Raw genomic sequence first — 112919 nt, 5'->3', positions numbered from 1 at the left:
CGACGTCGACTCCGTGCTCGACGAGATCGACGACGTCCTCGAGGAGAACGCCGAGGACTTCGTGCGGAGTTTCGTGCAGAAGGGCGGCGAGTAGCGCCCCGGCTCCCGTTCGGAGAGCCCCGTCGTCCGTCCCGGCAGCGGTCCGCGCAAGGTGGCCGCCGCCGGGACGGATGACCGGCGACGGCACGGGTAAGGTCCGTGCAGTGCATGCAAGATCGGCCCGCGGCTCGTCAGGAGGCGGGCCGCCGCCCATCCGGAAGGAAACGCGTGGAAGCCAACCCTCGTAGCACCGGGCGTCTGCCGGCACCCTTCCTGACGCCCGGCTCCTCGTCGTTCATGGATTTCCTCGGCGAGCACTCCCCTGAGCTGCTCCCGGGCAAGCGCGTCCTGCCTCCCGTGCAGGGCGCGATCGAGGCACCCCACGGCACGACGATCGTCGCCGCGTCCTTCCCCGGCGGCGTGGTGCTCGCCGGTGACCGGCGCGCCACCATGGGCAACATGATCGCCCAGCGCGACATCGAGAAGGTCTTCCCGGCCGACGAGTACTCCGCCGTCGGCATCGCCGGCACCGCCGGTCTGGCGGTCGAGATGGTCAAGCTGTTCCAGCTCGAGCTGGAGCACTTCGAGAAGGTGGAGGGCGCCCAGCTCTCCCTCGAGGGCAAGGCGAACCGCCTGTCCACGATGATCCGGAGCAACCTCGGCATGGCCATGCAGGGCCTCGCCGTGGTCCCGCTCTTCGCCGGCTGGGACGTCGACCGCGAGAAGGGCCGGATCTTCTCGTACGACGTCACCGGCGGCCGCTCCGAGGAGCACGGGTACGCCGCGACCGGCTCCGGGTCGATCTTCGCCCGCGGGTCGATGAAGAAGCTCTACCGCGAGGACCTGACCGAGGAGCAGGCGCTCACCCTGGTCATCCAGGCCCTGTACGACGCTGCCGACGACGACTCGGCCACGGGCGGGCCCGACGTGGGGCGCCGCATCTACCCGATCGTCACCGTCATCACCGACGAGGGCTTCCGCAAGCTGACCGAGGCCGAGAGCTCCGAGATCGCCCACGCGGTCCTGGAGCGCCGGAGGGAGCAGCCGGACGGCCCGAGGGCCTCGCTGCTCTGATGTTCCCCAGGACACCGCTGGGCGGTGACTCCTCGCCACTGACAGAAAGGGACGGATAGCCGGTGTCGACGCCGTTCTATGTCTCACCACAGCAGGCGATGGCCGACCGGGCGGAATACGCCCGCAAGGGCATCGCGCGCGGCCGCAGCCTGGTCGTGATGCAGTACGCCGACGGCATCGTGTTCGTCGGTGAGAACCCGTCCCGTGCGCTGCACAAGTTCAGCGAGATCTACGACCGGATCGGCTTCGCCGCGGCCGGCAAGTACAACGAGTACGAGAACCTGCGCATCGGCGGCGTCCGCTACGCCGATCTGCGCGGCTACACCTACGACCGCGACGACGTGACCGCACGCGGCCTCGCGAACGTCTACGCGCAGACGCTGGGCACGATCTTCTCCAGCGCCGGCGAGAAGCCGTACGAGGTCGAGCTGGTCGTGGCGGAGGTGGGCACGTCCCCCGACGGAGACCAGATCTACCGTCTGCCGCACGACGGGTCGATCGTGGACGAGCACGGCTCGGTCGCGGTCGGCGGCAATGCCGAGCAGATCAGCTCCTTCCTCGACCAGCGGCACCGTGACGGGATGTCGCTCGCCGAGGCGCTGAAGCTCGCGGTTCAGGCCCTGTCCCGCGACACCAACGGCGGCGAGCGGGAGATCCCCGCGGAGCGCCTGGAGGTCGCGGTCCTGGACCGCACCCGTCCCCAGCAGCGCAAGTTCAAGCGGATCGTGGGCCGCCAGCTGTCACGGCTGCTGGAGGCCGACGACGCCGCGTCCGCTCCGACGGAGTCCCCCTCGGACGAGGAGACCCCCGAGGACGAGGCGTAGCACGCACCTTCCGTCCGTCCTCCGTGCCCCGCCCGCGAACCCGCGAGCGGGGCGCGGTCGTGTCCGGGCAGGGACGTCGGCACGGGCGCGGGCCGGGCGACGTAAGGCGCCCGATAAGGGCACCGCTCCCGGAACCGCCCTCAGGCCGCCGGTGCGGGGCCCGTGGAGCCACGGGGGATCAGGGTGACGGGGAGGGCGCCGGAGGCCGGTGTGCGGGACGAGAGGACGTCGAGCAGCGCGGTCATGCCGGACCGGCCGATCCGCTCGGCAGGGAGGCGGACCGTGGTGAGTTCCGGCTCCACCGCGGTCGCCAGGGCCAGATCGTCGAAACCGGTCACCGAGACGTCCTCCGGCACCCGCAGCCCCAGACGGCGGACCGCCTTGCAGGCGCCGGCGGCGAGGATGTCGTCGTCGCAGACCAGAGCGGTGGGCCGCGGCCCCGAGTCGGTGAGGGCCCGGCTGGCGGCCGCCAGGGCGCCCGCCACGTCGAGCGGCGACGGCACCGTCCGCAGCTCCGCCCCCGGCACCGCCCGGAGTGCCGTCCCCAGCGCCCGGGCCCGCACCTCGAACGTCCAGGACGGCACGGCCGAGGCGAGATGGACGAAGCGCCGGTGGCCGAGGCCGAGGAGATGGTCCGTCACCTGCCGCATACCGTCGGCGACGTCCAGGTTCACATGCGCCGCCGAGGTCGGGTCCGAGGGGTCGCTGTCCAGCATCACCAGCGGCAGATCGGAGCCGCGGATCGCGTCCAGCGCCCCTGCCGCCATCGAGGAGGCGATCACCCCGTCCAGGGCGGCGCGCGCGGACGCGAAGGGGTCCCGTGCGGGCCCCACGCCCTCGGGGGAGGGGTACAGCACCACGCCGAAGCCGTGCTCGGCCGCCACCGCCGCCGCGCCCCCGTACACGCGCGCGAAGAACTCGTTGGTCAGGGCGGGCACGACCAGCAGCGCCGTCCGCGTCCGGCCGAGCCGCAGATTGCGTGCGGCGAGATTCGGCCGGTAGCCGAGCTCGGACGCGGCGTCGCGCACCAGCCCGGCGGTGCGCTCGGAGACCCGGCCGCGCCACTTCCCGCCCAGCACCAGCGACACCGTGGCCTGGGACACCCCGGCCGCCCGCGCCACGTCCCTGCTGGTCGGCCGCGCTCCGCCGGCGGGCTCCCGGGTCTGCACACTCGCCTCCGCACTCGCTCCCGAACGCCGCGAAGTGGACTCGCGGCATCTGACATGGTACGTATGACGCATCAAGTTATACGTAAAACTTCCCTGGTCGGGGCCAGAACCGGCCGGGGCGGGAGCGAAGAGGCGGAATCGATGGGTGCCGGAGTCTCCGGGTACATGGACATCCTCAAGGCCCCGCACGCGGCACGCCTGCTCACGGGCACGCTCGTGGGCCGGCTGCCGAACGGGGTCGCCCACATCGCGATCGTGCTCTTCACCCGCGCCGAGGGCGGCAGCTACACGCTCGCCGGTGCCCTCGCGGCCGTCTACGGGCTGACCACCGCCGCCGGCCAGCCGCTCCTCGGCCGCATGGTCGACCTGCACGGGCAGCCCCGTGTCCAGCTGCCCGCCGCGGTCCTCTCGGCGTTCGGCATGGCCGTCCTCGCCGTGGCCGGCATCGACTCGCTCGCCCTCGCCTACGCGGCCGTCGCCGTCGCCGGGTTCTTCACCCCGCCACTGGAGGGCGGGCTGCGCGCCCTCTGGCCGGACGTCCTCGGTCATCGTCAGGACCGGGTGCACCGCGCGTACGCCATGGACGCGATAGCCCAGGAAGTCATGTTCACGGTCGGTCCGTTGCTGGTCACCCTCCTGGTCTGGCTGATGTCGCCCGCCGCAGCCCTGCTCGTCGTCAACGCGCTGGGCATCCTCGGCGCCCTCTCCGTCGTGGTCTCCGGGCCCTCCCGCGCCTGGCGGTCCGCGCCCCGGGAGGCCCACTGGCTCGGCGCCCTGCGGTCGCCAGGGCTCCTCGCCCTGCTCGGCTCGTTCTTCTTCGTCGGCCTCGCCCTCGGCTCCATCACGGTCGCCGCCTTCGCCTACGCCGACGACCGCGGCGGTGACGCCGTGTACGGCTGGTTCATGGCCGCCCTCGGTCTCGGCGCCCTGATCGGCGGCGTGGCCTACGGCGCGCGCGACTGGGCCGGCGCGCCCGAGCGGCGACTGCGGGTCATCACCGGGCTGCTGGCACTGGGCTATCTGCCGCTGATGCTCACCCCCGGGGTTCCCGCGATGACCGCGCTCGGTGTCGTCTCGGGGCTGTTCCTCGCACCGGCGATCGCCTGCGCCTTCATCGTCGTCGACCGGCACGCGCCCCGCGGGACCGTCACCGAGGCGTTCTCCTGGCTGGTGACCACCTTCGGCGTCGGCGCTGCCGTCGGCACGGCCGCCGCCGGCCCGGCCGTCCAGTTCGGCGGAACCACCGCGGGCTTCGCCGTCGCGGCCTGCGGCGGGGTCGTCGCGCTGCTCGTTCTGCTGGCCACCGGACGGGTCCTCGCAGCTCCCGGCCACGGCGCACACGACGCTTCGACGGATGAAAATGATCGAAGCGGTGCCGTCGAACCCGGTTTCAGCTCAGGCCATCGGGCGTAATGTTCCCTCATGGACCGCCGCATTTTCGGGCTGGAGAACGAGTACGGCGTCACGTGCACGTTCAGGGGACAGCGCCGACTGTCACCTGACGAAGTGGCGCGCTACCTCTTCCGCCGAGTCGTGTCATGGGGCCGCAGCAGCAATGTCTTCCTGCGCAACGGGGCCCGCCTCTACCTCGATGTGGGTTCGCATCCGGAATACGCAACTCCCGAATGCGACAACGTGACCGAGCTGGTCACCCACGACAAGGCCGGCGAGCGAATCCTCGAAGGCCTGCTCGTCGACGCCGAACGCCGCCTGCACGAGGAGGGAATCGCAGGCGACGTCTATCTCTTCAAGAACAACACCGATTCGGCGGGAAACTCCTACGGCTGCCATGAGAACTACCTCGTGGCCCGGCACGGAGAGTTCTCCCGGCTCGCGGACATCCTGATTCCGTTCCTCGTCACCCGTCAGCTGCTCTGCGGCGCGGGAAAGGTGCTGCAGACCCCCCGCGGCGCGGTGTACTGCGTCAGCCAGCGCGCCGAGCACATCTGGGAGGGCGTCAGCTCCGCGACCACCCGCTCCCGGCCCATCATCAACACCCGGGACGAGCCGCACGCGGACGCCGAGCGCTACCGCCGTCTGCACGTCATCGTCGGCGACTCCAACATGTCCGAGACGACCATGCTGCTCAAGGTCGGCGCCACCGACCTGGTGCTGCGCATGATCGAGGCGGGCACGGTCATGCGCGACCTGACGCTGGAGAACCCCATCCGGGCCATCCGCGAGGTCAGCCACGACATCACCGGCCGGCGCAAGGTGCGCCTGGCCAGCGGCCGTGAGGCCTCCGCCCTGGAGGTCCAGCGCGAGTACTACGAGAAGGCCGTGGACTTCGTCGACCGCCGGGGTATTCGCACCGGCACGGTGGCGCAGGTCCTGGAACTGTGGGGCCGCACGCTCGACGCCATCGAGCAGGAGGACCTCGACAGCATCGGCACCGAGATCGACTGGGTGATGAAGTACAAGCTCATCGAGCGGTACCGGGCCAAGCACAACATGACGATGTCGCACCCGAGGGTCGCGCAGATAGACCTCGCGTACCACGACATCCACCGCCGGCGAGGGCTCTACTACCTCCTGGAGAAGAAGGGCCAGGCCACCCGGATCTGCAACGACCTCAAGATCTTCGAGGGCAAGTCCGTGCCCCCGCAGACCACGAGGGCCCGGCTGCGCGGCGACTTCATCCGCCGGGCGCAGGAGCAGCGGCGGGACTTCACCGTCGACTGGGTGCACCTCAAGCTCAACGACCAGGCGCAGCGCACCGTGTTGTGCAAGGACCCGTTCCGCTCCGTCGACGACCGGGTGGAGAAGCTGATCGCCGGCATGTAGCGCTCGTGCCCGCTCGCCGGATCGCGGCGGGCGGGCCGGGAACGTCACTCGGGCCCCGTACGTTTCTCGTGCGGGGCCCTCGGCACGGCCTAGAGTGTCGAGCGACCGATGTGCCGTCTGAGATCTGAGGAACACGTGCGCCGACTTGCCGGCCTGCTCGTCGTGCCCCTGCTGCTGCTCTCCACAGCGGCGTGCGGAGACGACAAGGGCTCCAATTCCGCCCAGACGTCGAACGGACTGCCCGCGATCACAGCGGGTGCGAAGTTCGGCGAGAAGCCCACGCTCGCCAAGGGCGAGGGCGAGCCCCCCAAGGACCTCAAGGTCGAGGTCATCAGCGAGGGCAAGGGCCAGGCCCTCAAGAAGGGCGACCAGGCCCAGGTCGACTACCTCGGCCAGGTGTGGGACGGCGACAAGCCGTTCGACAACAGCTTCGACCGCGGCGAGCCCTTCGCCGTGACGATCGGTGGCGGCGGTGTCATCGAGGGCTGGCAGAAGGCCCTCGACGGCCAGAAGGTCGGCAGCCGTCTCGAGGTGTCCATCCCGCCGTCGCTCGCCTACGGCAGCCAGGGCCAGGGCGACATCCCGCCGAACGCCACGCTCGTGTTCGTCATGGACATCGTGAAGGGCACGACGCTCCCCGTGTCCGCCAAGGGCACCGAGGTCGCCCAGGACAACATCGACCTGCCCAAGGTCGGCACGAACACCGACGGCAAGGCACCCTCGATCACCGTGCCGAAGAAGCCCGCGCCGACCAAGCTGGTCTCGAACTACGTCATCGAGGGCAGCGGTCCCGCGGTCAAGGCCGACAACACGGTGGCCGTCCAGTACAAGGGCGTCCTGTGGAAGGACGGCAAGGAGTTCGACAGCAGCTACTCCAAGGGCGCTCCCGTCACCTTCCCGCTCTCCGGTGTGATCCCGGGCTGGTCGAAGGGCCTGGAAGGCAAGAAGGTCGGCAGCCGGGTGCTCCTCGTCGTGCCGCCGGACATGGCGTACGGCGACCAGGCCCAGGGGCCGATCCCGGCGAAGTCCACGCTCGTCTTCTCCGTCGACATCCTGGCGGTTCTGTAAGACTGTCCGCGTTGACTCGCACAGAGAACGCAAGGAGCAACACGTGAGCATCGAGAAGCCGGAGATCGACTTCCCGGGCGGCGAGCCGCCGGCCGACCTTGAGATCAAGGACATCTGGGAGGGCGACGGGCCCGAGGCCAAGGCGGGCGACACCGTCTCCGTCCACTACGTGGGCGTGGCCTTCTCCACCGGCGAGGAGTTCGACGCGTCCTGGAACCGCGGCACCCCGCTGCAGTTCAAGCTCGGCATCGGCCAGGTCATCCAGGGCTGGGACAAGGGAGTGCAGGGCATGAAGGTCGGCGGGCGCCGCCAGCTGACCATCCCGGCGCACCTGGCCTACGGCGACCGCGGCGCCGGCGGCCGTATCGCCCCGGGCGAGACGCTGATCTTCGTCTGCGACCTCGTCGCGATCTGATCGCAACCGGTCCCGTTGGGGCCCGTGCCCGTGCGGGCATGGGCCCCACGCTTTTGCCACGACGCTCCGTAGCGGTAGGTTCGACGATCAGAAGAACGGTGAGGAAGGGCGGAAGGGCGTCGATGGCCATTGCCAAGGCCGAGCGGCTGATGAACCTGGCGCTGTGTCTGCTCGGGACACGGCGGCCGCTCAGCAAGCGGGAGCTGCGCGGCTCCATCGAGGCCTACATGGAAGCCGCCTCCGACGACGCCTTCAACCGGATGTTCGAGCGGGACAAGGACGACCTCCGCGAACTCGGCCTCGTCATCGCCACCGTGGACAACCTCGAGGGCGAGACCGGCTATCTCGCCCGCCGCGACTCCAACCGGCTGCCGCCCATCACCCTCGACGCCGAGGAGGCCGCGGCGCTCGGCCTCGCCGCCAAGGTGTGGCAGCAGGCCCGGCTCGCGGGAGCGGCCAGCGGGGCCCTGCAGAAGCTGCGCGCCGCCGGAATGCCCGAGGCGGAGGACCTGTACGAGGCCCAGCACAGCGCCCTCGAGCCGCGCATCCCCGTCCACGAGGCCGCGTTCGAGCCGCTGATGCTCGCCTGCCGCGACCGGCGCCCCGTCGTCTTCGACTACCGCAAGTCCAACGCCGTGCGCCCCGAGCCGCGCCATGTCGAGCCCTGGACGCTGGAGTGCTGGCGCGGCCACTGGTACCTGGCCGGCTGGGACCGGGACCGCGGTGCGGAGCGCGTCTTCCGTCTCTCCCGCATCACCGGCAAGGTCCGTTCCCGCGCGGGCTCCTTCACCGCCCCCGTGCCGGACGTGGTCACCGTGCGCGAGACGGTCGAGAGCTGGGCGGGCGAGACCGCCACCAGATCCGCGCGGATCAGGCTGCGGGCGGGTGCGGGCTACCCGCTGCGCGCCCGTGCCGCGTCCGTTCGGGAACTCGGGGACGGCTGGGACGAGTTGGAGATTCCGTACGGACACGGTCTGGACGCCTGGCTGGTGGAGTTCGGACCGGACGTCGTCGTGCTCGAGCCCGCGGATCTGCGGGCCGATGTGGTGGACCGGCTGCGCGCCGTGGCCAAGGGCTGAGGGGGACTCGTACAGGCATGGCCGCGAACGCCATCGACCAGACCCGGCGGATGCTCTCGCTGGTGACGTATCTGCGTGAACGCCCCGGAGCACGCGTCGGGGACGTCGCGCGGGCCTTCGGGATCACCGAGGACGAGCTGATCTCCGACCTCGACGTGCTGCCCATGTGCGGGACCAGCTTCCGCGGCGGCGATCTCCTCGACATCGACACCGACGGCGACCGCATCTGGTGGCACAACCCCGACGATGTCGCCGAGCCGCTCCGGCTCGCCGCGGACGAGGCGACCGCGCTCCTGGTCGCCGCCCGCGCCGTGGCCACGCTGCCCGGGCTGCGGGAGGGCGACCGCGAGGCGCTGGTGCGGGCCACCGCCAAGCTGGAGGCCGCGGCCGGCGAGTCCGCGGGCGCGAGCTCCCGGCTCTCCGTGACCTTCGAATCCGAGGGCGGTGTCTTCGCCGACGTCGACCGGGCCATCTCGGAGCGCCGCAGACTGTGGCTGCGCTACTACTCCCCGGCGCGGGACGAGCTCACCGAGCGCGAGGTCGACCCCATCCGCCTCTTCGCCGTCGGCCACACGTACATGGAGGGCTGGTGCTACCTCTCGGAGGCGCGCCGGACCTTCCGGCTCGACCGGGTGGCCGAGATCCGGCTGCTGGACGAGCCGTCCGCACCGCCCGAGACGGAGCTGCGCGACCTGTCGGAGGGGCTGGTGCAGCCCTCGGCCGAGGATCCCGAGGTCGTCGTCGAGGTCGGCCCGGGCGGCCGCTGGGTGGCCGAGTACTACCCGCACGACAGCGCTGAGGAGCTGCCCGAGGGCGGTCTGCGGATCAGCCTGCGCACTCCCGACCCCGCGTCGCTGCGGAGGCTCGCGCTCCGGCTGGGGCGCGACGGCCGGATCGTGTCGCCGCCCGACCTCGCCGGGAGCGCCCGGCAGGCGGCGCGTGAGGCGCTCGCCGCGTACGACGGCCAGGACTGACGGACCGACCGATGGGAACTTTGAGGGATATGTCCGCTCTGTCCGGAATCTCGGCGCCGAAGGTCCCGATCCTCTTCAAGGCCGCCTGCCCCGACTGCCGCGGCCGCTTCGAGCTGGCGGCGGGTGCGCTGCGGCTCGCGATCGGCGCGAGCCGGCGGACCACCTTCTACTCCTTCACCTGCCCCGAGTGCGGGACCGCCGTCCGCAAGCCGGCGGGAGAGCGGATAGTCGAACTCCTCACCGGCGGCGGAGTGCGGACACTGCGCCTCCACTCCACCGTCTGATCCTCCACCGGCCCCCCGTCAGGCAGGGTTCGCCCCGGGCGAACCCTGCCTGACGCGGCACTATGCTCTGCTCCATGTTCTGGCCCATGCTCGCCATCGCCCTCGGATTCCTCGGGATCGCCGTCCTCGGCGTCCTCGGCGTCCGCGTCTTCCTGGAGGCCCAGCGCCTGGGCCGGCAGGTGGCCGCCACCGCGGAACGCGTCAACCGGGCCGCGGAGGACCTGGAGAGAGCCGCGACGGGGCTGGCGCGCACGGGCGAGGCGCTGCGCTAGCGAACGCGGTCTCCTCCGGCGGATGGCCCGGAGGTACCCTGCCAGTGGTGGACCCGCTGCCGGTTCGGGTCGCAATCGCCGGTATGCACAGGCATTGCCCTGCGTTTACTCCGGCGGGTTACGATCGCTGCCGTGCCGGTGATCGGACTCCTGTCCGACCGCCTCCCGGGCAGCCCGCCCTTCAGCCGCCTCAGTGAGAAGGAAGTCGCACATGATCGGCAATCTGAAGCCCCTCGAGATCCTCCTGATCATCGTGGTCATCCTGCTGCTGTTCGGCGCCAAGAAGCTGCCCGACATGGCCCGTTCGCTCGGCAAGTCCGCTCGGATCCTGAAGAGCGAGGCCAAGGCGATGAAGAAGGACGACGAGACGGCGGGCGGCCAGACGGCGCCGGGCGCGGACACCGCCGCGCAGAAGGACGCTCCTCGCACCATCCAGGCCGCCCCGGGCGATGTGACGAGCAGCCGCCCGGTCTCGGAGCCGAACCGCACGACCCAGAGCTGACCCGGTTCCCCTGACGGTTCCCGCACGAGACGAGGAAGTGGGTTGCTCAAGTCTGCCCGCAAGCAGGAGAAGGACGCCGAGGGGCGCATGCCACTTGGAGAACACCTGCGTGAGCTGCGCAACCGGCTGATGAAGTCGGTGCTGGCGATCGCGGTGGTGACGATCGTCGCGGCCTTCTTCCAGAAGGAGATCTTCGCGTTCCTGATGCGGCCGATCCTGGAGTCGGTCGGCTGCGCGAACGGTCAGGTCGTCATGCGGAACGGTCAGCTCTGCGCCGAGATGACGACACAGGGCCTCCTGTCGCCGTTCACCATCGCGCTGAAGGTCGCACTGATGGCGGGCGTGCTGGCCGCGACCCCGGTCTGGCTCTACCAGCTCTGGGCCTTCGTCGCTCCCGGGCTGCACCGGCACGAGAGGCGCTATGCGCTGAGTTTCGTGGCCGCAGGCGTACCGCTCTTCGTGGGCGGCGCATACCTCGCGTACTCGATCCTGCCGCAGACCGCGGAGATCATGCTCGGGTTCGCACCCTCCGGCGCCAAGCCCCTGCTGCCGCTGGACGACTATCTGGACCTGATCACCCGCATGGTGATCGTCTTCGGCATCGCCTTCGAGCTCCCGCTGCTCCTCATCCTGCTCAACATGACCGGCGTGCTGACCGGCAGGCGGATGCTGCGCTGGTGGCGCGGAATGATCATCGGCCTCACCGCTTTCGCCGCGATCGCCACGCCCGGCGGTGAGCCGATCTCGATGCTGCTCCTGGCCGGCCCGCTCGCCGTCCTCTACTTCGTCGCCGTCGGATTCTCCTTCCTCAACGACGCCCGCCGGGGACGCAAGAACCCGGACGCCGGCCTGAGCGACGACGAGGCGTCCGAGCTCGACCTCACGCCCGAGGCCATCGGCGAGGTCCAGCCGGTGCCGACCGCCCGGGCGCTCCCCGAGCAGCAGAGCGGCGACCGGGACCGGATCAACGGGTACGACGACGTCACCTGATCCAGGGCGGTCCCCGGGGGTGAGCGCGGCGCGTCCGGCCGCTCACCCGGAGCCTTCGCCCGCGCCGGAATAAGGCCGCGCCCACTGTCGGACCCGACGGGTAGGCTCGACTGCAAGATGACAGAGGACCTCTCACCAGCTGAGCGATACGCAGCTGCTCGGATCCGCGCCGCCGAGCAGGCCACCGCGCTCGCTCCCTTCCGCGAGATGTACGACTTCGAGCTGGACCCCTTCCAGATCGAGGCCTGTGAGGCGCTCGAGGCGGGCAAGGGCGTACTCGTGGCGGCCCCCACGGGTTCCGGCAAGACGATCGTCGGCGAGTTCGCCGTACACCTCGCGCTCACCCAGGGGCGGAAGTGTTTCTACACGACCCCCATCAAGGCGCTGTCCAACCAGAAGTACTCGGACCTGGTGAAGCGGTACGGCCCGGAGAAGGTCGGCCTGCTCACCGGCGACAACAGCGTCAACTCCGAGGCACCGGTGGTCGTCATGACCACCGAGGTCCTGCGCAACATGCTGTACGCGGGCTCCCAGTCGCTGAACGGCCTGGGACACGTGGTCATGGACGAGGTGCACTACCTCTCCGACCGCTTCCGCGGCGCCGTCTGGGAGGAAGTGATCATCCACCTCCCCGAGTCGGTGACCCTGGTGTCGCTCTCGGCGACGGTGTCCAACGCGGAGGAGTTCGGCGACTGGCTGGACACCGTCCGCGGTGACACCGAGGTGATCGTCTCCGAGTCCCGCCCGGTGCCCCTGTGGCAGCACGTGCTGGCCGGACGCCGGATGTACGACCTCTTCGAGGAGGAGACCGACCACGGCGGCCGCGGCGCAGCCCGGCGGGAGGTCAATCCCGACCTGGTCCGCCTGGCCAGGATGGAGAACACCCGCACGTACAACCCGCGCGATCGCCGCCGCGGCAAGATGATCCGCGAGGCCGACCGCGAGCGCGAGCGCCGCCAGCGCGGCCGGATCTGGACGCCGGGGCGTCCCGAGGTCATCGAGCGGCTGGACGCGGAAGGGCTGCTGCCCGCCATCACGTTCATCTTCAGCCGCGCCGGCTGCGAGGCCGCCGTCCAGCAGTGCCTGTACGCGGGGCTGCGCCTCAACGACGAGGAGGCCCGCCTCGTGGTGCGGGAGATCGTCGAGGAGCGCACGGCCGCCATCCCGCGCGAGGACCTCCACGTCCTCGGCTACTACGAGTGGCTGGAAGGCCTGGAGCGGGGCATAGCCGCGCACCACGCCGGAATGCTCCCCACGTTCAAGGAAGTCGTCGAGGAACTCTTCGTCCGCGGCCTCGTCAAGGCCGTCTTCGCCACCGAGACGCTGGCCCTCGGCATCAACATGCCGGCGAGGTCCGTCGTGCTGGAGAAACTCGTCAAGTGGAACGGCGAGCAGCACGCCGACATCACCCCCGGCGAGTACACCCAGCTCACCGGGCGGGCCGGCCGGCGCGGTATCGACGTGGAGGGCCACGCCGTCGTGCTCTGGCAGCGCGGCATGGACCCGGGGGCGCTCGCCGGACTCGCCGGAACCCGTACGTATCCGCTGCGTTCCAGCTTCAAGCCGTCGTACAACATGGCGGTCAACCTCGTGCAGCAGTTCGGCCGGCACCGGTCGCGCGAGCTGCTGGAGACCTCCTTCGCGCAGTTCCAGGCGGACAAGTCGGTCGTCGGCATCTCTCGCCAGGTGCAGCGCAACGAGGAGGGGCTCGAGGGCTACCGCGAGGGAATGACCTGCCACCTGGGCGACTTCGAGGAGTACGCCCGGCTGCGCCGCGAGCTGAAGGACCGTGAGACCGAACTGGCCAAGCAGGGTGCGGCCCAGCGCCGGGCGGCCGCCGCTGACTCGCTGGAGAAGCTCAAGCCGGGCGACGTCATCCACGTCCCCACCGGCAAGTTCGCCGGGCTCGCGCTCGTCCTCGACCCCGGGCTGCCGGCGGGCCGGTCCAACGGCCACCGCGGTTACGAGTACCACGACGGGCCGCGCCCCCTCGTGCTGACCGCCGAGCGTCAGGTGAAGCGGCTCGCCTCGATGGACTTCCCGGTCCCCGTCGAGGTGTTGGAGCGGATGCGGATCCCGAAGTCCTTCAACCCGCGATCGCCGCAGTCCCGGCGCGACCTCGCCTCCGCCCTGCGGACCAAGGCCGGGCACATCGAGCCCGACCGGCACCGCAGGCCGCGCGCCGCCGCCGCGGACGACCGCGAGATCGCCCGGCTGCGCAAGGAGATCCGGGCCCATCCCTGCCACGGCTGCGACGAGCGTGAGGACCACGCCCGCTGGGCCGAGCGCTACCACCGGCTCCAGCGCGACACCCGCCAGCTGGAGCGGCGCATCGAGGGCCGGACGAACACGATCGCCCGCACCTTCGACCGCATCGTCGCGCTGCTGACCGAGATGGACTACCTCCGGGGCGACGAGGTCACCGAGCACGGCCGGCGGCTCGCGCGGCTCTACGGGGAACTGGACCTGCTGGCCAGCGAGTGCCTGCGTGAAGGGGTCTGGGAGGGACTGGGCCCGGCCGAACTGGCTTCCTGCGTATCGGCTCTGGTGTACGAGGCGCGGCAGGCCGACGACGCGGTGGCGCCGAAGGTGCCGTCCGGCAAGGCGAAAGCCGCGCTCGGCGAGATGGTGCGGATCTGGGGCCGGCTGGACGCGCTGGAGGAGGAGTTCCGCATCAACCAGGCCGAGGGCGTGGGCCAGCGCGAGCCGGACCTCGGGTTCGCCTGGGCCGTGTACCAGTGGGCCTCGGGCAAGGGCCTGGACGAGGTACTGCGCGAGGCGGAGATGCCGGCGGGCGACTTCGTGCGCTGGAGCAAGCAGGTCATCGACGTGCTCGGTCAGATCGCTGCGGCGGCGCCCGGGGGGAACTCCACGGTGGCGCGCAACGCCCGCAAGGCCGTGGACGCGGTGCTGCGGGGCGTGGTGGCGTACAGCTCGGTCGGCTGAGCTTCCCGGCCGGTGCGCCGCCCGCGGTGGGCGGCGCACCGGGCGTGCGGAGTCCGGTCGTTCGCCCAGCCCCGCCCGCCGACCCGAGCCGGCGGGCGGGCCGGCAGCACCGTCGGGGTACGGCGCCGCAATGCCCGCAAGGCCGGAGTGCCGCGTCCGGACGTCCCGCTAGCGCGCGAGCGTGAGCGCCAGGAGCCGCAGGTCCCGCGTGCGGAGGACCCGGGGGCCGTGGCCCGGGAGGGGGACGTGAAGGGGACGCGTCCAGCGGGCGGGGATCGCCCCCGCGCCGTACACCGCCCCGGACAGGGCTCCGGTCACCGCCGCCACCGTGTCCGTGTCCCCGCCGAGGTCGATCGCCGCACCGAGCGACTCCTCGAAGGACGACGTCGCCCGCAGCGCCCAGAGCGCCGACCCCAGGCACGGCCAGACCGCCCCGTTGAACTCGGTCGCGTCGTCCGGGTGCCAGTCCGGCGCGAGGACGGTGGCCCAACGTTCCCGGTGGTCCGTGTGCACCTCGTCGAGCGCGGCGGTGACCGCGCCGGGGGACACCGGGTCGTTCCCTTCGAGTGCCACCCGGATCAGCTCGTGGAGGACCGCCGTGCCCTCCCACGCCGCGGAGTCGCCGTGGGTGAGCGCCGCGATCCGGCGGGCCGCCGCCATCGTCGCGGCGCGGCCGGCGCCGGCGAAGTACACGGCGGACGTTGCCGCCCGCATCAGTGAACCGTTGCCCGCCGCACGGCCGTTGACCTGGAAGTGCAGCGCGGCCGCCAGGTCCCAGGGGTCACCGCTGCCCAGCACCTGTTCGGTCTGCAGGCCGATGTCCTTGGGCTCGCCCGCGGCCCAGCGACGGAAGCGGTCGAACATGTCGGCGGGGTCGAACCCGCCGCGCTCCAGGAGCGACTCACCGACGAGGACCGCCATCTGGGTGTCGTCAGTGGCTTCGCCGGGGTCCCAGCCGCCACCGCCGCACATCTCTCCCACACCGTCCGGGAACCGGGCCGTGTACACGCCGGGCAGTCCGAACTCGAAGGGCGCGCCCAGCGCGTCGCCGACGGCGGAGCCGAGCACCGCCCCGGCGACCCGGTCCGCCCGATCCGCCTTGTCCGCGCCGCTCATCCGGCCAGCGTACGGGGCGCGGGAGGCCGCGGTACCCCGGCCGGACAGGCGGGCCCGGGGCGCGGGCGGCAGCAGCCGGGCGCGGCCGCGCACCCTCGTTCCCCGGGCGTACGGACGCCGCGACGAGCGGGCGGCCCCCGCCCCATCCGTGGCGCGCCCGGCGACGACCGGGCGGCCGAGACGGCGCCGCCCGCGCGGCCCGGCGGGAACTCCCGCATTCCCGGGCGCGGGCGGGAACTCCCGTCCTGCCCGGGCGGGGGGAACCCGCCCCGCCCCGCGGGCGGGAACGTCCGCGCTACCCGGCGGGGAAGCCGAGCAGACCCAGCGGTTCCGAGGTCGGGGCCGGGGAGCCGCCGGACGGTTCGACGGTGATGCCCATGCCCGTCGCCAGGCCCACCGCGCCGTCCATGAGCAGTGCCTCCGAACCGCCCGTCGAGGTGAGCAGCCCGGCAGGACGCATGGTGTCGCCGTCCGCGAACCAGAGTTGGTACACCTTGCCGCCGGCCGGCCTGGGCAGGCCGGAAGCGAGGAACACGGCGCGGTCACGCTCGCGGGAGACGGCCACCGTGCCCGTCGCCCCCTCCCCGAGTGCGGTGCTCAGCGTGCGTACGTCGGGCGCGGTGAGGACGTCCGCCAGCGCCTGGGTGCGCCGCTGGGCCAGCTCCGCCGCCTCACGGGCCTCGGTCCGAGCCTCCTCGGCGGCGCGCTGCTGCACGACCGCGACGCCGCCGAGCGCCGCGAGCCCCGCGGCACAGGCGGCCAGGACGAACCCGGAGAGCCTGCGCCGGCCGGCCGGGCGGGCCCTGCGCACCGGGCCCGGGATGCGGCCGGCCTCCGCGGCCGCGACCTTCGGCGGTTCCTGGCGCACGGTCGAGATCATGGCCAGCACCTGGGACTTCATCGCGGACGGCGGGGTCTCGGTCGCGGCGAGGCCCAGCCGTACCGCCGTGGCTCCGAGCTCCCGCACCTCCTGCTCACAGGCCGGGCACATGGCCAGATGCCGTTCGAACCGGGCGCGTTCCCGGTCGCCGAGCGCGTTGAGGGCGTACGCGCCGGTCAGCGTGTGCAGTTCGGCGTCCCGCCCCGCTCCCTTCGCGGCGCTCATGCGTTCACCCCCAGGCAGTCGCGCAGGCGGATCAACCCGTCGCGCATCCGTGTCTTGACGGTGCCCAGCGGCACCGCGAGCAGTTCCGCGACCTCCCGGTAGGCGAGTCCGCGGTAGTAGGCCAGGGTCACCGACTGGCGCTGGAGCTCGGTCAGCGTGCGCAGACAGCGCCGTACCTGCTCCCGTTCCAGCCGGGCCTCGACCTGTTCGACGACGTCGTCGAACGCCGGTGTGCCGCTGAGCCGCGCGGCCTTCTGCTCGCGTTCGACGGCGGCCTGGGCGGAGCGTACGCGGTCGACGGCGCGGCGATGGGCGAGGGTGAGGGTCCAGGTGAGTGCGGAGCCACGGGAGGGCTGGTAGCGCGCGGCCGTACGCCACAGCTCGACCAGGACCTCCTGGGCCACTTCCTCCGACTGCGCCGGATCGCGCAACACCCCGCGCACGACGCCGAGTACCGGTCCGCAGACCGCGTCGTACACACGCGAGAAGGCCTGCTGATCGCCGCGCGCGACCCGGACGAGCAGCTCGTCGAGTCCCGGCCCCGCCGATGGTGCCCCTGTGATGTGTATCGGTTCCTTCACCGCTCTCCCCTCGCCGCGGGCCGCTCCGGCCGGTCCCTCTTCGGACCTGCGTCGCCGCGGGTGTCACTTCCCCTATACGGAGCGAAAGCGGGTCTTGACTGCCGTCCCGCCGAACTTTTTACGCGTCCGTGTCCCGGCCGGATCACCCGCCGGCCGCGGCGGCCCGGCCGGCGGACCGGCGGAGGGGGGCAGCAGGGCCGTGAGCAGCGGAAACGGCCGCGCGCTGAGGCCGGAGGGACGGACGGTGGCCGGGTGCGCGGGAGCACCGGTGGTGGGCGCCCCGCGGGGTGCGCGGGAGCACCCGGTGGTGTGCGCCCCGCGGTTCGGACGGGACGCCCCGGCCGGCCGTCCCGGGCAGGAGCACGGCCGCGGCCACGACGGTCGCGCCCGGCGGTGCCGGCGACGGCGGTTGCGTCGCGGGGTGCCGTCCTTGGCGGCGACGGCGGTCGCGTGCCGGTGCTCGTACCCGTGCCCGTGCCGCCGAAGGTGGCTGCGCCGTCGGCGTGCCGGTCCTCTGAGCGCGGGACAGCCCCTACGCCTCCTGCTCGCGCTCCACTTCCGCGTTCCAGTCGCGCTTGATCTCGCGCCAGGCCTCGTCGGACTTGCCCAGGCGCCAGTAACCCGAGATGGACAGCCGCTCGCGCGGGACGCCCCGCTCCAGCCGGAGGTGGCGGCGCAGTTCGCGCACCGCGCCCGCCTCGCCGTGGACGAACGCGTGCACGACCCCCTCGGGGAAGTCCAGGTCGCGCACCGCGGCGATCAGTGCCTCGCCGACGGGACGGGCACCCCGGTGGAGCCAGGTGACGGTCACCCCGTCAGGCGTGGCGATCTTCTGCTCCTCCTCGGGACCGGAGATCTCGACGAAGGCATGGACCCGGGCGCCCACCGGCATGTGCTCCAGCGAGGCGGCGATGGCCGGAAGCGCGCTCTCGTCACCCGCGAGCAGATGCCAGTCCGCCGCCGGGTCCGGGGCGTAGCCACCGCCGGGGCCCAGCAGCCGCACCGTCTCACCGGGCCGCACACGGGCCGCCCACGGCCCCGCGAGACCCTCGTCGCCGTGGACGACGAAGTCGATGACGAGCTCGCGGTGGACGGCGTCCCAGGAGCGGACGGTGTACGTGCGATTGCTCGGCCACTGGTCGCGGGGGAGTTCCTCGCGGATGCGGGCCATGTCGAACGGCTCGGGATACGCCACGCCGGGCACCGGGAAGACGACCTTCACGTAGTGGTCCGTGAACCCCTCCGGGGCGAACGACGCCAGTCCCTCGCCGCCGAGGACGAGCCGCACCATGTGCGGGGTGATCCGTTCCGTACGCAGCACCCGCGCCTCATGGACCTGCGGTGCCCTGCGGGCGGCTGTCTCTGCCACGGCGGTCTCCCCTGACTCTAGGTGCTTAGGCTTGCCTAAGTTAACACCTCAGTCGAGCGGTTTCGCGGCCGCCAGCTCCGTACGCAGCCGGCCCACGGGCCTACCGAGGCCCCAGCGCGCGGCCAGTTCCTCCAGTGCGGCCGGGTCGCGGGGCTCCTTCGGCAGGGCCGGATCGAAGGCGGGCAGCGGTACGTCGCCCGCGACCCGGACCACCTTCGGGGCGACCGCCACATAGGGCCGCGACTCGTCCAGCCGCTTGCGCTGGGACGGCGTCAGCCCGGACGCGGGGTCGTCGACAGCGGCCATGATCCCGGCCAGGTCGCCGTGTGCGGCCAGGAGCTTCGCCGCCGTCTTCTCGCCGATGCCCGGCACCCCGGGCAGCCCGTCGCTGGGGTCACCGCGCAGCAGTGCGAGGTCCGCGTAACCGGGGCCGTCCACTCCGTACTTCTCGCGGAGCACCGCCTCGTCGGTGGCCTGCATCATGCCGACGCCCTTCAGGGGGTACAGCACACGGATCCCGCGGGCGTCGTCCACGAGCTGGTACAGGTCGCGGTCGCCGGTGACGATGTCGACCGGGCCCGTGGCGCGTGCCGTGAGCGTGCCGATCACGTCGTCCGCCTCGTATCCCGCGACGCCCACCCGCGCGATGCCGAACGCGTCCAGGACCTCCTCGATGACGGGGACCTGCGGCGACAGGGTGTCCGGGACCTCCTCCTCGTCCGGCCCGGCCTCGGTCTCCACCGCGACCCGGTGCGCCTTGTACGAGGGGATCAGCTCGACCCGCCACTGCGGCCGCCAGTCCGCGTCCATGCAGGCCACCAGCTCGTCCGGGCGGTGGTCCTGGACCAGCCGGGTGATGAACTCGAGCAGCCCGCGCACGGCGTTGACCGGCGTGCCGTCGGGGGCGCGCACGGAGTCCGGAACCCCGTAGTAGGCGCGGAAGTACAGGGAAGAAGTATCGAGCAAAAGACACTTACGTGGGCGCGTCGTCATGGGCCCAGGATCGCACTGCTCGCCGACTGGTCGCCCCAAACTACGAAACGCCCCCGCCGGGGGTGGCGAAGGCGTTCGTGGCGTTAGTCGGGCGTCAGGCGGTGCCTCCCGCCACGATCGCGGCGCAACCGTCGCACCAGTCCTGCGGACGACGACGAGCCGTCCACGCGTCGCGGTGCGTGCTGTGGAACTCCTGCTCGCCGTGGTCAATGCAAAGAGCCATCCACTTGTCGGCAGCGTCCATCAAGCCATACTCCGCGCAGTTCACGGACGCCGTAAGCGCGCCCGTCGCGCGGACGACCGCTGCCCAGCGGACGCCGTGGATGCTGACGGCTGTCTCGGTGTGCTTGGTCGCAGCGAAGACCTTGGTCGTACGCGGCTCGGTGGCGCGGGGCTCGTCGGCCTTGGCCTTCTTGGGCTTCCGCGCCTTCTTCGCGGGCTTCGACTCCGGGGTGGGCTCGACCGGCGGAAGGTCAGCCGTGAGCTTCATGCACGACTTGCACGTGACGTCGCGGTCCGACGCGTCGTGCTGGTCGCCAGACTTCCCGCACGCGAGCTCCCCGTCCGCCTTCACCAGGTGTACCGCCGCGCCCTTGCCCACCGTCGCGTTAGCCATGTCGTCGCCTCCTCGTCGCCGGTCCGTCCGGCGAGAGCCCGAAAGTAAGACGCTGCTCGGAGCGAGCGCAGCTCTGTGACCTGGGAAAACGCGAAAGCCCCCGCCGGGCCGACGGGGGAATCGGCCTGACGGGGGCGGTACCGGGCGCGTCCGACTGCGTTGCTCGCCGTCGCCGGACAGGGGGCCTACTCGTTCCGCGTCACGCGGGCGTGGTCGGTGTACTCGCGCCGGAACACGTCGTGACCGGTACGCCCGGTGTGCCTGAGCGCCCAGTCCTGAGCGTCGTCCGGGTCACCTTGCGGGCCGGAGGACTCGCCACAGTCGTGCGCGACGCAGAACAGCTCGGCTGTGACGCCGCCGTCTGGGAGGTGCTGGATCGTGTGCTCGACATACCGCAGCACCGCGCGCGTCATGCTCGGCCTCCGTGCGGGTGGTTCCTGATCTCGGCGCTCGTTTCGTACGCCTTCCGCTGGTCGCCACGGTCCAGGGCGGACCGACGCTCCCGCACCAGAGCCATGCACACGCCACAGCCGTTGGCGGGGGAGCAGTCCAGCAGCCACCTCTCGATAGGCAGCTCTACAGGCGGAGTGGAATACCGCGTGGGTTCGGTCACCGTGCCCCCTCGTCTCGTGCGCACCATGCCGACCACGCTAAGAACCAGCCAGGCAGGGCATCCACGAAGTTGCACAGAATTGCACGCGACCTAGCCGAGCGCGGCTATGGCGTCCGCGATCAGCGCCCGCGCATGGGTGCCGTAGACGGCAAGGTCGGCCGCGCGGCTGAACGCCTTGGCGTACTGCGCGACCTCGGACGGGGCCGTGACCGTGACGGCCGCCGTCAGCAGCTCGACCTGAGCTTGCTCGGCGTCGTAGATGGAGAACGTCTCCAGCGGCCACATGCCCCGTTCGGCCGAGAACGGCACGACGCCGAGCGAGACCGCCGGGAGCGACATGATCGAGAGCAGGTGTCCGAGCTGCCCGGCCATCACCTCGGCGTTGCCCATGCGGTACCGCAAGACGGCTTCCTCGACGAGGATCGCGAACCGGTGATCACCCTCGCGCAAGACACGTGAGCGGTCCATGCGCGCGGCGACGGCTTCAGCTACGTCGTTCGGGGCCTCGCGGAAGGCCGTGATCTCAGACAGCAGCGCGGTTGCGTAGGCGGGCGTCTGGAGCAGCCCGGGCACGACGTTGGAGCAGTAGATCCGAAACGTGCGGGTGCGCTTGAACAACGGCACGTAGGACTCTTGGAGTCGCCGCAGCCCAGTGCGCTGGAGCCGTTTCCACTCGACGTACATCGACTCGGCCGAGCGGGACGCGGCGATCAGATCGGCGGCTTGCTCGTCCGCGCCGCAGATGTTGCACCATGCCCGGATGTCGGCGTCAGACGGCGGGGTGACGGCGTTCTCGATGCGGGAGGACTTGGACGGGTGCCAGCCGGCTCGTAGGGCGATCTCCCGAGCCGTCAGCCCAGCATCCAGGCGGATCTCCCGTAGGCGGGCAGCCAACGCCTCGCGGGCGGCCTGGACGCTGGATGACGGGGAGCGGGCCATCGGTGGTGTGGTGCCTCAGATCTTGTAGCGGTCGTGCGGGATGGCGCGCTCCCAGACGGCTTCGAACGCCGACGAGCAGAGCTTGGCGACGGCCGGGCGGTCGTCGACCTCGTCGCCGAGGTACGCGCCGTCGCCGGAGAAGTAGCCGAACCGGACCAGCTGGTCATCGAAGACCCAGAAGTCGTTGCCCGGCAGACTCAGGTCAGACGCGTTCCGGCGCGGCAGCCAGCGGATCTGCTCACCGGCGGCGACGTTCGTGAACGTGCCGTCGTACAGATAGCGCGTGTACTCGCTGACGGGCTCCGAGACGATCCGGGCACGCCGGATGACTACGCCACGGACGACCGTCTCGGCCACCATGTCCAGCCACGGCCGCCACCAGGACGCGCGGTCGTTCGGGTCCGGTCGGTGCCCCGCCTTCCACGCGGCGACGCGAGGAGCCTCGTCGGGGTCGTCGTAGAAGTCGCGCATCTCCAGATGCACGGCGGACCTCTGGCAGTTCGCCAGCAGCTCAGCGAACGGCGGTGCCGTCTGCGGCATCGCATGCCTCCCGGATAGCGGCGACCATGCGCATCGGCAGCCGCACAACGGTCTCACTGTCGGGGATGGGACCCGTCTTCAGGCACTCAGCGCGCGTGCCGTCGTCGACCGTCCACCCCTGGAACACAAGCTCTTGCTTCTCCTCGTCCACCCAAACCGTCGGACAGTTCGCCCCGTCCGTGTTCGGGTCCTTCGCGATGAACCGTAGCGCCATGATCCCCTCCGTGGTCCTGCGGGTTGCACAGACTTCTACGAACCTCCTCCCGCGCGACTGAGGCGGTCAAGGGTGCGGTTTCGGCCAACGCGGGGCGCGGACGCAGCCGGGGCGGCGTCGGACAACGCAAAAGGGCCCCGTCAGACGTCGCGTGTAAACGACGCCCAACGGGGCCTTGGGATGTCTTACGCCCGTGCGTTCCGGCGGAGCAGCACCGGCGTCAGCTGGTGGGCGTTGGACGGGTCGACGGAGAACCCGATCACTGCCGGGCGCAGGTCGTCGCCGTCGCGTATGGCCCAGGCACGGCGTGAGACGCCGTAGTACATGCGCAGGGCGGCGCGGAGAACGTCAGACGGGTTCGTGTCTCCACCGGCGGTCAGTTCGTCGACCATGGCGGAGATCTCGTCATCGATGCGGGCGGCGATGCGGCGTTCGGTCATGCGGGCCTCCGGGGTGCGTCAGACAATGGCGCGGGAACCGTGAGACACGGAGACCGGTCCTGGGAGGACCTTGTGTGCAGGGTCACGCGGGCCTGCTCAGGCGAGGTCGGCGATTCGCGCGCGGAGGTCGTCGCCGTTTGCGTGGACCTCGGCAGACGCGACTTCGACGATCTCGCCCTTCATGGTGACCATCTGGTTTTCGGCGATAGCGGGGTATCCGGCTGCGCACCACTGGCACGTCGTACCTCGGTACACGTAGCGCCGGTGCTGCGGGCACAGGTTGCTGTCGCCGCCCCGCTCCGGCTTCGGCTTCTTGCCTGCGCGTCGGTCAGTCATCTTCGAGCTCCCAGCCGAGTCGGGCCATCGCCGTAGGCGTGACGCCGAGCGAATCAAGGGTGTCGGCGACGAACTTGGACTCGTGGGCGGCGATGCTGGAGACCATCTGCTTCGCTTGCAGCGTCACCAGCGCGGCGACGACCGGGCGCAGCTCGTCACCCCAGCAGGCGGCTTGCGGGGACTGCCAGTACGCAGCCCAGAGGGACTGCTCGTAGTCGGTCCACTCCTTGACGGGCGGCAGGTCGGGGACGGGGTAGCCGTGGTCCATCGCGAGACGGCGGATGGTCTTCGCGGCGCGCGGTACGTACCCGCCCCGCTGCGCACCTGGGCGAGTACCCATAGGCGTTGCCTCCTTACGGAAGGTGGTAGTTCAACTTTGAAATAGATAGCGGACCTGGGAAGCCCCTCCCCCGCGCTTCCTGTCCCCGTGGCCGGAGGGGTCAGCCCCCAGGTCGCTCGTCACGCTGCGTCGTCGCAGACCATCGCGCGGAGGTCGGCCAACGCCCCGTACACGAGCGCGCGGTCGCTGTCGGTCGGCATCTGGATCTGATTGGCGATGAGGTGGACGACGCGGGCACGTCGGCCCTCGAACGCGAACCAATCGGCGGCGGGCGGGTCATCGCCACGTACCAACGCATCGGCGATGCGCATCGCGGCGGCGAAGTCTGGGTCACGCGGCGGTACCAAGTACCGAGCGATGATGGTCAAAGGGTCGTCGCTCATGGGTCCTTCCTGGACACCGGACGGGGAAGGCCACCCATCCCTACGCGGGCGGCCTACCCCCAGCCGGCTGATGTCAGCGGCCGAGCTTCAGCCGCGTGTACGTCGAAGCAGCTGCACGGGCCTTCTGGACCGACGTGAGGGCCTGGGACGTCCGTCCCGCAGCCGAGCGCTTCCGGTCGCCGGAACGCGCCGCCGTGTCGATGACCGCAGCGCGAACGGCGTTCACCACCGCCGGGCGAAGGTCGCCGTCGACGCCGCGCGCGGCCATGTAGTCGGACAGCCACGGACCGGCCACGAGAGCGCCGACCGCGTCGTCCCGCCGGGCGAGCTGCCGGACGGCATCCACGAGCGCACTCGGACCGCCCGAACGGGCACCGTCCAGGATCATGACCGCGTCCTGACGCGCCGTACCGGCCTCGCCATTGGGCATGGTCGGGCGCGCAGCCTCGTACAGCGACGCCTGGGCAACCTCCAGGCGGACGTCGGCTTCCTCGAACGCGGCGGCGATATCGCTCTGCGCCTTGTCGGTGGTCTCGCGGGCGAGTCGCTCGCGGCCAGCCGGGAACATGGTGTCGTCGCGGAGGTAACCGTCAGCCTGCGCGGCGGCGACGTCGGCGATGCCGATCGTGCGCCGAAGGGCCGAGGACGCTTCGTTCACGAGCTGACGCGTGGCCGGGTCCAGGTTCGCGGAGAAGTCGGCGTTGCGGCTGAACTCGGCGAGGTGGTGGTCAGCAGCGATGGGCAGGTTAGCCATGGCGACGTCGGCCGGGTCCGGGGCGGGCTGCGGAACGCGGATGGGGATCGGGTTGGCTTCGCTGCCGACCGGGGCGGTCGGGTCGGTGACGGCGTTGGTCGTGATCTCAATGAGCTCGGACATGTGGGTCTCCTTAGGTGTGTAAACGAGGTCAGGGGCGGCGGCCGGGATCGGTCCGCTCGGGACCCAGCGCGGCGCGAATCTTGGCGTCGATGTCATCAGCGACCGTGCGCTGGATCGGGCGCGGAGGACGCGGTGGGCGAGGTGTATCGGTCGACCGCTTCGGCCGGGTGTTTTCGTTGGTCTTCCGTCTGGGCCTGCTCGGCTGCGGGCCGCCGTATCGGTCATCGCGAGCGGTGAAATGCAGGCCATACACGAACACCGAACCGTCCGGCTCGGCATCGCATCGGGTACCGATCAGCTGCAAGTACCAGCCGATTGCGGCGTCGGGTACGCGGTAGTCAGCACCCATGGCCCGGAGCGTGCCTTGGACGACGCGGGTAACGTCGGCGACCTTCACGCGGTCAGTGTCGGAAGCGCGGTAGACGACGAACGGTAGAGCCGCAGCAATGCGGGTGGCGTACTGGTGGTCGTCGGCTGGCAGCTGGTCGATGTCGGGAACGGGCAGGCGATTGGTGGTCACGCGGCACCACCCATCAGCGCCAGGTCGAGCACGTACGTGCTGCGTCGGCCGTCGCGGGTCGTGGTCTGGATGGTCCATCCGGCCGCTCGCATGAGACGCACCATCGAGCCGAGCGGGACAGTCGCCATCTGGCGGCGGCTGAGTTCGGCATTCACGGCCCAGTGCACGCGGACGATGGGCTCGTACGCGCCCGGCCGGTTGTCGATGAGGTCTGGGAGCAGGTCAGCGAGGCGCGTCGCATGGACGTGATCGCCGGGGTGCAGACGCTTGAGGTTCACGGGGTTCTCCAGGCATGGCCAAGGGCCGCACTGCGGCGTTCCAATACGGCCCCGGTGGGTTGGTCGGTGTGTGGTCGTTCGCGGGCGTCAGACGGCCAGCAGGAGCAGTGCGGCGACGAACATCAGCGCCGTCCAGCGGGCAATGGAGAGCACGTTGATGAGCGAGGGCATGAGTGGTCCTTCGGGTCAGCGGGTGGCAGCGAAGGCGTACGGGTCGGCACCGGCGATGAGCGCGGGGATGATCGCCTCGTGGCGGGCGAGCGCGCTGCTCAGGTGGCCGAGCGCGCTGTCGTTCTGGGCGCGCCAGTAATCGACGTCTTCGGCGTCATCGCCGACACGCAGCGCCGGAATGTCACGACGCCGGACGGCTGCGGCGTGGTACGCGGCGGTGGTTGTGAGTCGATCCCAGTTCGCACGCAGCTGCGGCGGGCAGTGGGGATTCGCCAGCATGGCCGCGATGTCGGTCGTTGTGTAAACGTTCGTGGGTGCGGCCATGGAGGCCTCCTCGTTTCAGGCATGAAGAAACCCGCCGCCAGGCGCGATGCCGGGCAGCGGGTGGGGTTGGGGCCGGGCGGGGCGTGCTCGGTCGTCAGTCGGTCAGCAGTGGCGTCCTGGTGACGCGCGGGGCGCGGTGGTCGGCACGGTCAGACGACCTTCCGGAGCTTCACGACCTTCGCCGGACGGATGGCCTCGTTGACGGCCGCGACCAGGGTGTTCTGCTCCTCGGCCAGGGCGGCGAAGCCAGCGAGGGCATCGGTACGGATGTCCTCGGCCATCTTCGCGACGATCAGGCGGGCGAGATCCTTGCGCTCTTCACGGGTCATCTGTGGAACCTCCCTGGTCACGTACGCGGGCTGTGGCTTGCCGTCGATGCGCCGACGGGTGCGGGGGCCGACAGCGATGTCGGCGATCTCGAAGAACTTGTTCCGGCCGATCGGTTCGACCCTGTCCGAGCTGGCTGCCGCCGTGGCGTACCGCTTGTGCAGGTCCTTCGGAGCGATCACGACGCCTGGGCCTGACCGTTCTTGCAGCAGCAGCAGATAGCGGGCAGCGGCTTCCTGGCTCGGGCGGTCCGTTTCGCGGATCTCGGCGCGGGTCGCGGCGTCGAATGCGCGCTTGGCGGCGTGGCGTTCCTCGGGAGTCTGCTTCCGTCGCTCACGCGGGGCGCGAACCACACGAGGCAAACTACGGCGCACCGCGTCGGCGACGTTGCGGAGGTATCCCGCCACGGTCACAGGCATGGCCGCAAGGATGAACAGCCGCAGGTCGCAGTACGGGCGTCCGGCGGTGTGGTCCTCCGGCAGGGCGGCGATGAACGCGCGGACGCCGTCGATCAGTTCGGCCAGGCCGACGGCAGCCGGCTCGCCGTCGATGGCGGGAGCGGTCAGGTCGACCATGCAGCCGTCGTCGTTGCGGATGTCCCGTCTGGCGTTGAGCACCGGCAGGACGATGTCCGCGAGGACGGCGGGGCCGGGCAGTTCGACGGACAGGCCGGTGTCCAGCTTCATCATGAACGGGCGGCGTGCGCGTTCGCGGTGGTAGCGGTTGGTTGCGTCAGCCAGGGCAGCGAGGGTGGCGACCGCGCGGGCCGCCTCGGTTGGTGGGCCGGGGGTGGGTGGTGGCATCGGGGAGCCTCCGGGGTCGGCATGGTGGGACGTACTGGAAGTACGCCAGCGGGGGACGCCCTGCTCGTGCGGGGCGGACGTTTTAGAAGTGGGCCAGCAATCACGAAATGTGTGCACCGCGTTGGGTGAGCCTGATCACTTCGGGAGGTCCAGCGCGGGGCGGGGCTGCGCGGAGGCAAGGCGCGCCCTTTGGGGTGTGTCTACTTTCGTGCGGACAGGACGTAGGAACGTCACTCTCCCTTTAATAAGTAAGTAGCTGCTGCTGCTACTACTAGCTGGAAAATAGTGAGTGACGTTAGTTCCGTCCTGTCCGCGCAAAAGAAGACACACCCCGGTCATCGCCCCAGGTCATCGCCCGCGCCGTGCCCGGCGTCGCCACCGCGTCCCATATGAGAAGTGCGCCAGCGCCCCCGGCTTCTGCTCGATCTTGACCAGTGGCGCTAGCCACATTTCACTGCTGCCCGTAGGAACGACGAACGCCCCGGCATCCGTCCAGGACACCGGGGCGCGTGTAAACGTCGGTCAGTCGGCCAGCTCGACGCCGTCGCCGTCACGCCAGTGGATATCCACGCGGGACGCGTCGACACCGCGCCGACCACGCACGCCAGGCTTGATCACGATGTGGCGCAACGCGCTCTCAAGCAGCCCGCGTCGACCGTCGGTGTCTCGGGACTCCCACGCCTCCTTGAACGTCTGACCGGTCGGGATCATCTCGACGACCGGCTCCGACGGCGCGGCCAGCAGCTCCCGCTTCCGCGCTTTCAAGGTCTTCATGTTCGACCACAGCACCGCCTCACGATCGTCGTCGTCGACCTCGCGCAACTCCGCCGACACGGCCTGGAGCTCCGCCTCGACGGCTGCCAGGTCGGCGACCTCGCGGACGGTCTCGCGGACCTCGACGACCTCGTACCGGCCGACCGTACCGAGGAAGACCGACTCGATGTGCTCCTCTATGCGGTCGGCGACGATGGACACGCCCCGCTCGCAGCCGGTGCCGTCTGACTTCCCCTGGCACGAGTAGCGAGTCGTTGGGTTCTTACCCCCGGTCTGGTTCACGCGCAGCGATCCGCCGCACGACGAGCACCGCAGCAGCCCGCCGGACAGGAGCCGGGCACGGCGCTTGCGTTCCCCCCCTGGGGTCTTCGTCGGCGCGAGGAGCACGCGCAGCCGGGCCATGTCCTCTTCGGGGAGGATCGGTTCCCACGCCTGGACGGGCGCGCCGTCGTCGTCGCGGACGACCTTCCCGTGATGCGTCATGTAGCCAAGCGACGCGTCCTGCGTCAGGACGATACGCAGTGAGGTGAGCGACCACTTGGCAGCCTTGCGGGGAGTCGAGCCGGCTGCATTGAGGGCGGCGGTCGCGGCGTACGTCGATGCACCGCCGAGGATCATGTCGGCCGCCTTGCGGACGTACGCGGCTTCGACGGGGTCGACAGCGAGGGCCTTGCCGGGGCCGTTGGGGTTGTCGACGACGCGGTAGCCGAACGGCGCAGCACCGCCGGGGTAACGGCGAGCCTTGACGAGGGCGGCGCGGGCAGCCGTGACTCGGTCGCGGATGGTGGCTGCTTCAAACTCGGCAAAAACGCCGAGCATCTGCATCAGCATTTTTCCGGCGGACGTCGTCATGTCGAACGGCTCCGTCGCGGACACCAGCGCCGCCCCGTGCCCGGCCCACTCATCGACCAGGTTGGACAGGTTCGACATCGACCTAGCCACGCGGTCGATGCGCCAGACGAGCACGGTGTCGGCACGCTTGGCAGCGACGGCGTCACGGACGCGGGCAAGGCCAGGCCGATCAAGGCCGGTCTTCGTGGCGGACACGTCGATGTCTTCGACGATCTCGGCCAGGGCCCAGCCACGGGCGCGGCACGTATCGGCGATGATGGATCGCTGCCGTTCGATCGAGGTTGACTCGTCGGTGGCCTTCGAGATTCGGGCGTACCCGATCACGCGTCTCGGCGCGTGCTGCTTCGTCATGCGGGTCATGGTAAGACGCGGCGAGGCGGTGTCGAGGAGCATCAGGCGTCGCGTCACAGTCCGAATGATGCCGTACGCCGCCGACAACGCCCGGTCCTCCGCGAACCGGCCGACCTACCGGGCGCCTGCGCGACCCGGGCTCCCCAAGCTGCGCACACCGGCCGGCATGCCGACATGCCGACCGACCGTCCGCGCCGCCCGCGACCGCTCGTGACCTGCCGACACGCCCGTGAACTGGATCACTCCGGCGTTTGGCCCCCCGGCGCCGGGGCAGGCGCGGCGCCGGAGCGGACCCCGTTGCGCCTTCAACCGGTGAGGACGCGGGGAAGCGGGCAGAAGCCGCCCGCTCCACGGCCCGCCGCCGGGGGAAGCGGGCCGTTTTTCGGTTCGACGCGTGAGGTGTATGTGTCCAGGCTGCAGGCCGAGCATCTGTACAAGGTGTTCGGCAGACGACCCGACGAGGCGGTACGCAGGCTCGAGAGCGGGTCCGGCCGTGACGAGCTCCGCGCCGACGGAACGACAGCCGCGGTGATCGACGCCTCGTTCTCCGTCGAGCCGGGCCAGATCTTCGTCGTCATGGGTCTCTCCGGGTCCGGCAAGTCCACGCTGCTGCGCATGCTCAACGGACTTCTGGAGCCGACCGCCGGACGCGTCCTCTTCGACGGCCAGGACCTGACCGCGCTCAGCGCCCGCGGGCTCCGCGACGTGCGCGCCAACAAGATCAGCATGGTCTTCCAGCACTTCGCGCTGTTCCCCCAGCGCAGCGTGCTGGAGAACGCCGCCTACGGCCTGGAGGTTCAGGGCGTCGCCCGTCCCGAGCGCGAGCGCCGCGCCACCGAGGCGCTGGAGCTCGTCGGCCTCGCCGGGTGGGAGGGGTCCTGGCCGGACGAGCTGTCCGGCGGCATGCAGCAGCGTGTGGGCCTCGCCCGGGCCCTCGCCACGGACGCCGACCTGCTGCTGATGGACGAGTCCTTCAGCGCCCTCGACCCGCTGATCCGGCGCGACATGCAGGACCAGCTGCTCGAACTGCAGAAGCGGCTGAAGAAGACCATCGTCTTCATCACCCACGACCTCAACGAGGCCATGCGCCTCGGCGACCGCATCGCCGTGATGCGCGACGGCCGGATCGTCCAGCTCGGCACCGCCGAGGACATCCTGGTCCGCCCCGCCAACGACTACGTGGCCTCCTTCATCCAGGACGTGGACCGCTCCCGGGTGCTCACGGCCGCCACCGTCATGACCGAGCCGCAGAGCGGCGGCGAGGCCGACGCGTGCGGCTGCGAGACCGTCACGCCCGACACCCTCGTCGCGGACGTGTGCGCCGTCAGCGCCCGCGTCCCGCACCCCGTGGCCGTCAAGGACGCCTCGGGCGGGGTCGTCGGCGTCGTGCCGCAGTCCCGGCTGATCGGCTTCGTCGGCGACGAGCCCGGTGAGCCGGTGCCCTGCGACTCCCCGGTCCGCCTGCCGGAGCGGAAGCAGGTGAGCGCACGTGCCTAGGCTTCCCCTCGGCGACTGGGTCGACGGCGGCGTCGACTGGCTCCAGTCCCATCTCTCCTGGCTCTTCGACGCCGTCAGCTCGGTCGTCACCGGCATGTACGACGGCATCGACGCGGCGCTCTCCGCGCCCGAGCCGCTGCTCTTCGCGGGCATCCTCGCCGTCGTGGCCGGGTGGCTGCGCGGTCTGCTCGCGGGCGGTCTCGCCTTCGCCGGCTTCGCCCTGATCGACTCCGTCGAGCTGTGGGACGACGCCATGTCGACCCTCTCGCTGGTGCTCGTCGCCACCATCGTCACGCTGGTGATCGCGGTCCCGCTCGGCATCTGGGCGTCCCGCTCCAAGACCGTCAGCGCGGTGATCCGGCCCATCCTGGACTTCATGCAGACGATGCCGGCCATGGTCTACCTGATCCCCGGCATCATCTTCTTCGGCGTCGGCGTGGTCCCCGGCATCATCGCCACCATCGTCTTCGCGCTGCCGCCCGGCGTGCGCATGACCGAGCTGGGCATCCGCCAGGTCGACGAGGAGCTGGTGGAGGCCGCGGAGGCGTTCGGCACCACTCCGCGCAACACGCTGGTCCGGGTGCAGCTGCCGCTCGCCCTGCCCACGATCATGGCCGGCGTCAACCAGGTGATCATGCTCGGCCTGTCCATGGTGGTCATCGCCGGAATGGTCGGCGGCGGCGGACTCGGCGGCGCCGTCTACCGCGCCATCGGCAACGTCGACATCGGACTCGGTTTCGAGGCCGGCGTCTCCATCGTCATCCTCGCCATGTACCTGGACCGGATGACGGGTGCGCTGGGCCGCCAGGTCTCGCCCCTCGGCCGCCGGGCGCTCGCCCGGGCCAGGGCCGCCGCCGGCGGGCCGAGGATCCGGGACCACCGTCCCCAGCCCGTCGTGGCCGTGGTCGGCGTCGTGATCCTCGCGCTCGTCGCGGGCGGCATGGGCGTGTTCGGCGGCGCCAAGTCCTCCGGGCCCGGCGGCGCCGGCGACGTCGGCCAGGGCAGGAAGATCTCCGTGGGCTACATCCCGTGGGACGAGGGCATCGCCTCCACCTTCCTGTGGAAGGAGCTGCTGGAGCGCCGCGGCTTCGAGGTCGATGCCAAGCAGCTGGAGGCCGGCTCGCTCTACACCGGTCTCGCCGGCGGGCAGATCGACTTCCAGACGGACTCCTGGCTCCCGGTCACCCACGCTCAGTACTGGAACAGGTACCGGGACAAACTGGAGGACAAGGGTTCCTGGTACGGCCCGACCTCCCTGGAGCTGTCCGTGCCCGCGTACATGAAGGACGTCGACTCCCTCGACGACCTCAAGGGCAAGGCGGGCCGGTTCAAGGGCCGCATCGTCGGCATCGAGCCGAGCGCCGGGATGATGGGGCTCCTCAAGGACAAGGTCCTCAAGGAGTACGGCCTGGAGGGCGAGTACGAGGTCGTGGACGGCTCCACCCCCGGCATGCTCGCCGAGCTGAAGCGGGCGTACGACAAGAAGGAGCCGATCGTCACCACCCTGTGGTCGCCGCACTGGGTCTACAGCGCCTACGACCTGAGGAAGCTGAAGGACCCGAAGGGCACCTGGGGCAAGGGCGACGGCATCCACACCCTCGCCCGCAAGGGCTTCTCCGAGGAGAACCCGCAGGTCGGCAAGTGGCTCCAGGGCTTCGAGATGACCGAGGCGCAGCTCACCGGCCTGGAAGCGAAGATCCAGGAGACCGGCAAGGGCAAGGAGCAGGACGCGGTCCGCGCCTGGCTCAAGGAGAACCCCGGCCTCGCCGACAAGTGGACGCCCGTGGGCCAGTCCGCGGCGAACGGCTCAGAGCCGCACCAGACCAACTGAATCCCCCCACCGGTGAGGGCCCCGTCACATAACGTGGCGGGGTCCTCGCCGTTGCGGCTGGGGCAACGGAGGGTTGCCCGGGCCGGAACGTGCGTAAGGTACAGAGAGGAGGGAGGGACCTCAGTCATGGGAGACAAGGAAGCGCTCCGGGTCGGCTCCGCCGTCCGCCGAAGGCGCCGTGCCCTCGATCTCACGCTCGCCGCCGTCGCCGGACGCAGCGGCTTGTCCGTGCCCTTCCTCAGCCAGATCGAGAACGAACGGGCCCGGCCCAGCATGCGCTCGCTGCACCGGGTCGCCGACGCGCTGGAGACGACCGCCGCCGAACTGCTCGCCGCCGCCGACTCCTGCCGGGTCGTCGACGTCGTCCGAGCCGACGACGCCGCCCTCGCCGCCCGGCCGGGCGTGCGCCATCTGGTGCGCGGTCACCACCAGCTCCACGCCGTCGAGTTCACCGGCGAGCAGGACGCCGGAGGCGAGCACCAGCACCGCAACGACGAGCTGATGTACGTGGCCGACGGCGGCGCGGAGGTCGAGGCCGAGGGCCGTGCCCACCGGCTGGAGAAGGGCGACACGCTCTTCCTCTCCGGCGGGGTGCTGCACCGCTGGCGCGCCACCCGCCCCGGCACCCGCCTCGTCGTCGTCGCCGTCGCCGACCACATCGAGGCCGTCGCACTGTGACGCGGGTCGTGTCCCTGGTGCCCTCGCTCACCGAGGCCATCGCGGTCAGCGCGCCCGGGCTGCTGGCCGGCGCCACCGACTGGTGCACCCACCCCGCCGGCCTCGCCGCCGCCAGGATCGGCGGCACCAAGAACCCGGACGTGGAGGCGGTCGTAGCGCTGCGGCCGGACCTCGTCGTCGCCAACGAGGAGGAGAACCGGGAGCCCGACCTCGCCGCGCTGCGCGCCGCGGGGCTCGACGTGCTCGTCACCGAGGTGCGGACCCTCCCCCAGGCGTTCGCCGAACTGGAGCGGGTCCTCGACGCCTGCGGCGTCCCCCGGCCCCGATGGCTCGACGACGCCGAGGCCGCCTGGGACGCCGTCGAACCGCCGGCCGAGCCGCGCCGCGCGGTGGTGCCGGTGTGGCGGCGTCCCTGGATGGTCCTCGGCCGCGACACCTTCGCCGGCGATCTGCTCGCCCGGCTCGGCATCGAGAACGTCTACGCCGCACACCCGGAGCGCTACCCCCGCATCCCGCCGGACGAGCTGGCCGCCGCGGGGGCGGACCTCGTCGTGCTTCCCGACGAGCCCTACCGCTTCACCGCGGACGACGGCCCCGAGGCGTTCCCGGGGATCCCCGCCGCGCTCGTGGACGGGCGCATGCTCACCTGGTACGGGCCGTCGCTGGCGGCGGCGCCGACGGAGCTGCGAGCAGCGCTCCGCCGGTGAGACCCCGCAGCGTGAGGGTCCCGGCCACGGCCCAGGCCGCGACCAGGAAGGCGTACAGCGCGGCCGCCGCCCAGGCAGGAACGGCGGCACCGGTGCGCGCCGACAGCGCCGCCGCCCCCGTGACGCACGTACCGACCGGGAAGGTGAACGCCCACCAGGTCATCGCGAACGGCATGCCCCGGCGGGCCGCCCGCACCACGAGCGCCGCGGCCGGGAGGAGCCACAGCAGCGCGAGACCGAGCGCGACGCTCCCGTAGGCGGTCGCGAAGGAGCCCAGGACCGCCCCGTCCGCCCCTCCCACCGCCGAGGGGGCCACGTTCGCCAGCTTGTGCACGGCGGTCGTGGACTGGCCCAGCGGCCCGAGCACCAGGAACAGTGCCGGTGTGGCGGCGAGCGGCGGAGGGCCTTCGCGCAGGAGCCGCAGGATCACCAGCGGCAGGATGACGAGCACGGCGGCCAGACTCACGGCGAACAGCCCGTAGCAGCCCAGGAGCGCCGCCCGTCGCCACGGTCCGGCGGGCACCCTGCCCACGAGGAGCGCGCCCAGCGTGGCCGCCACCATCGGGGCCACCACCGGCAGCAGCCAGACCGGGGACGCGTCCCTCGCCGCCACCCGGCGCCGGGTGACGAGCAGGTACGGGACCGCCACCGCCGCCGTGAGTCCCGCCAGTGTGCCGGCGGCGAACAGCGCCGTCGCCGTCACGAGCGCCGCGTGCTCCCCGATGACGCCCCCGCCGACCGTGAGGGAGCCGATGCCGACGGCGAGGAGCGCCATCGCCATACAGCCCTGGAACGGGGCGACCGCCGGATCGAGCAGATCTGCACGCGCCCGGTCGTGGTGGTGGGCCCAGTGCGCGGCGCGCGCGACGAGCAGAGCGGCCAGCGCCAGTGCGGACAGCACCCAGACCGCCTCCAGCACGTCCCGCGGTCCCGCGGGCCCCACCGGCAGGGACGCACCCGCGATGGCCACCGCGGCCGTGCCCATGACGGCGGAGTACCAATTCGGCCCGAGACGGCTCAGCGGTGGGGCGGGCCGGGTCGTGCCGGGCGGCACGGCGGGGGAGGGGGTGCGGGGATGGGCGACGATGACCATGGTTCCACCTTCGGGCCCCGGCGGGCCGCCCACCAGGCACGGCATCGCTATGGCCCCATAAGCTGGGTTTATGAGCGAAGGGGAACGCGGACCGGTGGCCCACCGGGTGCCCGATCTGGCCGCGCTGGAACTGCTGCTCGCGGTGGCCCGGCACGGGAGCCTGGGGCGGGCCGCCCGCGAGCTCGGCATCACCCAGCCCGCGGCGAGCAGCCGGATCCGGTCCATGGAGAGGCAGTTGGGCGTCGCGCTGGTGGACCGCTCGCCGCGCGGCTCCCGGCTGACCGCCGCGGGCGCGCTGGTCACGGACTGGGCGCGGCGGATCGTGGAGGCGGCCGAGGCGTTCGACGCCGGGGCGCAGGCGCTGCGGGACCGGCGCGACTCCCGGCTGAGGGTGGCCGCCAGCATGACCATCGCCGAGTACCTGCTGCCCGGTTGGCTGATCGCACTCCGCCAGGAGCGCCCGGGCACCGCGGTGTCCCTGCTGGCGGGCAACTCGGCGGCGGTCGCTGAGCGGCTGCTGCGTGGCGAGGCCGACCTCGGCTTCGTCGAGGGCCTCGCCGTGCCGGAGGGACTCGACGGCGCGGTCGTGGGCCACGACCGGCTCGTGGTCGTCGCGGCGCCCGGCCACGAGTGGGCTCGGCGGCGTTCTCCGCTGTCGCCCGAGAAGCTCGCCGCCACCCCTCTGGTGCTGCGCGAGCGCGGCTCGGGCACCCGGCAGGTGCTCGACTCGGCGCTCGCGGGCCACGGTGGCCTCGCCGAGCCGTTGCTCGAACTCGCCTCCACCACCGCGGTGAAGGCGGCCGCCGTCAGCGGCGCCGGCCCCGCGGTCCTCAGCGAACTCGCGGTGACCGAGGAACTGGCGTCCCGCCGGCTCGTCCGCATCCCCGTCGAGGCGGTCCGGCTCCGCCGCGACCTCCGCGCGGTCTGGCCCCACGGCCACCGCCCCACGGGCCCGGCCCGCGACCTCCTGTCGCTGACGCGATCAGGGACCTGAGGACCCGGGGCCGGGGACGCAGGCGGCGCGCCGGCTCGCGGGCGCGTCCGGGCCGCACCTCGTGGGCCGGCCACTCTGGGGGAGGCCGCAAGGCGGTGGTTGGGGCTGCGTCCGGGCGGAGCGACGAGGCGGGGCGGGGTCCGGTGCGCGGCGCGTGTGCCGTGCACCGGACCCGTGGAGCAAGCCCCGGCCCGCCCCGCAGGGTCATCGGCGGTGGGTGCGGGCCGGGGGCTCCCGCCCGTCGGAATCGGTCAGGAGGCGGCGCGGACGAGGCCCGCCATGACGCGGGTGTCGTCGGCCATTTCCGGGTGCCACTGCACACCGAGCACCCAGGCCGGGTCCGGGAGTTCGACGGCCTCCACTGTGCCGTCGTGGGCGTGCGCCGATACGACGAGGCCGTCGCCGAGGAGGTCGACGGACTGGTGGTGGTAGGTCGGAACCGACGACTCCTCCGGCACCAGCGAGGCGTACAGCGTGCCCGCGACCGGAGTCACGGGGTGCCGGCCGAAGACGCCGACGGCTTCCACGTGCCCGTCGAGGTGCTGGACGAGCGTGCCGCCGAGCGCGACGTTCAGCAACTGCATGCCCCGGCAGATCCCCAGCAGCGGGGTGCCGCCGTCGAGTGCCGCCCGGATCAGGGCGAGCTCCCAGGCGTCCCGCTCCCGGGCCGGCGGGCCGGTGCGCGGGCCGGGCTCGGCTCCGTACCGTACGGGTTCGACGTCGGGCCCGCCCGCGACGACCAGCCCGTCGAGCCGGGCCACGGTCGCGGCGGCCCGGCCCGGCTCGTCCGGCGGCAGCATCGCGGCGATGCCCCCGGCCGACTGGACGAGACGCGGATAGCCGGCCGGCAGCAGGGCGGCGGGCAGTCGCCACACGCCCCACGAGGCTTGCTCCAGGTACGTGCTGACCCCGATGAGCGGCTGGGTCACGGTCGCGGGTCCTCCGGTCGTGTCGTGCGGTCGTGTCGGTCGGTCGTGCTGGGCAGTCGGGTTGTGTTGTCGGCGGGGTGGGCGCCTGCCGGTGCGCGGGCGCCGCCGGGGCCTTCCCGGCCGTCGGCGCCTGCGCGGGTGGCCGTCGCGGCGACCGGTCCCCGGCCGTAGCGGCGCTCGGCGTCCGGCCGGGCGGAAGGACCCCGTCCGTCCGGACGCCGGGGCGTTCGGACCCGGTGCCCCGCCGCCCGGGCATCCGGATACCGGGTCCGTACGCCCGGCGGTCAGTCGCGGGCCAGTTCGGCCTCGGCCGCGGCGAGTGCCGCGAACTCCTCCTCCGGGGCACGGGCCACGAGACGGTGCCGACTGTAGAAGGCGAAGTAGGCGAGAGCCACGCCGTACACGGCGAGCGCCGTGAACGCCGCGTCCTTGTCCACCAGGAAGGTCGCCACCAGCGCGGACAGCGCGAGCACGAAGGCGACGGACGAGGTCGCCACACCGCCGGGGGTGCGGTACGGACGCGGCAGGTCCGGCTCGCGCCGTCGCAGCACGATGTGGGACAGCGCCATCAGGGCGTAGCTGATCGTCGCGCCGAAGACGGCGATGTTCAGCATCCGCGCCCCGTCGCCGGTGCCCGCGGCGAGCGCGAAACCGATGGCGCCGGGGATCAGCAGGCCCAGGTACGGCGACTTGCGGCGACTCGTCAGCGACAGGAAGCGGGGCAGGTACCCGGCCCGGGACAGGGCGAACAGCTGGCGCGAACCGGCGTAGATGAGCGAGAAGAACGACGCGACCAGGCCGGCGAGTCCGGCGTAGTTGACGAAGCGGCTCAGCGCCGTCGGGTCGCCGTCGCCCTGGAGTGCCACCACGAGCGGGTTGCCCGCCTCCTGGATCGCGGCCGAGCCGCGGGCGCCCGTGGCGGCGAAGAAGGTGATCAGGGCGAGCAGCACCAGGATCGACATCGACAGCGCGAGTGCCTTCGGCATGGACCTGACCGGGTCCTTGGCCTCCTCGGCGGCGAGCGGCACACCCTCCACGCCGAGGAAGAACCACATGCCGAACGGGAACGCGGCCCAGATGCCGAGCAGTCCGAACGGCAGCCAGGAGCTGGAGCCCACCGCGTCCTTGTCGACCGGGATGTCGTCGAGCCCGCTCACCTGGAAGTCGGTGAACGCACCTGCGGCGAAGATCAGCAGCGCGGCGACGGCGATCGCGGTGACGACGAGGCTGAAGCGGAGCGCCTCGCCCACGCCCCACAGGTGGATGCCGATGAACACGGCGAAGCAGGCGAGATAGACGGGCCAGCCGGACTCCAGTCCGAACAGGCCGAGCGATTCCACGTAGTCGCCGATGAAGATCGAGATGGCGGCCGGGGCAAGGATGTACTCGATGAGGATGGCCGTTCCGGTGAGGAACCCGCCCCAGGTGCCGAGTGCCCGGCGCGCGAAACCGTAGCCGCCGCCCGCGGTCGGCAGGATCGCCGACAGTTCGGCGAGCGCGAAGACGAGACAGGCGTACATCAGGCCCATCAGCACGGTGGCGGCGGCGAGTCCGCCGAAGCCGCCCTTGGACAGACCGATGTTCCAGCCGGAGAAGTCGCCGGAGACGACGTAGGCGACGCCGAGCCCGGTGAGCAGCAGCCAGCCCGCGCTGCCGCGGCGCAGGGTCCGGCGTTCGAGGTAGTTGTCCGGTGGGGTGTTGCCGCTCCCGGTGGTGTCGGTGTCTTCCAGCGTCATGGCAGAGCTCCCGCGTCGGGCCCAATGGAATGGAGCCATACCTTTGCGGTGACCGCGGGGGAAACGCAAGACCCGTGCGTTACTTTCGGGTTACGCCGACACGTTCCCGTTGGTGCGCGGTGGCATGCCCGGCCGTGTCCGCGGCTCCTTCCCGAAGGCCGCCGACGGTATGCCGCGAGGAAGCCGCGCGGCAGGTCTCACGCGAGGAAGCCGCCCGGGTCTCACGCCAGGAAGCCGCGCAGCAGCGCCGCCGTTCCCTCGCAGTGTTCGCGCATCACCTCGCGGGCCGCGTCCGCGTCGCCCTCCAGCACCGCCTCCACGAGTGCGACGTGCTGCTGCTGGGAGTGCTCCAGATTGCGCACGAGCAGCGGGATGCAGTCGAGCAGATCGTTCACGGTCGCCCGGACGGCCGCGTACTGCGAGGTCAGGGTGGGTGAGCCGGACAGCTCGGCGAGCGTGAGGTGGAGGAGCGTGTCGCAGCGCCGGTAGTCGTCCAGGGGTGCGTCGTGCGTGGCCGTCAGTGCGGTGCGCAGCCGCGCGGAGCCCTCGTCGGAGAGCCCGTGCGCAGCGCACAGGCCCGCAGCGCCGACCTCCAGGACCTCCCGGAAGCGCAGCGTGTCCTCGACGTCGACGGCCGCGACCCGGCGGCGCAGCTCGTCCTCGCCCTCGGTGCGCGGGCGGTGCAGGACGAACGTGCCGCCGTAGCGGCCGCGCCGGCTCTCCACCAGGCCCTCCTCCTGGAGGACCTTGAGGACCTCGCGCAGCGTCACCCGGCTGATGCCCATGCGCTCGGCGAGCTCCCGCTCGGCGGGCAGGCGTTCGCCGCCGGGCACCAGGCCCAGCCGTACGACCTGCAGGATCTGCTCCAGGGCCTCCTCGAAGCCGTTGCCCCCGCGCACCGGCCGCAGCACGGACGTGAGCCGGTCCCCGGACTCGCTCTTCTCCGCCACGTTGCGGTTTCCCCTTCCCAAGCAATGGTCTTCGGCAATACCTTATGGCTCCCGGCTGACCTTAGGAGGCGCAATCCCGTGGCAGACCGCACACCCCCGCTGACCGTCGAGGAACTGAGAGTCCTCGTGGCGAGCGGTGAGATCGACACCGTAGTCCTGGCCTTTCCCGACATGCAGGGCAGGCTCCAGGGCAAGCGGTTCGCCGCCCGGTTCTTCCTCGACGAGGTCCTGGAGCACGGTACGGAGGGCTGCAACTACCTGCTCGCCGTCGACACCGAGATGAACACGGTGGACGGCTACGCCATGTCCTCGTGGGAGCGCGGGTACGGCGACTTCGCCATGCACCCCGACCTGGCCACGCTGCGCCGTGTCCCGTGGAACGAGGGCACGGCCATGCTCGTCGCCGACCTGGCGTGGAACGACGGCGCCCCGGTCGTCGCCGCGCCCCGCCAGATCCTGCGCCGCCAGCTGGAGCGCCTTGCGGAGCACGGCTGGACCGCGCAGGTCGGCACCGAGCTGGAGTTCATCGTCTTCAAGGACACCTACGAGCAGGCCTGGGACCGCGGCTACCAGGGCCTGACCCCGGCCAACCAGTACAACATCGACTACTCGGTCCTCGGCACCGGCCGCATCGAGCCCCTGCTGCGCCGGATCCGCAACGAGATGGCCGCCGCGGGCCTGACCGTCGAGTCCGCCAAGGGCGAGTGCAACCCCGGCCAGCACGAGATCGTGTTCCGCTACGACGAGGCGCTCGTCACCTGCGACCAGCACGCGATCTACAAGACGGGAACGAAGGAGATCGCCGCCCAGGAAGGCGTCTCGATCACCTTCATGGCCAAGTACAACGAGCGCGAGGGCAACTCCTGCCACATCCACCTCTCGCTCGCCGACGCCGACGGCCGCAACGTCATGGCGGGCGACGGACCGGACGGCATGTCGGCGGTCATGCGCCACTTCCTCGCCGGGCAGATCGCCGCCCTGCGCGACTTCTCCCTGCTGTACGCGCCGAACATCAACTCGTACAAGCGGTTCCAGCCGGGCTCCTTCGCCCCGACCGCCGTCGCCTGGGGACACGACAACCGGACCTGCGCCCTGCGCGTCGTCGGCCACGGCCGCTCGACGCGCTTCGAGAACCGGCTGCCCGGCGGCGACGTCAACCCCCATCTCGCGGTCGCCGGAATGGTGGCCGCCGGCCTGTACGGCATCGAGCAGAAGCTGGAACTGCCCGAGGTCTGCACCGGCAACGCCTACGGCGCCGACTACGAGCACGTCCCGACCACCCTCCGCGAGGCCGCCGAGCTCTGGGAGAACAGCCCCATCGCCAAGGCCGCCTTCGGGGACGAGGTCGTCGCCCACTACCGCAACATGGCGCGCGTCGAGCTCGAAGCCTTCGACGCCGCGGTGACCGACTGGGAGCTCCGCCGCTCCTTCGAACGCATGTGAGGCACCACTTGTCGCACCCGTACTCACTCGATGTGCTCAACCCGGCCACCGAGGAAGTCATCGCCACCGTCCCCGGCGCGGACGCCGCGGACGTCGACGCCGCGGTGGGCAGGGCGGCGCGGGCCCAGCGCGTCTGGGCGGCCGCGGCGCCCGCCGACCGGGCCAGGCTGCTGCGCCGGTTCGCCGCCGCCGTCGACGACCACATCGAGGAACTCGCCCTGCTGGAGGTCCGCGAGGCCGGGCACACCATCGGCAACGCCCGCTGGGAGGCGGGCAACGTCCGCGATCTGCTCGACTACTCCGCCGGGGGAGTGGAGCGCCTCACCGGCCGCCAGATCCCCGTGTCCGGAGGCATCGATCTGACCCTCCTCGAGCCGCTCGGCGTCGTGGGCGTCATCGCGCCCTGGAACTTCCCCATGCCGATCGCCGCCTGGGGCACCGCCCCCGCGCTCGCCGCCGGCAACGCCGTCGTCCTCAAACCCGCCGAGACCACGCCCCTGACCGCGCTGCGCCTCGCCGAACTCGCCCTGGAGGCGGGCCTTCCCGAGCACCTCTTCCAGGTGCTGCCCGGCCACGGCGCCGTCGCGGGCGACGCACTGGTGCGCCACCCCGGCGTGGCCAAGATCGTCTTCACCGGCTCCACCCGGATCGGGAAGCAGATCATGGCGCTCTGCGCCGAGCGCGTGAAGCGGGTGACCCTCGAACTCGGCGGCAAGAGCCCCAACATCGTCTTCGCCGACGCGGACGTCGAAGCGGCGGCCGCCGCCGCGCCGATGGCCTTCCTGGACAACAGCGGCCAGGACTGCTGCGCCCGCACCCGCATCCTCGTCCAGCGCTCGGTGTACGACGACTTCCTCGACCGGCTCGCCCCCGCGCTGAAGTCGGTCGTGGTCGGCGACCCCGCGGACGAGGCCACGCAGATGGGCCCGCTCATCTCGCGCGCCCAGCTCGACCGCGTACGGTCGTACGTCACCGACGACCTCGCGACGGTCCGGGGCAGCGCCCCCGACGGCCCCGGCTTCTGGTTCCCGCCGACGCTGGTCACCGGCGCCGCTCCCGAGGCCCCCGTCGCCACCGAGGAGGTCTTCGGCCCCGTCGCCGTCGTCCTGCCGTTCGACGACGAGGACCACGCCGTACGGCTCGCCAACGACACCGAGTACGGGCTCTCCGGCTCCATCTGGACCCGCGACGTGGGCCGCGCCCTGCGGGTCTCCGGGGCGGTCGCCGCGGGCAACCTGTCCGTCAACTCCCACTCCAGCGTCCGCTACTGGACCCCGTTCGGCGGATACGGGCAGTCCGGCCTCGGCCGGGAACTCGGTCCCGACGCCCTCACCGCTTTCACCGAGACCAAGAACGTCTTCATCAGCACGGAGGCCTGAGATCCCATGACCACTGCCAACAGCGACACCCCCGTCTGCCGCCGGCTCGTCGGCCGCACCGCCGTCATCACCGGCGCCGGCAGCGGCATCGGCCTGGCCACCGCTCGCCGCCTCGCCTCCGAGGGAGCCAACGTCGTCTGCGGGGACATCGACGAGACCGCGGGCAAGAGCGCGGCCGAGGAGGTCGGCGGGACCTTCGTGAAGGTGGACGTGACGGACGCCGAGCAGGTCGAGGCGCTGTTCCGCACCGCCTTCGACACCTACGGCAGCGTCGACATCGCCTTCAACAACGCCGGCATCTCGCCGCCCGACGACGACTCCATCCTGGAGACGGGCCTGGACGCCTGGAAGCGGGTCCAGGAGGTCAACCTCACCTCCGTGTACCTGTGCTGCAAGGCGGCCATCCCCTACATGCGGCGCCAGGGCCGGGGCTCCATCGTCAACACCGCCTCGTTCGTGGCCCGCATGGGCGCGGCGACCTCCCAGATCTCGTACACCGCGAGCAAGGGCGGGGTCCTCGCCATGTCCCGCGAGCTGGGCGTGCAGTTCGCCCGCGAGGGCATCAGGGTCAACGCGCTGTGCCCGGGACCGGTCAACACCCCGCTTCTGCAGGAGCTGTTCGCCAAGGACCCCGAGCGGGCCGCGCGCCGGCTGGTGCACATCCCCGTCGGCCGGTTCGCGGACGCAGAGGAGATCGCCGCGGCCGTGGCGTTCCTCGCCAGCGACGACTCCTCCTTCGTCAACGCCACCGACTTCCTCGTCGACGGCGGCATTTCGGGTGCCTACGTCACCCCTGTATGAGCCCTTGCCCGGCCCCTCATAGAGTGGCCGGATGAGCATGACGACCCCTCCCCCCACGCCTGGCGGCCTGGGGGGACCCCCAGGCTGGTATCCGGACCCGGGCAGGCCGACCCACGAACGCTGGTGGGACGGCCGTGCCTGGACCGGGCACACCCGCCCCGCCGGTGGCCCGCAACCGCCGGCCACCGCGCCGATGCCGCTCGCCGGCACGTCCGGGCAGGGCGGCGGCATCGGCAAGGGCGCGCTCGTCGCGCTCGTCACCGCCGGCGCGGTCCTCGTGGCCGCGATCGTCACCGGCGTCGTCGTCCTCGGCGAGGACGACGAACCGACCGTCCCGCAGTCGGCGGAGGCCGCCCCCACGGCCCGGCCCACCGCGACGGCGAACGCCCCGGAGCCCGGCCCGTCGGCCGCCGGCGACCCCGAGGCACTCGTCGACCAGCTCAACGGCATCTCGCTGCCGCTGCTCGACGGCTGGGAGAAGTCGGACTCCAGCATCGACCCGGTGCCGACCATGGTGACGGCGGACTCCTACAAGTGCCCCGGTGACTCGGGCGAGTTCTGCCGCCACGGCACCGTGTCCTCGCGCACGGCCACGGGCACCAACGTGAAGTCGCCGGAGAAGCTGGCCGGCCAGGACGTCGGCATCGCCGCGGACTGGGCGTACGACAACGACCGCGTCGGCAACCGCATCCACGGTGGCATCAAGAGCCACCGGCTGGTGAAGTCCGCGCCCGTCACGGTCGCCGGCCGCACCGGCCACGTGGTGCGCTGGCGGGTGACGACGGGCGCCGGCCCGGGCGGTTACGTCCAGTCCCTCGTCTTTCCGTCCGCCACCGGCTCCGAATCCCTGATCATCGTGCGCTTCGCCTTCGACGCGGGCCCGGACGCCCCGCCGCTCGGCGACATGGACCGGATCATCAAGGGCATCCGCCCGCTGACGGACGTCAGCGGATAGTCGGCTCCACGGTCGGGCCCTGAACCGCGGGCCCCGCGACCCATGGGCCCCGGGCCCGCCCCGGGTCCCCGCCGTCCGGAAGCAGTACGCGCCGGGTCCCGGGCATCCGGGCGCAGTTCGCCCCCGGCAGCTCAGAGGAACGTACGGCCCTCGCCCCGGTACGTCGGCACGGTGGCGGTGACCCGCCCGTCCTCGACCAGGTGCAGCGAGTCGAACCGTTCGCACAACTCCCCGGCCTTCGCGTGCCGGAACCACACCTTGTCGCCGATGAGCAGATCGTCCGCAGGCGGCCCCAGCAGAGGCGTCTGCACCTCGCCCGGCCCCTCCAGCGGGTGGTAGCGGAGCCCTTCCGGCAGGAACGGCACCGGCAGCCGGTCCCGCCCCGCGGCGCCCGAGGCCGGGTAGCCGCCGCCGAGCACCGTCACCACCCCGACCCCCGGCCGGCGCACGACGGGCTGGGCGAACAGCGCCGCGGGCCGCCCGCTGAACGACGTGTAGTTGTCGAAGAGCGTCGGCACGTAGAGGCCGGAGCCCGCGGCGATCTCCGTGACCGCGTCCTCCGACGCCGTGTGCTGCACGCTGCCGGTGCCGCCACCGTTCACGAACTCCAGTTCCGGCGCCGCCGCCCGCACCGCGTGCACCACGGCCGCTCGCCGCTGTGCGAGCTCGCGCCGGGCCGCGGACTGCATCAGGCGGACCGCCCGTGAGCGCAGCGGACTGCCCGCGACCGCGTCACCGACGCCCGCGACATGCCCCTCGTACGCCATCAGCCCCACCAGCCGGAAGCCGGGCCGGGCGACGATCGCGCGGGCCAGCCCGGCCAGGTCCGCGGGTGTGCGCAGCGGCGAGCGGCGCGCGCCGAAACGGATCCGGCCGCCCAGCAGATGGAGGGAGGTGTCCAGTTCCAGGCAGACCCGGATCTCCTCCGCGCCGCCGCTGCGGGCGCGGTCGATCAGGTCCAGCTGCGCGGGGTCGTCGGCCATGACCGTCACGGCGGCCGCGAGCTTGGCGTCCCCGGCCAGTTCCGCGAAACCGGCGCGGTCAGCGGACGGGTACGCCAAGAGCACATCGCCGAAACCCGCCCGGGCGAGCCAGATCGACTCCTCCAGCGTGTAGGACATGATCCCCGAGAAGCCGTCCCTCGCCAGCACCCGCTCCAGCAGGGCCCGGCAGCGTACGGACTTGCTGGCCACCCGGATCGGCTTCCCGCCAGCGCGCCCGACCAGATCCGCCGCGTTGGCGTCGAACGCCTCCAGGTCCACGATGGCGAGAGGCGCGTCGAGGTGGGCTGTGGCCCGGTCGTACCGGGTCCTGAGCGCGGCACGGGGAGTCATGCGCAGAGCTTGCCAGACAGGTCTACCCGAGGGTAGGGGGACGTTCTGCGCAGATCCCCCCGGGGCCGCCGCACCCATTCACTTCCTGCGCGCTCCAGCCCTTAGAGTGAGGGGCGCGGCGACGAACGGGCCTGCCCCGAAAGGCGATCCGGCGGCGTTACGAGCACCAGGAAACGGGGGGCGGATGAGCACCGAGGCGCAGCGCCCGCGTGTCCCGTCGCGCCCGCCCCAGGCCCCGCAGGCTCCGGCGCCCACGCAGGCCGAGACGACGACCCGCCTCCGCCCGATCACGGACTCCACCCCGGACCCGCGTACGGGTTCCGTCCCCCCGGCCCCCCGCCCGCGCACCGCGTCCCCTGACGCCCCGTCGGCCCTCGCGCCCGGCTCCCGCACGGCGTCCACCACGGGGTCCATCGCGGCGATGTCCCCGGCGCGTGCCGAGGACGGCCCGGCCGGCCCGGCTCCCGCTCAGGAGCCCGCCGGCCCGCCGCGGTCGCCGGCGTCCCGGCCCGCCGCCGGCAGTCCGGGCGCTCCCGCGCCTCGCGGAGCGGAACCGGGCGGTTCCGCGGACCGGCCCGCCCGGCGGTCCGCACCTCCGGCTGCCGCCGGCGGCCCTGGCGCTCCCGCGCCTCGCGGAGTGGAACCGGTCGGCCCGGGCCCGCGCTCCGGCTCGGGTTCGGGTGCTGCTCCGGGCCCGCATTCCGGTTCGGGTGCTGCTCCCAGTCCGCGGTCCGCCCAGGGCGGGCAGGCGCGTCGGCCCGCCGAGACTCCCGCACCGGCCGCGCACGCGCCGTACGCCCCGCAGTCGGCGTCACGGCCTGAGGGTGGCGGCCCGAGCGATCCCATGAGCCGCGGAGCGGAACCGGCCCGTCGCGCGGCCCTCCCCGGACAGTCGTCCGGCCCTGGCGCACACGCGCCGCACACTCCGCGTCGGTCGGAGTCGTCATCCCCCGACAGCCGCAGCCGTCACACCGCTCCCGCACCCCGCGGCGCGGACGGGATACCCCCGCGCCCCCTCACCCCGCCGCGCATCGGCAGTGCGCCCACGACCCCCGGGACGCCCGCGGCACCCGCAGCGCACTCGACGCCCGGTTCCGCCACCGCACCCGGAACGGCCACGGCGCCCGGGCAGCCCGCGGCAGCCACAGCAGCCTCGGCGCCCCCCGCCCCGGTGGCACCCCCTCAGCCCTCCGCACCCGCCCCGTCCGCCGCACCCGCCTCACCGAACGGCGGACGCGTACCGGGCATCAGCGGGACGGAAGGCCCCCCGGGCAGCCCGTGGCCCTGGACGTCGCACGGTCCGCCGCCGCAGCCGTACGCGGGGGCCCTGCCGGAGACGCCCACCGAGATCACCACCCGGCTGCGGCCCATCCGCGACAGGCATCCGGCCAGGACCGCGGGTGCCGTCGTCTGCGTCGTCCTCGGTCTCGGACTGATCGGCGGCGCGGTCACCGGAAGCTGGCTCGTGGACGACTCGGCCGCGTCACCCGCCTCCCGGCCCCTGTACACCGACGCGCGCACGCTCTGGCACAGCGTCCCCGTCGACACGCTCTTCCCACGCACGATCAAGGGCGACGGCGCGGGGCCCGGTGGTGCCGACCGGGTGTGGACCCGAGTCGCGGTCGCTCCCGACGGGCCCTGCACCGGCGCGTTCGACCCGCTGCTGCTGAAGGCGCTCCGGCCGGTCGGCTGCATGCGGCTCCTCCGCGCCACCTACACCGACGCCACCACCTCCAGCGTCACGACCGTCGGCATGGTCGTCACCGAGGCGGACCGGGACGCCATGGCGGCCCTGCGCAAGCGGTTCTCCGAGGAGGGCCTGGACGAGCGCGCCGACCTGATGCCCCGCACCTACGCCGTCCCCGGCACCGTCGCCGCGGGCTTCGGCGACCGCCAGCGGGCCAGCTGGACCATCAGCGTGCTCACCGACGCGCCCGTCGTCGTCTTCGCCGTCTCCGGGTTCGCCGACGGCCGCCCGGTCGCCGAACCCATGCCCGCCGCCGAGGCCATGGTCCCCGGCGACACGTCCGCCCCCGCCCAGGCCGGCCTCGGCCACGAGGCCAAGGGGATCGCGGACCGCGTCGAGCGCGCCCTGCGCAAGTCCGCCACCTCCCCGGAGGGTCCCGAATGACGGCAGTACGCACCCGCACCACGCCCCGGCGGCTCCTGGGAGCCGTGGCCACGGCGGTCGCCTTCTCGCTCGTCTCCGCCACGCCCGCACAGGCAGACGGGATCCGGGTCCGGCAGTGGGCGCTGGACGCCCTGCACACCGAGGAGGCGTGGCGTACGACCAAGGGCGCGGGCATCACCGTCGCGGTGCTGGACACCGGGGTCGACGACGGCCACCCGGATCTGGAGGGCAGCGTCCTGCCCACGAAGGACCTCATCGGGTTCGGGGCGAAGCGGGGCGACCGGGCCTGGGCCCGGCACGGCACGGCCATGGCCGGGATCATCGCGGGGCACGGCCACGGCCCCGGCCGGGAGGACGGAGTGCTCGGGATCGCCCCCGAGGCCAGGATCCTCCCCGTGCGGGTGATCCTCGAAGGAGCCGACCCCGCCCGTGCCAAGGCCAGGAACACCCGTGGCACCGCCCTCGCCCAGGGCATCCGCTGGGCCGCCGACAACGGCGCCGACGTCATCAACCTCTCCCTCGGTGACGACAGCGAGTCCGCCCACCCGGACGCGGGCGAGGACGCCGCCGTCCGGTACGCCCTCGCCAAGGGCGCCGTCGTCGTCGCCTCGGCGGGCAACGGAGGCGAGAAGGGCGACCACATCTCGTACCCGGCCGCGTACCCGGGCGTCATCGCCGTCGCGGCCGTCGACCGCTACGGCACCCATGCCGCCTTCTCCACCCGGCGCTGGTACTCCACCGTCAGCGCCCCGGGCGTCGACGTCGTCATCGCCGACCCCGACCGCAAGTACTACGAGGGCTGGGGCACCAGCGCGGCGTCCGCCTTCGTCTCCGGCGCCGTCGCGCTCGTCCGGGCCGCGCACCCCCGGCTCACGCCCGCCCAGATCAAGCGGCTCCTCGCCGACACCGCCCGCGGCGGTCCGAAGACCGGACGCGACGACTCCAAGGGGTACGGCATCGTCGACCCGGCGGCGGCGATCGAGAAGGGCGGCAGGCCGATACCGGGTGACACCGACCCGAAGACCGCATCCGTCCAGGGCCACCGCAAGCAGTACTTCGGCGCGGGCCCGGACGGCCCCTCCTCCGACACGGGCGCCGGCTGGCTCGCCCCGGTCACCGGCGGCCTCGGCGCGCTGCTGCTGGCCGCGGCGGTCGTGCTCTGGCGCGGCGGCCGCCGGACCTGAGCGCCGGCTCCCGCGGCGGCCGCCGGACCTGGGCCCCGGCTCCTCGGTGCGGCCGCCCTGTCTGGCCGCGCCAGGACAACGCGTCCCCCGGCGTCCCGGCCACCACCGCCGACGAACTAGGCTCGTCGCGTGGCGCTCAAGAACATCCCCGACTCCGGCTTCTCCGACGACGACGGCACCGCCGACCCGGCACTGGAGGCGGCGCTCGCCGCCTGGGCCCGGGACAGGACCGCCGAAGGGCCCGTGCTGGAGGCGCTCAAGGGCGCGCGGCTCCTCGTCCCGGTCGTCGCCGTGCTCGGCGAGGTCGAGGAGGACGAATCGGGACTGCGCCGCGAGAAGACCAGCGACATGGCGGTGCCCACGCTGACGGCGGGGAGCCGACGCGCCCTGCCCGCGTTCACGTCGACCGATTCGCTCGCCCTGTGGGACCCGCAGGCCCGGCCCGTCGCCGTACCCCTGCACCAGGCGCTCCAGGCGGCCGCCCACGAGAAGGCCGACACCGTGGTGCTGGACCTCGCCGGTCCCGTTCCGTACGAGCTGGCCGGCCGGGCGCTCCTGGCCCTGGCCGAGGGGCGCACCAGCACCGACCCACTGGCCGACCCGGCCGTCACCCGGGCGGTAGGGGCCGTGGTGGCCGCCGAGCCGGCGGTGCTGCGCGCCCATCTCGGCCCCGGCAACGCCGACGGCACCCTCGCCCTCGTCCTCGACTCCGAGGCCGGCGCGTCTCCCGCCGAGGCGGCGCAACGCGTCGCCCGTGCCCTCGCGGCCGACGAGACGCTCAGGGCCCGGCTGGTGCGCGGACTCGACCTCGCCCTGCTGCCCGCGTCCGCGGTGCCGCCCGGAGAGCCCCTGTACGTACGGGCCTGAGGGCACCGCATATCGTGTGCTCCATGAGTGACGCGACCCCCACCCCCGAGCAGCCTGCGGGCGAGCAGGCTCCCGACTTCGCCGCCATGACCCGCGACATCGCGGAGGTCCCCGCGGTCGAGGTGATCGTCACGGTCGCGGTGAACCTGATGAGCGCCGCCGCGGTGAAGCTGGGCCTCACCGAGGACGGCGACGAGCACAAGGACCTGGACGAGGCCCGGAAGCTGGTCCACGCGCTGGCCGGCCTCCTCGACGCGGGTGTCACGGAGATCAGCTCCTTCCACGCGGCGCCGCTGCGGGACGGGCTGAAGTCCCTCCAGCTCGCCTTCCGCGAGGCATCGATCGTCCCCGACGAGCCGGGACAGGGCCCGGGCGAGAAGTACACCGGCCCCGTCTACGGCTAGCCCGCCGACGCCCCACCATCGCTTCCGACCCCGCACCGACCGCACCACCCGCGGCGTTCCCGCGCTCGTTGCCGCCACTCCTCCGAGGAGCCGGCGGCATCACCGCCGCGAGGGTCCGCCCCTCTCCGGTTCGCCCCTTCGGGCCGGAGCTGCTAACCTTGTGTAACGACCGGTCGGACACGTCTGTGCCCGACCCACAAGTGGAGGCTCCGATCTCCCACCTGGCTGCCCTGACGGGCGGCGGGTCACCGGTCAGACGGCGACCATCGTTCCGTACGGACGATGGGGCCGTCCGAAGCAGCGCCCCGCGGCCGACGCGGTGGTGCTCCGGTATTCGAGGAGCCCCGCCTGTGTCCCGTCGGGGCATTTTTGTTGCACCGGCGCGGTTGGTCCACACAGAAACAGACGTTGCGTGGCTGTCCGCCAGACCGCCGCGTAGTGCTACCGAGGAGGATCCATCAGCGCCGAGCCCCGCATCAACGACCGAATTCGCGTTCCCGAGGTGCGACTTGTCGGTCCCAGCGGCGAGCAGGTCGGGATTGTTCCGCTTGCCAAGGCCCTGGAGCTTGCGCAGGAGTACGACCTCGACCTCGTCGAGGTCGCGGCGAACGCCCGTCCGCCGGTCTGCAAGCTCATGGACTACGGGAAGTTCAAGTACGAGTCGGCCATGAAGGCCCGTGAGGCGCGCAAGAACCAGGCGCACACGGTCATCAAGGAGATGAAGCTCCGGCCGAAGATCGACCCGCACGACTACGACACCAAGAAGGGTCACGTCGTCCGGTTCCTCAAGCAGGGCGACAAGGTCAAGATCACGATCATGTTCCGTGGTCGCGAGCAGTCCCGGCCGGAACTCGGCTACCGGCTGCTGCAGCGTCTTGCGGAGGACGTCCAGGACCTCGGTTTCGTCGAGTCGAACCCGAAGCAGGACGGCCGGAACATGATCATGGTTCTCGGTCCGCACAAGAAGAAGACCGAGGCCATGGCCGAGGCCCGCGAGGCGCAGGCCGCCCGCAAGGCGGAGCGCCAGGGTGACCGGTCCGCCCAGGCCGAGGCTTCCCCCGAAGAGCCCGCCGAGGCCTGATTCCGGGGCGACAGCCCCGGACATCAACCGATACATCTGACGCTTTCGCCTGCCGGTTTACGACCGGCGACGGAAGCGCCACTGACGAGGAGAGAACGGCGCGATGCCGAAGAACAAGACGCACAGCGGTGCCAAGAAGCGCTTCAAGATCACCGGCTCCGGCAAGGTGCTCCGCGAGCGCGCCGGCAAGCGCCACCTGCTCGAGCACAAGTCGTCCAAGCTGACGCGTCGCCTCACCGGCAACGCCGAGATGGCCCCGGGTGACGCCGCCAAGATCAAGAAGATGCTGGGCATCTGATTGACCTCGGCCCCCGGTGACCGGGGGCTTCCGGGCAAGACCGGGACCAATTCGTTTCCGGGCCGTGTGAGGACAACCACGGCCCCGCTACAAGGAGTCAACAAGTGGCACGCGTCAAGCGGGCAGTCAACGCCCACAAGAAGCGCCGGGCGATCCTCGAGCAGGCCAGCGGCTACCGCGGTCAGCGCTCGCGCCTGTACCGCAAGGCGAAGGAGCAGGTCACCCACTCCCTCGTCTACAACTACAACGACCGCAAGAAGCGCAAGGGCGACTTCCGTCAGCTGTGGATCCAGCGCATCAACGCCGCTGCCCGCGCCAACGGCATCACCTACAACCGCTTCATCCAGGGTCTGAAGGCCGCCAACGTCGAGGTGGACCGCAAGATCCTGGCCGAGCTCGCGGTCAACGACGCCAACGCGTTCGCCGCGCTCGTCGAGGTCGCCCAGAAGGCGCTCCCGAGCGACGTCAACGCCCCGAAGGCCGCGGCCTGACGGTCGCGTCCCACCGGACAACAACCGGACCCGCAGGCCGACGGTCTGCGGGTCCGAGTGTGTTCCGGACCGGGCACGCGCGACCCGCGCCACCGCACCGCACCGCACCGCACGCACGACCGCCCCGCGCCGCGCACCGCCGAACGCCACAAGGAAGTGAGAGCCCCCATGGGGACCCCCGAGCTGATCTCCCCGCGGTCCCCGCGGGTCGTCGCCGCGCGGCGGCTCGCCAAGCGGAACTTCCGCTCCAAGGAGCGGCTCTTCCTCGCCGAGGGGCCGCAGGCCGTGCGTGAGGCGGTCGCCCACCGGGGCGGCGACGGCCTGCCGACGCTCGTCGAACTGTTCACGACCGTCGAGGCCGCCGAGCGGTACGCGGACATCGTCGACGCCGCCCGCGCCGCCGGGGCCCGGATCCACCACGCAGCCGACACCGTGCTCGCCGAGGTCTCCCAGACGGTGACGCCGCAGGGCCTCGTCGGGGTCTGCCGCTTCCTCGACTCGCCGTTCGAGGAGATCCTGGCCGCCCGGCCGAGGCTCGTGGCCGTGCTCGCGCACGTGCGCGACCCCGGGAACGCCGGCACGGTGCTGCGCTGCGCCGACGCGGCCGGAGCCGACGCGGTCGTGCTCACCGACGCCTCGGTGGACCTGTACAACCCCAAATCGGTCAGGGCCTCCGTCGGCTCGCTGTTCCACCTGCCCGTCGCGGTCGGCGTTCCCGTCGAGCAGGCCGTCAGCGGGCTCGGCGCGGCGGGCGTACGCGTCCTCGCAGCGGACGGCGCGGGCGAGGACGACCTGGACGACGAGCTCGACGCCGGGACCATGTCCGGGCCCACCGCGTGGATCTTCGGCAACGAGGCGTGGGGCCTCCCCGAGGAGACCCGGGCGCTCGCCGACGCCGTCGTGCGCGTGCCGATCCACGGCAAGGCCGAGAGCCTCAACCTCGCGACCGCCGCCGCCGTCTGCCTCTACGCCTCCGCACGCGCCCAGCGCACACCGGGCGGATGCAGCGCCGGCGGCGACCGCAGGTCGTCCTGAGGCGCTCGACGCCCCGCATGGCATTTCGCTGCCCTGCCGCACCACGCGGGTGCACCCGTACGAGGGCGAACCTCGCGCCCCGCGACGCACCGCACCGGACGCCGCCGCCATCCCGGCAGTCCTTTCCGGCCACGGCACCGGACCGGGCCGTCACGGGCGTTCCCGACGCTGCCGGGCCCTGACCACGTCGACGACCTCCGCCGTGCCGTCATGCGCAGCGGAGGCCGCGGGGCCCTGGCCCGCGGGCAGGCGGCGCTGCTTTTCGGACACGGCCCGGCCCCGGTCGACGCAGGGTGTCGCTGCGTCACCGCCGACTAGTAGGGTGACGGGCTCGGGGACCCACTGCACCGGTTCGAGAGGTGGGGTACGGGGATGACTGTCGGCACGAGCGGGCCGTCGGAGGCGTTCCTGGCATCGGCACGCTCCGAGGACGGTGCGGGTCCTGGCATCGGTCCCGACGACCTTCCCGACGGCCTCGTCGTCGCCGACGAGGACGGCCGGATCATCTGCTTCAACGCCGCGGCCGCGCGTATCACCGCGGTCCCCGCGGACCGCGCCCTCGGCCGGCCGCTGGACCACGCGCTGCCCCTGGAGGACCTCAAGGGCCGCCGCTGGTGGCCGCTCACCGACCCGTACGGCGGCCTCGCCACGCGGCTCGGCCAGCCCGAGCGCAACCTGCTGCTGCCGGGCGGCCGCGAGGTCCTGGTCTCCGCCCGCTACGTACGGGACGTGCCCACGGGACCCGTGCGCCGCGTCGTCGTCAGCATCCGGGGCACCGAGGCGCGCCGCCGCACCGAGCGCAGCCACGCCGAGCTGATCGCCACCGTCGCCCATGAGCTGCGCTCCCCGCTGACCTCCGTCAAGGGCTTCACCGCCACCCTGCTCGCCAAGTGGGAGCGCTTCACCGACGACCAGAAGCGGCTGATGCTGGAGACCGTGGACGCGGACGCCAACCGCGTGACCCGGCTCATCGCGGAGCTCCTCGACATCTCGCGCATCGACTCCGGCCGGCTGGAGGTGCGGCGCCAGCCCGTCGACGTCGCCGCCGCCGTCGGCCGCCACGTCCAGGCGTACACGGCCGGCGGCCAGTCGCCGGACCGCTTCTTCGTCCGTGTCCACCACGACCTGCCCGAGCTCTGGGCGGATCCGGACAAGATCGACCAGGTTCTCGGCAACCTCCTCGAAAATGCGGTGCGCCACGGAGAGGGAACGGTCACCATCGAGGTGGCACCCGCGTCCGGCAGCAGCGATGAGAAGGGAACGGTCGTCACCGTGAGCGACGAAGGCCCCGGCATCCCCGAGGAGTCGATGGGCCGTGTCTTCACCCGCTTCTGGCGGGGGAGCAAGCGCGGTGGCACCGGTCTCGGCCTGTACATCGTGAAGGGCATCGTCGAGGCACACGGCGGGACGATCACCGTCGGCCGCGGCCCGGGCGGCGGTGCGGAGTTCCGATTTACGTTGCCCGTGGGCACGCCCGCCTATCTCACCTGATAAGCGCACCGGCGGCCCACGGGCTCATTCGCGTACCGTCACCCCGCTAAACTCGTCCTTTGGCACCTTTGCGTCCTCGGTCGTCGAGCGGGCGCCCCAGCCACCCCATCGGAAGTACGGGAAGAGATGTCGGCACCGAACAAGTCGTACGACCCTGTCGAGGTCGAGGCACTGAAACCGGAAGAGATCGAGCGCATGCGGGACGAGGCGCTCGCCGCCTTCGCCGCCGCGGGCGACCTCGACGCGCTCCACGAGGCGAAGATCGCGCACACCGGCCCCACCTCGCCGCTCGCGCTCGCCAACCGTGAGATCGGCGCCCTGCCGCCGCACGCCAAGGCCGAGGCCGGCAAGCGTGTGGGCCAGGCCCGCGGGGCTGTCAACAAGTCCCTGGCCGCGCGCCAGGCCGAACTGGAGGCCGAGCGCGACGCCCGGGTGCTGGTCGAGGAGGCGGTGGACGTCACACTGCCGTACGACCGCACCCCGTCCGGCGCCCGGCACCCGCTCACCACGCTCTCCGAGCGCATCGAGGACATCTTCGTGGCCATGGGCTACGAGGTCGCCGAGGGCCCCGAGGTCGAGACCGAGTGGCTGAACTTCGACGCGCTGAACATCGCGGCCGACCACCCCGCCCGCGGTGAGCACGACACCTTCTTCGTGAAGGGCGCCGAGGGCACGGGCGGCGAAGGGGGTGAGTCCGGCTCCGGCGTGGTGCTGCGCACGCACACCTCGCCCGTGCAGGTCCGCTCGATGCTGGACCGCGAGCCGCCGCTGTACGTGATCTGCCCCGGCCGCGTGTACCGCACCGACGACCTGGACGCCACCCACACCCCGGTGTTCCACCAGGTCGAGCTGCTCGCCGTGGACGAGGGCCTCACCATGGCCGACCTCAAGGGCACCCTGGACCACATGGTCCGCGCGCTCTTCGGCGGCGAGGGCATGAAGACCCGGCTCCGGCCGAACTTCTTCCCCTTCACCGAGCCGTCCGCCGAGATGGACATGGTCTGCTACGTCTGCCGCGGCGAGTCCGTCGGCAACCCGGACCGCCCCTGCCGCACCTGTTCCAGCGAGGGCTGGATCGAACTCGGCGGCTGCGGAATGGTCAACCCGAAGGTGCTCACCGCCTGCGGCGTCGACCCGGAGAAGTACAGCGGATTCGCCTTCGGGTTCGGCATCGAGCGGATGCTGATGTTCCGCCACAACGTCGAAGACATGCGAGACATGGTCGAGGGTGACGTCCGGTTCACCCGGCCCTTCGGGATGGAGATCTGATGCGGGTCCCGCTTTCATGGCTGCGGGAGTACGTCGACCTGCCGGCGACGGAGACCGGCCGTGACGTACAGGCCAAACTCATCTCGGCCGGCCTCGAGGTCGAGACCGTCGAGCAGCTCGGCGCCGGCCTCACCGGCCCGCTCGTCGTCGGACGGGTACTCACCATCGAGGAACTGACCGAGTTCAAGAAGCCCATCCGCTTCTGCACGGTCGACGTGGCGCAGGCCAACGGTACGGGCGAGCCGCAGGAGATCGTCTGCGGCGCCCGCAACTTCGCCGTCGGCGACAAGGTCGTCGTGGCGCTGCCCGGCGCCGTCCTGCCCGGTGACTTCCGCATCGCCGAGCGCAAGACGTACGGCCGGATGTCCCGCGGCATGATCTGCTCCGCCGACGAGCTCGGCATGGGCGACGACGGCACGCACGGCATCATCGTGCTGCCGCCCGAGATCGAGGTCGGCACCGACGCCACCGAGCTGCTGGAGCTGTACGACGAGGTCCTGGACATCGCCGTCACGCCCGACCGCGGCTACGCCCTGTCGATGCGCGGTGTCGCCCGCGAGACCGCCACCGCCTACGGGCTGCCGCTGCGCGACCCGGCGCTGCTCGACGTGCCCGCGCCGAACTCGTACGGCTACCAGGTGCGGATCGCCGACCCCATCGGCTGTGACCGCTTCACCGCGCGCACCGTCGTCGGTCTCGACCCCGAGGCCCGCTCGCCGATCTGGATGCGGCGCCGGCTGCAGAAGGCCGGTATGCGGCCGATCTCGCTCGCCGTCGACATCACCAACTACGTGATGCTGGAGCTCGGCCAGCCCCTGCACGCCTACGACCGCAACCGGCTCGAGGGCCCGATCGGGGTCCGGCGCGCCGAGGCCGGCGAGAAGTTCACCACCCTCGACGGGGTCAAGCGCGTCCTGGACGCGCAGGACCTGGTCATCACGGACAGCCGCGGGCCGATCGGCCTCGCGGGCGTGATGGGCGGGGCCAACACGGAGATCGCCGACTCCGAGACCGACCCGGAGACGGGCGAGGTCCGCGGCACCACCGAGGTCGTCGTGGAGGCCGCGCACTTCGACCCGGTCTCCATCGCCCGCACGGCCCGCCGCCACAAGCTGTCGTCCGAGGCGTCCCGGCGCTTCGAGCGCGGAGTCGACCCGCAGGCGGCCGCCGCGGCCGCCCAGCGCACGGTCGACCTGCTGGTGCTCCTGGCCGGCGGCACCGCCGAGGCCGGGGTCACCGAGATCGTCGCCCCGTCCGCGCCGCGCACCATCACGATGCGCGCCGACCACCCCGACCGGGTCGCCGGCGTCGCCTACGGCCGCGAGACCGTGGTCCGCCGGCTGCAGGAGGTCGGCTGCGACGTCTACGGCCAGGACGACCTCGTGGTGACCGTCCCGTCGTGGCGCCCCGACCTGCACGAGCCGAACGACCTCGCGGAAGAGGTCATCCGGCTGGAGGGGTACGAGAACCTCCCCTCCACCCTGCCCACTCCGCCGTCCGGCCGCGGACTCACCGCGCGCCAGCGGCTGCACCGGCGCGTCGGCCGAGCGCTGGCCGGCGCCGGCTACGTCGAGGCCCTCAACTACCCCTTCGTCGGCGAGGCGGTCCTGGACCAGTTCGGTCTGGACGCCGACGACCCCCGGCGCACGGTGGTCACGCTGGTCAACCCGATCTCCGACGAGGAGCCGGCGCTGCGCACCACGCTGCTGCCCGGATTGCTCTCCGCGCTGCGGCGCAACGTGGGCCGAGGTTCGCACGACCTGGCGCTTTTCGAGACCGGGCTGGTCTTCCGGCCCACCGGCGAGGAGACGGTCCCCGGCGTGCTGCCGGTCGACCGCCGTCCGACCGACGAGGAGATCGCGGTGCTGAACGCGGCGCTGCCGCACCAGCCGCGCCGGGTCGCCACCGTCCTGGCCGGCGCGCGCGAGCAGGCCGGCTGGTGGGGCGGGGGCCGTCCCGCCGACTGGGCGGACGCCATCGAGTCGGCCCGTGCGGTCGCCCGTGAGGCCGGTGCCGAGCTCACCGTCCGCGCCGACCGGCACACGCCGTGGCACCCGGGTCGCTGCGCGGCGCTGTACGTCTCGGTGGACGGCGAGGAGACGCTCGTCGGTCACGCGGGGGAACTGCATCCCCGCGCCATCAAGGCGCTCGGGCTGCCGGAGCGCACCTGCGCGATGGAGATGGAGCTGGACCTGCTGGAGCGGGCCGGCGAGGGCGCACTCCAGGCACCCCGGATCTCCACCTTCCCGGTGGCCACCCAGGACGTCGCGCTGGTCGTCGCCTCGGATGTGCCCGCCGCCGACGTGGAGAAGGCGCTGCACGAGGGCGCGGGCGAACTGCTCGAGTCCATCCGGCTGTTCGACGTCTTCGAGGGCGAGCAGATCGGCGAGGGCAGGAAGTCGCTGGCGTACGCGCTGCGGTTCCGCGCTCCCGACCGCACGCTGACCGTCGAGGAGGCCTCGGCCGCCCGTGACGCCGCCGTCGCGCTCGCCGGCGAGCGCACCGGAGCGGTGCTGCGCGGCGCCTGAGCGTCCACCGCCGACAGCGAAGGGGGCGCGTCCGGACCCGGTCCGGACGCGCCCCTTTGCGCGTGCACGCCTCGTCCCGCTTCTTCGCGCTCACTCCTTCGGGTGGGAATCCCGGCGGTGTCCGCCTGGGCCGGCCGAACGGCCTCGTGGGTGTACCGGTGCCGCGCGACGGCCGGGCACGGGTGCCGGCGCAGTCCGGGGCCGGAGCTGCGCCGTTCCCGCCCTGAGCCCTCCAATCACCGACGGGGAAAGGGCCGTTCGCGGCCGGCGCCGCCCGTCCTGCCGCGGAGTGTCGGGCAGATCAGCAGGACGGACGGCGCGGATGCGGGCCGCCGCACTGTACGAGGGGGAGCCGGCGGCCCGGCCGCCTCCTTGAGAGGAAAATCAGTCAACCGGCGCCAGCGGGACAGCGGCAGAGCGCGCACGGCACGGATATATGCACTTGTTTCACACCCCGTGCGAAGCCCGCTCCACTACTCTGGGCCACACCGAGCCAACGGAGGGCCCCATGCAGCCCAACACCCTGCTCGACGCGCTGCTCGACGAGGCGGGCATCTCGCACGCGGGACTGGCCGCCCATGTGAACCAGGCGGGCCGGGCGAGAGGCCTCACTCTTCGCTACGAACACACGGCCGTGGCGCGCTGGTTGAAGGGGCAGCGTCCCCGCGGCCAGGTGCCGGACCTGATCTGCGAGGTGCTCGCGGGCCGGCTGCGACGCGCGGTGACCCTCGACGACATCGGACTCGGCGTGCCGGGCGGGACCTCGGTCCAGCACGGCTCCCCGCTCTCCGGCTTCGTGGAGCGGGCCACGGCGCTGTGGCGCTCCGACGAGCAGCAGCGTCCGCATGTCATCGGCGCACCGGCGGTCACCGGCACACCCGCCGTGATGCCCGTGTGGGAGTGGGAGAACCCCCCGGAGGACTCGGACGTCTCACGCGACGGCCGCACCCGGGTCAGCATGGCCGACATCAAGATGCTCCGTGCGGCCCGGGCCCACTACGAGCTGATGTACCGCAGGGCCGGAGGCATCGCCACCCGCTCCCGGATCGTCGGCTTCCTCAACAGCGGGGCGGCCCCGCTGCTGCGCGGTGCCTACAGCGACGCGCTGGGTCGCCAACTGCACCGGGCGACCGGCGGTCTGGTGGCCGTCGCGGGCATCTGCGCCTACGACTCGGACGCCCACGGGCTCGCACAGCGCTACTTCCACCAGGCGCTGCGGCTGGCGAAGGCGAGCGGCGACCGGGGGCTCGGCGCGTACGTGATCGCACTGCTCGTCAACCAGTCCCTGTACATGGGTGAATACCGGCAGGCGGTTGCGTTCGCCGAGGCGGCGCTGCGGACTGCCGGCCGGCAGATCACCCCGGCGCTGGCCACCGACCTCTATGCGATGCAGGCGAAGGCGTACGCGCATCTCGGTGACGGAGGCGCGGCACTCGGCCGGATCCGGCGTGCCGAGGAGGAGGCGGAGCGGATCCTCCCGGGGCACGAACCGGACGAGACGGGCTATGTGCAGCCGGGGCTGGTGAACGTCCAGGTCGCCGAGGCGCTGCTGTGCCTGGGGGAGTTGAGGGCGGCCAGGGAGCACGCGGACGCGGCGGCCGCCGTACCGTCCCACGACCGGGGCCGGGTGCACCGGCTCGCCATGCTGAGCCAGATCGAGCTGTGCCAGGGCGAGGCCGAGCGGGCCGCCCGGACCGCCGTCGAAATGACCGAAAGGGCCAGGGGGATGGAGTCGCAGCGGCTGAGGGACCGGCTCCGTGCCGTTCGGGCGAGCCTGGCGGCGAACGGCTCCACCCCGGCAGCCGAAGCGGCCGAAATCATCGAAGGGGCCCTGCGCGTACCTCTGTGAGCCCTCCTGCGCCTCCTGTGAGCGTTCCCCTCGGGCCGTCCTCCTGCTGCGATGTTGCCATCTACTTGTCGGAAGGTGGCAGAACCGTGCAGTGGACGAAGCTGAGCGAGCAAACCGTCTATGAGAACCGCTGGTTCAGGGTCAATCTCGCGGATGTCGAGCTGCCGGACGGCCGGCATCTCGACCACTTCCTGATCCGGCTCCGCCCGGTCGCAGTCGCGACGGCCGTCAACGAGGCCAACGAGGTGCTGATGCTGTGGCGGCACCGGTTCATCACCGACAGCTGGGGCTGGGAGCTGGCCGCGGGCGTCGTGGAGGACGGCGAGGACATCGCCTTCGCCGCGGCGCGGGAGATGGAGGAGGAGACCGGCTGGCGCCCCGGACCGCTCCAGCATCTGCTGACCGTGGAACCGTCCAACGGGCTCACCGATGCCCGGCACCACCTCTACTGGTCGGAGGGCGCCACCTACATCGGCCCTCCCGAGGACGACTTCGAGTCCTCGCGCCGTGAATGGATACCGCTGAAGCTGGTTCCCGACATGATCGCCCGCGGCGAGGTCCCGGCCGCCAACATGGCGGCCGGGCTGCTGATGCTGCACCATCTGCGCCTGTGATGAGCCCGGGGCGGACCGCCGACGTGCCGCCGTGGCGTGCCGCGTCCGTGTGCGGCACGTGCGCTCGTGCGGGCCCGGACGGCCCCGGCGATTCCGTACCGCCGCCGGGGCTTACGGAGCGGACCTCAGCCGCCGGCCGCCTGCCATACCGCCACCGCCAGTGCGCCCAGTGCGGTGAGCGCGGCGACCGCGGGCAGGGGCCATCGGCTGTGCTCGAGCGTCACCACTCGCGCGGTCAGTTCGTCCAGGTCCCGGTCGACGCGGTCGTGCCGCTGGGCCAGCAGGGCGAGATGCCCGTCGATACGGGCGAGGCCGACGTCGAGGGAGCGGCGCAGTTCGGCGAACTCCTCGACGGCGGCTAAGTGATCGGGGTCGGTGGTCACCTGTGTGCTCCTGTTCGGGATGGTCGTCCGGTGGTCCCTCGGCCGAGCGATCCCGAGTCAACACTCCCTGGTGGGAGCAGGGGAGCGTGTGCGCACGGCATATGCGGACACGCTCCTCACACCCCGTGTGAAACACCTGTACGAATCGCATCGCACGGGCCGCGCGATACGGCCGCAGACAGGCCCCGACGCGGTGCACGGGCACGGCGCGGCTCAGGAATACGACGCGGCGCAGGAATACGACGCGGCGCAGGCGTACGACGCGGCTCAGGAGTAGGTGTAGAAGCCCGAGCCCGTCTTACGGCCCAGCCGCCCCGCGTCCACCATGCGCTGCAGCAGCGGCGGAGCTGCGTACAGGGGCTCCTTGAATTCGGCGTACATGGAGTCGGCCACCGAGGCGACCGTGTCCAGGCCGATCAGGTCCGAGAGCTTCAGCGGGCCCATCGGGTGGGCGCAGCCCAGCTCCATGCCGTTGTCGATGTCCTCACGGCTGGCGATCCCCGACTCGAACATCCGGATCGCCGACAGCAGATACGGGATGAGCAGCGCGTTGACCACGAAACCCGAGCGGTCCTGGGCACGGATGGCGTGCTTGGCGAGCACCTGCTCGACCACGGCCTCGGAGCGCTTGATCGTCTCCTCCGACGTGGTCAGCGCGGGGATCAGCTCGACGAGCTTCTGGACCGGCGCCGGGTTGAAGAAGTGGATGCCGATGACCTGGTCGGGGCGGGAGGTCGCGACGGCCAGCTTCACCAGCGGGATCGACGAGGTGTTGGAGGCGAGAATGGCGTCCCGGCTGGTCACCACCTGGTCGAGCACCTGGAAGATCTCGGTCTTGACCTGCTCGTTCTCCACGACCGCCTCGATGACGAGGTCGCGGTCGGCGAACTCCCCGAGGTCGGTGGTGAAGCTGAGCCGCTCGAGCGTCGCCTGGTGCTCCTCGTCGCTGATCTTGCCGCGCTCGGCGGCCTTCGCGAGCGAGTTGTACAGCCGCGTCCGGCCGATCTCCAGGGCTTCGCCGGTGGTCTCGGCGACCTTGACCTCGAGTCCGCTGCGGGCGCACACCTCGGCGATACCGGCGCCCATCTGGCCACAGCCCACCACTCCGACGCGGGATACGCCGGCCACAGTGTCGGTCACATCGTGCCTTTCGCTGATCTCGGTGCGGCAGGCCCCGTATGGTTCCGGCGCCCGCCTCGACGCCACGACGTTACTCCGCCGGTGCGTGTGCCCGGGTGCCCGGGGCGGGCATGCTGTGCGCGGACGCCCGCGAAGGCGCGGTGCACGGCGGTGCGGAGGCTCGGTACATGACCCGGCATATGAGGCAGATCACTCGGCGGGGGTTCGTCACGGTGGCCGGCGCGCTCGCCGCGCTGGGCATGGCGGGGGAGGCGGTCGCGGCCCCCGCGCGCGGCCGCCGGCGGGGCTGCCCCCAGGAGTTCCGCGGGATGTGGGTGGCGACGGTCGCCAACCGGGACTGGCCCTCCCGGCCCGGGCTCTCCGCGGCCCAGCAGCGTTCCGAGCTGCTGGCGCAGCTCGACCGCGCGGTCGCCCGCAGGCTGAACACCGTGATCCTCCAGGTGCGGCCGACCGCCGACGCCCTGTGGCCCTCACCGCACGAGCCGTGGTCCGCGTACCTGACCGGCGTGCAGGGGCGGAATCCGGGCTGGGACCCGCTCGGGACCGCCGTCGCCGAGGCGCACGCACGCGGACTGGAACTGCACGCCTGGTTCAACCCGTACCGGGTCGCCGGCCACACCGACCTCGGCCGCCTCGCCGCGAACCATCCGGCGCGGCGGAACCCCGGATGGGTGCTTCCGTACGGCGGAAAGCTCTACTACAACCCGGGCCTGCCCGAGGTCAGGGCCTTCGTGCAGGACGCGATGCTGGACGCGGTGGAGCGGTACCCGGTCGACGCCGTCCACTGGGACGACTACTTCTACCCCTATCCGGTGGCGGGGGAGGTCTTCGACGACGACGAAGCGTACCGGCGGTACGGCGGAGGGTTCGGGGACAAGGCCGCGTGGCGGCGCAACAACATCGATCTGCTGGTGCGGGAGACGGCCGCACGGATCAGGCGCATCGACCCCGGGATCCGCTTCGGCATCAGCCCGTTCGGGGTCTGGCGCAACGCGTCCACCGACCCGCTCGGGTCGCCCACGCGAGCCGGTGTGGAGACGTACGACGACCTGCACGCCGACACCCGGAAGTGGGTCCGCCAGGGCTGGATCGACTACGTGGTGCCGCAGCTGTACTGGAACATCGGGTTCACCGTCGCCGACTACGCGAAGCTGGTGCCCTGGTGGGCCGACGTGACCCGGGGCACCGGCGTGGACCTGTTCATCGGCGAGGCGCTCTACAAGGCCGGAGATCCGGCCCAGCCCGCCGCCTGGCAGGACCCGGCCGAACTCTCCCGTCACCTCACCCTCGCCTGCCGGTACCCGGAGGTGCGCGGCCACTGCTTCTTCGCGGCGAAGGAGGTTGCCACGGACCGGATCGGCGCCATGGCCAGGGTGGTGGCCGACCACTATCCGACCCGGGCCCGGCCGCCGCGCTGAACCTCGGGCCCGGGACTCGGCTCAGGACTTCTGGTGGCGTACGACGCAGTCGGGGCCGGGCGACATCAGGCACTCGTGACCGTCGTCCTCGAAGCGGACCCGGTAGGGCGGGGTGCCCTTGTCCCCCAGTACCTCGACGACTTCGGCCGTCCGGTCGTGCTGACCGACGACGCGGCCGTGCACGAGCAGCTTGTCTCCCACACTCGCTTCCATCGTGCCTGACCTCCTTGACGGGGGTTGACCGTATTCAGAGTCTACGTCCCGATGTATGACTTGTGTCACCCTCAGGCGTTCGCCCGCTGGGTGACAGCGATGCACACGAGAACGGCGACGGCGGCGACGGGTGCGGCGGGGGAGAGGGGCTCCGCGAGCAGCAGCACGGACCAGACGAGAGTGAGCAGAGGCTGGGCGAGTTGCAGCTGACTGGCCCTGGCGATGCCGATCGCCGCCATGCCGCGGTACCAGACGTACAGCCCGAAGAAGGTGGACCCCGCGGCCACCCAGAGCAGTCCCGCGAACCCCTGCACGCTCGGCCGGACCGGTTCGGCCATCAGGGCGAACACCGCCCCGATGGCGGCGAGCGGCAGGCACATGACCAGGGCCCAGCCGATCACCTGCCAGCCGGGCATGAGCCGGGCCAGCCGGCCCCCCTCCGTGTAGCCCGCGGCGCAGACCAGCAGCGCGCCGAACAGATACAGGTCCCCGGTCGACAGGGCGCCGCCGCTCTGGCCCAGCGTGAACCCCAGGACGACCGCCGCTCCGGCGAGCGCCGCCGCCCAGAACGTCCGGGACGGCCGCCGGCCCGTGCGCACGGCCGCGAAGGCGGCGGTGGTCAGCGGCAGCAGACCGACGACCACCGCGGCGTGCGACGTGGTCGACGTCCGCAGCGCGAGGGTGGTGAGCAGGGGGAAGCCGACGACCACACCACCGGCGACCACGAGCAGGGAACCCCAGTGCCGCCGCTCGGGCGGCGGCACCCGCAGGGCGAGCAGAAAGCCTCCCGCGATGACGGCGGCGAGCACGCTTCGCACGGCGACCAGCGACCACGGGCCGAAGGACTCCAGTCCCCAGACGGTGGAGGGGAAGGTGAGGGAGAAGGCGACGACACCGAGCGACGCGAGCAGGGTTCCGCGCCGGGACGCGGACCGCTCCGCCGGTGCCGCGGCGTGCGGCTCCTGCGACGGCGATTCGGCGACCGCTATCGTGCCCGCGGAAGTAGCGCTATTCTGTGCTCTCATGCAAGAGCGTAGCAGCGTTGCCGATCTGGTGAAATCCCTCAGGCTGGAGCTCAACCGCTACTCACCCGGAGAGAAGCTGCCCTCCAGTCGCACGCTGGTCGAACGCCACCGGGTCTCGCCGGTCACGGTGTCCCGGGCGCTGGCCCAGCTCGCCGCTGAGGGGCTCGTCGTCACCCGCCCGGGAGCCGGGGCCTTCCGTGCGCAGCCGAGGACCGACCCGGGCGCCGCCGTCGACACGTCCTGGCAGGAGGTCGCGCTCAGCGCGGACGCCGCAACCGAGGTCGTCCCGCGCGCCGTGGACGCCTCCGGGGTCCTCGTGACGCTCGCCGCGCCCCCGCCGGGCGTCATCGAGTTCAACGGCGGCTATCTCCACCCCTCCCTCCAGCCCGAGCAGGCGATGGCCGCCGCGCTCGCCCGCGCCGGCAGGCGCCCGGGTGCCTGGGGCCGTCCGCCGACCGACGGGCTGCCCGAACTCCGCGACTGGTTCGCCCGCGGCATCGGCCCGGGCTTCACGGCAGCCGAGGTACTGGTCACCTCCGGCGGCCAGTCCGCGCTCACCACCGCCCTGCGCGCCCTGGCCCCGCCCGGCACACCGGTGCTCGTGGAGTCGCCCACCTATCCGGGGATGCTCGCCATCGCACGGGCGGCGGGGCTGCGGCCCGTGCCGGTGCCCGCAGAACCCGCCCACGGCGTCCGCCCCGAACTCCTCGACGCCGCCTTCCGGGCGACGGGTGCGCGGGTCTTCGTCACCCAGCCGCTCTTCCAGAACCCCACCGGGGCGGTGCTCGCCCCCGAGCGCCGCGTCGAGGTGCTGCGGATCGCCCGCGCCGCGGGGGCGTTCGTCATCGAGGACGACTTCGCCCGGCGCCTCGTCCACGCCGACGCCGGCCCGCTCCCGGCCACGCTCGCCGCCGACGACCCGGACGGCGTCGTCGTCCATGTCTGCTCCCTCACCAAGGCCACCTCCCCGAGCCTGCGCGTGGGCGCACTCGCCGCGCGCGGACCCGTCCTGGAGCGCCTGCGCGCCATCCACGTGGTCGACAACTTCTTCGTGCCCCGGCCGCTGCAGGAGGCCGCGCTCGAACTCGTCGGCGCCCCGGCCTGGAACCGCCACCTCCGGGCCGTCGCAGCCGAGCTGAAGGCCCGCCGCGACACCATGACCGCCGCCCTGCGCCTCCGGCTGCCCGAACTCGCCCTGCCACACGTCCCGGCCGGCGGCCACCACCTCTGGCTGCGCCTGCCCGACGGCACCGACGAGACCGCCCTCGTCGCCGCGGCGCTCCGCGCCGGGGTCGCCGTCGCCCCGGGCCGCCCGTACTTCAGCGCCGAACCGCCCGCCGGGCACCTCCGGCTGAGCTTCGCCGGGGTCGCCGGGCCGGCCGAGATCACCGAAGGCGTGCGGCGACTGCGCGCCTCCTGCGACGAGGTCCTGGGCGGCGGCGCGGGCTGACCGTAGGGAGCCGGGCGGGTGCCGGGGCGCGGACCGGCCCACCGGTGCACCGGCTTTCGCGGCCCCCGCTGACAACCGGTCCCGGGTGCTGCGAAGGTTGCGGGATGAGCGACACGATCGTCATCCCCGGCGAGTACGAGATCTCCTCCGACCCGGCCCGCCTCGACCCGGCCCGGATCCACCTCTGGCTCTCCACCGACGCCTACTGGGCACTCGGCCGCAGCCGGGAGCAGCAGGACCGGGCCATCGCCGGCTCGCTCAACTTCGGGGTCTACGACCGGGCTTCCGGCGAGCTCGTCGCGTACGCACGGGTCGTGACCGACCACGCCACCTTCGCGTATCTGTGCGACGTCTACGTCGACAGGGCCGTGCGCGGCAAGGGGCTCGGCACGGCCCTGGCCGGGGCGGTGCGCGACCGTCTCGCCCCGCTCGGGCTCCGCCGTGTCCTCCTCGCCACGGACTACGCGCACGGGGTCTACGAGAAGGCCGGGTTCGCCCCGATCACCGACCCGGAGAAGTGGATGGCCCTGAAGCCGCAGTGAACGGCGTTAACGGTCAGTAACCCCTCTTGACCTGGGAGGCGCCCGGCACCACGATCCCGCCATGAGTGTTCGGGTCACCCTCGTCACCGCCGCGCGCTGCGCGTCCCGGCTGGCCGAGCGCTTCGACGACGACCGGCCGCTGGACCAGGCCGGCTGGTACGAGGTGCAGCTCGCCGCGCCCGCGCTCGTTCCGCTGGGCGCGGCGGAACTGCGCTACTGCTCGCCGACCGCCCGCAGCCGGGCCACCGCCGATGCCCTCGGCTACGCCACGCTGGCACAGCCCGCGCTGAGCGACTGCGACATGGGCCGGTGGCGCGGCCGTACGCTCGGCGAGGTGGCGGCAGTGGAGCCGGACGCGGTGGACGAGTGGCTCGCCGATCCGCGCTCGGCACCGCACGGTGGCGAACCGCTGCTGGGCTTCATCACGCGGATAGGGGGCTGGCTCGACACCCGCCCGGCCGACGACGGGAGTTCGGTCCTGGCCGTCGCCGAACCCGCCGTGGTGCGCGCGGCTCTCGTGTACGCGCTGAAGGCGCCGCCCGCGACGTACTGGAACGTGGATGTGCGTCCGCTGTCCACGGTGGTGCTGACCGGCAGGCCGGGCCGCTGGAACCTGCGGCTGGACACCGGCGGCTGAGCGGCCCTGTCCGGTGCCGCCGGGGCCGGCGGCCACGGGACACCCGCGGCTCCGCTACCGGGGCTCGCTCAGCGGCTCGCCCGTCTCCAGCAGGGTCTTGAGGCTGGACAGGATCGCCGGCCAGCCGCCGCTGACCCCCTCCAGGACCGCACTCCCGGGTGCGAAGCCGTCGTGCACCACGGTCAGCTTGACCATGTCCCCGGCCGGCTCGATCTCGAACGTCACCTTCGACCGGGGCTCCGCCGCCATGGCGGCGGCGAGCTCGTCCGGCAGCCCGCATGCCGTGGCGAAGTCCGGGGTGAAGGTGTGCCAGGTGTACGACAGTCGGCGGCCGGGTTCGGACTCCAGCACGACCTGTTCGGGGTCGGACACGGTGGCGCCGAACTGCTCCCAGGTCATCCCCGAACCCGCCGCCCAGTCCGAGGTGAGCGTCACCCCCCAGTAGCGACGGGTGAAGACCGGATCGGTCAGGGCCTCCCAGAGCCGCTCCGGAGTGGTCCTGATGTACGTGGTGTAGACGAATTCCGGCTGCTCGCTCATGGGTTCTCGCTCCAATGCGGCCTTCAGGTCCGCGAGCGCGCGCACGCGCTCGCGGTCGTACCGGCTGATCCAGCGGTCGGCGATGGCGTTGATCGGTGCGGCGTTGAGGTGGTGCAGCTTCTCCCGCCCGCTTCGGAGCGAGGTCACCAGACCGGCCGCCTCCAGCACCGCCAGGTGCTTGCTGACCGACTGCCTGGTCATGTCCAGCCCCGCGCACAGCTGCCGCAGACTCTGCCCGTTGCGGGTGTTGAGACTGTCCAGCAGCCGGCGGCGGCTGGGGTCGGCCAGTGCTTTGAAGACCTCGTCCACCCGTACCACTCCGCGTTCCCCCGGCGGGTCCCGATCGACTGCTCGACCGGCCGCCGATCGTCCTCCCGACATGCAGCCATTCGGTTGCATGAACCGTAGGCAGCCAAAAGGCTGCATGTCAATCCCCGCGCGTTGCCGGAGGGACCGTGAACGGTGGGGTGAGGGCCGAGAGCCCCGGAACGGCGGATCCGCCGGGCCGGCCCTTCGTGTCCGCCCCTGCGGTGCGCCCTGCCGGAGGCGGGCCGCGCCGATACGGGTCGGCTGAGGTGTCGATACGGGAAGGGCCCGTTCGTATGGAGAGTGAGAAGACGCCCGGCCGGATCTCAGGACCGGGCACCGAGCCCGTACCGGCGGGCCGCGCCGCGGAGCCGCACGGGTGCCGCCGCCCCCGAGGGAGGAAACGATGAAGCAGTACCTGCTCAGCATCTACCAGCCCGACGGCGACCCGCCGCCGCCCGAAGTCCTGGAGCCGATCATGCGGGACCTGGAGGCCGTCAACGCCGAGATGCGGGAGGCAGGCGCCTGGGTCTTCGCCGGGGGTCTGTTCCCGCCGGGCACGGCGACCGTGCTGCACCTCAAGGACGACGAGGTGCTGATGACCGACGGCCCCTACGTCGAGGGCAGGGAGCACCTCGGCGGATTCACGGTCATCCGGGCCGACGACCTCGACTCCGCGCTGGAGTGGGGCCGGAAGCTCGCCCGCGCGATCACCCTCCCGATCGAGGTGCGGCCCCTGCGGCACGACGAGAGCTGCGGATGACGTCCGGCGTGCCGGCGGCCTCCGCCGCCGAGGTGGAGCAGGTGTTCCGCGAGCAGTACGGGCGAGCGGTCGCCGTCCTGGTCCGCGTCTTCGGCGACATCGACGTCGCCGAGGAGGCGGTCCAGGACGCCTTCACCACGGCGGTCGAACGCTGGCCGGCCGCGGGCACGCCGCCCAGTCCCGCGGGCTGGATCATCACCACGGCCCGCAACCGCGCCGTCGACCGGCTGCGGCGGGAGGCTTCGCGCGCGGACCGGCACGCCCAGGCCGCACTGCTCCATGCCCCGGAGGAACCGGCCGAGGAGGGCCCCGTGCGCGACGACCGACTCCGGCTGATCTTCACCTGCTGCCACCCGTCCCTCGCGCCGGCCGCCAGGGTCGCCCTGACGCTGCGGCTCGTCGGAGGGCTGAGCACGACGGAGATCGCCCGCGCGTTCCTCGTGTCCGAGCGGACGATGGCGCAGCGGCTCGTCCGCGCCAAGGGCAAGATCCGCGACGCGGGCATCCCCTACCGCGTCCCCGCCGACGCCGACCTCCCGGACCGTCTGCGGGCCGTGCTCGCCGTCGTCTACCTCGTCTTCAACGAGGGGTACGCCGCCGGTTCCGGCGAGGGGCTCGTCCGTGACGATCTGTGCGCCGAGGCCGTCCGCCTCGGCCGGCTGCTGCATGCGCTCATGCCCGACGAGCCGGAGGTCATGGGGCTGCTGGCGCTGATGCTGCTCACCGAGTCCCGCCGTCCCGCGCGCACCGCGCCGGACGGCGCCCTCGTGCTGCTCGCCGACCAGGACCGTACGCGCTGGGACCGCGGCCTCATCGCCGAGGGGCAGGACCTCGTCCGCCGGTGCCTGCGCCGTGGGAGGCCCGGGCCGTACCAGATCCAGGCGGCGATCAACGCCGTCCACAGCGACGCCTCCACCGCGGAAGCCACGGACTGGGGTCAGATCCTCCGGCTCTACGACCAGCTCCACGCCATCGCCCCGAACCCGGTCGTCGCGCTCCACCGGGCCGTCGCCGTCGCCGAGACCGAGGGGCCGGAGCCCGCCCTCGCCCTCGTGAACGGCCTCGGCCTCGACTCCTACCACGTCTTTCACGCCGTACGCGCCGATCTGCTGCGCCGGTCGGGCCGGACCGAGGAGGCGGCAGGCGCTTACCGGACCGCGGCCGCCCTGGCGGGCAACGCCGCCGAACGCGACTTCCTGCGGCGGAGCGGCGAGGCCCTCGGCGGTCCCGTGTGACGCGTCCTCCCGTATCCGGTGCCCCGACGGGGCCGACGCGGGCACGGGTTCCGGCCTTGCTGAATCTATCGACTTTCGATAGATTCCCATCGTGACTCGATCGAAGGAGAGGCGATGGGGAAGCTGACAGTGATCGCGCTGCGCGCCGTGCTCGTGGTGCTGCTGGCCGGCTCGGTGTTCGTACAGGCGGTCATGGTGCCGCTGCTGGCCGTCGACATGGAGGAGCTCAACGCGGACTACGCGTACCTGCGCACCCCGTTCCTCGTGATCACGGTCCTGGGCGTGGTGACGGTCCAGGTGGTCCTGGTGTCCGTGTGGCGGCTGGTGACGATGGTGGCGCGCGGCACGGTCTTCTCCCACGCCGCCTTCCGCTACGTGGACGTGGTGATCGGCGCTCTCGTGGCGGCCGCCGTCGTGGTGTTCGGACTCGCGGTCCTCCTGGCACCCGGTGAGGCCGTCGCCCCGGGCGTGGTCCTGCTGATCTGCGGAGTCGTCGTGGCGATCCTCGGTGTGGCGCTCATCGTGCTCGTCCTGCGGATGCTGCTCGCCCAGGCCGTCGCCCGCGACGCAGAAGCGGCGCAGATGCAGGCCGAGTTGGACGAGGTGATCTGATGCCGATCACCGTCGACATCGACGTGATGCTCGCCAGGCGGAAGATGTCGGTGGGCGAGCTGGCCGAACGCGTGGGCATCACGCCCGCCAACCTCGCGGTGCTCAAGAACGGCCGTGCGAAGGCGGTGCGATTCGCCACGCTCGCCGCGCTCTGCGAGGTTCTGGAGTGTCAGCCGGGGGACCTGCTGCGCTGGGAGCCGGACACCGGCGACGACGCCGGGGCGGACGCCGGGATCGCGGTCTCGGAGGGGTGAGGGGGTGTGCCGGTGCGCGACCGGACGCCTCCGCTCAAGGGGCGCGGCCGCGCGTGAGTCGGAGCACCGCCGGGCCTCGTCGCCGTCGAGAGCGGAGCGGTGCTCGTGGGCGGCACGGCCTGGCGATCGTGGCCGCGGAAATCGGCTGACCGTTCGATCGTCTTCCGGCAGGATAACGGCCGTGAATCATGTTCTGTACGGTCTTGCCGTCAATCCGGCCCTGCCGTCCGAACTGGTCGACCGGCTGATCGCGGCTGCGGATTCCGAGCTCGACTGGGCCCTCGCGGAGCGCGAGGACCTCAGCCGCGCACAGACGGTGACGCTGGCCCGACGGGACGAGGCGACGGCCGTGCGGCTCGCTCATGAGGGCAGGCTGACAGCCGCCGACGTCGATTCGGCGACACAGCCGGGCGCCGCCCTGGCGCTGCTCGACAACGGTGCGGGAAGCCCCGAGTGGGCACGCCTCCTGGCAGCCCATCCGGACGCGGACCACCGGCAGAAGCTGGCCGCCTGTCCCGGTCTGCCGTCCGACGTGGTGGACGGACTCGCCGTCGATCCGGACGTCCGGGTCGTCGCCGAACTCGCACTGTGGACGACCCCGGACACGGCCGCCAGGCTCGCGCGGCATCCGCACGCCGAGGTGCGCAGCGCCGTCGCGGCCAACGAGAGGACGCCTCCGGACGTCCTCTCGATGCTCCTCACGGGCGACGGGATCCCCCCTGCGCGGTGGTGCCTGGTCTGTGACCGTGAGACGACGCCTTTCGTGCACGACCCGCACTGTCCGCGGCCCACCTGCACCCTGTGGCCGGGCGCGGCCTGTGACGGCACGCACCAGTCCACCGTGCACGAGTTGACCCACAGGGCGCTGGGCAACCCCGCGACGCCCTCCGAAGCCTTCGCGGGCTTTGCCGACCACGCCTCGATGCTGCTCCGCCTTCGGCTCGCCGCCCGTCCCGATCTGCCTCCGTCGGTCTGCGAACGGCTCGCGAGGGATCCGTCTCCCGGCGTCCGGGCCGAACTCGCCGGGAATCCGGTACTCGACGAGAGGCTGATACGGGACCTGGCAGCGGACCCCGACCAGCACGTGCGGCGCAGCGTCGCGTTCCACCCCCGTGTGCCGCTCGACGTGCTCGGCTCCCTGGCCGGCCTCGCCAGGATCGGCCCGACCCTGCTGCCCCGGATCGCCGCAGCCTCTCCCGGCGAGGTCGAGGAGCTGGCCAGGTCGCCGCATGCGGCGGTGCGCATGCTCGTCGCGGAACGGCGCGATCTGCCCGCCGGGATCCGCGACGAACTCGCCGCCGACCCCGACGCGAAGGTCCTGAAGTCCATCGCCGGACATCCGGGCCTGTCCGAAGACCGGTTGCGTGCCATGGTCGACCGGCACCGCGTCCGGGTGGTCGCCGGGGTGGCGGCGAATCCGGACGCTTCACCGGCATTGCTGGAGGACCTGGCGAGGCACGAACCGCCGGTGGGGAAGGTGCTCCGCGAAGTGGCCCGGCACCGCGCCGCGACTGCCGGGGCGCTGCTCATGTGCCTGACGGACGAGCGGGCGAGGCGCACGGCAGCCGGCCACCCCCACCTGCCCCCGCGGGTCGCGGCCGACCTGCTCGAGGACGACGACTGGCAGGTGGTGGAGGCGGCGGCCGCGAACCCGTCGCTGCCCCTCGCCGTGATGGCCCGGCTCGTACCGTGAACACGGGGCCCGGTCCCGGCCGCCGGTCCGGGGGGATCCGGCCCGCTGGGACGGGGCGCGGCCGTACGGCAGAACCGAACCGGCCCGGTCGTGTGCGCCGTTCCCGGGGCGCCCTGCCGGTGGCGAGGTCCCGCCGGGGCCGTCACCGGCGGTCGGCCCACCCCGGAACGGTCGGCAGCACCTCCTCGGCGACCCGGAGCAGTACCGCGTCGTCGGGCACCCTGCCGTCCGATCGCCACAGGCTCACCTCGAAGGAGCCGCCGCCGTCCTTCGCGTCCTGCGCCACGCTGAGGGTGCGGACCGGCAGCCCGGGACCGCCCGAGGAGGCTTCGCTCCCGTCGAGGCGGAAGGCGATGCTGATGGTGCGGTCCGAGTAGAGGACCGCCGGCCGGCCCAGAGCCGTCACCCGTCGCGCGTCGTTCCCCGGGTACGCCAGGGACCCCGCCACCGGGCGGCCGTCGTAGGTGGCTCCCAGCGTGACGGTGTACGTCTCGAACTCGACCTCGGCCGAGGGGATGGCGATCGCGTCGCCGCCGGACCCCACGGTGCTGTCGCTGCCGTTGGCGGACTTCGCGCGTTCTCCCGGCGTGCCCAGCAGGGCGGCGAGGTCGGGCCGGTGCAGGGCCTCGCACAGCTGCGTGCCGGAGAGCACCCGGCGCGCCTTGCCGGTCCCGCCGCCCGGTTTCCCCGACTCCCCGTCGAAGCACGTCGGCGCCGGACGTTCGCCGGTCCCGCCGGACGACACCTCCCCGAGGGCCCAGAACCCCACGCCGAGCGTCCCCACCATCGCCACTGCCGCGACGGCCTGCCCCCACGCGCCCACGCTCTTCGCGGACGCGCCGATTTCGTCCTTCATGTCCCCCGCCTGCCCGATCCCCCGGTATGTGCCCGGGGACCGTAACCCGTGATCATCGGTCCGGCAAACAGATTCCCTCCTCCCCGCCGAGGGGCCCGTCGGCCGCCCGGTACCCACTGCCGGCTCCCCGCCGAGCGGCGACGGAGTGCCGACGCGTGGCGATCCGCCCACGCGGCCCGGTCCTCGTGCGGCCGAAGCCCTCCGGGCCGCACCGTTCGCCGCCGAATCGCCGGTCGCCCGTGAAATGGCTGCGCGGACCGGGCCCGGTCCGGGCATGCTTCTCGCCGTGCATGAAAGCAGGGGCCCTCGCGGGCCGGGACGGTATGCCCTGACGGAGCCGGAACACGGGCACGTCTGGGGTGTCTGTGCCGAGGTGGACGGACTCTTCCGGGAGCCCAGGCGCGCGACGTACGTGCTCCTCGGCTGGGTGCCCGACAACGCCGAGGTGCTCGGCTGGGTCGGCAGCCGGGTGTGGCTGGTGCCGGAAGACGGCACGGACGACGTCTGGCTGCTCGAGGACGCCGAAAGCCTCGGACGGCACCCGCGCACGGACGATCTCGTACTCACCGGCACCGACGACTACCTGGGCCCGCCGGAGGGGCACCGGGCACCGGTGCGTCTGCACGACGGGTACCGGTGGCTGGGCTCGTGCCGCGAGTTCGCGCGCGTCCTGCCCGAGGAGCAGGCCGCGCCCCCGGTCGTCCTGCGGGGGCTCGCCCCGAGCGACCGGCTGCGTCAGGCGCTGGCGTCCGGTACGCGGCACGTACCGGAGCTGGGCGAGGCCTTTCTGGAGATACGCGGCGACAACGGGGAGCCGCTCACCGACCGGCTGCTCCGCCCGGCTGTTCGTGCCTGGCGCCCGTCCCCCCGAGGGCCGGATCTGATCGACCTCGAACTCGACGCGGAGATCCACCGGCCCGTGCCCGGGCACGCCCGTCCCGTCTGGGACCGCTGGTTCGCCGGCCCGCCGGAGGCCCCCGGCGCATGGGCTCGCCTGGGCGCCCGGCAGCGCGAGGTGTGGCTCGAACTCGTCCGGGAGCGGGGCTGCCTGCTCACCCACGAGCCCCCGCCGGCCGGGCGTGCGTACGAGCTGGACGGCCGGAACGTCACGGATGAGCCGGGCCTCTTCCTGGCACTCGGCGAAGCCGTCAACGGACCCGGCGGCTACTTCGGCGGCTGCGTGGACGCCCTCGTGGACTGCCTGCACGGCGGCTTCGGCCACACCGCCCCCGCAACCCTGCTCTGGCGGGACATCGCTACCGCGCGCGAGCACCTGTCCCGCCTCCTGTCGCCCGACGGCGAACCGTACGACCTGGTCGCGCTGGTGCTCGACGTCCTCGCCGAGAGGCGTGTGCACGTCACCCTCACCTGAGAGGCCGACGTCCCGGAGATCACCCTCGATTGCATAAAACTGCGGTCATGCGTATAGTCATGCCATCGAGTACGGAGGAACCGATGGCACTACGTGCAGCAGTCGCGGGAGCGAGCGGATACGCGGGCGGGGAACTGCTCCGGCTGCTCCTCGCGCACCCCGGGGTCGAGATCGGGGCCCTGACGGCCAACTCGAACGCCGGGCAGCGGCTCGGAGCGCTGCAGCCCCATCTGCTGCCGCTCGCCGACCGGGTGCTCGCCGCCACCACCGCCGAGGTGCTCGCGGGGCACGACGTGGTCTTCCTCGCGCTGCCCCACGGCCAGTCGGCGGCCGTCGCCGAGCAGCTCGGCGAGGACGTACTGGTCGTCGACATGGGCGCGGACTTCCGGCTGCGCAGCGCCGCCGACTGGGAGAAGTTCTACGGTTCCGCGCACGCCGGGACCTGGCCGTACGGCCTCCCCGAACTGCCGGGTGCCCGCGCCGCGCTGGAGGGGTCCAAGCGCATCGCGGTGCCCGGCTGCTACCCCACCGCGGTCTCCCTCGCGCTGTTCCCGGCCTACGCGGGCGCACTCGCCGAGCCCGAGGCCGTGATCACCGCCGCCAGCGGTACCTCCGGCGCCGGCAAGGCGCTCAAGCCCCATCTGCTCGGCTCCGAGGTCATGGGCAGCATGAGCCCGTACGGGGTCGGCGGCGGCCACCGGCACACCCCGGAGATGGTCCAGAACCTCAGCGCGGCGGCGGGGGAGCCCGTCACCGTCTCCTTCACACCGACCCTCGCGCCCATGCCCCGCGGCATCCTCGCCACCTGCAGCGCCAAGGCCGTGCCCGGCACCACCGCCGACGCGGTACGGGCCGCCTACGAGAAGGCGTACGCGGACGAGCCGTTCGTCCGGCTGCTCCCCGAGGGGCAGTGGCCGGCCACGGCGTCCGTCCAGGGTTCCAACGCCGTTCAGGTCCAGGTCGCCCTGGACGCGACCGCCGGCCGCATCATCGCGATCAGTGCCATCGACAACCTGGCCAAGGGCACCGCCGGCGGCGCGGTCCAGAGCATGAACATCGCCCTCGGTCTGGACGAGACCACGGGCCTTTCTACGATCGGAGTGGCACCTTGAGCGTCACCGCTGCACAGGGATTCACGGCGGCCGGGATCGCCGCCGGGATCAAGGAGAACGGCAAGCCCGACCTGGCCCTCGTGGTCAACGAGGGGCCGCGCCGCGCCGCCGCCGGCGTCTTCACCTCGAACCGCGTCAAGGCCGCCCCCGTCCTCTGGTCCGAGCAGGTCCTCAAGGGCGGCGAGGTCTCCGCCGTCGTCCTCAACTCCGGCGGCGCCAACGCCTGCACCGGTCCCAAGGGCTTCCAGGACACGCACGCCACGGCCGAGAAGGTCGCCGAGGTGCTCGAAGGCCACAGCGCCGGCGAGATCGCCGTGGCCTCCACCGGTCTCATCGGTGTCCTGCTGCCCATGGACAAGCTGCTGCCCGGCGTCGAGAAGGCTGCCGCCGAACTCAGCCCGCACGGCGGCGAGAAGGCCGCCATCGCCATCAAGACCACCGACACCGTGCACAAGACGGCCGTCGTCACCCGGGACGGCTGGACCGTCGGCGGCATGGCCAAGGGCGCGGGCATGCTGGCCCCCGGCCTGGCCACCATGCTCGTGGTCCTCACCACCGACGCCGACGTGGACGCCGCCGGCCTGGACAAGGCCCTGCGCGACGCCACCCGCGTCACCTTCGACCGGGTCGACTCCGACGGCTGCATGTCCACGAACGACACCGTGCTGCTCCTCGCCTCCGGTGCCTCCGGCGCCACCCCGGACCACGGCGAGTTCGCCGACGCCGTACGGGCCGTGTGCGACGACCTCGCCCGCAAGCTCATCGGCGACGCCGAGGGCGCCAGCAAGGACATCCGCATCGAGGTCGTCAACGCCGCGAGCGAGGACGACGCCGTCGAGGTGGGCCGCTCCATCGCCCGGAACAACCTCCTCAAGTGCGCCATCCACGGTGAGGACCCCAACTGGGGCCGTGTCCTGTCCGCCATCGGCACCACCGGGGCCGCCTTCGAACCGGACCGGCTCAACGTGGCCATCAACGGTGTCTGGGTGTGCCGAAACGGTTCCGTGGGCGAGGACCGGGAGCTGGTCGACATGCGTTACCGGGAGGTCCGGATCACCGCCGACCTCGCCGCCGGGTCCGAGTCCGCCGTCATCTGGGCCAACGACCTCACCGCCGACTACGTCCACGAGAACAGCGCCTACTCCTCCTGAACCAGCCCCGGGCGAACTCCCGGACGAGCCCGGCGCGCACACGAGCCCGGGCGAGTGAGCGAGTTCCGGGCGGGTCAGCGAAGCGAGTCCCGAGCGAGTCACGAGAAAGCCGGAGCCGATGAGCACCCGCAAGCACACCGCACTCCCCAAGGCGCAGACGCTGATCGAGGCGCTGCCGTGGCTCACCCGCCACCACGGCAGGACGGTCGTCATCAAGTTCGGCGGCAACGCCATGGTCGACGAGGAGCTCAAGGCGGCCTTCGCCCAGGACGTGGTGTTCCTGCGGCACGCCGGCCTCAAGCCCGTCGTCGTGCACGGCGGCGGGCCGCAGATCAGCGCCCAGCTGGACAAGCACGGTCTGGTCAGCGAGTTCAAGGCCGGGCTGCGTGTGACGACGCCGGAGGCCATGGACGTCGTCCGCATGGTGCTCGCCGGGCAGGTCCAGCGCGAACTGGTGGGGCTGCTCAACCAGCACGGCCCCCTCGCCGTGGGCCTCACCGGCGAGGACGCCCACACCATCACCGCCACCCAGCACCGGCCCACCATCGACGGCGAGCTCGTCGACATCGGCCGGGTCGGAGAGATCACCGAGATCGACACCGGTGCCATCAGTGCTCTTCTGGACGACGGCCGCATCCCCGTCGTCTCCTCCATCGCCCGCTCCGCCGACGACGGCCATGTGTACAACGTGAACGCGGACACCGCCGCGGCCGCCCTGGCCGCCGCGCTCGGAGCGGAGACGCTGATGGTCCTCACCGATGTCGAGGGCCTCTACGAGGACTGGCCCCACAGCGACGAGGTGATCAGCCGGCTCACCGCCACCGAGCTCGAGAAGCTGCTGCCCGAGCTCGCCAGCGGCATGGTTCCCAAGATGCAGGGCTGCCTCCACGCCGTGCGCAACGGGGTGAACACCGCGCGCGTCATCGACGGCCGGGTGCAGCACTCCATCCTGCTGGAGATCTTCACCGACGAGGGCATCGGCACGATGGTCGTGCCCGACGGAACCGAAGGGGGACCGGCATGAACGACGCCACGGCCAACCAGCGGCTCTCGCAGCGCTGGCAGGGCTCCATGATGGACAACTACGGCACCCCGGCGCTGTCGCTGGTGCGCGGTGACGGTGCCAGGGTCTGGGACGCCGACGGCACCGAGTACCTGGACTTCGTCGGCGGCATCGCCGTCAACGCCCTCGGCCACGCCCACCCTGCCGTGGTCGAGGCCGTCACCCGGCAGATCGGCACGCTCGGCCATGTGTCGAACCTGTACGTCGCCGAGCCGCCCGTCGCGCTCGCCGAGCGGTTGCTCCAGTTGTCGGGCCGCCCCGGCCGCGTCTTCTTCTGCAACTCGGGGGCCGAGGCCAACGAGGCCGCCTTCAAGATCGGCCGGCTCACGGGCCGCCCTCACATGGTCGCCACGCAGGGCGGATTCCACGGCCGGACGATGGGCGCGCTCGCCCTCACCGGCCAGCCGGCCAAGCAGCGGCCCTTCCTGCCCCTGCCGGGCGAGGTCACGCACGTGCCGTACGGGGACGCCGAAGCGCTGCGGGCCGCCGTCACCGAGGACACCGCACTGGTCGTCGTCGAGCCGGTGCAGGGCGAGAACGGAGTGGTGGTCCCGCCGCCCGGCTATCTCCGGGCGGCACGGGAGATCACCCGCGCCACCGGGACGCTGCTCGTGCTCGACGAGGTGCAGACCGGCATCGGCCGTACCGGCCACTGGTTCGAGTACCAGGCGCACGAGGGCGTCGACCCCGATGTCGTCACCCTCGCCAAGGGCCTCGGCGGCGGTCTGCCGCTCGGGGCGACCATCGCCTTCGGTCCGGCCGCCGAACTGCTCCGGCCCGGGCAGCACGGCACCACGTTCGGCGGCAATCCGGTCGCCTGCGCCGCCGGGCTCGCGGTCCTCGGCACGCTCGACGGCACGCTCGACGAGGTCAAGCGGACCGGTGAGAGGCTGAGGGACGGCGTCGAGTCCCTGGGGCATCCGCTGGTCTCCCACGTCCGCGGGGCGGGCCTGCTGCTGGGTATCGTGCTCACCGAGCCTCTCGCCGCCCGGGTGCAGCAGGCGGCTCAGGGTGCCGGACTCCTGGTCAACGCGCCCGCCCCCGACGTCGTACGGATCATGCCGCCGCTGATCATCGGCGACGCGGAGGTGGACGCCTTCCTCCAGGCGCTCCCGGGCATCCTCGACGAGACACACGGGGACGGACGATCCGGAGAATGAGACGACGATGACCGATGCGCAGGGCACCGAGAACTGGGGTTCCCCCCAGGCGGAGTCCGGGGGAGGGCCGTCCGTGCCGCAGACCCGCACGGCCCGCCACCGCCGGATCGTGGACATCCTCAACCGGCAGCCGGTGCGCTCCCAGAGCCAGCTGGCGAAGCTGCTCGCGGACGACGGACTGAGCGTCACCCAGGCGACCCTCAGCCGCGACCTCGACGAACTCGGGGCGGTGAAGATCCGGAACACCGGTGGGGAACTCATCTACGCGGTGCCGAGCGAGGGCGGATTCCGCACCCCGCAGGCCCCGTTGGGGGAGTCCGCCAAGGAGGAGCGGATGCGCCGGCTCTCCGGCGAGCTGCTGATCTCCGCGGAGGCCTCGGCGAACCTGGTGGTCCTGCGGACGCCCCCGGGTGCGGCCCAGTTCCTCGCCTCGGCCATCGACCAGGCGGAACTCCACGCGATTCTGGGCACGATCGCCGGTGACGACACCCTGCTACTCATCTCCCGCGATCCGGCGGGCGGCCAGGCTCTCGCGGACCACCTGCTGCGTCTCGCGCAGAAGGACCGCTGACGGCCGGGGTGTTCACGGCCCGCACGGGCCGTGAACACCCCGTCGGTGGCCCGACGTGCCGCCCCCGGCGGTCAGGCCGCCCGGCCCTCCCCGTTCCCGGACCGCGCCAGATGCCGGGCGAATCCGGTGGTCTGCCAAGTGGTGCCGTCCGGGGCGACGGCGAACCCCTCCGCGCCGGGGAGTTGCTCCAGCCAGGCGCGGGCTTCCGGGCCCATGGCGTAGGCGGCCGTCGCCCGCGCGTCCGCCTGGGTCAGCCCCGGGGCGACGACGGTCAAGGACGCCAGGCCCCCGGCCGGCGCCGCGCCGGTGTGCGGGTCGATGATGTGGCAGCCGCGTTCGGCCGGGCCGGAGGTGGCGACGGCGAGACCGTCGTGCGCCTCGACGACCGCCGCCAGCCCGCCGGGGCACAGCGGGTCGGAGATGCCGATCCGCCAGGGGCCCCCGTACAGCTGGACGTCGCCGCCGCCGTTGAGGCAGACCGCCGTGGCACCGGAAGAGGCGATCATGTCCACCGCACGCTGGACGGCCCACCCCTTCACCAGACCGGTGGGGTCGAGTCCGCCCGCGTAGCGGGCGGTGAACCACCCGTCGCTCAGGCGCTCCTCGGCCTCGCAGTGCCCGAAGACCTCGGCGACCTCCGGTTCGCAGTCGGCCAGGGCGAGTTCACCCCTGGCGAGCCTGCTGATCTGGCTCTCGGGGCGGTGCGTCGAGAACACCTCGTCCACGTGGTGCAGTCCGGCCACGGCGGCGGCGAGCCCGGCGCGTACGCGCTCGCGGTCGGCATCGCCGTCCAGCCGGACGTCGAACGAGAACACCGTGCCCATCACGTGCTCGGCATGGCGCATCCGCGCCGTCTCCCCGCTCACAGGCCCGCCTTGTCGAGGGCGCTCTGCAGGGAGCGGATGTAGCCCTCGCTGGTGTAGGTGGCGCCGGAGACGGAGTCGATCCCGGCGCTCTGCGCGGTGAGGACCGCCTGGTTGAGCTTCGGTACGGCGCTGGCGGCGATCTTGCGGCTGTTGGCGTCGGAGTCGGGCGTCCTGACGGCCTCGGCTGAGGTGATCCGCCCGCCGCTGACGGTGAGGCGCACCTGCACGTCGCCGTACTGGGTGCCCGCCACGTCCCCGAGCACCGACTCCGTCCCCGCCGAGCCCGAGTCCGAGCCGGAGTCCTGGCCCGAGCCGGAGTCCTGGCCAGAACCCGAATTTTCGCCGGTGCCGGTGCCCGGCTCGCCGCCCGACCCGTCCCCATCCGGGGCCCCGCCGTTTCCTCCGCCCGGCGTGCCCTGGCCCGTTCCTTCGCCCGCGCCCGCCTTGTCGAGGGCGCTCTGCAGGGAGCGGATGTAGCCCTCGCTGGTGTAGGTGGCGCCGGAGACGGAGTCGATCCCGGCGCTCTGCGCGGCGAGGGCCGCCTGGTTGAGCTTCGGTACGGCATCGGCGGCGATCTTGCGGCTGTTGGCGTCGGTGCTCGGCACCTTGACGGCCCGGGCCGCCGTGATACGCCCGTCGCTCAGCGTGAGTTCGACCTGTACCGGTCCGAACTGGGTGTCGGCCTCCTCCCCGAGGACGGTCTCCCCGCCCGCGGGTACGGCCCCGCTGCCGGCGGGTGCCGAGGCCGCCGGGGGTGCGCCGCCGGCCTGCGACGACGCTCCCGCCACCGAGGTGCCCGGCTGCTTCAGCGTCAGGAGCAGCGCGACGGCCGACGTGGTGCCGGCGACGGCGATCATCATCCGGCGCAGTGGATGCTTCCTCTTCACGTACGGCCTCACATCTCGAACGATTCGTGATGGATACGACGCGACGGCACGCCCGCCGCCCGCAGTGCGTTGTAGGACTCCTCGGCGAGCCCGGGCGGGCCGCAGAGGTACACGTCGTGCTCGTCGATGTCGGGGAACACTTCCTTCAGCCGCTCGGTGGTGATCTCCGGACGCGCCCCGTCAGGCCCGTTCACGGCGTACAGCAGCTTCGCCCGCCGGGTCTCGGCGATCTCCTGGAGCTCGGTCCACAGCGCCAGGTCCTCCGTGGAACCGGCCCGGTAGAGCAGTGACAGGTCCCCGGGACCGCCGGGCAGCGTCTCGAACAGCGCCCGCAGCGGGGTGATCCCGGCGCCTCCGGCGATCAGGAGCACCTTGTTCCGGCTGCGCCGGCCCGCGGTCATCGCTCCGTACGGACCCTCGGCCCAGACCCGGGTCCCCGGCTCCAGCCGGCCGAGCGCCCTGCTGTGCTCCCCGGCGGCCTTGACGGTGATGCGCAGCAGGTCGGGACGGGGCGGAGCGGAGAGGGAGTACGGATTGGAGCTCCAGCGCAGGCCGTCGGTAAGGAACCGCCAGCGGAAGAACTGGCCCGCCTCCGCGCCGATCCGGTGCAGCCGCCGGCCCGTCACCAGCACGGACACCACGCCCGGCGCCTCGTCCACGACGGACTCCACCCGCATCCGGTGCCGGAGGTTGAGCCGCACCGGCGCCAGGATCCGGTACCAGAGGAGCAGGGCGCCGACCGTGCCGTAGAGCACGTACCAGATCGTGCGGGCGGTCGCGCTGGCCACGAACTCCGATCCGGTGGCGAGCTGGTGCCAGAACGTCAGATAGACGGCGACGTAGGTCAGCAGGTGCAGGTAGTACCAGGTCTCGTAGCGCATCCGGCGGCGCACGGCGCCCGCCGAGACGAAGCCGACCAGCAGCAGGAGCGCCGTGCCGATCGTCGCCTCGATCATCTCGGGGAAGTCCACGACGACGGTGACGGTCTGCTCGACCAGTCCGGTCCGTGCCTGGACGGAGTACCCCCAGACGGTGAGCACGACATGGGCGACGACGAGGCTGATCGCGTAACGGCCGCTCATCGCGTGCCAGCGCGTCGCCCGGTCGGAGCCCACCCGCCGCTCCAGCGCCGGCACGCGCGCCATCTGCAGCACCACGAGGGCGATCATGTAGCCGCCGAGCAGGCCCGTGATCCGGCCCGCCCCGATAAGCCACTCCGCGGTGTCCATGTGGACGACGGCGGTGTTGTCCCACCACAGCCACATCACGGCGGCGGCCCCGGCCCAGGCGGCGACCAGCAGCACCGTCGCCGGATTGCGGCGCGGCCGGATCGCCTGCATGGTCAGGCGTCTGGCCGCCCGACCGCTCTGAATCATCGTCACCGCTGCTCCTCGGTCATCCGTATCGCTCAGGTGGATACGGAGAGGAGGTCCGAGGAGTTCAATCGCCGGGCAGCGCAGTCGGCGAGCCGCCGGACGCGGCGCCGTCGAGTTCCCGCGCGAGGCGCTCCCGAGGTCCCCGGCGGGCGTCCGGTGCGGCACCGCGCCGGCACTCGGCGCCGTACCGCATCGGCGTCCTCAGCGGTTCAGTCCGTGCGCGCGGGCAGTGGCAGCGGGAGAGCGGGCAGCCCGTCCAGACTCACTCCGACGTGCGGCTTCTTCTCGCAGTAGGCCGCGAACTCCTCGTCGGTCTTGCGCGCGAGGTACTCCGCGTGCTGCAACCGGTCCTCGCGGTAGTCCATGAAGGGAACGGCGAACCCGCAGGCGTCGCCGATCCGCCGGGCGCGCACGACGATCACCGCGCGGGCGCCGTCGCCGTCGGCGTCCCGGAAGTGGGCGAGGTACCCGGCCCAGCGCGGGTCGTCCCGGAAGACCGCCTCGCCGTGTCCGTGCACCCGCAGCACCTTCGGCGGTCCGCTGAAAGCGCACCACATCAGGGTGATGCGGCCGTTCTCCCGGAGGTGGGCGATGGTCTCGGCGCCGCTGCCGCCGAAGTCCAGGTAGGCCAGGGTCAGTTCGTCGAGGACGACGAGGGTGCCCTTCCGGCCCTTGGGGGAGAGGTTGACATGTCCGTCGGCGGCGAGCGGCGCGGTGGCGGTGAAGAAGACCGGCTGCTCCTCGATGAAGGTACGGATACGGCCGTCTATGCGTTCGTACGTCTGACCCATGCCCGGATTATCGCGCGAACGCGTGAACGCCGGGGAGGCGCCGTGCTCTTGGCGTGCCGCACGGCCGTCCCCGGCTCCTGAGCCGTCCCGGGCTCCCCGACTGTCCCCGTTTCCCCGCCGGCCGGGGGCCGTCCGGTCAGTCCCGCCCGGCCCCGCAGGCGCAGCAGTACGTACTCGCCGAACAGATGAGTGCAGCGGTGCAGCAGCGCGTCCAGTTCGGCCGGGTCGTGGTGCCTTTCCACGGGCGGCTCCCACTGCCGGATCGCGGATCCCGCCAGGGCCCTGAGCGAGGGGTCCGAGTCGTCCAGGAGGATCACGGCGGCACGGAGTTCCGCGATCCCGCCCCGGGCGCGCAGCAGGCGGAACGCCGCGCGCCGGGTGTGGGTCGGATACCGGCGGGCGGTGAGCCGCCGCCGGAGCCAGTCCTCGGGGAGCCGGTCCGCCCACGGAAGGAGCGCGGTCGCCGCCTCCCGGGCGACGGCGGGCGTGGGGTCGTCGAGCAGCGGACGCAGCCGCTCCACGTCGGACCTGCCGAGCAGGCGGAGCCCGGCGACGGCCCTGGCCCGTACCGACGGCATGAGATGGGCGGTCAGCGGCCACGGCAGCTCGGCGTCAGCGCTCTCGCCGCACTCGGCGAGCCCGAGCGGCGCCCAGCCCGGTACGCCGTGGTCGGCCGGGTCGGCGCACAGGGCGCGGTAGAGGGGGTGCGGTTCGATTCCGCCCTGCCGCAGGACATAGCGGGCGCAGGCCCGTACCTGCCCCGAGCGGTCCGCGAGGTACGGGCGGGCCTCGCCGTGGCGCCCGGCCCGGCGCAGGGCCGTGACCCCGGCGGAGCGTGCGGCGGGATACCGGGAGCGCAGCAGGGGGACGATCACGTCGTCGCCGGTGGCGTCGAGCGCGAGGGCGGCCTCTGCGCACAGGTTCTGCACGACGGTGTCGTCCTCGGCCGCGGCGGCGAGGGCCAGGCGGTTCGCGGGCAGGAGTCCGCGCTCCACGGCCAGACCGAAGGCGAAGCGGCGCGTGTGGCGGTCCGGGGCGGCCAGCAGGGGCTCGAGGACGGGCGGCCGGGCCGTCCGCAGGAAGGAGGCCAGGGCCTCGGGGGCGAAGCCGCCGCGGTCGCGGCGTGCCAGCCGCAGCGTCAGCGCCGTGACCGGCACCGGGTCCGCCGGCAGCGACCCGGCCAGCAGCGCGGGGAGCAGGTCCCGGCCCCGCTTCCGGACCGGCCCGGCCCAGTCCGCGGTCCGGACCACCAGCAGCGGCAGCAGGTCAGGGGCGTCGGTGACCCGCTCCAGAGCCGCTTCCCGGACCCTCCCGTCACGGTGGCACAGCGCCAGGGCGGGCACGCGGGCGCGGTCCCCGGACCAGCTCACCGGTGCGTTGGGTCGCACGGTGCGGACCTCCGCGTCGAGCTACAGCCAGACCTCCGGTTCCGTCGCCCCGAGCGCCTCGTGGAGCCCCGTCCCCTGCATCAGCCGTTCGACGGCCGCGTTCCCCCTGGTCGGCATGGAGGTGAGGGTATGCAACGGGAGGACCGGCGGCCACGGGATTTCCCGCGCGTTGACAAAACATACGGAGGACTGCATAGTTATACCCATCACCGCATGCACCGTAAGGAGAAACCCGTGACCGAGCGCGTCGTACTCGCCTACTCGGGCGGTCTGGACACCTCCGTCGCCATCGGCTGGATCGCCGAGGAGACGGGCGCCGAGGTCATCGCCGTTGCCGTGGACGTCGGCCAGGGCGGCGAGGACCTGGACGTCATCCGCAAGCGCGCGCTCGCCTGCGGTGCCGTCGAGGCGGAGGTCGCGGACGCCAAGGACGAGTTCGCCGAGGAGTACTGCCTCCCGGCGATCAAGGCCAACGCCCTCTACATGGACCGCTACCCGCTGGTGTCCGCCCTCTCCCGGCCGACGATCGTCAAGCACCTCGTGGCCGCCGCGAAGAAGCACGGCGCCTCGATCGTGGCCCACGGCTGCACCGGCAAGGGCAACGACCAGGTGCGGTTCGAGGCCGGCATCGCCTCCCTCGCCCCCGACCTGAAGTGCATCGCACCGGTCCGCGACTACGCGATGACCCGGGACAAGGCCATCGCGTTCTGCGAGGAGAAGCAGCTCCCGATCGCGACCACCAAGAAGTCGCCGTACTCCATCGACCAGAACGTCTTCGGGCGGGCCGTCGAGACCGGCTTCCTGGAGGACATCTGGAACGGCCCGATCGAGGACATCTACGAGTACACCTCCAACCCGGCCGAGGCCCGTGAGGCCGACGAGGTGATCATCTCCTTCAAGGAGGGCGTGCCGGTCGCCCTCGACGGCAAGCCCGTCAGCGTCCTGCAGGCGATCCAGCAGCTCAACGAGCGGGCCGGCGCCCAGGGCATCGGCCGGATCGACATGGTCGAGGACCGGCTCGTCGGCATCAAGTCCCGTGAGGTGTACGAGGCTCCCGGCGCGATCGCGCTGATCACCGCCCACCAGGAGCTGGAGAACGTCACCGTCGAGCGCGAGCTGGCCCGGTACAAGCGGCAGGTCGAGCAGCGCTGGGGCGAGCTCGTCTACGACGGCCTGTGGTTCTCCCCGCTCAAGCGGGCCCTGGACGGCTTCGTCGACGAGGCCAACCAGCACGTCACCGGCGACATCAGGATGACCCTGCACGGCGGCCGCGCCGTCGTCACCGGCCGGCGGTCGGAGCAGTCGCTGTACGACTTCAACCTCGCGACCTACGACACGGGCGACACGTTCGACCAGTCGAAGGCCCAGGGCTTCATCGACATCTTCGGACTCTCGTCGAAGATCGCCGCGAAGCGCGACCTCGCCTGATTCCATAGGTCCACCGCTGCCGCCTCCCCTCCGTTCCGCCGGGCCCGGGCCTTCCGGGGGCCGGGAGCAGGGGAGGCGGCCGCACATCCGAAGCCCGGCAATTCTTGAGGAGCAAGTGCTGTGAGCAGCAACAACGGTGACGTCCGGCTCTGGGGCGGCCGGTTCGCCGACGGTCCCGCGGAGGCGCTGGCGAAGCTGTCGGCGTCGGTCCACTTCGACTGGCGGCTCGCGCCGTACGACATCGCCGGCTCCCGCGCCCACGCCCGCGTGCTGCACAAGGCGGGCCTGCTCACCGCCGACGAGCTGGAGCGGATGCTCGCCGGGCTCGACCGGCTCGAGGCGGACGTCGCCGACGGCAGCTTCACCGGCACCATCGCGGACGAGGACGTCCACACCGCTCTGGAGCGCGGTCTCCTGGAGCGCCTCGGTCCCGATCTCGGCGGCAAGCTGCGCGCCGGTCGGTCCCGCAACGACCAGGTCGCCACGCTCTTCCGGATGTACCTGCGCGACCACGCGAGGATCATCGGCGGACTCGTCGCCGAGCTCCAGGACGCCCTCGTGGGCCTCGCCGAGGCCCACCCCGACGTCGCCATGCCGGGCCGCACGCACCTCCAGCACGCCCAGCCCGTGCTCTTCGCCCACCATGTGCTCGCCCACGTCCAGTCGCTGTCCCGGGACGCCGAGCGGCTGCGCCAGTGGGACGAGCGGACCGCCGTCTCCCCGTACGGCTCCGGCGCGCTCGCCGGGTCCTCGCTGGGACTCGACCCGGAGGCGGTGGCGCGGGACCTCGGCTTCGAGCACGGCAGTGCGGGGAACTCCATCGACGGCACGGCCTCGCGGGACTTCGCCGCCGAGTTCGCGTTCATCACCGCGATGATCGGCGTGAACCTCTCCCGGATCGCCGAGGAGGTCATCATCTGGAACACGAAGGAGTTCTCCTTCGTGACCCTGCACGACGCCTTCTCCACCGGCTCGTCGATCATGCCGCAGAAGAAGAACCCGGACATCGCCGAGCTGGCGCGCGGCAAGTCGGGCCGGCTGATCGGCAATCTGACCGGTCTGCTCGCCACGCTGAAGGCCCTGCCGCTCGCGTACAACCGCGACCTCCAGGAGGACAAGGAGCCGGTCTTCGACTCCTGCGACCAGCTCGAGGTGCTGCTGCCCGCGTTCACCGGGATGATGGCCACCCTGACCGTCAACCGTGAGCGGATGGAGGAACTCGCGCCCGCCGGCTTCTCGCTCGCCACGGACATCGCGGAGTGGCTGGTGAAGCAGGGCGTGCCGTTCCGCGTCGCGCACGAGGTCGCCGGCGAGTGCGTCAAGGAGTGCGAGGCGCACGGGATCGAGCTGGACCAGCTCACCGACGACCAGTTCGCGAAGATCTCGCCGCACCTCACCCCCGAGGTCAGGACCGTGCTCGACGTCCCCGGCGCGCTCGCCTCCCGCAGCGGTCGCGGCGGTACGGCGCCGTCCGCCGTCGCCGCCCAGCTCGCGGAGGTCAAGGCGGACCTCGCCGCACAGCACGCCTGGGCCACCGCCAAGCGCTGACCGTCACGGCGGCACCGGCCCGACCGGGGCCGCCGCACCACCGCCCCTCACCGCAGCCCCCGTCCCTCACCGCACCGCCGCCACCCACGGCACACCTGTCACTCACAGCGCCGTGGCCACCTACGGCACCCCGTCACCCACCGCCACTCACAGCGCCGCCGCCCAGTCCGCGAGCGCGTCGAAGTCCGGCCGGATCAGTCCGATCCGATGGTCGACGTGCAGCAGCAGGGCGGCGGCGAGGTGCTTCCGTTCGACGTACTCGCGGTCCAGATCCGTGATCTCGTCGTCGATCCAGGCGAACGGCCGCCCGGCCGCGTACTCCAGCACGTACTGCGTCTTCCAGAACGTCCCCCGCGGCGCGGCGCCGTGCATCACGGGCCAGTCGACGAACGGCAGTTCGGGCAGCCCCAGCTGCGGGCCCACCCAGGCGTTCGCCTCGCCCTTCCATGTCGTCGCCCAGACCAGTTCGTACCGTTCCCCGAGCGCGAGCAGCTCCTCGCCGTGGCCCGGGTTGAGCCAGACCCGCAGGGGCTTCTCGTGTGCCCAGCCGCGGGGCCGCATCCGGTGCGTCGTGTACCCCTCGGGCCGGCGCTCCGGCTTCCCGCCGTACGGATTGAGCGGTCCGTCGATGTCGATCAGCAGCAGTGGCTTCATGCGCTCAGCTTCCCTACCCCACCCTTCGGCGAGGCATCGAATTATCGAATGAGACATTGACGTCTCATTCGGAGTATGGTTGTCTCACAGTCATGGATCGTGAACAGGTGCTGCGCGCCGCAGCCGCCCTCCTCGCCCGGAGGTCGACCGCGACGATGGACGAGGTCGCCCGCGCGGCGGGCATCGGGCGGGCGACGCTGCACCGGCACTTCGCCGGGAGGGACGCGCTCGTGAAGGCGCTCGAAGCCTTCGGCATCGCGGAGTTCGAGGCGGCCGTCGACCGCGCCGCGCTGGAGGACGGCCCCGCCGGCGACGCGCTGCGCCGGCTGATCGCCGAGATGGAGCCCGCCGCCGAGCTGCTCGCTTTCCTGGTCACCGAGAACCAGCTGTTCGAGGGCGACCAGGTCGACGAGGGCTGGGCCCGTCTGGACGCCCGCGTCAGTTCCCTGTTCCGGCGCGGCCAGGAACAGGGCGAGTTCCGGATCGACCTCTCGCCCGTCTGGCTCACCGAGGCCCTCTACGGCCTCATCGGTACCTGCGCCTGGGCCGCCATGGACGGCCGGGTCGCCAAGAACGACTTCCAGTACATGATCGCCGAGCTGCTGCTCGGCGGAGCACGACGGAGTGTGGAGAAATGACCAGCAGTACCGTCCAGCGCACGAGCGGGGCGGACGAGACCCTGTACCGCCGTGGGCGCTGGCTCGCGCTGGCGGTACTGGTCCTGGCCGTCCTGCTGGTGGCCGTGGACGCCACCGTGCTCGGCCTCGCGACGCCCTTCCTCAGCGAGGACCTCAAGCCCACCGGCACCCAGCTGCTGTGGATCGGCGACGTCTACTCGTTCGTCATCGCCGGACTGCTCGTCTCGATGGGCAGCCTCGGCGACCGGATCGGCCGCAAGAAGCTGCTGCTGACCGGTGCCGTCGCCTTCGGCGCCGTCTCCGTGCTCAACGCCTATGCCACCACGCCCGAGATGATGATCCTCGCCCGGGCCCTGCTCGGCGTCGCCGGGGCCACGCTGATGCCCTCCACGCTGGCGCTGATCCGCAACATCTTCCACGACCCGCGCGAACGCAGCATCGCCATCGGCATCTGGGGCGCCATGGCCTCGGCCGGCGCCGCCGTCGGACCGGTGGTCGGAGGCTTCCTGCTCGAGCACTTCTGGTGGGGCTCGGTCTTCCTCATCAACCTGCCCGTGATGGCCGTCCTCGTCCTCGTCGGCATCAAGCTGCTGCCCGAATCGAAGAACCCGGTCGCCGGGCCCTGGGACCTGATGAGCGTCGCCCTGTCGCTGACAGGCATGGTCGGCGTCGTGTACGCGATCAAGGAGGCCGCGAGCCACGGTCCGGGCTGGGAGTCCGGCGCCGCCGCGCTCATCGGCGCGGCCGCGCTGTACGGCTTCGTCCGCCGGCAGCTCACCCTGCCGTCGCCGCTGCTCGACATGCGGCTGTTCCGGCACCGGGGCTTCTCCGGCGCGGTGCTCGCCGACCTGCTGACCATCCTCGGGCTGTCGGGACTGGTCTTCTTCCTCTCCCAGTTCCTCCAACTGGTCCAGGAGCGGCCGCCGCTCGAGGCCGGGCTCGCCGAGCTGCCCGCCGCGATCGGCGCGGTGGCGACCGGACTCGTCGCCGGGCGTTTCGCCCGCCGGTTCTCCGTCCGGTCCGTCGTGGCCGGAGGACTCGCCGCCGTGGGTGTCGCACTGGCCGTGCTCACCGTCATCGGCAGCTCCACGGGCTATCCGCTGCTCGGCGCGGCCCTGCTGGTCGTCGGCGTCGGGGCCGGTTTCTCGTTCACCGTCACGGCCGACGTCATCCTGTCCAGCGTGCCGAAGGAACAGGCCGGCTCTGCCTCGGCCGTGTCCGAGACGGCCTACGAACTCGGCGCGGCGCTCGGCATCGCGCTGCTCGGATCGATCGTGACCGGCGTGTACCGGGACTTCGCGACACCGTCCGGAGTCCCGGCGGACGTGGCGTCCGCGGCCCATGAGTCGCTCGGCGGGGCGGTCGAGGCCGCGGCCGTGCTGCCGGCCCACCAGCGGACCGAACTGGTCGGGGCGGCGCAGGAGGCGTTCGTCGAGGGGCTGCGGCTCGCGGCGGGTGTGGGCGCCGCGGTGCTGCTCGCCACCGCCGTGGCCGCGTGGTTCCTCATGCGCGGCCAGAAGCTGGCGGACGGCGTCGAGCACTGACGCCCGGCGACCGGCGAGACCCGGCCCCGCAGCACCGGACCGGACGTCCCCGCACATCGCGCCGCCCCCGCGCTCGATGCGCGGGGGCGGCGTTCGGCTTGCGGCGGCTCCGCACACGGCGGGTCGCGGTCGGATCCCCCAGTGCGGCCGGCGACCACGCGCGGCCGGCGCCGGGTGACCCGGCGCGGGCCCCGTCCGCTGCGCCCCGGCCCGAGGGGCGGCCGGAACGGTCCGGCCGCCGTCCGCTCAGGCGGCCTTCGCCTTCGTGGCGTACATGTCCACGTACTCCTGGCCGGACAGCCGCATCACCTCGGTCATCACCGAGTCCGTCACCGCCCGCAGCACGTAGCGGTCGCGGTCCATGCCCTCGTAGCGCGAGAACTCCATCGGCTTGCCGAAGCGGACCGTCACCCGGCCGGGACGCGGCACGCCGGCGCCGCCCGGCTGGAGCTTGTCGGTACCGATCATGGCGAACGGGACGACGGGCGCGCCCGTCATCAGGGTGAGCCGCGCGATGCCCGTACGGCCGCGGTACAGACGGCCGTCGGGGGAGCGGGTGCCCTCCGGGTAGATGCCGAAGACCTTGCCCTCCTCCAGCACCCGGCGGCCCGTCATCAGCGCCGCCACACCGCCGTTCGCGCCGTCCCGGTCCACGGGGATCATGCCGACGCCGGTGAAGAACCAGGCCATCAGCCGGCCCTTGAGCCCCTTGCCGGTGACGTACTCGTCCTTGCCGATGAAGTACACGGGCCGGTCGCACACGATGGGGAGCACCATCGAGTCGATGAAGGTGAGGTGGTTGCCGGCGAGGATGACCGGGCCGTCCCCCGGGATGTTCTCCGCGCCTTCCACGCGGGGGCGGAACATCAGGCGCAGGATCGGTCCGAGCACTGCCTTGATGAGCGACAAGCGGGACAACGTGTCCTCCGGTGTCAGGAGCGGGACGGCGGGTACGGCTGGCGAAGTCTCTGCAGGTGAGGACGATACTCGCGGGTGCCGCCCGACCGCACATTGGGTTCACCGGGCAGATACACAGTGTTGACCTGAATTCGCGCCCCGTTCGCCCCGGGTCTCCCGCTCGTAACGCGCCCGCGCCTAGCCTGTGCGCCGCGCGGCCCCGCCGATCAGGTGCGGGACATCACCATTCGACGGAGGAGTGTTTATGACACACGGTGCGGAAAGTACCCCCGGGCGGCGGACCCTCCTGGGGGCGGCGGTGCTCGGGTCGGCGGCGCTCGGGATGGCCGCCGCGCCGGGCGCGCACGCCGCGGAGCGCGCCGCCGGGGACGTCCGGGCCCCCGGCGAGCGGCACGGCGGCGGACACGGCTCCGGCTACCGCTCGCTGCCGGTGCCCACCGTCATCGCCCACCGCGGGGCCAGTGGCTACCGGCCCGAGCACACCCTCGGCTCCTACCAGCTGGCCCTGGACATGGGTGCGCACGTCGTCGAGCAGGACCTCGTACCCACCAAGGACGGGCACCTGGTCTGCCGCCACGAGAACGACATCACCGGCACCACCGACGTCGCCTCCCGCCCCGAGTTCGCCTCGCGCCGGACGACCAAGTCGGTGGACGGCACCGCCATCACGGGCTGGTTCACCGAGGACTTCACCCTGGCCGAGCTGAAGACGCTGCGCGCCAAGGAGCGGATACCGGCGAGCCGCCAGGAGAACACCGTCTACGACGGCCGCTGGACGATCCCCACCTTCGAGGAGGTGCTGCGCTGGGCCGACGCCGAGGGCCGCCGCCGCGGCCGGCCCGTCTGGCTGCACGTCGAGACCAAGCACCCCACCTACTTCCGCGGCATCGGCCTCGGCCTGGAGGAGCGGCTGGCGAAGCTGCTGCGCCGTCACGGCCGGCACCGCGCACACTCGCCCGTCTTCCTCCAGTCCTTCGAGCCGACCAGCATCGAGCGGCTCGCGAAGCTGGTGGACTCGCCGCGCGTCGTGCTGCTCTCCGGCGCGAACACCCGCCCCTGGGACTTCGTCCAGTCCGGTGACCCGCGCACGGTCGCGGACCTGGTCACGCCGCAGGGCCTGAAGTGGATCGCCTCGTACGCGCAGGGCATCGGCCCCACCCTCGACCTCATCGTGCCGAGGGACGCGAACGGCAGGCTGGGCACGCCCACCACGCTCGTCCGTGACGCCCACGCCCGGGGTCTGATCCTGCATCCGTACACGATGCGGAACGAGAACTCCTTCCTGCCCGCCGACTTCCGCCGCGGCACGGACCCGAACGCGTACGGGGACGTCTTCGGCGCGTTCAAGGTGTACTTCGAGCAGGGCATCGACGGGATCTTCACCGACAATCCGGACACGGGTCTGCTGGCCCGAGCCGACTTCGTCGACGGCTGACCGCCCGTCGGGTCCCGCACCGGCCGGCGGCGGAGCACCGCCGCCCGGCCGGACCGTGTCAGCGGCCGAACGGCCGTCATGCGGTCGGGTGAGAGCGCGCCCCGGCGGAAACCGCAGCTCGCGGTGGGGCGTCCCGCACGGCATGACACCGTGTGAAGAGGACTCCGCTTCCGGTTCGGCCGCCCTGCGGAGCGCCGTGGCGGCCCGGCCCGCGACCGTCGCCGGGAGCGGCTCCGCGCCCGGACCGAGCGCCGGCCGGAACGCCGCCGGGACCCGTACCGCCCCGGCGGCCCCCGGCGCCGTGCCGGCCGGGACCGCCGGGGCGCTCGTGCGCTACCTGCGGCCGCTCGTCGCGGCGGAGGCGAGCGCCGAGGCCCACGGTGACGCACTGGATTCCGGGGACCTCGAACAGTCCGTCTGGGTGCGGCTCCTGGAACGGCTCGACACCGAGGGCCCGCCGGCGGACGCCGCCGAGTGGGTCGCGGGAGCCGTACGGGAGGAGGCGCGCCGCGCCCGGCACCGGGCCCGGCGCGAACGCCCCTACACGGCCGAGCCCGCCGCGGGACCCGCCGCCTGCCCCGAACGGGCCGCGCTCGTCGCGGAACGGCGCCGCGCGCTGCGGGCCGCCGTCGCCCGAGCACCGGGCCGCTGCCGCCGGCTGCTGACTGCGATGCTGTCGCCGGAGGACCCCACTTACCGCGAAATCGCAGGAGAGTTGGGAATCTCACAAGGAAGTCTGGGGCCGATGCGTTCCCGCTGCCTGGGATGCTTGCGCAGAATGCTCGCGACAGAGGTTGCGGCTCCTGAACTCCGGGGAATGGAGCGGTAGACAACCGGGCAGCAGGTGAGCGGGAGGCATGCACACATGGGCATGAGCGTGACCATCTCAGCGGCAACGGCAGAGGACGCCGAACAGATCCTCAAGCTGCAGTACCTGTGCTACCAGAGCGAGGCCGAGCTCTACGGCGACTACCGCATGGAACCGCTCACCCAGACCCTCGGCGATCTGCGCGCCGAGCTCGACCGGGGGCACGCCCTGGTCGCCCGCCTCGGCGACGAGGTGATCGCCTCAGTCCGCGGCGAGATCGACGGCGAGGGCACCGCCCTGATCGGCAAGCTCATCGTCCACCCGCGGATGCAGCGGCACGGTCTCGGCGGCCGGCTGCTCGACGCCATCGAGGCGCACTTCGCGGGCGAGCCCGCGGCCCGCCGCTTCCAGCTCCTCACCGGCCACCGCAGCGAGCGGAATCTGCGCCTCTACCGCAGCCACGGCTACGCCTCCGTGTCCACCCGGGTGATGAACCCGAAGCTGACGCTCGTCACGATGGAGAAGGACGCGGCGGCCGCGGTGCCCTCGGCCCGTACCGCGGCGACCTTCGTCACGAGCGCGTAGCCCGGAGGCCGGTCGGCGCGGTCCGGTTCGCGCGTCGCCGAGCCTCGCTTCGGCGGGGCCGGGTTCAGCACGAAACGGCAGGGGCTCGGCGCGGGGCCCGGTTCAGCGCCGGGCCCGGCGCAGCCAGAGCATTCCGGTCACGGGCAGCAGCACCGGAATGAAGAGGTACCCCATGCCGTAGTCGGACCAGACCGTGGCGTCCGGGAAGGCTGACGGATCGGCCAGCGTCCACGTGCCGACGGTCAGCACTCCCACCAGCTCCGCGGCACAGCACACCAGGGCCGCCCTGCGCGCCCGCTCGCCGCCGCGGAACAGGGTGTACGTGATGAAGGCGTACACCACCGCCGCGATCGCCGAGAGCGAGTACGCGAGTGGGGCGCGGTCGTACTCGGTGGCGATCTGGTAGACGGAACGCGACACGGCGCCCACCGACATCACCCCGTACAGCCACACCAGCAGCAGCCCGGGACCCTTGACCAGCCTGGTCGCGGGCGCCGGCTGGATCCCGCTCTCGGAGGTGCTCCGCGGCACCACGGTCTCCCCGGCCATCTCAGCCTCCCCAGATGTCGTGGAGCCGGACTTCCAGCACCGCGAGCACGACCGCCCCGGCCGCCACCGTCGCCGAACCCCAGCGGGTCCGCTCGGCCAGCGACAGGAACCCGGCCGCGGGAACCGCGGCGAACGCCCCGATCAGATAGGCGACGAAGATCGTCGCCCCCTCGTCGGCCTTCTCGCCCCGTGCCAGCTGCACCACGCCGATCACCAGCTGGACCAGGGCCAGCAGGGTGACCACGGCCATGCCGATGAAGTGCCAGTCCTTGGTGGGCTGGTCGCGGAACGCGGCGAAGCCGCACCACGCGGCGAGGGCGAGAGCGGCCGCGGACACCGCGACCGTCAGGGCGTCAAGCATGAGTGAGAGCGTATTACGGGCCAAATGGCCCCATGCGCGCGGCCCCGGCAGACCCCGCGCGCCGGTGCGTACGGCCGCCGGGACCGGCCGCCGGGGGCTCGCGCACGGGGGCTTAGGCTCGGGAGTCATGCGATCCGGAACCCTGAAGATCCACGCCGAGGCCCTGCTGTTCGACAACGACGGGACGCTCGTCTCGTCCCTGGAGTCGGTCCACCGCTGCTGGACCCGTTGGGCGGGGGAGTACGGGATCACGCCCGAGGACTTCGCCCGCGTCGAGCTGCACGGCCGGCCCGCCGCCGAGATCGCCGCGGATCTGCTGCCCGCCGCCGTCGTGCCGGAGGCCGTGGCGCGGATCGAGGAGCTGGAGGTCGAGGACGTCGCCGGAGGCGTCGTACTGCTGCCCGGCACCGCCGCCCTGCTCGCCTCCCTGCCCGCCGAGCGCTGGGCCGTCGTCACCTCCGCGACCCGTCGGCTGGCCGAGGCCCGGCTCGCGGAGGTCGGCGTGCGACCCAAGACCCTGATAGCCGCCGACGACATCACCAGGGGCAAGCCCGACCCCGAGCCGTTCCTGCTGGCCGCCCGCACGCTCGGCGTCGACCCGGCCCGCTGCGTCGTGTTCGAGGACGCGCCCGCGGGTCTGGCCGCCGGCCGCGCCGCGGCGATGACGACCGTGGCGTTGACCACAACCCACGGCCCCTCCGAGCTCGTCGCCGAGATCGTCGTCCCCGACCTCTCCGCCGTGTCCGCGCAGGCCACGGCTCATGGCGTGGAGATCGTCGCCACCGCCTGACGTCCGGATTCCGGACCCCTACATTCCGCTATTCGGACAGCGGTGATCCGCTCCAGGGGCGGTCTGTTTTACTTGCCGCATGACCACGACGAGCAGCCGCACCCTTGCGACCGAGGCGATCACGACGCCCGGTGCTCGTTGTATGTGTCGAATGTGCGCCTTCTGAGGGCCCCTGCCTGAGCCTCGCGCCCCGAAGCGAGACCCCGACAGCCATGCCGTGTCCGCCGCGACGGCGACGGACCGAGCCTGCCCCGCGCACACGTTGCCGATCGGTCACTCGTGCTGCGCCGACTGTCCCCAAGACGACTTGCCCCGTGCCCGGCGACGGAACCCCGCGCCGTGCACTCGACAGTGACGGAAACCCCTGTGATCACCACTACGGGCCTCACCAAGGTCTATCAGTCGCGAGGTCGCGACATCACCGCCCTCGACGGCGTCGACCTGCACGTCCGCGAGGGCGAGGTCTTCGGCGTCATCGGCCGCAGCGGAGCCGGGAAGTCCTCCCTCATCCGCTGCGTGAACCTGCTGGAGCGCCCCACCTCCGGCAGCGTCGTCGTCGACGGCACCGACCTCACCGCCCTCGCCGGACGCGGCAACCGCGCCGGGAGGGAACTCCGCCGGGCGCGCAGCCGCATCGGCATGGTCTTCCAGCACTTCAACCTGCTGTCCTCGCGCAGCGTGCAGGACAACATCGAGCTGCCGCTGGAGATCCTCGGCGTCTCCGGAGCCGAGCGCTCCCGCCGCGCCCTCGAACTCCTCGACCTCGTCGGCCTCGCCGACAGGGCCAAGGCCTATCCCGGACAGCTGTCCGGCGGCCAGAAGCAGCGCGTCGGAATCGCCCGCGCGCTCGCCGGCAACCCCAAGGTGCTGCTCTCCGACGAGGCCACCAGCGCCCTCGACCCCGAGACCACCCGGTCCATCCTCCAGTTGCTGCGCGACCTCAACCGGCAGCTCGGACTGACCGTGCTGCTCATCACGCACGAGATGGACGTCGTCAAGACCGTCTGCGACTCCGCCGCCCTGATGAAGCAGGGCCGGATCGTCGAGTCCGGCACGGTCGGGGAACTGCTCGCCACGCCCGGCTCCGAGCTCGCCCGCGAGCTGTTCCCCGTCACCGGGGACGCCTCGGGCCCGGAACGCACGGTCGTGGACGTCACCTTCCACGGCGACGCCGCCACCCAGCCGGTCATCTCCCAGCTGTCACGCACCTACAACATCGACATATCGATCCTCGGCGCCGCGATGGACACCGTCGGCGGCAAGCAGATCGGCCGGATGCGCATCGAACTGCCGGGCCGCTACGAGGACAACGTCGTACCCGTCGGCTTCCTGCGCGAACAGGGCCTGCAGGTCGACGTCGTGGACGAGGACCTGCCGGCCGAGGTGCCCGCGCAGAGCAACGGGGCCCACGGCGCCGCACTGGTGAAGGAGACCGTCAAGTGACGTGGTCGGAGATGCAGCCCTTGCTGACCCAGGGCACCCTGGACACCCTCTACATGGTCCTGTGGTCCACCCTGGTCACCGCGATCGGCGGACTGCCGCTCGGCATCCTCCTCGTCCTCACCGACAAGGGCGGACTGTTGCAGAGCACCCCGGTGAACAAGGCCGTCGGCGTGGTCGTGAACATCGGCCGCTCGCTGCCGTTCATCATCCTGCTGATCGCGCTGATCCCCTTCACCACGGCCGTGGTCGGCACCTTCATCGGCCCCACCGCCATGATCGTGCCGCTGGCCGTCGGCGCCATCCCGTTCTTCGCGCGACTCGTCGAGACGGCGATCCGCGAGGTCGACCACGGACTGGTCGAAGCCGTCCAGTCCATGGGCGGATCCATCCCGACGATCATCCGCAAGGTGCTGCTCCCGCAGGCCCTGCCCTCGATCGTCGCCGCCGTCACCACCACCGTGATCGTGCTCATCGGCTACTCGGCCATGGCCGGCGCGGTCGGCGGGGAGGGCCTCGGATCCAAGGCCGTCACCTACGGCTTCCAGCGGTTCGAGACCGGGTTCATGCTCGTCACCGTCGTCATCCTGGTCGCCATCGTCACGGCCGTACAGCTGATCGGCGACGGGATCGTACGGCTGCTGTCGCGCCGCGGCCGCACCGCCTGACCACCTCCAGCACCACCCCGGTGCCGGCGCTTCGCCCCGGTACCTCCAGCGAGCCCGCACTCCTTGTCCGGGCGCCATCACCGCAACACCAGAAAGAGGCACTCTTCGTGCGCAACTCCCGCAAGAACACCAAGCTCACCGCGGCCGCCGCCGTCACCGCCGCACTCGCCCTGGGCCTCACCGCCTGCGGCACCTCCTCCGACCCGGCCGCGGCCGGAACCGGCGACAAGGCCGCGGCGTCCGAGCCGCTCGTCGTCGCGGCGTCCCCGACCCCGCACGCCGACATCCTGAACTTCGTCAAGAAGAACCTCGCCGACAAGGCCGGACTCAAGCTGGAGGTCAAGGAGTTCACGGACTACGTCCTGCCGAACACCGCCACCCAGTCCGGCCAGGTCGACGCCAACTTCTTCCAGCACAAGCCGTACCTGGACGACTTCAACAAGAAGAACGGCACCACCATCGTCCCGGTGGTCAACGTCCACCTCGAGCCGCTCGGCCTGTACTCGAAGAAGGTCAAGAAGGTCGAGGACATCAAGCCCGGACAGACCGTCGCCGTTCCCAACGACACCACCAACGAGGGCCGCGCGCTCCAACTCCTCGCCGAGCACGGCCTGATCACCCTCGAGCCGGGTGTCGGCACCAGCGCCAAGCTGTCCGACATCACCGACAAGAAGGGCCTGGAGTTCAAGGAGCTGGAAGCCGCCACCGTGCCCCGCGCCCTGAACGACGTCGACGCCGCCGTCATCAACGGCAACTACGCGATCGAGGCCGACCTCAAGCCCGCCGAGGACGCCCTCGTCCTGGAGAAGGCGGAGGGCAACCCCTACGCCAACTTCCTCGCCGTCAAGAAGGGCAACGAGAAGGACGCGCGCGTCGAGAAGCTCGCGAAGCTCCTCAACTCCCCCGAGGTGAAGAGGTACATCGAGGACACCTACACCGGCTCGGTCGTCCCGGCGCTCGGCGCTCCCGCCAAGTGACGCCGACCGTACGGCCCTTGGGGACGTACGGTTGAACGCGGGCCCCGTGCACCCCGGTGCTGCACGGGGCCCGCGGCGTATGGTGGGCCGAACCGACCCGGCCCTGCACATCGCAGACCCCATGCTGCATGCTGTGCCTTTACGGCCCTTACGACGGTCTTCGGCATGGAGCTGCGCATGACTACCACGTTTCCGGACATCTCCATCAGCACGGAGCGGCTGGTGCTGCGCGCACTCGAACCCGCCGACGCCCCCGCCCTGGCCGAGATGATGAACGACGAACAGGTCGCCGCCTGGACGGCCGTGCCCCAGCCCTACACCGAGGCCGCCGCCCACGCCTGGATCAGCGACCACGCCCCCGGTGAACGCTCCGCAGGCCGGGGCATAGACCTCGCCGTCACCGAGTTCCTCACCCAGCGACTGGTGGGTGTGATCCGGCTGAGCAGGACCGACTGGCGGGTGCGCTCCAGCGAGATGTCGTACATCATCGCCCCCTGGGCCCGCGGCGAGGGGTACGCCTCCGAGGCGGCCCTCGCCACTGCCCAGTGGCTCTTCCGCGACCAGCGGTTCGAGCGCCTCGAACTGCGCACCGCCGCCGACAACACCGCCTCACAGCAGGTCGCCCAGAAGATCGGCTGCATCAGCGAGGGCGTCCTGCGCGGCGCCTGCATAGCCCGCACCCGCACCGAGGGCGGGGGCTGGACGGATCTGCGCACCGACTTCATCGTCTGGAGCCTGCTCCCCGAGGATCTCGAAGGCGTCGCCGACCAGATGGCCGAGGCGGGCGGGTTCGGCGCCTACACCGACTGGAACTGAACCGCCGGGACGGACGGCCACCGCACCGGGCCGCACCGACCGGGGCACGCCCCGACCAGCACGTACAGACCCGGAACCGTCCACCGGCCGGGCCGCCCGGACCGGGGGAAGACCCCTCCGGGGGGAGGAAGCCCGACCCGGCAGGGACGCCCACCGCACCGTTCCGGCACGGACCCGGGAGACGGGCGGACCCCGTAGCGGACCGGGCGGCACCACCGCGCGCACCGGCACCAGGTACCCTCGGCCCTGCCTGCCCCGCACCCCCTGTGGGCACGGTCCTCACCTGCGACGACACCAGGAGAACGACGACGATGGCCGACCGCGTCACGGTGATCGGCTGGGACGGCTCGCCGCTGACCGCGGCCGCCAGGTCCGCCCTGTCCGCCGCCACGCTCGTCGCCGGGGCCGCCCACCACCTCGCGCTTCCCGAAGTGCCGCCGGGCGCCGAGCGCATCCGCCTCGGCAGCGTCGACCTCGCCGCCCGCAGGATCGCGGGACACCGCGGCAGCCCCGTCGTCCTCGCCGACGGCGACCCGGGCTTCTTCGGCGTCGTCCGCACCCTTCGCGCCCCGCAGCACGGCCTCGAGGTGGAGGTCGTCCCCGCCGTCTCCTCCGTCGCCGCCGCCTTCGCCAGGGCCGGGATGCCCTGGGACGACGCCCAGATCGTCGTGGCCCACAGCCGCACTCTGCGCCGCGCCGTCAACGTCTGCCGGGCGCACCCCAAGGTCGCCGTCCTCACCTCCCCGGGCGCCGGCCCGGCCGAACTCGCCCTGCTCCTCGACGGCGTCCACCGCACCTTCGTGATCTGCGAGGAGCTCGGCACCGAGCGCGAACAGGTCACCGTGCTGACCTCCGACAAGGTCGCCGACCACAGCTGGCGCGACCCCAACGTCGTCATCGTCATCGGAGGCGCCGTCAGCACCCAGGGCGGCGCCGGCTGGGTCGCCGGCCGGGAGCCCGGCTATCCCACGCAGGTACGCGGCTGGGCCCTCCCGCGCGGCGAGAGCGGCCCGGCCGCCGAAAGCGAATCGCTGCAGCTGCGTGCCGCCCAACTCGCCCGGCTCGGACCGCGCACGGGCGATCTCGTCTGGGACATCGGCTGCGGCAGCGGCGAGCTCGCCGCCGACGCGGCCCGCTTCGGCGCCGCGGTGATCGCCGTCGACGACGACCCGGCCGCCTGTATCGCGGCGGATGCCGCCGCCCGCCGCCACGGCGTCCTCCTGCAGACCGTCCGCGGCCGGGCGCCGCACGTCCTGGAACGGCTTCCCGAACCGGACGTCGTGCGGATCGGCGGGGGCGGCGTCCCCGTCGTCACCGCCTGCGCCGACCGCAGGCCCGAGCGCATCGTCACCCACGCCTCCACCCGGGACGAGGCCGAGGCGATCGGCGCGGCCCTCACCGAGGGCGGATACGCCGTCGAGTGCGCCCTCCTCCAGTCTGTCGAGCTCGATTCCGGCGACTGGTCGGAGCGCGAGCGGTCGGTCGTCTTCCTGCTCGCCGGCCACCGTCGGGAACCGGCTTCCTGACCTCTCGCCGGCCACCCCCGGCCGCCCCCAGAACCGGGCGCCGAACCGCGGCGCGGTAGGCTGGCCGATCGTTGTACCGCAGCCGGTCGTTGGTCGATTCGCTCTCCAATATCCGGAAAAGGGGACGATTTTGACCCTGGTTGTGGTACGGCGCGACCGGGGGACGCGCAACGTGGCGCAGTCCACACCAAACCGTGGCCGATCCTGCTGCCGCGGACGCGAACGCCCACGACAATGCTTGTGTCTGCGGGCTTTCGTGCCGCGTGGGGCACACGCTCGTTCTTGTAGTGACGGGCACGGGTGTGTGCCGCGATCGGGCGCCCCGGGCGAAGGTCTGAAGGAGCACAACCGATGGGCGAGGGGTACGCATGACTGACACCGGCCAGGTCCCGGGCGAGGGACTGCCGGAGAACGCAGGCATGGTGGAGCAGCCGGGCGTCCCCGCTCCCGGCGCCTACACCTACCTCGACCACTCCGGCAGTGCCCCAGAATCCGTCACCGAGGACGACGACCTCCTCCTGATGCCGGGCTCGCAGGGAGCGTGGAGCGACCCCCAGCCCGCGGCTCCGCCCACGCCACCCGGGCCGACTCCGACCCGGGAGCCGGGCCACGGCCGGCCGGCGGCCGCCCAGGACGTCGCGGCGGCCCGGCAGGCGCCTGTTCCAGGGACGCAGGCGGCCGCGGCCGGGTACGCCGAGGCCGGTACGGCCGCCGTACCCGCGCCCGGGTCGTCGCAGGCCCATCCGGCGCAGGAGCAGCGGTACATGGGACACGAGCAGCAGTTCCAGCCGGCCGGGCAGCACGCCGCCCAGGCCCAGGCGGTCGCCGGTCCGGCGACCGCGGAGCAGGCGGTGGCCGGACAGCCACTGGCTCCGGGGCAGTCCGCTGCCCAGGGCCGCCCGGATGCTCACGCACAGCCGGATGTTCAGGCCCAGGGGGCGGTTCAGGTTCAGCCGGATGCCCTCGCTCAGGGCCTGCCCGCTCCGGAGCCGCAGGGCGCGGCCGAGCAGCCGGTGCACGAGACCGGCGCACACGAGGCAGGCGGCCGGGACTCCGGCTCCCTCGACCTCGGCGGGGTACGGATGCCGCCCGCCGCGCCCGCGCAGACTCCGCCCCCGGCCCGCCGCCCCCTCCACATGGGCCCGCCGGTTCCCGAGGCGAACAACGGCGTCGTCCGCTCGCTCGCGGACCGCGGCCCCGCCGCCCATCGGGCCGGCGGCGGTGTCGCGGCGCAGCAGGGCGCCCTGACGGCACCGGTCGCGGGTCCGCCGACCGGCGGTCTGGAATACCTCGACGTACCGCGCGATGAGGCCGAGTTGCTGCCCGGTCCCCAGCTGGGCGAGATCCCGCCGCAGGGCGTCTCTTGGGGCGCCCAGCCTCCGCAGCCCCGGGCGACCGCGCCCGAGGGAGCGGCACCCGAGGCGGTCGCCCCGGCTCCCGCGGAAACGGTCACCCCGCAGGTCGTGCAGCCGCCGGCGGAGGCGGCCGGCGCTGCTCAGCATGCGCCCGCCGCGCCGTATCCGGCCGCCGAGGCAGCCCCGGACCCCATGGCCACCGGGCAGTTCGTCCAGGTGGATGGGGTGTTGCCGACGGGCCCCCGACCGGTGGCCTCGCCCGTCGCCGTCATGACGCCGCCCGAGGCGGAGCAGGCGGACACCGAGGCCGCGGAGCCCGCCGCCGAGACAGCCGTGCCCGCCGCCGAGGCCGCCGGGCCTGTCCCCGAGGCCGCCGTACCCTCCGCCGAGGCAGCCGTGGCTTCCGGGCCGGCGCCCGCGCCTGCCGACGCGGCTCGGCCCGTCGCCGCTGCCGAGCCCGTACAGGCGCCCGCTGCCGCTCCGGAGACCGTCGCCGAGGCCGCACCCGGTGAGGTCCCGCAGCCGCAGGTGGAAGCGGCGGCCGTCCCCGCGCCCCGCGAAGGCGAGGCGGTGGACGGGACCGCCGCGGCCGAGGACGCCGGGCAGGCTGTCGAGGCCCTCGACGGTGCGCAGTCGGCCGAGACCCCCGTACCGGTGGCCGCGGAGCAGTCCGCGGCCGCGCCGGAGCCCCTCGACGCCGCTCCCGCGACCGCCGCGCACGGGGCCGAGGCCGAGGTCTCCGCGGACGCCGAGCCGCTCGTCGGGCCGGCGGACGCCGGGAACGCGACCGCCGAGTCCGTGGCCGCCCCGGCAGGGGAGTCCGCGTCCGAGACCGATCCCGTCGCGGAGCCGGTCGCCGAAGCCCATCCGTCCGCCGAGGCACAGCCGTCCGCCGAGGCCCAGCCGTCCGCCGAGATCCCGCCGACCGCCGGGACCGGGCCGTCCGCCGAGAGCCGGCCGGACCCCAGCACCGAGGCCGAACCCGTCGCTGAACCCCTCGCGGAGCCCGTCGCCGAGGACGTGCAGAGTGCCAGCGAGGACGTCAAGGCGGATGCCGAGGAGATCCACGGCACGCCCGCGCCCGGGTACGCCGACGCCGAGCGTGAAGCCGTGCTCCGCGTGATGCGCGAGCGCCGCGACATCCGCAACGGCTTCCGCAGCGACCCGATCCCGCACGACGTCCTGCTCCGCGTCCTCGAGGCCGCCCACACCGCGCCGTCCGTCGGCCACTCCCAGCCCTGGGACTTCGTCGTCATCCGCTCCGCCGAGACCCGGCGCTCGATGCACGAACTCGCCCAGCGCCAGCGCGAGGCGTACGCCAAGTCGCTGCCCAAGGGCCGGGCCAAGCAGTTCAAGGAACTGAAGATCGAGGCCATCCTCGACACGCCCGTCAACATCGTCGTGACCGCGGACCCGACGCGCGGCGGCCGCCACACCCTCGGCCGGCACACCCAGCCGCAGATGGCGCCGTACTCCTCCGCCCTGGCCGTCGAGAACCTCTGGCTCGCCGCCCGCGCCGAAGGACTCGGCGTCGGCTGGGTCAGCTTCTTCGACGAGCGCGAGATGGTCCGGGCGCTCGGGCTCCCCGAGCACTTGGAGGTCGTGGCCTACCTGTGCGTGGGCTACGTCGACGAATTTCCCGAGGAGCCGGAGCTGATGCAGGCGGGCTGGTCCAAGCGCCGGCCGCTGTCCTGGGTCGTCCACGAGGAGACCTACGGCCGACGCGCGCTGCCCGGCGAGGAGCCGCACGACCTGCTCCAGGAGACCGTGTCCAACATCCGGCCGCTGGACGCCAAGGCGCTCGGGGAGGCGTGGGAGCGGCAGAAGCGGATGACCAAGCCCGCTGGTGCGCTCGGCATGCTCGAGATCATCTCCGCGCAGCTGGCCGGACTGTCCCGGATGTGCCCGCCGCCGATCCCGGAGCCCGCGGCCGTCGCGATCTTCGCGGGCGACCACGGGGTGCACGCCCAGGGGGTCACCGCCTGGCCCCAGGAGGTGACCGGCCAGATGGTCGCGAACTTCCTCGGCGGGGGAGCGGTCTGCAACGCCTTTGCCAACCAGGTCGGCGCCGAGGTCTGCGTCATCGACGTCGGCGTCGCGTCCGACCTGCCGGCCACCCCCGGGCTGCTGCCGCGGAAGGTGCGCCCCGGAACGGCCGACTTCACGACCGGCCCCGCGCTCAGCCGCGAGGAGGTCCTCGCCGCGATCGAGGTGGGCATCGAGAGCGCCCGCGACCTGGTCTCAGCCGGCAACAAGGCGCTGCTCACCGGTGAGATGGGCATCGCCAACACCACGGCCTCGGCCGCGCTGATCTCCGTGTACACCGGGGTGGACCCGGCGGAGGTCACCGGGCGCGGCACCGGCATCAACGACGAGATGCACGCACGGAAGGTCGACGTCGTCCGGCGCGCCCTGGATCTCCACCAGCCGGACCCGGCCGACCCCGTCGGCGTCCTCGCGGCGGTCGGCGGCCTGGAGCACGCGGCCCTGGTCGGCTTCATCCTCGGCGGCGCCTCGCTCCGCACGCCGGTCGTGCTGGACGGCGTCTCGGCCGGCGCCGCGGCGCTGGTCGCCCGGGCGGTGGCGCCCGAGGCGCTCGCGGCCTGCATCGCCGGCCACCGCAGCGCCGAACCGGGCCATGTCGCCGCCCTGAACAAGCTGGGTCTGCGTCCCCTGGTCGACCTCGACCTCCGCCTCGGCGAGGGCACGGGCGCGCTGCTCGCGCTCCCCCTCGTCCAGAGCGCGGCCCGCGCGATGCACGAGGTGGCGACGTTCGACTCGGCGGGCGTCACGGAGAAGTAGACCGGCGGGCGCGCCGCGCCGGCATCGAGGGCCGGCGCGTCCCGGCGGGGGTTGTGCCCCGCGGACGCTCGTGCCGTACGGGCGTCGTGCGTGCGGGCGTTGTGCTCGCCCGCGCCGCGCGTGCGTGCGGCGGCCGGCGTGGGGGTCGGACGGGCGCGTCCCCTCTCGGCCTCCCCGTACCCGTCGGCATCTCCGGCGGATCCGGACGGCTGTACGGGTACGGGGAGGACCCGTGCGGCAGGCGCGGCGTGCGGGCGCTCCGGGCCACCCCACCCGTTCCGCGGCCGGCACGATCGCTCCCAGCGCGCCCGCAACGCCGTGCCCCGCACCCCGTATCGTGTTCGCCAGGACCGCCCCACCCGTCCCCACCAGCCGCTTCACCGTCGCAGCGGCCCCGCACCGCCGCACCGAGGAGCCGCACCGCCATGGCCGAGCCCGACGAGCAAGCCACGAGCCCCGCGCACCCCCAGCACGACGCCCGCGAGGAGCACCCCGCCTACCCCGTGGGGCTCCGCCTCGCCGGCCGGCGCGTCGTCGTCCTGGGCGGTGGCCAGGTCGCCCAGCGCCGTCTCCCCGCCCTCATCGCCGCCGGTGCCGACATCACCCTGATCTCGCCGTCCGCGACCCCTTCCGTCGAGGCCATGGCGGAGACGGGCGAGATCACCTGGACCCGGCGCCGGTACCAGGACGGGGACATCGCCGACGCCTGGTACGCGCTGGTCGCCACCAGCGACCACGTGGCCAACGAGACCGCCTCCGCCGAGGCGGAGAGGACGAAGACCTGGTGCGTGCGGTCCGACGACGCCGAGGCCGCGACCGCCTGGACCCCGGCCACGGGGCGCAGCGAGGGCGTGACGGTCGCGGTGCTGACGGGCCGGGACCCGCGCCGGTCGGCCGCCGTGCGGGACGCCATCGTCGAGGGACTGCGCGACGGTTCCCTCGCCGCACCGCACAGCCGTGACCGCAGGCCCTTCGTCGCCCTGGTCGGCGGCGGCCCGGGCGACCCCGACCTGATCACCGTGCGCGGCCGCCGGCTGCTCGCCGAGGCCGATGTCGTCATCGCCGACCGTCTCGGGCCGCGCGACCTGCTGGACGAACTCCCGCCGCACGTCGAGGTGATCGACGCGGCGAAGATCCCGTACGGCCGCTTCATGGCGCAGGAGGCGATCAACAACGCCCTCGTCGAGCACGCCAAGGCGGGCAGGTCGGTCGTGCGGCTCAAGGGCGGCGACCCGTTCGTCTTCGGCCGCGGCATGGAGGAGGCCCAGGCTCTGGCGGAGGCCGGGATCGCGTGCACCGTCGTGCCCGGCATCTCGAGCTCGATCTCCGTTCCGGGCGCGGCCGGCATCCCGGTCACCCATCGCGGTGTGGCGCACGAGTTCACGGTGGTCAGCGGCCATGTCGCACCGGACGATCCCCGCTCGCTCGTCGACTGGAAGTCGCTGGCCAAGCTGACCGGCACGCTGGTGATCCTCATGGGCGTCGACAAGATCGGTGCCATCGCCGAGGCCCTCATCGCCCACGGCAAGGCGCCGGACACCCCGCTCGCTCTCGTGCAGGAGGGCACCACGGCCGCCCAGCGCCGGGTCGACGCGACGCTCGCGACGGTCGCGGAGACCGTCAGGGCCCAGGACGTCCGGCCCCCCGCGGTCATCGTCGTCGGCGACGTCGTCGCCGAGGGCCCTCACAAGTAACCGGCGGTAACGGAACTCCGTCCCGCCCGTTGGCACCTCTTCCCGGACAAGGCAGTATCACCCTGTGGCAGATCTCATCACCGTCGACGACCCCGAGGACCCGCGCCTGCGCGACTACACGGGCCTGACAGACGTCGAACTGCGGCGCAAGCGCGAGCCCGCGGAGGGCCTGTTCATCGCCGAGGGGGAGAAGGTCATCCGCCGCGCCCGGCACGCGGGTTACGAGATGCGTTCGATGCTGCTGTCCGCCAAGTGGGTCGACGTCATGCGCGACGTCATCGACGAGGTCCCGGCCCCGGTCTACGCGGTCAGCCCGGACCTCGCCGAACGCGTCACCGGCTACCACGTCCACCGCGGCGCCCTCGCGTCCATGCAGCGCAAACCGCTGCCGACGGCCGGAGAGCTCCTGCGGAGCGCCCGCCGTGTAGTGATCATGGAATCGGTCAACGACCACACCAACATCGGTGCGATCTTCCGCAGTGCGGCGGCCCTCGGCATGGACGCGGTGCTGCTCTCGCCGGACTGCGCCGACCCGCTCTACCGGCGGTCGGTGAAGGTCTCGATGGGGGCGGTGTTCTCCGTGCCCTACGCACGCCTCGAGTCCTGGCCCAAGGGGCTGGAAACCGTAAGGGAGTCGGGCTTCAAGCTGCTCGCGCTCACCCCGGACGAGAAGGCGTCGGCGATCGACGATGCGGCTCCGCACCGGCTGGACCGGGTCGCGCTGATGCTCGGCGCCGAGGGCGAGGGACTGTCGACGAAGGCCCTGATGGCGGCCGACGAGTGGGTCCGGATCCCGATGGCCCACGGCGTGGACTCGCTGAACGTCGGCGCCGCCGCCGCGGTGGCGTTCTACGCGGTGGCCACGGGCCGCCCCGGAACCAGCCAGTGCTGATGCGGCACTAGCCCCGAAGTCCCTGCGCCACGGTGATGCCCAGTGCCACGACGAGCGTCACCACGACGAACACGAAGATCCGCTGACGCAGCAGCCGGGGATTCGCCGGCCTGCGTCCGGTGGACGTCGTCCTGGCCCCGGGCCGTGAGGAGGGCAGGCCGCCGGTGTTGGCGCCGCCCCGGGACTGCGGCGGCCGCGAGCCGCCCGTACGGGGCGCCTGCTGCCGCGGCATCCGCTCCCGGGACCCGGCGGACCCCGTGCTTCCCCCGGTGCTCGGCGGCCTGCCGTGGGTGGTCCGTTCCGTGTACCGCGCCGTACGGCGCCCCGACGGCAGTTCCTGCTCGGTCCGCTCCCGCTGGGCCGGGGGACGCACCTCCGAAAGGCCCTGCGCCTCGCGGGCCGCGATCTCCTTGAGCCGCATGGACAGCTGCAGGGTGCTGGGCCGCTCCTCGGGGTCCTTCGCCAGACAGGCGCGCAGCAGCGGAGCCAGCGCGTCCGGCACGCCGTGCAACTGCGGCTCCTCGTGCACCACCCGATAGAGCATCACTTCGGAACTTCCGTGCCCGAAGGGGGAGTCGCCCGTGGCGGCGTACGCGAGCGTGGCCCCCAGCGAGAAGACGTCCGTCGCGGGCGTGACCGCGGCGCCGCGCACCTGCTCGGGAGCGAGGAAGCCGGGGGAGCCGACCGCCGTGCCGACATGCGTGAGCGTGCTCGCGCCGGTGGCCCAGGCGATGCCGAAGTCGATGATCCGGGGGCCCTTGGGGGAGAGAAGGATGTTCGACGGCTTGAGGTCCCGGTGGACCACCCCGGCCTCGTGGACGGCCACGAGCCCCTCGGAGAGCGCCGCCCCCACGGCGGCCGTCTCGGCGGCCGACAACAGGCCCTCCCCGGCCACCTTGTCGTGCAGGGACGGTCCGGGTACGTACTGGGTGGCGAACCACGGCCGGTCCGCGTCGAGGTCCGCGGCGACCAGCCGCGCCGTGCACCCGCCCCGGATCCGCCGGGCGGCCGACACCTCCCGGGCGAAGCGGGACCGGAACTCCTGGTCCTCAGCGAGGTCCGGGCGGATCACCTTCAGCGCGACGCGCTGGCCCCGCCGGTCCGAACCCAGGTACACGACCCCCATACCGCCGGCGCCGAGTCGCCGGTGCAGCCTGAACGAGCCGACGACACGCGGATCCTCGCGCCGGAGCCGCATCATCGCCATGTTCATCCCCGCCGGCCGGTGGTCCTTCTGACGTGGCACAGCTTACGTACCCTCAGGCCGGTGTGCTCATAGGCCGCGCCCTCGCGGGCCGATCGATTGTCAGTGCCCGGTGGGAGAATTGAGGAGTGGTCAGGAGCCCCTGCTCTCCAGGGCCGCTGACCCGTGCGCGATCCCAATGAGGCGTGACAGAAGGGGGATTGGATCGATGAAGGGCGACCGTGTGGAGATAGTCGTGGACGCGGGGGACACGACGAGGACGTACGAAGTGGTGGCAAGCCGGGCGGGCCGGCGGGTCGAGACCGCGGTACGGCGAGGGGTGGTCGAAGTGAGCGAAGTCACGCGTTCCGGTTCCATCGTGCGAACGGCCCGCTTCATGGCCAACCGGGTGCTGGCGCTGGTCGAGCAGCCGGTGCCCGTCGAGGCGCCCGGGGACCGCCGTCCCCTCCGGGAAGACCCCCAGACGTAGGTCCACTTCTCCACCCAGGGGAGTACGCGGGGCCGGGTGGCCTCATCCTCCTGGAGGCCCGCCAATCGGTACGCGGGCATGACGTGGGGGACGGCCCGGCTCCCTAGTCTTGAGATCAAGCGGCGGGGGCAGTACTCGTCCCCCGAGGTCACGCACCCGCCGCTGCCAACTCGAGGGGAGAGGAACCATGGCGGACACGGCATCGCGGACCATGATCCGTACGCAGGGGCGCAAGGCCTTCGCCGCGTTCGACGGCCGTCCCGGCGGCCGTCGCCACCCGCTGGTCGCCACGGCCATGGTCCTCCCTCTCGCGACCCTGCTCGTCGTCGTCTTCGGCGGCTGGGAAGCAGTGGTCACACAGGCGTCGTCCGTGGGCGTGATGCTGGGGCGCTGAGCGGCGCCCCGGACCCGGAAGAGCGGTCCGGGTCGGGGACATCCAACCCAAAGCCCCGTGGGGACGGGGGTGCGACGGACGGCAGCGATCGGCCGGCCAGCTGGGGAGCTGGCCGGCCGGCGCTATTTCCGGGGCACCGCGGGGCCCACCGCACCCGGGGCGGCTCGGCTCCACGGCCCCGACCCGTCCGGGCACCGCCGTGCCCGCTCCCGGCCCCGGCCAAGGGCCCGCCGGAGGACCGGACTTCCCAGCCCGTACCCTCGGCGCGTGGAGCAGAGCGATCGCGCGCTGGTGCGTGCCCTTTCGGAGGCGGCGCGGGAGGCGGCGCACGTGCCCGGGCCGCGGGACGCGTGCCGGGCCTGCGGGCGGGACCCGGACGTGCTGGCGGAGCGGAGCGACGCGGTCGTCGTACGGCACGGCCGCGCCGTCGCCAAGGCCCACGCGCCCTGGACCGAGCCGGACGCCCACCGCGTACGGGTCGCCGTCGCCGCGCACCCGTTGCTGGCCGGGATACTCCTGCCGCCGGTCCGGGACACCGCGCCCGTCGGCGGGCGTCCCGTCACCACCTGGCCCTACGGCAGTCCCGTCGACCCCTCCGACCCGGACGCGGCCCCCTGGGAGGAGGCCGCGGCGCTGCTCGCCCGCCTCCACACCGTGCCGCTCGGCGCACTGCCGGGCCCGCTGCCCGTGATGCGGGGTCCGGCGAAGGCCGCCGCCGCGGTTGTGCGGATGCACTCGGCGGCGCCCGCGCATCCCGCCGCGTGCGCCGTGCTCGGTGCCTGGAGCCGGCTGCCGGCCTGGGCCAGGGACGAGGCCCCGGCTCCCGTCCCCGCCCGTCTCTGCCACGGCGATCTCCATCTGGGCCAGCTGGTCCGCCATCCCGCCGGCGCGGGCCCCTGGCAGCTCATCGACGTCGACGACCTCGGGCTCGGCGATCCCGCCTGGGACCTCGCCCGTCCCGCCGCATGGTTCGCGGCGGGCCTCCTCGCCCCGGACGTCTGGGCGCGTTTCCTCGGCGCGTACCGTGCCGCCGGCGGACCCGCCGCGGGTCCCGAGGGATCCGACCCGTGGCCACCGCTCGACGTGCCGGCCCGCGCCCTGACCGTCCAGGCCGCGGCCCTGGCCGTGGCGAAGAGCACCGCCGAGCGGCGCGATCTCGACGACGTGGAAAGGGCGATGACCGACGCATGCGCCCGAATTGCCTCTCTCCCGCCCGAGTTGGACGACATGATCCCGTCGTAGTGTGGGAACGGGATCACCCAATGAGACCGAGCGCGAGGAGCTGACCGAACGATGCAGTGTCCCAAGTGCCATGCGCCCATGCACACGTACAACCGCAACGGCGTCCAGATCGAGCAGTGCAGCGGCTGCCGGGGGATATTCCTGGACTACGGGGAGCTGGAGTCGCTGACCAGGCTGGAGAGCCAGTGGGTGCAGCAGGCCCCGCCGCCCGCCCCGCAGAGCTATCCGGCGCCCGCCCAGCCGGCCTGGGGTGCCCCGCACCACGGCCATCACGGAGGCCACCACCGTCAGCGCGGCTTCGGCCGGATGCTCTTCTCGTCCTGACGGCCGGGTCGCTCCCGTGGACCGGCGCCCCGCGACCCGGGGCCTCCCGGGCGGAGACACCGGACGGCGACGACGGGAACACGACGGAGCCCCCGGCCGCAATGCGCGGCCGGGGGCTCCGGACTGTGGACGATACTGGGATTGAACCAGTGACCTCTTCCGTGTCAGGGAAGCGCTCTCCCGCTGAGCTAATCGTCCTCGGG

113 protein-coding genes and 1 tRNA gene (1 of these 114 running past the window's edge) are annotated in these 112919 nt (G+C 72.5%); 71 read left to right on the top strand and 43 right to left on the bottom strand.

Translation table 11 applies throughout. The features are described 5' to 3' along the window. The 3 genes from BLT82_RS21230 to prcA all read left to right on the top strand — a co-directional run. Window positions 1-94: the 3' portion of a ubiquitin-like protein Pup gene (locus tag BLT82_RS21230; RefSeq protein ID WP_093657191.1), read on the top strand. 125 nt of this gene lie to the left of the window's left edge; the window shows 94 of its 219 coding nt (coding positions 126-219); the start codon falls outside the window, past its left edge; the stop codon is at window positions 92-94. A gap of 173 nt (window positions 95-267) precedes the next feature. Further along, window positions 268-1113, top strand: coding sequence for a proteasome subunit beta (gene prcB / locus BLT82_RS21225; protein ID WP_093657188.1), 846 nt, complete (start codon window positions 268-270; stop codon window positions 1111-1113). A gap of 62 nt (window positions 1114-1175) precedes the next feature. Beyond that, window positions 1176-1937, top strand: a complete 762-nt coding sequence (gene prcA / locus BLT82_RS21220; protein WP_093657186.1) for a proteasome subunit alpha — start codon at window positions 1176-1178, stop codon at window positions 1935-1937. 140 nt (window positions 1938-2077) lie between these two features. Here prcA and BLT82_RS21215 read toward each other — a convergent pair whose 3' ends face one another. Beyond that, complete coding sequence (locus tag BLT82_RS21215; RefSeq protein ID WP_093657184.1) at window positions 2078-3106, bottom strand: LacI family DNA-binding transcriptional regulator; 1029 nt, start codon at window positions 3104-3106, stop codon at window positions 2078-2080. A gap of 141 nt (window positions 3107-3247) precedes the next feature. On the opposite strand from BLT82_RS21215, the gene BLT82_RS21210 reads away from it, so the two are divergent. The 11 genes from BLT82_RS21210 (at window position 3248) to BLT82_RS21160 (ending at window position 14420) form a co-directional block, all read left to right on the top strand. Then, window positions 3248-4519 (top strand): MFS transporter, encoded by a 1272-nt coding sequence (locus BLT82_RS21210; protein ID WP_093657182.1) that lies wholly within the window; start codon window positions 3248-3250, stop codon window positions 4517-4519. 9 nt (window positions 4520-4528) lie between these two features. Next, window positions 4529-5890 (top strand): Pup--protein ligase, encoded by a 1362-nt coding sequence (gene pafA / locus BLT82_RS21205; protein ID WP_093657180.1) that lies wholly within the window; start codon window positions 4529-4531, stop codon window positions 5888-5890. A gap of 135 nt (window positions 5891-6025) precedes the next feature. Next, complete coding sequence (locus tag BLT82_RS21200) at window positions 6026-6958, top strand: FKBP-type peptidyl-prolyl cis-trans isomerase (RefSeq protein ID WP_093657178.1); 933 nt, start codon at window positions 6026-6028, stop codon at window positions 6956-6958. 43 nt (window positions 6959-7001) lie between these two features. Beyond that, window positions 7002-7373: an FKBP-type peptidyl-prolyl cis-trans isomerase gene (locus BLT82_RS21195; protein WP_093657176.1), complete on the top strand. Its 372-nt coding sequence runs from the start codon at window positions 7002-7004 to the stop codon at window positions 7371-7373. Window positions 7374-7495: 122 nt separating this feature from the next. Then, window positions 7496-8452: a helix-turn-helix transcriptional regulator gene (locus tag BLT82_RS21190; RefSeq protein ID WP_093657174.1), complete on the top strand. Its 957-nt coding sequence runs from the start codon at window positions 7496-7498 to the stop codon at window positions 8450-8452. A gap of 17 nt (window positions 8453-8469) precedes the next feature. Beyond that, entirely contained in the window at window positions 8470-9426 is a 957-nt protein-coding gene (locus tag BLT82_RS21185) for a helix-turn-helix transcriptional regulator (RefSeq protein WP_093657172.1), read from the top strand. Between the two features lie 29 nt (window positions 9427-9455). Then, a complete protein-coding gene (locus BLT82_RS21180) occupies window positions 9456-9710 on the top strand; it encodes a hypothetical protein (protein WP_208867998.1) in 255 nt (84 codons plus the stop codon). 74 nt (window positions 9711-9784) lie between these two features. Next, window positions 9785-9982 carry a hypothetical protein gene (locus tag BLT82_RS21175; RefSeq protein WP_093657385.1) on the top strand — a complete coding sequence of 66 codons (198 nt, stop codon included), beginning with the start codon at window positions 9785-9787 and terminating at the stop codon, window positions 9980-9982. A gap of 211 nt (window positions 9983-10193) precedes the next feature. Next, window positions 10194-10484 (top strand): Sec-independent protein translocase subunit TatA, encoded by a 291-nt coding sequence (tatA, locus tag BLT82_RS21170; protein WP_093657168.1) that lies wholly within the window; start codon window positions 10194-10196, stop codon window positions 10482-10484. Window positions 10485-10526: 42 nt separating this feature from the next. Then, window positions 10527-11474 carry a twin-arginine translocase subunit TatC gene (tatC, locus tag BLT82_RS21165; RefSeq protein ID WP_093657166.1) on the top strand — a complete coding sequence of 316 codons (948 nt, stop codon included), beginning with the start codon at window positions 10527-10529 and terminating at the stop codon, window positions 11472-11474. 117 nt (window positions 11475-11591) lie between these two features. Beyond that, window positions 11592-14420, top strand: a complete 2829-nt coding sequence (locus BLT82_RS21160) for a DEAD/DEAH box helicase (RefSeq protein ID WP_093657165.1) — start codon at window positions 11592-11594, stop codon at window positions 14418-14420. Window positions 14421-14588: 168 nt separating this feature from the next. Here BLT82_RS21160 and BLT82_RS21155 read toward each other — a convergent pair whose 3' ends face one another. The 20 genes from BLT82_RS21155 to BLT82_RS21060 form a co-directional block, all read right to left on the bottom strand. Further along, window positions 14589-15536 (bottom strand): ADP-ribosylglycohydrolase family protein, encoded by a 948-nt coding sequence (locus BLT82_RS21155; RefSeq protein WP_093657383.1) that lies wholly within the window; start codon window positions 15534-15536, stop codon window positions 14589-14591. Between the two features lie 295 nt (window positions 15537-15831). Beyond that, window positions 15832-16641 (bottom strand): anti-sigma factor, encoded by an 810-nt coding sequence (locus BLT82_RS21150; RefSeq protein WP_093657163.1) that lies wholly within the window; start codon window positions 16639-16641, stop codon window positions 15832-15834. After that, window positions 16638-17222 carry a sigma-70 family RNA polymerase sigma factor gene (locus tag BLT82_RS21145; RefSeq protein ID WP_093657161.1) on the bottom strand — a complete coding sequence of 195 codons (585 nt, stop codon included), beginning with the start codon at window positions 17220-17222 and terminating at the stop codon, window positions 16638-16640. Before BLT82_RS21145 ends, BLT82_RS21150 begins: the two co-directional genes overlap by 4 nt. A gap of 532 nt (window positions 17223-17754) precedes the next feature. After that, a complete protein-coding gene (locus tag BLT82_RS21140) occupies window positions 17755-18591 on the bottom strand; it encodes a siderophore-interacting protein (protein WP_208867997.1) in 837 nt (278 codons plus the stop codon). Window positions 18592-18639: 48 nt separating this feature from the next. Next, a complete protein-coding gene (locus tag BLT82_RS21135) occupies window positions 18640-19584 on the bottom strand; it encodes a 5'-3' exonuclease (RefSeq protein WP_093657157.1) in 945 nt (314 codons plus the stop codon). Window positions 19585-19678: 94 nt separating this feature from the next. Beyond that, entirely contained in the window at window positions 19679-20200 is a 522-nt protein-coding gene (locus BLT82_RS21130) for a hypothetical protein (protein WP_093657154.1), read from the bottom strand. Window positions 20201-20385: 185 nt separating this feature from the next. Further along, on the bottom strand, window positions 20386-20613 hold the full coding sequence (locus BLT82_RS21125) for a DUF7848 domain-containing protein (protein WP_093657152.1): 228 nt from the start codon (window positions 20611-20613) through the stop codon (window positions 20386-20388). A gap of 290 nt (window positions 20614-20903) precedes the next feature. Beyond that, window positions 20904-21752, bottom strand: coding sequence for a helix-turn-helix domain-containing protein (locus tag BLT82_RS21115; protein ID WP_093657148.1), 849 nt, complete (start codon window positions 21750-21752; stop codon window positions 20904-20906). Window positions 21753-21767: 15 nt separating this feature from the next. Then, the gene (locus tag BLT82_RS21110; RefSeq protein WP_093657146.1) at window positions 21768-22292 is read right to left on the bottom strand and encodes a DUF6879 family protein; all 525 of its coding nucleotides are present in this window, start codon (window positions 22290-22292) and stop codon (window positions 21768-21770) included. Then, window positions 22264-22506 (bottom strand): hypothetical protein, encoded by a 243-nt coding sequence (locus BLT82_RS21105; protein WP_093657144.1) that lies wholly within the window; start codon window positions 22504-22506, stop codon window positions 22264-22266. Before BLT82_RS21105 ends, BLT82_RS21110 begins: the two co-directional genes overlap by 29 nt. A gap of 185 nt (window positions 22507-22691) precedes the next feature. Continuing rightward, window positions 22692-22946: a ribbon-helix-helix domain-containing protein gene (locus tag BLT82_RS21100; protein ID WP_093657142.1), complete on the bottom strand. Its 255-nt coding sequence runs from the start codon at window positions 22944-22946 to the stop codon at window positions 22692-22694. 96 nt (window positions 22947-23042) lie between these two features. After that, window positions 23043-23282 (bottom strand): hypothetical protein, encoded by a 240-nt coding sequence (locus BLT82_RS36855; protein WP_143041514.1) that lies wholly within the window; start codon window positions 23280-23282, stop codon window positions 23043-23045. Beyond that, on the bottom strand, window positions 23275-23622 hold the full coding sequence (locus tag BLT82_RS21095; RefSeq protein ID WP_093657140.1) for a hypothetical protein: 348 nt from the start codon (window positions 23620-23622) through the stop codon (window positions 23275-23277). Before BLT82_RS21095 ends, BLT82_RS36855 begins: the two co-directional genes overlap by 8 nt. Window positions 23623-23741: 119 nt before the next feature. After that, a complete protein-coding gene (locus tag BLT82_RS21090; protein WP_093657138.1) occupies window positions 23742-24005 on the bottom strand; it encodes a hypothetical protein in 264 nt (87 codons plus the stop codon). Window positions 24006-24078: 73 nt separating this feature from the next. Continuing rightward, window positions 24079-24882, bottom strand: coding sequence for a hypothetical protein (locus BLT82_RS21085; RefSeq protein WP_093657136.1), 804 nt, complete (start codon window positions 24880-24882; stop codon window positions 24079-24081). 28 nt (window positions 24883-24910) lie between these two features. Then, window positions 24911-25402 carry a hypothetical protein gene (locus tag BLT82_RS21080; protein WP_093657134.1) on the bottom strand — a complete coding sequence of 164 codons (492 nt, stop codon included), beginning with the start codon at window positions 25400-25402 and terminating at the stop codon, window positions 24911-24913. Further along, complete coding sequence (locus BLT82_RS21075; protein WP_093657132.1) at window positions 25399-25680, bottom strand: hypothetical protein; 282 nt, start codon at window positions 25678-25680, stop codon at window positions 25399-25401. Before BLT82_RS21075 ends, BLT82_RS21080 begins: the two co-directional genes overlap by 4 nt. Window positions 25681-25866: 186 nt before the next feature. Beyond that, entirely contained in the window at window positions 25867-26175 is a 309-nt protein-coding gene (locus tag BLT82_RS21070; protein ID WP_093657130.1) for a hypothetical protein, read from the bottom strand. Between the two features lie 149 nt (window positions 26176-26324). After that, window positions 26325-27305: a hypothetical protein gene (locus BLT82_RS21065; protein ID WP_143041513.1), complete on the bottom strand. Its 981-nt coding sequence runs from the start codon at window positions 27303-27305 to the stop codon at window positions 26325-26327. A gap of 522 nt (window positions 27306-27827) precedes the next feature. After that, entirely contained in the window at window positions 27828-29282 is a 1455-nt protein-coding gene (locus tag BLT82_RS21060) for a recombinase family protein (protein WP_167746053.1), read from the bottom strand. A gap of 405 nt (window positions 29283-29687) precedes the next feature. Between BLT82_RS21060 and BLT82_RS21055 the strand changes: the two genes are divergently transcribed. From BLT82_RS21055 to BLT82_RS21040, 4 genes are all read left to right on the top strand, one after another. Then, window positions 29688-30779, top strand: a complete 1092-nt coding sequence (locus BLT82_RS21055; protein ID WP_093657124.1) for a quaternary amine ABC transporter ATP-binding protein — start codon at window positions 29688-29690, stop codon at window positions 30777-30779. Beyond that, window positions 30772-32610: an ABC transporter permease/substrate binding protein gene (locus BLT82_RS21050; RefSeq protein ID WP_093657122.1), complete on the top strand. Its 1839-nt coding sequence runs from the start codon at window positions 30772-30774 to the stop codon at window positions 32608-32610. The genes BLT82_RS21055 and BLT82_RS21050 overlap by 8 nt, the downstream gene beginning before the upstream one ends. A gap of 126 nt (window positions 32611-32736) precedes the next feature. Next, window positions 32737-33288 (top strand): helix-turn-helix domain-containing protein, encoded by a 552-nt coding sequence (locus BLT82_RS21045; protein WP_093657120.1) that lies wholly within the window; start codon window positions 32737-32739, stop codon window positions 33286-33288. Next, window positions 33285-33995: a helical backbone metal receptor gene (locus tag BLT82_RS21040; RefSeq protein WP_093657118.1), complete on the top strand. Its 711-nt coding sequence runs from the start codon at window positions 33285-33287 to the stop codon at window positions 33993-33995. Before BLT82_RS21045 ends, BLT82_RS21040 begins: the two co-directional genes overlap by 4 nt. On the opposite strand, the gene BLT82_RS21035 is transcribed toward BLT82_RS21040, so the two are convergent. Further along, complete coding sequence (locus BLT82_RS21035; protein ID WP_093657116.1) at window positions 33931-35088, bottom strand: SLAC1 family transporter; 1158 nt, start codon at window positions 35086-35088, stop codon at window positions 33931-33933. The genes BLT82_RS21040 and BLT82_RS21035 overlap by 65 nt on opposite strands. Window positions 35089-35158: 70 nt before the next feature. On the opposite strand from BLT82_RS21035, the gene BLT82_RS21030 reads away from it, so the two are divergent. Beyond that, entirely contained in the window at window positions 35159-36082 is a 924-nt protein-coding gene (locus BLT82_RS21030; RefSeq protein ID WP_208867996.1) for a LysR family transcriptional regulator, read from the top strand. Between the two features lie 251 nt (window positions 36083-36333). Here BLT82_RS21030 and BLT82_RS21025 read toward each other — a convergent pair whose 3' ends face one another. The 3 genes from BLT82_RS21025 to BLT82_RS21015 all read right to left on the bottom strand — a co-directional run bounded on the left by BLT82_RS21025 (window position 36334) and on the right by BLT82_RS21015 (window position 39697). Beyond that, window positions 36334-37011 (bottom strand): gamma-glutamyl-gamma-aminobutyrate hydrolase family protein, encoded by a 678-nt coding sequence (locus BLT82_RS21025; RefSeq protein ID WP_093657112.1) that lies wholly within the window; start codon window positions 37009-37011, stop codon window positions 36334-36336. Between the two features lie 284 nt (window positions 37012-37295). Continuing rightward, the gene (gene eat / locus BLT82_RS21020) at window positions 37296-38747 is read right to left on the bottom strand and encodes an ethanolamine permease (protein WP_093657110.1); all 1452 of its coding nucleotides are present in this window, start codon (window positions 38745-38747) and stop codon (window positions 37296-37298) included. Window positions 38748-38968: 221 nt separating this feature from the next. Then, entirely contained in the window at window positions 38969-39697 is a 729-nt protein-coding gene (locus BLT82_RS21015) for a FadR/GntR family transcriptional regulator (protein WP_093657108.1), read from the bottom strand. Between the two features lie 78 nt (window positions 39698-39775). On the opposite strand from BLT82_RS21015, the gene BLT82_RS21010 reads away from it, so the two are divergent. The 4 genes from BLT82_RS21010 to BLT82_RS20995 are packed head-to-tail and all read left to right on the top strand — an operon-like array spanning window position 39776 to window position 44275. Further along, window positions 39776-41140, top strand: coding sequence for a glutamine synthetase family protein (locus BLT82_RS21010; protein ID WP_093657106.1), 1365 nt, complete (start codon window positions 39776-39778; stop codon window positions 41138-41140). A gap of 8 nt (window positions 41141-41148) precedes the next feature. After that, window positions 41149-42519 (top strand): aldehyde dehydrogenase family protein, encoded by a 1371-nt coding sequence (locus BLT82_RS21005; RefSeq protein ID WP_093657104.1) that lies wholly within the window; start codon window positions 41149-41151, stop codon window positions 42517-42519. 6 nt (window positions 42520-42525) lie between these two features. Further along, window positions 42526-43320 carry a 3-oxoacyl-ACP reductase gene (locus BLT82_RS21000; RefSeq protein ID WP_093657102.1) on the top strand — a complete coding sequence of 265 codons (795 nt, stop codon included), beginning with the start codon at window positions 42526-42528 and terminating at the stop codon, window positions 43318-43320. A 31-nt stretch (window positions 43321-43351) separates the two neighbouring features. After that, a complete protein-coding gene (locus BLT82_RS20995; protein ID WP_244292060.1) occupies window positions 43352-44275 on the top strand; it encodes a DUF2510 domain-containing protein in 924 nt (307 codons plus the stop codon). Between the two features lie 131 nt (window positions 44276-44406). On the opposite strand, the gene BLT82_RS20990 is transcribed toward BLT82_RS20995, so the two are convergent. After that, window positions 44407-45609, bottom strand: coding sequence for an amino acid deaminase/aldolase (locus BLT82_RS20990; RefSeq protein WP_093657098.1), 1203 nt, complete (start codon window positions 45607-45609; stop codon window positions 44407-44409). Window positions 45610-46855: 1246 nt separating this feature from the next. Between BLT82_RS20990 and BLT82_RS20985 the strand changes: the two genes are divergently transcribed. From BLT82_RS20985 to BLT82_RS20925, 13 genes are all read left to right on the top strand, one after another. After that, window positions 46856-47740, top strand: coding sequence for a hypothetical protein (locus BLT82_RS20985; RefSeq protein ID WP_093657381.1), 885 nt, complete (start codon window positions 46856-46858; stop codon window positions 47738-47740). Next, a complete protein-coding gene (gene mycP / locus BLT82_RS20980; protein ID WP_093657096.1) occupies window positions 47737-48924 on the top strand; it encodes a type VII secretion-associated serine protease mycosin in 1188 nt (395 codons plus the stop codon). Before BLT82_RS20985 ends, mycP begins: the two co-directional genes overlap by 4 nt. A gap of 129 nt (window positions 48925-49053) precedes the next feature. After that, entirely contained in the window at window positions 49054-49791 is a 738-nt protein-coding gene (locus tag BLT82_RS20975; protein ID WP_093657094.1) for an SseB family protein, read from the top strand. A gap of 23 nt (window positions 49792-49814) precedes the next feature. After that, window positions 49815-50195 carry a DUF1844 domain-containing protein gene (locus BLT82_RS20970; protein ID WP_093657092.1) on the top strand — a complete coding sequence of 127 codons (381 nt, stop codon included), beginning with the start codon at window positions 49815-49817 and terminating at the stop codon, window positions 50193-50195. A gap of 457 nt (window positions 50196-50652) precedes the next feature. Continuing rightward, window positions 50653-51276: a translation initiation factor IF-3 gene (gene infC, locus BLT82_RS20965; RefSeq protein ID WP_093657090.1), complete on the top strand. Its 624-nt coding sequence runs from the start codon at window positions 50653-50655 to the stop codon at window positions 51274-51276. 103 nt (window positions 51277-51379) lie between these two features. Next, window positions 51380-51574: a 50S ribosomal protein L35 gene (gene rpmI, locus BLT82_RS20960; RefSeq protein ID WP_019884943.1), complete on the top strand. Its 195-nt coding sequence runs from the start codon at window positions 51380-51382 to the stop codon at window positions 51572-51574. Between the two features lie 104 nt (window positions 51575-51678). Next, the gene (rplT, locus tag BLT82_RS20955) at window positions 51679-52065 is read left to right on the top strand and encodes a 50S ribosomal protein L20 (RefSeq protein WP_017945472.1); all 387 of its coding nucleotides are present in this window, start codon (window positions 51679-51681) and stop codon (window positions 52063-52065) included. Window positions 52066-52233: 168 nt separating this feature from the next. Continuing rightward, a complete protein-coding gene (locus BLT82_RS20950; protein WP_093657088.1) occupies window positions 52234-53100 on the top strand; it encodes a TrmH family RNA methyltransferase in 867 nt (288 codons plus the stop codon). Between the two features lie 372 nt (window positions 53101-53472). Beyond that, complete coding sequence (locus BLT82_RS20945) at window positions 53473-54591, top strand: sensor histidine kinase (RefSeq protein ID WP_093657086.1); 1119 nt, start codon at window positions 53473-53475, stop codon at window positions 54589-54591. 126 nt (window positions 54592-54717) lie between these two features. Continuing rightward, complete coding sequence (gene pheS, locus BLT82_RS20940; protein WP_093657084.1) at window positions 54718-55860, top strand: phenylalanine--tRNA ligase subunit alpha; 1143 nt, start codon at window positions 54718-54720, stop codon at window positions 55858-55860. Beyond that, window positions 55860-58388, top strand: a complete 2529-nt coding sequence (gene pheT, locus BLT82_RS20935; RefSeq protein WP_093657082.1) for a phenylalanine--tRNA ligase subunit beta — start codon at window positions 55860-55862, stop codon at window positions 58386-58388. Before pheS ends, pheT begins: the two co-directional genes overlap by 1 nt. A gap of 508 nt (window positions 58389-58896) precedes the next feature. Next, window positions 58897-60237: an NsdA family TPR-like regulatory protein gene (locus BLT82_RS20930; protein WP_093657080.1), complete on the top strand. Its 1341-nt coding sequence runs from the start codon at window positions 58897-58899 to the stop codon at window positions 60235-60237. Between the two features lie 86 nt (window positions 60238-60323). Further along, window positions 60324-60851 (top strand): NUDIX hydrolase, encoded by a 528-nt coding sequence (locus BLT82_RS20925; protein ID WP_093657078.1) that lies wholly within the window; start codon window positions 60324-60326, stop codon window positions 60849-60851. 125 nt (window positions 60852-60976) lie between these two features. Here BLT82_RS20925 and BLT82_RS20920 read toward each other — a convergent pair whose 3' ends face one another. Continuing rightward, the gene (locus BLT82_RS20920; RefSeq protein WP_093657076.1) at window positions 60977-61234 is read right to left on the bottom strand and encodes a hypothetical protein; all 258 of its coding nucleotides are present in this window, start codon (window positions 61232-61234) and stop codon (window positions 60977-60979) included. Between the two features lie 267 nt (window positions 61235-61501). Continuing rightward, complete coding sequence (locus tag BLT82_RS20910) at window positions 61502-62362, bottom strand: 3-hydroxybutyryl-CoA dehydrogenase (protein WP_208868001.1); 861 nt, start codon at window positions 62360-62362, stop codon at window positions 61502-61504. Between the two features lie 251 nt (window positions 62363-62613). Between BLT82_RS20910 and BLT82_RS20905 the strand changes: the two genes are divergently transcribed. Continuing rightward, entirely contained in the window at window positions 62614-63792 is a 1179-nt protein-coding gene (locus BLT82_RS20905) for a glycoside hydrolase family 10-like protein (RefSeq protein ID WP_455431878.1), read from the top strand. A 21-nt stretch (window positions 63793-63813) separates the two neighbouring features. Here BLT82_RS20905 and BLT82_RS20900 read toward each other — a convergent pair whose 3' ends face one another. Next, window positions 63814-64005 carry a DUF1918 domain-containing protein gene (locus BLT82_RS20900; protein ID WP_093657070.1) on the bottom strand — a complete coding sequence of 64 codons (192 nt, stop codon included), beginning with the start codon at window positions 64003-64005 and terminating at the stop codon, window positions 63814-63816. A 71-nt stretch (window positions 64006-64076) separates the two neighbouring features. Beyond that, the gene (locus tag BLT82_RS20895; protein WP_093657068.1) at window positions 64077-65030 is read right to left on the bottom strand and encodes a DMT family transporter; all 954 of its coding nucleotides are present in this window, start codon (window positions 65028-65030) and stop codon (window positions 64077-64079) included. Between BLT82_RS20895 and BLT82_RS20890 the strand changes: the two genes are divergently transcribed. The 3 genes from BLT82_RS20890 (at window position 65029) to BLT82_RS20880 (ending at window position 67659) form a co-directional block, all read left to right on the top strand. Further along, window positions 65029-66480, top strand: coding sequence for an aminotransferase-like domain-containing protein (locus BLT82_RS20890; RefSeq protein WP_093657066.1), 1452 nt, complete (start codon window positions 65029-65031; stop codon window positions 66478-66480). The two genes, BLT82_RS20895 and BLT82_RS20890, sit on opposite strands and share 2 nt — an antisense overlap. A gap of 104 nt (window positions 66481-66584) precedes the next feature. Next, the gene (locus BLT82_RS20885) at window positions 66585-67022 is read left to right on the top strand and encodes a GNAT family N-acetyltransferase (protein ID WP_093657064.1); all 438 of its coding nucleotides are present in this window, start codon (window positions 66585-66587) and stop codon (window positions 67020-67022) included. A 61-nt stretch (window positions 67023-67083) separates the two neighbouring features. Further along, on the top strand, window positions 67084-67659 hold the full coding sequence (locus BLT82_RS20880) for a histidine phosphatase family protein (RefSeq protein WP_093657062.1): 576 nt from the start codon (window positions 67084-67086) through the stop codon (window positions 67657-67659). A gap of 54 nt (window positions 67660-67713) precedes the next feature. Here the strand turns inward: BLT82_RS20880 and BLT82_RS20875 are convergent, their stop codons facing one another. Next, a complete protein-coding gene (locus BLT82_RS20875) occupies window positions 67714-68508 on the bottom strand; it encodes an ArsR/SmtB family transcription factor (protein WP_093657060.1) in 795 nt (264 codons plus the stop codon). Between the two features lie 403 nt (window positions 68509-68911). Here BLT82_RS20875 and BLT82_RS20870 point away from each other — a divergent pair, with 403 nt between their 5' ends. From BLT82_RS20870 to BLT82_RS20850, 5 genes are all read left to right on the top strand, one after another. Next, window positions 68912-69268 (top strand): YciI family protein, encoded by a 357-nt coding sequence (locus tag BLT82_RS20870; protein ID WP_093657058.1) that lies wholly within the window; start codon window positions 68912-68914, stop codon window positions 69266-69268. Continuing rightward, window positions 69265-70503 carry an RNA polymerase sigma factor gene (locus BLT82_RS20865; protein WP_093657056.1) on the top strand — a complete coding sequence of 413 codons (1239 nt, stop codon included), beginning with the start codon at window positions 69265-69267 and terminating at the stop codon, window positions 70501-70503. Before BLT82_RS20870 ends, BLT82_RS20865 begins: the two co-directional genes overlap by 4 nt. Window positions 70504-70617: 114 nt before the next feature. Continuing rightward, the gene (locus tag BLT82_RS20860) at window positions 70618-71115 is read left to right on the top strand and encodes a DUF2975 domain-containing protein (protein ID WP_093657054.1); all 498 of its coding nucleotides are present in this window, start codon (window positions 70618-70620) and stop codon (window positions 71113-71115) included. Further along, window positions 71115-71369 carry a helix-turn-helix domain-containing protein gene (locus BLT82_RS20855; protein WP_093657052.1) on the top strand — a complete coding sequence of 85 codons (255 nt, stop codon included), beginning with the start codon at window positions 71115-71117 and terminating at the stop codon, window positions 71367-71369. Before BLT82_RS20860 ends, BLT82_RS20855 begins: the two co-directional genes overlap by 1 nt. 181 nt (window positions 71370-71550) lie before the next feature. Continuing rightward, window positions 71551-73062, top strand: coding sequence for a hypothetical protein (locus tag BLT82_RS20850; RefSeq protein ID WP_093657050.1), 1512 nt, complete (start codon window positions 71551-71553; stop codon window positions 73060-73062). A gap of 142 nt (window positions 73063-73204) precedes the next feature. On the opposite strand, the gene BLT82_RS20845 is transcribed toward BLT82_RS20850, so the two are convergent. Next, window positions 73205-73918 carry a DUF6215 domain-containing protein gene (locus BLT82_RS20845; RefSeq protein ID WP_093657048.1) on the bottom strand — a complete coding sequence of 238 codons (714 nt, stop codon included), beginning with the start codon at window positions 73916-73918 and terminating at the stop codon, window positions 73205-73207. 274 nt (window positions 73919-74192) lie between these two features. Between BLT82_RS20845 and BLT82_RS20840 the strand changes: the two genes are divergently transcribed. From BLT82_RS20840 to BLT82_RS20815, 6 genes are all read left to right on the top strand, one after another. Further along, window positions 74193-75290 (top strand): barstar family protein, encoded by a 1098-nt coding sequence (locus BLT82_RS20840; RefSeq protein ID WP_093657046.1) that lies wholly within the window; start codon window positions 74193-74195, stop codon window positions 75288-75290. Between the two features lie 83 nt (window positions 75291-75373). After that, window positions 75374-76402 carry an N-acetyl-gamma-glutamyl-phosphate reductase gene (gene argC / locus BLT82_RS20835; protein ID WP_093657044.1) on the top strand — a complete coding sequence of 343 codons (1029 nt, stop codon included), beginning with the start codon at window positions 75374-75376 and terminating at the stop codon, window positions 76400-76402. Then, window positions 76399-77553, top strand: a complete 1155-nt coding sequence (gene argJ, locus BLT82_RS20830; RefSeq protein ID WP_093657041.1) for a bifunctional glutamate N-acetyltransferase/amino-acid acetyltransferase ArgJ — start codon at window positions 76399-76401, stop codon at window positions 77551-77553. The genes argC and argJ overlap by 4 nt, the downstream gene beginning before the upstream one ends. 118 nt (window positions 77554-77671) lie before the next feature. Further along, window positions 77672-78577: an acetylglutamate kinase gene (gene argB, locus BLT82_RS20825; protein WP_093657038.1), complete on the top strand. Its 906-nt coding sequence runs from the start codon at window positions 77672-77674 to the stop codon at window positions 78575-78577. Beyond that, the gene (locus BLT82_RS20820; RefSeq protein WP_093657036.1) at window positions 78574-79776 is read left to right on the top strand and encodes an acetylornithine transaminase; all 1203 of its coding nucleotides are present in this window, start codon (window positions 78574-78576) and stop codon (window positions 79774-79776) included. Before argB ends, BLT82_RS20820 begins: the two co-directional genes overlap by 4 nt. A gap of 7 nt (window positions 79777-79783) precedes the next feature. Next, a complete protein-coding gene (locus BLT82_RS20815; RefSeq protein ID WP_093657034.1) occupies window positions 79784-80347 on the top strand; it encodes an arginine repressor in 564 nt (187 codons plus the stop codon). Between the two features lie 71 nt (window positions 80348-80418). Here BLT82_RS20815 and BLT82_RS20810 read toward each other — a convergent pair whose 3' ends face one another. The 5 genes from BLT82_RS20810 to BLT82_RS20790 all read right to left on the bottom strand — a co-directional run bounded on the left by BLT82_RS20810 (window position 80419) and on the right by BLT82_RS20790 (window position 85655). Further along, window positions 80419-81171, bottom strand: coding sequence for an FAD:protein FMN transferase (locus tag BLT82_RS20810; protein WP_093657375.1), 753 nt, complete (start codon window positions 81169-81171; stop codon window positions 80419-80421). A 38-nt stretch (window positions 81172-81209) separates the two neighbouring features. Next, on the bottom strand, window positions 81210-82070 hold the full coding sequence (locus tag BLT82_RS20805) for an FMN-binding protein (protein WP_093657377.1): 861 nt from the start codon (window positions 82068-82070) through the stop codon (window positions 81210-81212). Between the two features lie 38 nt (window positions 82071-82108). Then, a complete protein-coding gene (locus tag BLT82_RS20800) occupies window positions 82109-83476 on the bottom strand; it encodes a ferredoxin reductase family protein (RefSeq protein WP_093657374.1) in 1368 nt (455 codons plus the stop codon). A gap of 209 nt (window positions 83477-83685) precedes the next feature. After that, window positions 83686-84267, bottom strand: a complete 582-nt coding sequence (locus BLT82_RS20795) for a pyridoxamine 5'-phosphate oxidase family protein (RefSeq protein ID WP_093657032.1) — start codon at window positions 84265-84267, stop codon at window positions 83686-83688. Then, the gene (locus BLT82_RS20790) at window positions 84243-85655 is read right to left on the bottom strand and encodes a hypothetical protein (protein ID WP_244292059.1); all 1413 of its coding nucleotides are present in this window, start codon (window positions 85653-85655) and stop codon (window positions 84243-84245) included. The genes BLT82_RS20795 and BLT82_RS20790 overlap by 25 nt, the downstream gene beginning before the upstream one ends. Window positions 85656-85889: 234 nt before the next feature. Between BLT82_RS20790 and BLT82_RS20785 the strand changes: the two genes are divergently transcribed. Further along, entirely contained in the window at window positions 85890-87083 is a 1194-nt protein-coding gene (locus BLT82_RS20785; RefSeq protein WP_093657030.1) for an argininosuccinate synthase, read from the top strand. Between the two features lie 120 nt (window positions 87084-87203). Continuing rightward, window positions 87204-88631 (top strand): argininosuccinate lyase, encoded by a 1428-nt coding sequence (gene argH / locus BLT82_RS20780; RefSeq protein WP_093657028.1) that lies wholly within the window; start codon window positions 87204-87206, stop codon window positions 88629-88631. 147 nt (window positions 88632-88778) lie between these two features. Here the strand turns inward: argH and BLT82_RS20775 are convergent, their stop codons facing one another. Beyond that, window positions 88779-89285 carry an HAD domain-containing protein gene (locus tag BLT82_RS20775; protein WP_093657026.1) on the bottom strand — a complete coding sequence of 169 codons (507 nt, stop codon included), beginning with the start codon at window positions 89283-89285 and terminating at the stop codon, window positions 88779-88781. Between the two features lie 92 nt (window positions 89286-89377). Here BLT82_RS20775 and BLT82_RS20770 point away from each other — a divergent pair, with 92 nt between their 5' ends. Then, complete coding sequence (locus BLT82_RS20770; RefSeq protein WP_093657024.1) at window positions 89378-89923, top strand: TetR/AcrR family transcriptional regulator; 546 nt, start codon at window positions 89378-89380, stop codon at window positions 89921-89923. Then, entirely contained in the window at window positions 89920-91467 is a 1548-nt protein-coding gene (locus BLT82_RS20765; RefSeq protein WP_093657022.1) for an MFS transporter, read from the top strand. The genes BLT82_RS20770 and BLT82_RS20765 overlap by 4 nt, the downstream gene beginning before the upstream one ends. Window positions 91468-91713: 246 nt before the next feature. Here BLT82_RS20765 and BLT82_RS20760 read toward each other — a convergent pair whose 3' ends face one another. Continuing rightward, window positions 91714-92376, bottom strand: coding sequence for a lysophospholipid acyltransferase family protein (locus BLT82_RS20760; RefSeq protein ID WP_093657020.1), 663 nt, complete (start codon window positions 92374-92376; stop codon window positions 91714-91716). Between the two features lie 253 nt (window positions 92377-92629). Here BLT82_RS20760 and BLT82_RS20755 point away from each other — a divergent pair, with 253 nt between their 5' ends. The 3 genes from BLT82_RS20755 to BLT82_RS20745 all read left to right on the top strand — a co-directional run bounded on the left by BLT82_RS20755 (window position 92630) and on the right by BLT82_RS20745 (window position 95213). Beyond that, complete coding sequence (locus tag BLT82_RS20755) at window positions 92630-93820, top strand: glycerophosphodiester phosphodiesterase (RefSeq protein WP_093657018.1); 1191 nt, start codon at window positions 92630-92632, stop codon at window positions 93818-93820. A 142-nt stretch (window positions 93821-93962) separates the two neighbouring features. Then, a complete protein-coding gene (locus BLT82_RS20750; protein ID WP_244292058.1) occupies window positions 93963-94649 on the top strand; it encodes a sigma-70 family RNA polymerase sigma factor in 687 nt (228 codons plus the stop codon). 36 nt (window positions 94650-94685) lie between these two features. Beyond that, window positions 94686-95213 (top strand): GNAT family N-acetyltransferase, encoded by a 528-nt coding sequence (locus BLT82_RS20745; RefSeq protein ID WP_093657016.1) that lies wholly within the window; start codon window positions 94686-94688, stop codon window positions 95211-95213. A 102-nt stretch (window positions 95214-95315) separates the two neighbouring features. Here the strand turns inward: BLT82_RS20745 and BLT82_RS20740 are convergent, their stop codons facing one another. Then, on the bottom strand, window positions 95316-95762 hold the full coding sequence (locus BLT82_RS20740) for a hypothetical protein (protein WP_244292057.1): 447 nt from the start codon (window positions 95760-95762) through the stop codon (window positions 95316-95318). A gap of 1 nt (window position 95763) precedes the next feature. Beyond that, the gene (locus tag BLT82_RS20735) at window positions 95764-96123 is read right to left on the bottom strand and encodes a hypothetical protein (protein WP_093657014.1); all 360 of its coding nucleotides are present in this window, start codon (window positions 96121-96123) and stop codon (window positions 95764-95766) included. A gap of 142 nt (window positions 96124-96265) precedes the next feature. Between BLT82_RS20735 and BLT82_RS20730 the strand changes: the two genes are divergently transcribed. The 9 genes from BLT82_RS20730 (at window position 96266) to BLT82_RS20690 (ending at window position 109083) form a co-directional block, all read left to right on the top strand. Continuing rightward, entirely contained in the window at window positions 96266-96913 is a 648-nt protein-coding gene (locus tag BLT82_RS20730; RefSeq protein WP_093657370.1) for an HAD-IA family hydrolase, read from the top strand. A gap of 366 nt (window positions 96914-97279) precedes the next feature. Next, a complete protein-coding gene (locus BLT82_RS20725) occupies window positions 97280-98356 on the top strand; it encodes a methionine ABC transporter ATP-binding protein (RefSeq protein ID WP_093657012.1) in 1077 nt (358 codons plus the stop codon). Then, window positions 98353-99021: a methionine ABC transporter permease gene (locus BLT82_RS20720; protein WP_093657010.1), complete on the top strand. Its 669-nt coding sequence runs from the start codon at window positions 98353-98355 to the stop codon at window positions 99019-99021. The genes BLT82_RS20725 and BLT82_RS20720 overlap by 4 nt, the downstream gene beginning before the upstream one ends. Window positions 99022-99128: 107 nt before the next feature. After that, window positions 99129-99998, top strand: coding sequence for a MetQ/NlpA family ABC transporter substrate-binding protein (locus BLT82_RS20715; RefSeq protein WP_093657008.1), 870 nt, complete (start codon window positions 99129-99131; stop codon window positions 99996-99998). Window positions 99999-100175: 177 nt separating this feature from the next. Beyond that, window positions 100176-100814: a GNAT family N-acetyltransferase gene (locus BLT82_RS20710; protein WP_167746052.1), complete on the top strand. Its 639-nt coding sequence runs from the start codon at window positions 100176-100178 to the stop codon at window positions 100812-100814. 311 nt (window positions 100815-101125) lie between these two features. Next, window positions 101126-102340, top strand: a complete 1215-nt coding sequence (cbiE, locus tag BLT82_RS20705; protein ID WP_093657004.1) for a precorrin-6y C5,15-methyltransferase (decarboxylating) subunit CbiE — start codon at window positions 101126-101128, stop codon at window positions 102338-102340. Between the two features lie 368 nt (window positions 102341-102708). Then, window positions 102709-106497 (top strand): nicotinate-nucleotide--dimethylbenzimidazole phosphoribosyltransferase, encoded by a 3789-nt coding sequence (cobT, locus tag BLT82_RS20700; protein WP_093657002.1) that lies wholly within the window; start codon window positions 102709-102711, stop codon window positions 106495-106497. A gap of 425 nt (window positions 106498-106922) precedes the next feature. Next, window positions 106923-108191, top strand: a complete 1269-nt coding sequence (cobA, locus tag BLT82_RS20695) for a uroporphyrinogen-III C-methyltransferase (protein ID WP_093657000.1) — start codon at window positions 106923-106925, stop codon at window positions 108189-108191. A 64-nt stretch (window positions 108192-108255) separates the two neighbouring features. Next, window positions 108256-109083 carry a TrmH family RNA methyltransferase gene (locus BLT82_RS20690; protein WP_093656998.1) on the top strand — a complete coding sequence of 276 codons (828 nt, stop codon included), beginning with the start codon at window positions 108256-108258 and terminating at the stop codon, window positions 109081-109083. A 7-nt stretch (window positions 109084-109090) separates the two neighbouring features. Here the strand turns inward: BLT82_RS20690 and BLT82_RS20685 are convergent, their stop codons facing one another. Further along, window positions 109091-110296, bottom strand: a complete 1206-nt coding sequence (locus BLT82_RS20685; RefSeq protein WP_093656996.1) for a serine/threonine-protein kinase — start codon at window positions 110294-110296, stop codon at window positions 109091-109093. Window positions 110297-110495: 199 nt separating this feature from the next. Between BLT82_RS20685 and BLT82_RS20680 the strand changes: the two genes are divergently transcribed. From BLT82_RS20680 to BLT82_RS20665, 4 genes are all read left to right on the top strand, one after another. Then, the gene (locus BLT82_RS20680) at window positions 110496-110756 is read left to right on the top strand and encodes a hypothetical protein (protein ID WP_093656994.1); all 261 of its coding nucleotides are present in this window, start codon (window positions 110496-110498) and stop codon (window positions 110754-110756) included. Between the two features lie 187 nt (window positions 110757-110943). After that, complete coding sequence (locus BLT82_RS20675; protein WP_093656992.1) at window positions 110944-111150, top strand: hypothetical protein; 207 nt, start codon at window positions 110944-110946, stop codon at window positions 111148-111150. Window positions 111151-111441: 291 nt separating this feature from the next. Next, the gene (locus tag BLT82_RS20670) at window positions 111442-112392 is read left to right on the top strand and encodes a phosphotransferase family protein (protein WP_093657368.1); all 951 of its coding nucleotides are present in this window, start codon (window positions 111442-111444) and stop codon (window positions 112390-112392) included. Between the two features lie 51 nt (window positions 112393-112443). Then, window positions 112444-112716: a TFIIB-type zinc ribbon-containing protein gene (locus BLT82_RS20665; protein ID WP_093656990.1), complete on the top strand. Its 273-nt coding sequence runs from the start codon at window positions 112444-112446 to the stop codon at window positions 112714-112716. A 126-nt stretch (window positions 112717-112842) separates the two neighbouring features. On the opposite strand, the gene BLT82_RS20660 is transcribed toward BLT82_RS20665, so the two are convergent. Further along, window positions 112843-112914: transfer RNA gene (locus BLT82_RS20660), tRNA-Val, on the bottom strand. Between the last annotated feature and the right edge of the window lie 5 nt (window positions 112915-112919).

This window comes from Streptomyces wuyuanensis (assembly GCF_900103455.1).
Classification (GTDB): Bacteria; Actinomycetota; Actinomycetes; order Streptomycetales; family Streptomycetaceae; genus Streptomyces; species Streptomyces wuyuanensis.
Note: the sequence above shows the minus strand (reverse complement) of the source record. Positions and strands in the feature narration are given on the sequence as shown.

Bases quoted from the DNA above. Each gene is read 5' to 3' on its own strand.
- BLT82_RS21210 (WP_093657182.1), top strand. From the start codon at position 3,248: ATGGGTGCCGGAGTCTCCGGGTACATGGACATCCTCAAGGCCCCGCAC.
- pafA (WP_093657180.1), top strand. From the start codon at position 4,529: ATGGACCGCCGCATTTTCGGGCTGGAGAACGAGTACGGCGTCACGTGC.
- BLT82_RS21190 (WP_093657174.1), top strand. From the start codon at position 7,496: ATGGCCATTGCCAAGGCCGAGCGGCTGATGAACCTGGCGCTGTGTCTG.
- BLT82_RS21185 (WP_093657172.1), top strand. From the start codon at position 8,470: ATGGCCGCGAACGCCATCGACCAGACCCGGCGGATGCTCTCGCTGGTG.
- BLT82_RS21180 (WP_208867998.1), top strand. From the start codon at position 9,456: ATGTCCGCTCTGTCCGGAATCTCGGCGCCGAAGGTCCCGATCCTCTTC.
- BLT82_RS21175 (WP_093657385.1), top strand. From the start codon at position 9,785: ATGTTCTGGCCCATGCTCGCCATCGCCCTCGGATTCCTCGGGATCGCC.
- tatA (WP_093657168.1), top strand. From the start codon at position 10,194: ATGATCGGCAATCTGAAGCCCCTCGAGATCCTCCTGATCATCGTGGTC.
- BLT82_RS21160 (WP_093657165.1), top strand. From the start codon at position 11,592: ATGACAGAGGACCTCTCACCAGCTGAGCGATACGCAGCTGCTCGGATC.
- BLT82_RS21155 (WP_093657383.1), bottom strand. From the start codon at position 15,536: ATGAGCGGCGCGGACAAGGCGGATCGGGCGGACCGGGTCGCCGGGGCG.
- BLT82_RS21150 (WP_093657163.1), bottom strand. From the start codon at position 16,641: ATGAGCGCCGCGAAGGGAGCGGGGCGGGACGCCGAACTGCACACGCTG.
- BLT82_RS21135 (WP_093657157.1), bottom strand. From the start codon at position 19,584: ATGACGACGCGCCCACGTAAGTGTCTTTTGCTCGATACTTCTTCCCTG.
- BLT82_RS21130 (WP_093657154.1), bottom strand. From the start codon at position 20,200: ATGGCTAACGCGACGGTGGGCAAGGGCGCGGCGGTACACCTGGTGAAG.
- BLT82_RS21125 (WP_093657152.1), bottom strand. From the start codon at position 20,613: ATGACGCGCGCGGTGCTGCGGTATGTCGAGCACACGATCCAGCACCTC.
- BLT82_RS21115 (WP_093657148.1), bottom strand. From the start codon at position 21,752: ATGGCCCGCTCCCCGTCATCCAGCGTCCAGGCCGCCCGCGAGGCGTTG.
- BLT82_RS21110 (WP_093657146.1), bottom strand. From the start codon at position 22,292: ATGCCGCAGACGGCACCGCCGTTCGCTGAGCTGCTGGCGAACTGCCAG.
- BLT82_RS21105 (WP_093657144.1), bottom strand. From the start codon at position 22,506: ATGGCGCTACGGTTCATCGCGAAGGACCCGAACACGGACGGGGCGAAC.
- BLT82_RS21100 (WP_093657142.1), bottom strand. From the start codon at position 22,946: ATGACCGAACGCCGCATCGCCGCCCGCATCGATGACGAGATCTCCGCC.
- BLT82_RS36855 (WP_143041514.1), bottom strand. From the start codon at position 23,282: ATGACTGACCGACGCGCAGGCAAGAAGCCGAAGCCGGAGCGGGGCGGC.
- BLT82_RS21095 (WP_093657140.1), bottom strand. From the start codon at position 23,622: ATGGGTACTCGCCCAGGTGCGCAGCGGGGCGGGTACGTACCGCGCGCC.
- BLT82_RS21090 (WP_093657138.1), bottom strand. From the start codon at position 24,005: ATGAGCGACGACCCTTTGACCATCATCGCTCGGTACTTGGTACCGCCG.
- BLT82_RS21085 (WP_093657136.1), bottom strand. From the start codon at position 24,882: ATGTCCGAGCTCATTGAGATCACGACCAACGCCGTCACCGACCCGACC.
- BLT82_RS21070 (WP_093657130.1), bottom strand. From the start codon at position 26,175: ATGGCCGCACCCACGAACGTTTACACAACGACCGACATCGCGGCCATG.
- BLT82_RS21065 (WP_143041513.1), bottom strand. From the start codon at position 27,305: ATGCCACCACCCACCCCCGGCCCACCAACCGAGGCGGCCCGCGCGGTC.
- BLT82_RS21060 (WP_167746053.1), bottom strand. From the start codon at position 29,282: ATGACGAAGCAGCACGCGCCGAGACGCGTGATCGGGTACGCCCGAATC.
- BLT82_RS21045 (WP_093657120.1), top strand. From the start codon at position 32,737: ATGGGAGACAAGGAAGCGCTCCGGGTCGGCTCCGCCGTCCGCCGAAGG.
- BLT82_RS21035 (WP_093657116.1), bottom strand. From the start codon at position 35,088: ATGGTCATCGTCGCCCATCCCCGCACCCCCTCCCCCGCCGTGCCGCCC.
- BLT82_RS21030 (WP_208867996.1), top strand. From the start codon at position 35,159: ATGAGCGAAGGGGAACGCGGACCGGTGGCCCACCGGGTGCCCGATCTG.
- eat (WP_093657110.1), bottom strand. From the start codon at position 38,747: ATGACGCTGGAAGACACCGACACCACCGGGAGCGGCAACACCCCACCG.
- BLT82_RS21000 (WP_093657102.1), top strand. From the start codon at position 42,526: ATGACCACTGCCAACAGCGACACCCCCGTCTGCCGCCGGCTCGTCGGC.
- BLT82_RS20995 (WP_244292060.1), top strand. From the start codon at position 43,352: ATGAGCATGACGACCCCTCCCCCCACGCCTGGCGGCCTGGGGGGACCC.
- BLT82_RS20990 (WP_093657098.1), bottom strand. From the start codon at position 45,609: ATGACTCCCCGTGCCGCGCTCAGGACCCGGTACGACCGGGCCACAGCC.
- mycP (WP_093657096.1), top strand. From the start codon at position 47,737: ATGACGGCAGTACGCACCCGCACCACGCCCCGGCGGCTCCTGGGAGCC.
- BLT82_RS20970 (WP_093657092.1), top strand. From the start codon at position 49,815: ATGAGTGACGCGACCCCCACCCCCGAGCAGCCTGCGGGCGAGCAGGCT.
- rpmI (WP_019884943.1), top strand. From the start codon at position 51,380: ATGCCGAAGAACAAGACGCACAGCGGTGCCAAGAAGCGCTTCAAGATC.
- BLT82_RS20950 (WP_093657088.1), top strand. From the start codon at position 52,234: ATGGGGACCCCCGAGCTGATCTCCCCGCGGTCCCCGCGGGTCGTCGCC.
- BLT82_RS20945 (WP_093657086.1), top strand. From the start codon at position 53,473: ATGACTGTCGGCACGAGCGGGCCGTCGGAGGCGTTCCTGGCATCGGCA.
- pheS (WP_093657084.1), top strand. From the start codon at position 54,718: ATGTCGGCACCGAACAAGTCGTACGACCCTGTCGAGGTCGAGGCACTG.
- pheT (WP_093657082.1), top strand. From the start codon at position 55,860: ATGCGGGTCCCGCTTTCATGGCTGCGGGAGTACGTCGACCTGCCGGCG.
- BLT82_RS20930 (WP_093657080.1), top strand. From the start codon at position 58,897: ATGCAGCCCAACACCCTGCTCGACGCGCTGCTCGACGAGGCGGGCATC.
- BLT82_RS20905 (WP_455431878.1), top strand. From the start codon at position 62,614: ATGGCGGGGGAGGCGGTCGCGGCCCCCGCGCGCGGCCGCCGGCGGGGC.
- BLT82_RS20900 (WP_093657070.1), bottom strand. From the start codon at position 64,005: ATGGAAGCGAGTGTGGGAGACAAGCTGCTCGTGCACGGCCGCGTCGTC.
- BLT82_RS20890 (WP_093657066.1), top strand. From the start codon at position 65,029: ATGCAAGAGCGTAGCAGCGTTGCCGATCTGGTGAAATCCCTCAGGCTG.
- BLT82_RS20895 (WP_093657068.1), bottom strand. From the start codon at position 65,030: ATGAGAGCACAGAATAGCGCTACTTCCGCGGGCACGATAGCGGTCGCC.
- BLT82_RS20885 (WP_093657064.1), top strand. From the start codon at position 66,585: ATGAGCGACACGATCGTCATCCCCGGCGAGTACGAGATCTCCTCCGAC.
- BLT82_RS20880 (WP_093657062.1), top strand. From the start codon at position 67,084: ATGAGTGTTCGGGTCACCCTCGTCACCGCCGCGCGCTGCGCGTCCCGG.
- BLT82_RS20870 (WP_093657058.1), top strand. From the start codon at position 68,912: ATGAAGCAGTACCTGCTCAGCATCTACCAGCCCGACGGCGACCCGCCG.
- BLT82_RS20865 (WP_093657056.1), top strand. From the start codon at position 69,265: ATGACGTCCGGCGTGCCGGCGGCCTCCGCCGCCGAGGTGGAGCAGGTG.
- BLT82_RS20860 (WP_093657054.1), top strand. From the start codon at position 70,618: ATGGGGAAGCTGACAGTGATCGCGCTGCGCGCCGTGCTCGTGGTGCTG.
- BLT82_RS20855 (WP_093657052.1), top strand. From the start codon at position 71,115: ATGCCGATCACCGTCGACATCGACGTGATGCTCGCCAGGCGGAAGATG.
- BLT82_RS20845 (WP_093657048.1), bottom strand. From the start codon at position 73,918: ATGAAGGACGAAATCGGCGCGTCCGCGAAGAGCGTGGGCGCGTGGGGG.
- BLT82_RS20840 (WP_093657046.1), top strand. From the start codon at position 74,193: ATGCTTCTCGCCGTGCATGAAAGCAGGGGCCCTCGCGGGCCGGGACGG.
- argC (WP_093657044.1), top strand. From the start codon at position 75,374: ATGGCACTACGTGCAGCAGTCGCGGGAGCGAGCGGATACGCGGGCGGG.
- argB (WP_093657038.1), top strand. From the start codon at position 77,672: ATGAGCACCCGCAAGCACACCGCACTCCCCAAGGCGCAGACGCTGATC.
- BLT82_RS20820 (WP_093657036.1), top strand. From the start codon at position 78,574: ATGAACGACGCCACGGCCAACCAGCGGCTCTCGCAGCGCTGGCAGGGC.
- BLT82_RS20815 (WP_093657034.1), top strand. From the start codon at position 79,784: ATGACCGATGCGCAGGGCACCGAGAACTGGGGTTCCCCCCAGGCGGAG.
- BLT82_RS20810 (WP_093657375.1), bottom strand. From the start codon at position 81,171: ATGGGCACGGTGTTCTCGTTCGACGTCCGGCTGGACGGCGATGCCGAC.
- BLT82_RS20805 (WP_093657377.1), bottom strand. From the start codon at position 82,070: ATGATCGCCGTCGCCGGCACCACGTCGGCCGTCGCGCTGCTCCTGACG.
- BLT82_RS20800 (WP_093657374.1), bottom strand. From the start codon at position 83,476: ATGATTCAGAGCGGTCGGGCGGCCAGACGCCTGACCATGCAGGCGATC.
- BLT82_RS20795 (WP_093657032.1), bottom strand. From the start codon at position 84,267: ATGGGTCAGACGTACGAACGCATAGACGGCCGTATCCGTACCTTCATC.
- BLT82_RS20775 (WP_093657026.1), bottom strand. From the start codon at position 89,285: ATGAAGCCACTGCTGCTGATCGACATCGACGGACCGCTCAATCCGTAC.
- BLT82_RS20770 (WP_093657024.1), top strand. From the start codon at position 89,378: ATGGATCGTGAACAGGTGCTGCGCGCCGCAGCCGCCCTCCTCGCCCGG.
- BLT82_RS20765 (WP_093657022.1), top strand. From the start codon at position 89,920: ATGACCAGCAGTACCGTCCAGCGCACGAGCGGGGCGGACGAGACCCTG.
- BLT82_RS20755 (WP_093657018.1), top strand. From the start codon at position 92,630: ATGACACACGGTGCGGAAAGTACCCCCGGGCGGCGGACCCTCCTGGGG.
- BLT82_RS20750 (WP_244292058.1), top strand. From the start codon at position 93,963: ATGACACCGTGTGAAGAGGACTCCGCTTCCGGTTCGGCCGCCCTGCGG.
- BLT82_RS20745 (WP_093657016.1), top strand. From the start codon at position 94,686: ATGGGCATGAGCGTGACCATCTCAGCGGCAACGGCAGAGGACGCCGAA.
- BLT82_RS20740 (WP_244292057.1), bottom strand. From the start codon at position 95,762: ATGGCCGGGGAGACCGTGGTGCCGCGGAGCACCTCCGAGAGCGGGATC.
- BLT82_RS20735 (WP_093657014.1), bottom strand. From the start codon at position 96,123: ATGCTTGACGCCCTGACGGTCGCGGTGTCCGCGGCCGCTCTCGCCCTC.
- BLT82_RS20710 (WP_167746052.1), top strand. From the start codon at position 100,176: ATGACTACCACGTTTCCGGACATCTCCATCAGCACGGAGCGGCTGGTG.
- cbiE (WP_093657004.1), top strand. From the start codon at position 101,126: ATGGCCGACCGCGTCACGGTGATCGGCTGGGACGGCTCGCCGCTGACC.
- cobT (WP_093657002.1), top strand. From the start codon at position 102,709: ATGACTGACACCGGCCAGGTCCCGGGCGAGGGACTGCCGGAGAACGCA.
- cobA (WP_093657000.1), top strand. From the start codon at position 106,923: ATGGCCGAGCCCGACGAGCAAGCCACGAGCCCCGCGCACCCCCAGCAC.
- BLT82_RS20685 (WP_093656996.1), bottom strand. From the start codon at position 110,296: ATGAACATGGCGATGATGCGGCTCCGGCGCGAGGATCCGCGTGTCGTC.
- BLT82_RS20680 (WP_093656994.1), top strand. From the start codon at position 110,496: ATGAAGGGCGACCGTGTGGAGATAGTCGTGGACGCGGGGGACACGACG.
- BLT82_RS20675 (WP_093656992.1), top strand. From the start codon at position 110,944: ATGGCGGACACGGCATCGCGGACCATGATCCGTACGCAGGGGCGCAAG.
- BLT82_RS20665 (WP_093656990.1), top strand. From the start codon at position 112,444: ATGCAGTGTCCCAAGTGCCATGCGCCCATGCACACGTACAACCGCAAC.